This window comes from Bradyrhizobium sp. 22 (assembly GCF_000482425.1).
GTDB classification, from domain to species: domain Bacteria; phylum Pseudomonadota; class Alphaproteobacteria; order Rhizobiales; family Xanthobacteraceae; genus Bradyrhizobium; species Bradyrhizobium japonicum_B.
Genome location: NZ_KI519400.1, coordinates 1,396,543 through 1,510,319, shown reverse-complemented (window position 1 = coordinate 1,510,319; position 113,777 = coordinate 1,396,543). Strand labels below are relative to the sequence as shown.

102 protein-coding genes, 1 tRNA gene and 2 pseudogenes (2 of these 105 only partly in view) are annotated in these 113,777 nt (G+C 64.9%); 67 read left to right on the top strand and 38 right to left on the bottom strand.

Going from position 1 to position 113,777, the window contains the following annotated elements; all coding sequences use genetic code 11:
• The 3 genes from K410_RS0132435 to K410_RS0132425 all read left to right on the top strand — a co-directional run.
• A protein-coding gene (locus K410_RS0132435; protein ID WP_028138737.1) for a Maf-like protein crosses the window boundary here: on the top strand, positions 1 to 560 show its 3' portion. Its footprint begins 70 nt before the window's first position; 560 of the gene's 630 nt are visible here — the last part of the coding sequence; the start codon falls outside the window, past its left edge; the stop codon is at positions 558 to 560.
• Positions 561 to 703: 143 nt separating this feature from the next.
• Complete coding sequence (gene yacG, locus K410_RS0132430) at positions 704 to 886, top strand: DNA gyrase inhibitor YacG (RefSeq protein WP_028138736.1); 183 nt, start codon at positions 704 to 706, stop codon at positions 884 to 886.
• 174 nt (positions 887 to 1,060) lie between these two features.
• A tRNA-Phe gene (locus K410_RS0132425) sits at positions 1,061 to 1,136 on the top strand.
• A gap of 65 nt (positions 1,137 to 1,201) precedes the next feature.
• Here the strand turns inward: K410_RS0132425 and K410_RS0132420 are convergent.
• The 3 genes from K410_RS0132420 to K410_RS0132410 all read right to left on the bottom strand — a co-directional run bounded on the left by K410_RS0132420 (position 1,202) and on the right by K410_RS0132410 (position 4,529).
• Positions 1,202 to 2,419, bottom strand: a complete 1,218-nt coding sequence (locus K410_RS0132420; protein ID WP_028138735.1) for an SAM-dependent methyltransferase — start codon at positions 2,417 to 2,419, stop codon at positions 1,202 to 1,204.
• A 3-nt stretch (positions 2,420 to 2,422) separates the two neighbouring features.
• Positions 2,423 to 3,142, bottom strand: coding sequence for a DUF1365 domain-containing protein (locus K410_RS37570; RefSeq protein WP_433994219.1), 720 nt, complete (start codon positions 3,140 to 3,142; stop codon positions 2,423 to 2,425).
• Between the two features lie 73 nt (positions 3,143 to 3,215).
• Complete coding sequence (locus K410_RS0132410) at positions 3,216 to 4,529, bottom strand: NAD(P)/FAD-dependent oxidoreductase (protein WP_028138734.1); 1,314 nt, start codon at positions 4,527 to 4,529, stop codon at positions 3,216 to 3,218.
• Positions 4,530 to 4,695: 166 nt separating this feature from the next.
• On the opposite strand from K410_RS0132410, the gene K410_RS0132405 reads away from it, so the two are divergent.
• Together K410_RS0132405 and K410_RS0132400 are read left to right on the top strand one after the other, a co-directional pair.
• Positions 4,696 to 5,499: a DUF1295 domain-containing protein gene (locus K410_RS0132405; protein WP_028138733.1), complete on the top strand. Its 804-nt coding sequence runs from the start codon at positions 4,696 to 4,698 to the stop codon at positions 5,497 to 5,499.
• Between the two features lie 140 nt (positions 5,500 to 5,639).
• Entirely contained in the window at positions 5,640 to 6,041 is a 402-nt protein-coding gene (locus K410_RS0132400; RefSeq protein ID WP_028138732.1) for a DUF2177 family protein, read from the top strand.
• 61 nt (positions 6,042 to 6,102) lie between these two features.
• On the opposite strand, the gene K410_RS0132395 is transcribed toward K410_RS0132400, so the two are convergent.
• The 4 genes from K410_RS0132395 to K410_RS0132380 form a co-directional block, all read right to left on the bottom strand.
• Entirely contained in the window at positions 6,103 to 6,405 is a 303-nt protein-coding gene (locus K410_RS0132395; RefSeq protein ID WP_155253782.1) for a hypothetical protein, read from the bottom strand.
• 19 nt (positions 6,406 to 6,424) lie between these two features.
• Positions 6,425 to 7,009, bottom strand: coding sequence for an RNA polymerase sigma factor (locus K410_RS0132390; RefSeq protein ID WP_049820409.1), 585 nt, complete (start codon positions 7,007 to 7,009; stop codon positions 6,425 to 6,427).
• 73 nt (positions 7,010 to 7,082) lie between these two features.
• Entirely contained in the window at positions 7,083 to 7,724 is a 642-nt protein-coding gene (locus K410_RS0132385) for a ChrR family anti-sigma-E factor (protein WP_028138729.1), read from the bottom strand.
• Complete coding sequence (locus tag K410_RS0132380) at positions 7,721 to 8,266, bottom strand: sigma-70 family RNA polymerase sigma factor (RefSeq protein WP_028138728.1); 546 nt, start codon at positions 8,264 to 8,266, stop codon at positions 7,721 to 7,723. Before K410_RS0132380 ends, K410_RS0132385 begins: the two co-directional genes overlap by 4 nt.
• A 298-nt stretch (positions 8,267 to 8,564) precedes the next feature.
• On the opposite strand from K410_RS0132380, the gene K410_RS0132375 reads away from it, so the two are divergent.
• The 4 genes from K410_RS0132375 (at position 8,565) to K410_RS0132360 (ending at position 11,799) form a co-directional block, all read left to right on the top strand.
• On the top strand, positions 8,565 to 8,813 hold the full coding sequence (locus K410_RS0132375; protein WP_028138727.1) for a hypothetical protein: 249 nt from the start codon (positions 8,565 to 8,567) through the stop codon (positions 8,811 to 8,813).
• Between the two features lie 299 nt (positions 8,814 to 9,112).
• On the top strand, positions 9,113 to 9,787 hold the full coding sequence (locus tag K410_RS0132370) for an FABP family protein (protein ID WP_028138726.1): 675 nt from the start codon (positions 9,113 to 9,115) through the stop codon (positions 9,785 to 9,787).
• A gap of 21 nt (positions 9,788 to 9,808) precedes the next feature.
• Positions 9,809 to 10,519 (top strand): RibD family protein, encoded by a 711-nt coding sequence (locus K410_RS0132365; RefSeq protein ID WP_028138725.1) that lies wholly within the window; start codon positions 9,809 to 9,811, stop codon positions 10,517 to 10,519.
• An 8-nt stretch (positions 10,520 to 10,527) separates the two neighbouring features.
• The gene (locus K410_RS0132360) at positions 10,528 to 11,799 is read left to right on the top strand and encodes a flavin monoamine oxidase family protein (protein ID WP_028138724.1); all 1,272 of its coding nucleotides are present in this window, start codon (positions 10,528 to 10,530) and stop codon (positions 11,797 to 11,799) included.
• Between the two features lie 36 nt (positions 11,800 to 11,835).
• Here the strand turns inward: K410_RS0132360 and K410_RS0132355 are convergent, their stop codons facing one another.
• The gene (locus K410_RS0132355) at positions 11,836 to 12,144 is read right to left on the bottom strand and encodes a hypothetical protein (RefSeq protein WP_028138723.1); all 309 of its coding nucleotides are present in this window, start codon (positions 12,142 to 12,144) and stop codon (positions 11,836 to 11,838) included.
• Positions 12,145 to 12,497: 353 nt separating this feature from the next.
• Between K410_RS0132355 and K410_RS0132350 the strand changes: the two genes are divergently transcribed.
• Complete coding sequence (locus K410_RS0132350) at positions 12,498 to 14,324, top strand: AMP-dependent synthetase/ligase (protein ID WP_028138722.1); 1,827 nt, start codon at positions 12,498 to 12,500, stop codon at positions 14,322 to 14,324.
• 34 nt (positions 14,325 to 14,358) lie between these two features.
• Complete coding sequence (locus tag K410_RS0132345) at positions 14,359 to 15,978, top strand: oleate hydratase (protein WP_283805938.1); 1,620 nt, start codon at positions 14,359 to 14,361, stop codon at positions 15,976 to 15,978.
• A 4-nt stretch (positions 15,979 to 15,982) separates the two neighbouring features.
• On the opposite strand, the gene K410_RS0132340 is transcribed toward K410_RS0132345, so the two are convergent.
• The 4 genes from K410_RS0132340 to K410_RS0132325 form a co-directional block, all read right to left on the bottom strand.
• Positions 15,983 to 16,588, bottom strand: coding sequence for a hypothetical protein (locus K410_RS0132340; protein ID WP_028138720.1), 606 nt, complete (start codon positions 16,586 to 16,588; stop codon positions 15,983 to 15,985).
• A gap of 279 nt (positions 16,589 to 16,867) precedes the next feature.
• A complete protein-coding gene (locus K410_RS0132335) occupies positions 16,868 to 18,202 on the bottom strand; it encodes a tetratricopeptide repeat protein (RefSeq protein ID WP_028138719.1) in 1,335 nt (444 codons plus the stop codon).
• A 16-nt stretch (positions 18,203 to 18,218) separates the two neighbouring features.
• A complete protein-coding gene (locus tag K410_RS0132330; protein ID WP_028138718.1) occupies positions 18,219 to 19,229 on the bottom strand; it encodes an aldo/keto reductase in 1,011 nt (336 codons plus the stop codon).
• A gap of 264 nt (positions 19,230 to 19,493) precedes the next feature.
• Positions 19,494 to 19,919 (bottom strand): PaaI family thioesterase, encoded by a 426-nt coding sequence (locus K410_RS0132325; RefSeq protein WP_028138717.1) that lies wholly within the window; start codon positions 19,917 to 19,919, stop codon positions 19,494 to 19,496.
• A gap of 63 nt (positions 19,920 to 19,982) precedes the next feature.
• Between K410_RS0132325 and K410_RS0132320 the strand changes: the two genes are divergently transcribed.
• Together K410_RS0132320 and K410_RS0132315 are read left to right on the top strand one after the other, a co-directional pair.
• On the top strand, positions 19,983 to 20,609 hold the full coding sequence (locus K410_RS0132320) for an NUDIX hydrolase (protein ID WP_028138716.1): 627 nt from the start codon (positions 19,983 to 19,985) through the stop codon (positions 20,607 to 20,609).
• Between the two features lie 55 nt (positions 20,610 to 20,664).
• Positions 20,665 to 21,846 (top strand): hypothetical protein, encoded by a 1,182-nt coding sequence (locus tag K410_RS0132315; RefSeq protein ID WP_028138715.1) that lies wholly within the window; start codon positions 20,665 to 20,667, stop codon positions 21,844 to 21,846.
• A gap of 187 nt (positions 21,847 to 22,033) precedes the next feature.
• Here the strand turns inward: K410_RS0132315 and K410_RS0132310 are convergent, their stop codons facing one another.
• Positions 22,034 to 22,342 (bottom strand): hypothetical protein, encoded by a 309-nt coding sequence (locus K410_RS0132310; protein ID WP_028138714.1) that lies wholly within the window; start codon positions 22,340 to 22,342, stop codon positions 22,034 to 22,036.
• A 191-nt stretch (positions 22,343 to 22,533) separates the two neighbouring features.
• Here K410_RS0132310 and K410_RS0132305 point away from each other — a divergent pair, with 191 nt between their 5' ends.
• The 5 genes from K410_RS0132305 to K410_RS0132285 all read left to right on the top strand — a co-directional run bounded on the left by K410_RS0132305 (position 22,534) and on the right by K410_RS0132285 (position 27,768).
• Positions 22,534 to 23,013: a hypothetical protein gene (locus tag K410_RS0132305; protein ID WP_028138713.1), complete on the top strand. Its 480-nt coding sequence runs from the start codon at positions 22,534 to 22,536 to the stop codon at positions 23,011 to 23,013.
• Positions 23,014 to 23,233: 220 nt separating this feature from the next.
• Positions 23,234 to 24,181, top strand: a complete 948-nt coding sequence (locus tag K410_RS0132300) for a TAXI family TRAP transporter solute-binding subunit (protein WP_028138712.1) — start codon at positions 23,234 to 23,236, stop codon at positions 24,179 to 24,181.
• Between the two features lie 194 nt (positions 24,182 to 24,375).
• Positions 24,376 to 26,496, top strand: a complete 2,121-nt coding sequence (locus K410_RS0132295; RefSeq protein ID WP_028138711.1) for a TRAP transporter permease — start codon at positions 24,376 to 24,378, stop codon at positions 26,494 to 26,496.
• Positions 26,457 to 26,870 (top strand): DUF1850 domain-containing protein, encoded by a 414-nt coding sequence (locus K410_RS0132290; RefSeq protein WP_049820408.1) that lies wholly within the window; start codon positions 26,457 to 26,459, stop codon positions 26,868 to 26,870. The genes K410_RS0132295 and K410_RS0132290 overlap by 40 nt, the downstream gene beginning before the upstream one ends.
• Positions 26,871 to 26,961: 91 nt before the next feature.
• Positions 26,962 to 27,768 (top strand): SDR family NAD(P)-dependent oxidoreductase, encoded by an 807-nt coding sequence (locus tag K410_RS0132285; RefSeq protein WP_028138709.1) that lies wholly within the window; start codon positions 26,962 to 26,964, stop codon positions 27,766 to 27,768.
• Between the two features lie 69 nt (positions 27,769 to 27,837).
• On the opposite strand, the gene K410_RS0132280 is transcribed toward K410_RS0132285, so the two are convergent.
• Together K410_RS0132280 and K410_RS41440 are read right to left on the bottom strand one after the other, a co-directional pair.
• The gene (locus tag K410_RS0132280) at positions 27,838 to 28,608 is read right to left on the bottom strand and encodes a hypothetical protein (RefSeq protein ID WP_028138708.1); all 771 of its coding nucleotides are present in this window, start codon (positions 28,606 to 28,608) and stop codon (positions 27,838 to 27,840) included.
• A gap of 85 nt (positions 28,609 to 28,693) precedes the next feature.
• A pseudogene (locus K410_RS41440) lies at positions 28,694 to 28,919 on the bottom strand (sodium:proton antiporter); the annotation flags it as partial.
• Between the two features lie 117 nt (positions 28,920 to 29,036).
• Between K410_RS41440 and K410_RS0132275 the strand changes: the two are divergent.
• The 5 genes from K410_RS0132275 (at position 29,037) to K410_RS0132255 (ending at position 34,987) form a co-directional block, all read left to right on the top strand.
• A complete protein-coding gene (locus tag K410_RS0132275) occupies positions 29,037 to 29,801 on the top strand; it encodes a tetratricopeptide repeat protein (RefSeq protein WP_028138707.1) in 765 nt (254 codons plus the stop codon).
• A gap of 170 nt (positions 29,802 to 29,971) precedes the next feature.
• Entirely contained in the window at positions 29,972 to 31,363 is a 1,392-nt protein-coding gene (locus K410_RS0132270; protein ID WP_028138706.1) for a tetratricopeptide repeat protein, read from the top strand.
• 350 nt (positions 31,364 to 31,713) lie between these two features.
• The gene (locus K410_RS0132265) at positions 31,714 to 33,624 is read left to right on the top strand and encodes a propionyl-CoA synthetase (protein ID WP_028138705.1); all 1,911 of its coding nucleotides are present in this window, start codon (positions 31,714 to 31,716) and stop codon (positions 33,622 to 33,624) included.
• A gap of 154 nt (positions 33,625 to 33,778) precedes the next feature.
• Entirely contained in the window at positions 33,779 to 34,048 is a 270-nt protein-coding gene (locus K410_RS0132260; RefSeq protein WP_028138704.1) for a hypothetical protein, read from the top strand.
• 192 nt (positions 34,049 to 34,240) lie between these two features.
• Positions 34,241 to 34,987, top strand: a complete 747-nt coding sequence (locus tag K410_RS0132255) for an OmpW/AlkL family protein (protein ID WP_028138703.1) — start codon at positions 34,241 to 34,243, stop codon at positions 34,985 to 34,987.
• A 99-nt stretch (positions 34,988 to 35,086) separates the two neighbouring features.
• Here K410_RS0132255 and K410_RS0132250 read toward each other — a convergent pair whose 3' ends face one another.
• Entirely contained in the window at positions 35,087 to 35,782 is a 696-nt protein-coding gene (locus K410_RS0132250; RefSeq protein WP_028138702.1) for a DUF1013 domain-containing protein, read from the bottom strand.
• 265 nt (positions 35,783 to 36,047) lie between these two features.
• On the opposite strand from K410_RS0132250, the gene ispH reads away from it, so the two are divergent.
• The 3 genes from ispH to rnhA are packed head-to-tail and all read left to right on the top strand — an operon-like array spanning position 36,048 to position 38,479.
• The gene (gene ispH, locus K410_RS0132245; protein ID WP_028138701.1) at positions 36,048 to 37,016 is read left to right on the top strand and encodes a 4-hydroxy-3-methylbut-2-enyl diphosphate reductase; all 969 of its coding nucleotides are present in this window, start codon (positions 36,048 to 36,050) and stop codon (positions 37,014 to 37,016) included.
• Positions 37,017 to 37,022: 6 nt separating this feature from the next.
• Positions 37,023 to 38,018 (top strand): homoserine kinase, encoded by a 996-nt coding sequence (locus tag K410_RS0132240; protein ID WP_028138700.1) that lies wholly within the window; start codon positions 37,023 to 37,025, stop codon positions 38,016 to 38,018.
• The gene (gene rnhA, locus K410_RS0132235; protein WP_028138699.1) at positions 38,015 to 38,479 is read left to right on the top strand and encodes a ribonuclease HI; all 465 of its coding nucleotides are present in this window, start codon (positions 38,015 to 38,017) and stop codon (positions 38,477 to 38,479) included. The genes K410_RS0132240 and rnhA overlap by 4 nt, the downstream gene beginning before the upstream one ends.
• Before the next feature lie 113 nt (positions 38,480 to 38,592).
• Here the strand turns inward: rnhA and K410_RS0132230 are convergent, their stop codons facing one another.
• The 7 genes from K410_RS0132230 to K410_RS0132200 form a co-directional block, all read right to left on the bottom strand.
• The gene (locus K410_RS0132230; RefSeq protein WP_028134991.1) at positions 38,593 to 39,747 is read right to left on the bottom strand and encodes an IS4 family transposase; all 1,155 of its coding nucleotides are present in this window, start codon (positions 39,745 to 39,747) and stop codon (positions 38,593 to 38,595) included.
• A gap of 151 nt (positions 39,748 to 39,898) precedes the next feature.
• On the bottom strand, positions 39,899 to 40,384 hold the full coding sequence (locus K410_RS0132225; protein ID WP_028138698.1) for a peroxiredoxin: 486 nt from the start codon (positions 40,382 to 40,384) through the stop codon (positions 39,899 to 39,901).
• A 107-nt stretch (positions 40,385 to 40,491) separates the two neighbouring features.
• The gene (locus tag K410_RS0132220) at positions 40,492 to 41,064 is read right to left on the bottom strand and encodes a DUF924 family protein (RefSeq protein WP_028138697.1); all 573 of its coding nucleotides are present in this window, start codon (positions 41,062 to 41,064) and stop codon (positions 40,492 to 40,494) included.
• A 12-nt stretch (positions 41,065 to 41,076) separates the two neighbouring features.
• Positions 41,077 to 42,762: a long-chain fatty acid--CoA ligase gene (locus K410_RS0132215; protein WP_028138696.1), complete on the bottom strand. Its 1,686-nt coding sequence runs from the start codon at positions 42,760 to 42,762 to the stop codon at positions 41,077 to 41,079.
• Between the two features lie 188 nt (positions 42,763 to 42,950).
• Positions 42,951 to 44,480: a D-alanyl-D-alanine carboxypeptidase family protein gene (locus K410_RS0132210; RefSeq protein ID WP_028138695.1), complete on the bottom strand. Its 1,530-nt coding sequence runs from the start codon at positions 44,478 to 44,480 to the stop codon at positions 42,951 to 42,953.
• 187 nt (positions 44,481 to 44,667) lie between these two features.
• Positions 44,668 to 46,464: a glucan ABC transporter ATP-binding protein/ permease gene (locus K410_RS0132205; protein ID WP_028138694.1), complete on the bottom strand. Its 1,797-nt coding sequence runs from the start codon at positions 46,462 to 46,464 to the stop codon at positions 44,668 to 44,670.
• Between the two features lie 86 nt (positions 46,465 to 46,550).
• Positions 46,551 to 47,603 carry an ABC transporter substrate-binding protein gene (locus tag K410_RS0132200; RefSeq protein ID WP_028138693.1) on the bottom strand — a complete coding sequence of 351 codons (1,053 nt, stop codon included), beginning with the start codon at positions 47,601 to 47,603 and terminating at the stop codon, positions 46,551 to 46,553.
• A 228-nt stretch (positions 47,604 to 47,831) separates the two neighbouring features.
• On the opposite strand from K410_RS0132200, the gene K410_RS0132195 reads away from it, so the two are divergent.
• The 7 genes from K410_RS0132195 (at position 47,832) to K410_RS0132165 (ending at position 53,468) form a co-directional block, all read left to right on the top strand.
• Positions 47,832 to 48,194: a hypothetical protein gene (locus K410_RS0132195; protein WP_028138692.1), complete on the top strand. Its 363-nt coding sequence runs from the start codon at positions 47,832 to 47,834 to the stop codon at positions 48,192 to 48,194.
• Between the two features lie 118 nt (positions 48,195 to 48,312).
• Positions 48,313 to 48,717 (top strand): phosphoribosyl-ATP diphosphatase, encoded by a 405-nt coding sequence (hisE, locus tag K410_RS0132190; RefSeq protein WP_028138691.1) that lies wholly within the window; start codon positions 48,313 to 48,315, stop codon positions 48,715 to 48,717.
• A 45-nt stretch (positions 48,718 to 48,762) separates the two neighbouring features.
• Positions 48,763 to 49,365: a YqaA family protein gene (locus K410_RS0132185; RefSeq protein ID WP_080672289.1), complete on the top strand. Its 603-nt coding sequence runs from the start codon at positions 48,763 to 48,765 to the stop codon at positions 49,363 to 49,365.
• A 46-nt stretch (positions 49,366 to 49,411) separates the two neighbouring features.
• Complete coding sequence (locus K410_RS0132180) at positions 49,412 to 49,951, top strand: hypothetical protein (protein WP_028138689.1); 540 nt, start codon at positions 49,412 to 49,414, stop codon at positions 49,949 to 49,951.
• A 35-nt stretch (positions 49,952 to 49,986) separates the two neighbouring features.
• The gene (locus K410_RS0132175) at positions 49,987 to 51,387 is read left to right on the top strand and encodes an aspartate ammonia-lyase (RefSeq protein ID WP_028138688.1); all 1,401 of its coding nucleotides are present in this window, start codon (positions 49,987 to 49,989) and stop codon (positions 51,385 to 51,387) included.
• A 192-nt stretch (positions 51,388 to 51,579) separates the two neighbouring features.
• Positions 51,580 to 52,548 carry an NAD(P)H-dependent flavin oxidoreductase gene (locus K410_RS0132170; RefSeq protein ID WP_028138687.1) on the top strand — a complete coding sequence of 323 codons (969 nt, stop codon included), beginning with the start codon at positions 51,580 to 51,582 and terminating at the stop codon, positions 52,546 to 52,548.
• Between the two features lie 146 nt (positions 52,549 to 52,694).
• Positions 52,695 to 53,468 carry a thioesterase family protein gene (locus tag K410_RS0132165; RefSeq protein ID WP_028138686.1) on the top strand — a complete coding sequence of 258 codons (774 nt, stop codon included), beginning with the start codon at positions 52,695 to 52,697 and terminating at the stop codon, positions 53,466 to 53,468.
• Between the two features lie 488 nt (positions 53,469 to 53,956).
• Here the strand turns inward: K410_RS0132165 and K410_RS0132155 are convergent, their stop codons facing one another.
• Positions 53,957 to 55,519 (bottom strand): AMP-binding protein, encoded by a 1,563-nt coding sequence (locus K410_RS0132155; protein WP_028138685.1) that lies wholly within the window; start codon positions 55,517 to 55,519, stop codon positions 53,957 to 53,959.
• A gap of 125 nt (positions 55,520 to 55,644) precedes the next feature.
• Here K410_RS0132155 and K410_RS0132150 point away from each other — a divergent pair, with 125 nt between their 5' ends.
• From K410_RS0132150 to K410_RS0132135, 4 genes are all read left to right on the top strand, one after another.
• Entirely contained in the window at positions 55,645 to 56,619 is a 975-nt protein-coding gene (locus K410_RS0132150; RefSeq protein ID WP_028138684.1) for an NAD(P)H-dependent flavin oxidoreductase, read from the top strand.
• A 131-nt stretch (positions 56,620 to 56,750) separates the two neighbouring features.
• Positions 56,751 to 56,999 carry a hypothetical protein gene (locus K410_RS0132145; RefSeq protein ID WP_028138683.1) on the top strand — a complete coding sequence of 83 codons (249 nt, stop codon included), beginning with the start codon at positions 56,751 to 56,753 and terminating at the stop codon, positions 56,997 to 56,999.
• 136 nt (positions 57,000 to 57,135) lie between these two features.
• A complete protein-coding gene (locus K410_RS0132140; RefSeq protein ID WP_028138682.1) occupies positions 57,136 to 57,849 on the top strand; it encodes a hypothetical protein in 714 nt (237 codons plus the stop codon).
• A gap of 86 nt (positions 57,850 to 57,935) precedes the next feature.
• Positions 57,936 to 58,667, top strand: coding sequence for a hypothetical protein (locus K410_RS0132135; RefSeq protein WP_028138681.1), 732 nt, complete (start codon positions 57,936 to 57,938; stop codon positions 58,665 to 58,667).
• 21 nt (positions 58,668 to 58,688) lie between these two features.
• On the opposite strand, the gene K410_RS0132130 is transcribed toward K410_RS0132135, so the two are convergent.
• A complete protein-coding gene (locus K410_RS0132130) occupies positions 58,689 to 60,248 on the bottom strand; it encodes a winged helix-turn-helix domain-containing protein (RefSeq protein ID WP_028138680.1) in 1,560 nt (519 codons plus the stop codon).
• 435 nt (positions 60,249 to 60,683) lie between these two features.
• Here K410_RS0132130 and pcaB point away from each other — a divergent pair, with 435 nt between their 5' ends.
• From pcaB to K410_RS0132115, 3 genes are all read left to right on the top strand, one after another.
• On the top strand, positions 60,684 to 62,045 hold the full coding sequence (pcaB, locus tag K410_RS0132125; protein WP_028138679.1) for a 3-carboxy-cis,cis-muconate cycloisomerase: 1,362 nt from the start codon (positions 60,684 to 60,686) through the stop codon (positions 62,043 to 62,045).
• A 113-nt stretch (positions 62,046 to 62,158) separates the two neighbouring features.
• Positions 62,159 to 63,415: an aminopeptidase gene (locus tag K410_RS0132120; protein ID WP_028138678.1), complete on the top strand. Its 1,257-nt coding sequence runs from the start codon at positions 62,159 to 62,161 to the stop codon at positions 63,413 to 63,415.
• A gap of 283 nt (positions 63,416 to 63,698) precedes the next feature.
• Complete coding sequence (locus K410_RS0132115; protein WP_028138677.1) at positions 63,699 to 64,148, top strand: cupin domain-containing protein; 450 nt, start codon at positions 63,699 to 63,701, stop codon at positions 64,146 to 64,148.
• Between the two features lie 104 nt (positions 64,149 to 64,252).
• On the opposite strand, the gene K410_RS0132110 is transcribed toward K410_RS0132115, so the two are convergent.
• The 4 genes from K410_RS0132110 to K410_RS0132095 form a co-directional block, all read right to left on the bottom strand.
• The gene (locus K410_RS0132110; RefSeq protein WP_028138676.1) at positions 64,253 to 64,774 is read right to left on the bottom strand and encodes a hypothetical protein; all 522 of its coding nucleotides are present in this window, start codon (positions 64,772 to 64,774) and stop codon (positions 64,253 to 64,255) included.
• Positions 64,775 to 64,839: 65 nt separating this feature from the next.
• Complete coding sequence (locus K410_RS0132105) at positions 64,840 to 65,652, bottom strand: MBL fold metallo-hydrolase (RefSeq protein WP_028138675.1); 813 nt, start codon at positions 65,650 to 65,652, stop codon at positions 64,840 to 64,842.
• Between the two features lie 108 nt (positions 65,653 to 65,760).
• The gene (locus K410_RS0132100; protein ID WP_028138674.1) at positions 65,761 to 67,287 is read right to left on the bottom strand and encodes a hypothetical protein; all 1,527 of its coding nucleotides are present in this window, start codon (positions 67,285 to 67,287) and stop codon (positions 65,761 to 65,763) included.
• Entirely contained in the window at positions 67,284 to 68,033 is a 750-nt protein-coding gene (locus tag K410_RS0132095; RefSeq protein ID WP_028138673.1) for an ABC transporter ATP-binding protein, read from the bottom strand. Before K410_RS0132095 ends, K410_RS0132100 begins: the two co-directional genes overlap by 4 nt.
• Before the next feature lie 275 nt (positions 68,034 to 68,308).
• Between K410_RS0132095 and K410_RS0132090 the strand changes: the two genes are divergently transcribed.
• The 6 genes from K410_RS0132090 to K410_RS0132065 all read left to right on the top strand — a co-directional run bounded on the left by K410_RS0132090 (position 68,309) and on the right by K410_RS0132065 (position 75,159).
• A complete protein-coding gene (locus K410_RS0132090) occupies positions 68,309 to 69,184 on the top strand; it encodes a branched-chain amino acid ABC transporter permease (RefSeq protein ID WP_028138672.1) in 876 nt (291 codons plus the stop codon).
• Positions 69,185 to 69,189: 5 nt separating this feature from the next.
• Positions 69,190 to 70,341 carry a branched-chain amino acid ABC transporter permease gene (locus K410_RS0132085; protein WP_028138671.1) on the top strand — a complete coding sequence of 384 codons (1,152 nt, stop codon included), beginning with the start codon at positions 69,190 to 69,192 and terminating at the stop codon, positions 70,339 to 70,341.
• Complete coding sequence (locus K410_RS0132080) at positions 70,338 to 71,096, top strand: ABC transporter ATP-binding protein (RefSeq protein WP_028138670.1); 759 nt, start codon at positions 70,338 to 70,340, stop codon at positions 71,094 to 71,096. The genes K410_RS0132085 and K410_RS0132080 overlap by 4 nt, the downstream gene beginning before the upstream one ends.
• Before the next feature lie 3 nt (positions 71,097 to 71,099).
• Positions 71,100 to 71,888, top strand: a complete 789-nt coding sequence (locus tag K410_RS0132075) for an ABC transporter ATP-binding protein (RefSeq protein WP_028138669.1) — start codon at positions 71,100 to 71,102, stop codon at positions 71,886 to 71,888.
• A gap of 91 nt (positions 71,889 to 71,979) precedes the next feature.
• Complete coding sequence (locus K410_RS0132070) at positions 71,980 to 73,818, top strand: AMP-dependent synthetase/ligase (RefSeq protein WP_028138668.1); 1,839 nt, start codon at positions 71,980 to 71,982, stop codon at positions 73,816 to 73,818.
• 141 nt (positions 73,819 to 73,959) lie between these two features.
• A complete protein-coding gene (locus tag K410_RS0132065) occupies positions 73,960 to 75,159 on the top strand; it encodes an ABC transporter substrate-binding protein (protein ID WP_028138667.1) in 1,200 nt (399 codons plus the stop codon).
• A gap of 157 nt (positions 75,160 to 75,316) precedes the next feature.
• Here the strand turns inward: K410_RS0132065 and K410_RS0132060 are convergent, their stop codons facing one another.
• Positions 75,317 to 76,441, bottom strand: coding sequence for a lysozyme inhibitor LprI family protein (locus tag K410_RS0132060; RefSeq protein WP_028138666.1), 1,125 nt, complete (start codon positions 76,439 to 76,441; stop codon positions 75,317 to 75,319).
• 213 nt (positions 76,442 to 76,654) lie between these two features.
• Positions 76,655 to 77,386 carry a transglutaminase-like cysteine peptidase gene (locus tag K410_RS0132055; protein ID WP_028138665.1) on the bottom strand — a complete coding sequence of 244 codons (732 nt, stop codon included), beginning with the start codon at positions 77,384 to 77,386 and terminating at the stop codon, positions 76,655 to 76,657.
• A gap of 620 nt (positions 77,387 to 78,006) precedes the next feature.
• Here K410_RS0132055 and K410_RS0132050 point away from each other — a divergent pair.
• Positions 78,007 to 83,736, top strand: a complete 5,730-nt coding sequence (locus K410_RS0132050; RefSeq protein ID WP_028138664.1) for a VCBS domain-containing protein — start codon at positions 78,007 to 78,009, stop codon at positions 83,734 to 83,736.
• 79 nt (positions 83,737 to 83,815) lie between these two features.
• Complete coding sequence (locus K410_RS0132045) at positions 83,816 to 86,047, top strand: CHASE2 domain-containing protein (protein ID WP_028138663.1); 2,232 nt, start codon at positions 83,816 to 83,818, stop codon at positions 86,045 to 86,047.
• Positions 86,048 to 86,261: 214 nt separating this feature from the next.
• Here the strand turns inward: K410_RS0132045 and K410_RS0132040 are convergent, their stop codons facing one another.
• Complete coding sequence (locus K410_RS0132040; RefSeq protein ID WP_028138662.1) at positions 86,262 to 87,857, bottom strand: ABC transporter substrate-binding protein; 1,596 nt, start codon at positions 87,855 to 87,857, stop codon at positions 86,262 to 86,264.
• Between the two features lie 199 nt (positions 87,858 to 88,056).
• Between K410_RS0132040 and K410_RS0132035 the strand changes: the two genes are divergently transcribed.
• The 12 genes and pseudogenes from K410_RS0132035 to K410_RS0131980 all read left to right on the top strand — a co-directional run bounded on the left by K410_RS0132035 (position 88,057) and on the right by K410_RS0131980 (position 101,114).
• Positions 88,057 to 89,715 (top strand): ABC transporter substrate-binding protein, encoded by a 1,659-nt coding sequence (locus K410_RS0132035; protein WP_028138661.1) that lies wholly within the window; start codon positions 88,057 to 88,059, stop codon positions 89,713 to 89,715.
• Positions 89,716 to 89,942: 227 nt separating this feature from the next.
• Complete coding sequence (locus tag K410_RS0132030; RefSeq protein WP_024338965.1) at positions 89,943 to 90,896, top strand: ABC transporter permease; 954 nt, start codon at positions 89,943 to 89,945, stop codon at positions 90,894 to 90,896.
• Positions 90,897 to 90,898: 2 nt separating this feature from the next.
• Positions 90,899 to 91,801, top strand: a complete 903-nt coding sequence (locus tag K410_RS0132025) for an ABC transporter permease (protein ID WP_028138660.1) — start codon at positions 90,899 to 90,901, stop codon at positions 91,799 to 91,801.
• A 2-nt stretch (positions 91,802 to 91,803) separates the two neighbouring features.
• Positions 91,804 to 92,859, top strand: a complete 1,056-nt coding sequence (locus tag K410_RS0132020; protein ID WP_028138659.1) for an ABC transporter ATP-binding protein — start codon at positions 91,804 to 91,806, stop codon at positions 92,857 to 92,859.
• Positions 92,856 to 93,053 carry a hypothetical protein gene (locus tag K410_RS0132015; RefSeq protein ID WP_028138658.1) on the top strand — a complete coding sequence of 66 codons (198 nt, stop codon included), beginning with the start codon at positions 92,856 to 92,858 and terminating at the stop codon, positions 93,051 to 93,053. The genes K410_RS0132020 and K410_RS0132015 overlap by 4 nt, the downstream gene beginning before the upstream one ends.
• On the top strand, positions 93,050 to 94,465 hold the full coding sequence (locus K410_RS0132010) for an Asp-tRNA(Asn)/Glu-tRNA(Gln) amidotransferase GatCAB subunit A (RefSeq protein ID WP_028138657.1): 1,416 nt from the start codon (positions 93,050 to 93,052) through the stop codon (positions 94,463 to 94,465). The genes K410_RS0132015 and K410_RS0132010 overlap by 4 nt, the downstream gene beginning before the upstream one ends.
• On the top strand, positions 94,462 to 95,439 hold the full coding sequence (locus K410_RS0132005; RefSeq protein ID WP_028138656.1) for an ABC transporter ATP-binding protein: 978 nt from the start codon (positions 94,462 to 94,464) through the stop codon (positions 95,437 to 95,439). The genes K410_RS0132010 and K410_RS0132005 overlap by 4 nt, the downstream gene beginning before the upstream one ends.
• A gap of 110 nt (positions 95,440 to 95,549) precedes the next feature.
• Positions 95,550 to 95,819: a GlsB/YeaQ/YmgE family stress response membrane protein gene (locus K410_RS0132000; RefSeq protein ID WP_028138655.1), complete on the top strand. Its 270-nt coding sequence runs from the start codon at positions 95,550 to 95,552 to the stop codon at positions 95,817 to 95,819.
• Positions 95,820 to 96,076: 257 nt separating this feature from the next.
• Positions 96,077 to 97,825 (top strand): type I secretion system permease/ATPase, encoded by a 1,749-nt coding sequence (locus K410_RS0131995; protein ID WP_028138654.1) that lies wholly within the window; start codon positions 96,077 to 96,079, stop codon positions 97,823 to 97,825.
• Positions 97,826 to 97,835: 10 nt separating this feature from the next.
• Positions 97,836 to 99,170, top strand: coding sequence for an HlyD family type I secretion periplasmic adaptor subunit (locus K410_RS0131990; protein WP_028138653.1), 1,335 nt, complete (start codon positions 97,836 to 97,838; stop codon positions 99,168 to 99,170).
• Positions 99,171 to 99,288: 118 nt separating this feature from the next.
• Positions 99,289 to 100,757: pseudogene (locus tag K410_RS0131985) on the top strand (AMP nucleosidase).
• 81 nt (positions 100,758 to 100,838) lie between these two features.
• Entirely contained in the window at positions 100,839 to 101,114 is a 276-nt protein-coding gene (locus K410_RS0131980) for a DUF1488 family protein (RefSeq protein WP_028138652.1), read from the top strand.
• A gap of 166 nt (positions 101,115 to 101,280) precedes the next feature.
• Here the strand turns inward: K410_RS0131980 and K410_RS0131975 are convergent, their stop codons facing one another.
• A complete protein-coding gene (locus K410_RS0131975) occupies positions 101,281 to 101,763 on the bottom strand; it encodes a CinA family protein (protein ID WP_028138651.1) in 483 nt (160 codons plus the stop codon).
• Between the two features lie 144 nt (positions 101,764 to 101,907).
• On the opposite strand from K410_RS0131975, the gene K410_RS0131970 reads away from it, so the two are divergent.
• From K410_RS0131970 to K410_RS0131960, 3 genes are read left to right on the top strand one after another with little or no spacing between them, the layout of a single operon-like run.
• Positions 101,908 to 102,966, top strand: coding sequence for an amidohydrolase family protein (locus K410_RS0131970; RefSeq protein WP_028138650.1), 1,059 nt, complete (start codon positions 101,908 to 101,910; stop codon positions 102,964 to 102,966).
• A gap of 25 nt (positions 102,967 to 102,991) precedes the next feature.
• Positions 102,992 to 104,101, top strand: coding sequence for an amidohydrolase family protein (locus K410_RS0131965; RefSeq protein WP_028138649.1), 1,110 nt, complete (start codon positions 102,992 to 102,994; stop codon positions 104,099 to 104,101).
• On the top strand, positions 104,101 to 104,514 hold the full coding sequence (locus K410_RS0131960; RefSeq protein WP_028138648.1) for a Rieske (2Fe-2S) protein: 414 nt from the start codon (positions 104,101 to 104,103) through the stop codon (positions 104,512 to 104,514). The genes K410_RS0131965 and K410_RS0131960 overlap by 1 nt, the downstream gene beginning before the upstream one ends.
• 160 nt (positions 104,515 to 104,674) lie before the next feature.
• On the opposite strand, the gene K410_RS0131955 is transcribed toward K410_RS0131960, so the two are convergent.
• Positions 104,675 to 105,574 (bottom strand): transcriptional regulator GcvA, encoded by a 900-nt coding sequence (locus tag K410_RS0131955; protein ID WP_028138647.1) that lies wholly within the window; start codon positions 105,572 to 105,574, stop codon positions 104,675 to 104,677.
• A 110-nt stretch (positions 105,575 to 105,684) separates the two neighbouring features.
• On the opposite strand from K410_RS0131955, the gene K410_RS0131950 reads away from it, so the two are divergent.
• On the top strand, positions 105,685 to 105,888 hold the full coding sequence (locus K410_RS0131950) for a DUF1127 domain-containing protein (RefSeq protein ID WP_028138646.1): 204 nt from the start codon (positions 105,685 to 105,687) through the stop codon (positions 105,886 to 105,888).
• A 68-nt stretch (positions 105,889 to 105,956) separates the two neighbouring features.
• The gene (locus K410_RS0131945) at positions 105,957 to 106,580 is read left to right on the top strand and encodes a GNAT family N-acetyltransferase (protein WP_028138645.1); all 624 of its coding nucleotides are present in this window, start codon (positions 105,957 to 105,959) and stop codon (positions 106,578 to 106,580) included.
• Positions 106,581 to 106,794: 214 nt separating this feature from the next.
• Here the strand turns inward: K410_RS0131945 and K410_RS0131940 are convergent, their stop codons facing one another.
• Positions 106,795 to 107,625 carry an enoyl-CoA hydratase gene (locus tag K410_RS0131940; RefSeq protein WP_028138644.1) on the bottom strand — a complete coding sequence of 277 codons (831 nt, stop codon included), beginning with the start codon at positions 107,623 to 107,625 and terminating at the stop codon, positions 106,795 to 106,797.
• Between the two features lie 112 nt (positions 107,626 to 107,737).
• Positions 107,738 to 108,439, bottom strand: a complete 702-nt coding sequence (locus K410_RS0131935; RefSeq protein WP_028138643.1) for an SDR family NAD(P)-dependent oxidoreductase — start codon at positions 108,437 to 108,439, stop codon at positions 107,738 to 107,740.
• Between the two features lie 229 nt (positions 108,440 to 108,668).
• Here K410_RS0131935 and K410_RS0131930 point away from each other — a divergent pair, with 229 nt between their 5' ends.
• Both K410_RS0131930 and K410_RS0131925 read left to right on the top strand, forming a co-directional pair.
• Positions 108,669 to 110,453 (top strand): acyl-CoA dehydrogenase family protein, encoded by a 1,785-nt coding sequence (locus K410_RS0131930; protein ID WP_028138642.1) that lies wholly within the window; start codon positions 108,669 to 108,671, stop codon positions 110,451 to 110,453.
• A 73-nt stretch (positions 110,454 to 110,526) separates the two neighbouring features.
• Positions 110,527 to 111,615, top strand: coding sequence for a Zn-dependent alcohol dehydrogenase (locus K410_RS0131925; RefSeq protein ID WP_028138641.1), 1,089 nt, complete (start codon positions 110,527 to 110,529; stop codon positions 111,613 to 111,615).
• 21 nt (positions 111,616 to 111,636) lie between these two features.
• Here the strand turns inward: K410_RS0131925 and K410_RS0131920 are convergent, their stop codons facing one another.
• Both K410_RS0131920 and K410_RS0131915 read right to left on the bottom strand, forming a co-directional pair.
• Positions 111,637 to 112,956, bottom strand: a complete 1,320-nt coding sequence (locus K410_RS0131920; RefSeq protein ID WP_245269570.1) for a hypothetical protein — start codon at positions 112,954 to 112,956, stop codon at positions 111,637 to 111,639.
• A 435-nt stretch (positions 112,957 to 113,391) separates the two neighbouring features.
• Positions 113,392 to 113,777, bottom strand: partial view of an amidase gene (locus tag K410_RS0131915; protein WP_028138639.1) — the 3' portion only. 1,087 nt of this gene lie beyond the right edge of the window; 386 of the gene's 1,473 nt are visible here — the last part of the coding sequence; its start codon lies beyond the right edge, outside the window; the stop codon is at positions 113,392 to 113,394.

Sequence of the window (113,777 nt, the reverse complement as noted above, 5' to 3'; positions counted from 1 at the left end):
GCATCGAGCCGGATGCACTCCGGCCGGCCGACGTCGACGAGACGCCGAGGCGAGGCGAGCTGCCGCGCGCCTGCGCCAACCGGCTGGCGCGGTCCAAGGCCGACGCGGCGCTGAAATCGGTGCAGCTCGACGACGAGTTGCGCGGCGCCTTCATCCTCGCCGCCGACACGGTGGTCGCGGTCGGCCGCCGCATCCTGCCCAAGGCCAACCTCGTGGATGAAGCGGCGCAGTGCCTGCGCCTGCTGTCGGGCCGCAATCACCGCGTCTACACCGCGATCTGCCTGGTCACGCCGCGCGAAGCCTTCCGCCAGCGCCTGGTCGAGACCCGCGTCCGCTTCAAGCGCCTCTCGGAGGACGACATCCAGGCCTATATCGGCTCCGGCGAATGGCGCGGCAAAGCCGGCGGCTACGCCGTGCAGGGCATCGCCGGCTCCTTCGTGGTGAAGATGGTGGGGTCCTACACCAATGTCGTCGGCCTGCCGCTCTACGAGACCACCACGTTGCTCGGCGGCGAGGGTTTTCCGATCCGCTTCGGCTGGCTCAATTCCACCGCCGTGTGAGCCGGCCAGCCGCGGCCTGACAGAATCGCGAAAACAACCCCATGCACAGTAGAATGGCCCGACGGGACGCATGTGCCGTCGCGCCGGGAACCCGTTCGCCGACGGGCTCATGAAACCTCTAACCCGCGCAAGCTGCCGACATCATGGACGACCAGGTCAAAAAGCCCGCCAGCCCACTCAAGACCTGCCCGATCTGCGGCAAGCCGCAATCGGAAGCCACCCGCCCGTTCTGCTCCCCGCGCTGCCGCGACGTCGACCTGAACCGCTGGCTGAAAGGCAGTTACGTCATCCCCGGCCGCGATGACGACCTCGATGACGTGGAATAACACGAAATATCAATCAGTTAGTTGAGCGCCCGCCCCGCCGCGCGCCAGCCGCGGCAGCTTGTGCACAGCCGGGCCGCGCCCGGCGAAGCCTCTTGGCGAAGCCGGGTGGACAGGCCGCTTCCGGCCCACTATAACCCGCCCGCTCGATGGGCTTTGGCCCCTCTGTTGGAGCACGCCCAGGTAGCTCAGTTGGTAGAGCATGCGACTGAAAATCGCAGTGTCGGTGGTTCGATTCCGCCCCTGGGCACCATTCGCCTGAGCCCAAACACACGATAGCCATCGTCGGGCTCGCGACCAGCGGAGCCACCCGCTCCCTCACCCCCGCCGCGCAAACACCAGTTGCCCGACGTCGATCTTTCCGGCCCGAAAGCCCGCCTCGCAATAGCACAGATAATATTCCCACAGCCGGCGGAAGGGCTCGTCGAAGCCGAGCGAGGTCAGGTCGGTCCAGGCCCGGCTGAAATTGTCGCGCCAGAGTGAGAGCGTCCTTGCGTAGTCCTGTCCGAACAGGCGCTCGCGAATGACGGGCAGTTCGAAGCGTTCGCCGAGCGCGCGCAGGATGTTGGCCGACGGCAGCATGCCGCCCGGAAAGATGTATCTCTGGATGAAGTCCACGCGCTGCCGATAGCTGCCAAAGAGCTCGTCGCGCACCGTGATGGCCTGAATGCCGGCGAGTCCCCCGGGCTTGAGGCGCTGCTTCAGCTGGTTGAAATAGGCAGGCCAGAATTGCTCGCCGACGGCCTCGATCATCTCGATGGAAGCAATGCGGTCGAAGCGACCATCCTGGTCGCGATAATCCTGCAGCCGAACCTCGACCTTTTCGGCGAGCCCGGCTTCAAAGATTCGGCGACGGGCGAATTCATGCTGCTCCTTGCTGATGGTGAGGGCCAATACGCTGGCGCCGTAAGTCTTGGCGGCGAATTCGGCGAAACCGCCCCAGCCGCATCCGATCTCGAGCACGCTCTGGCCGGGCCGCAATTCGATGGCCTGCGCCAGCTGTTCGTATTTGTGCTGTTGAGCGGCGGGAAGGTCGGCGGTCTCGGCCGGGAACAGCGCCGATGAGTACGTCATGCTGGAATCGAGCCACGCGGCGAAGAACTCGTTTCCGAGATCGTAATGCTTGTGGATGTTGTGCCTCGATCCCTCTTTCGTGTTCCGGCGCAGGCGATGAAGCGTCCGCCGGCACAGGCGAACCAGCATGCTTCCGGCAAAGGCGTTGTCGACCAAATCTTCGTTGAGACAGAACACGTAGAGAAGCTGGGCAAGATCGGGCGTGGACCAGTCGCCTCGAACATAGGCCTCGGCCATGCCGATATCGCCGCCGATGACGAGGCTGCGGGCGAACCTGTAATTGTTGAGCTCGATCGTGGCCGACGGGCCCGGAAGCTGGCCACGCAACGTGACCATTCTCTGGTCGGGAAGGCGCACGTGAATGGTGCCGCACCGAAGTTGCGATGCAAGGCGCAGAGCCAGGCGGGCAAAGAACGGGACGCCATCAAAGTGAAGGTCTTGATGGGTGGCTGCCAGGTCCATGGTTCAGATCTCGCGTTGTTTCAAACGAGGCACGTAAGGAACACCCTTCAACCAGAGCCGCATCGCTTCCCAGTGGATGGCTGCGATCACCTTGATGGTCAGGAAAGGCAAGGCGAACAGCGCCGCCAGCAGGGAGTGGCCGGTCAGAGCACGACGGCGTCCGCAGAATGCCGCCGCAAACATCGCGCCTTGTTCGCTGCTCTGCACGATTCTGACCTTCACATCCTGTTGCGGAGGAGAAACGCTGAAGCGGTAATGTGTTTCCATCTCCATGAAAGGCGAAACGTAGAACGCCTTCGGCTGGCTTTGGCGGATGGCGCAGCCCGGCTCCGCCTCCTGCACCGGGAGGACGTAGGAATGCATCTCTCCGAACGTGTTGCGGACTTCGTAGATCAACAGCGCGAGATTGCCGGATGCACCATAGCAAAAATAGATCGAAAGCGGGTTGAACACGTAGCCCAGGACCCTGGGATAACAGAGCAGCAGAACGCGGCCTCCGGTGAGGTCGATGTCGCGTTCCGCCGCAACGCGTCGGACGTATTGGCTGAGGCCCGCGTTGTTGCCGTCACCGTGATCCTGCTCGTGAAAGCTGAAGGGCGCCGCGCGATTGATGCCGAACAGCCACGACTGGCGCTCCGCTTCCTTCAGCCGGTCGAGATCGATCAGCAGGTTCATCACGCGGTAGGTGAACCTGTGCTGCACGGGGCGCCACCGCGCGTGCATCACTTTGCCCCAATAGAGTGTGGCGGGCGCCCTCGTATCCTCCGCTCTGGTCGGTGTCGTTCGGGCCATCGTGTTACTCGGCAGCCTCGGCCAGCAACGGGGCCGGTTGACGCCATGGAGCTTCGCTGCCGAGTGCCTCGGCAACGGAAATGCCGGCCTGCAAGCCATCCTCGTGAAAGCCGTAGCCGGTCCATGCGCCGCAGAACCAGGTTCGCCGACGCCCTTGAATCGTGGGGAGTCGCCGCTGCGCCGCGAATGCAGCCAGGTCGTATTGCGGATGGGCGAAGCTGAATTTTCCAAACGTCAGATCGGCCGCCGGCTCGAAGGGAGGGTTGAGGCTGACGAACAACGGCTTGCGCTCGTCGATGCCCTGCAGCCGGTTCATCCAATAGGTCACCGCGACGTCGTTCTGGGCGGGTGTTTGCCGCGGCCACCGCAGGAAGTTCCAGGATGCCCATGCCTGACGCCGGCGGGGCATGAGACGGGGATCGCGGTGCAGATAGACGGTGTTGGGGGCGTATCTGATCGCCCCGAGAATCGAACGCTCCTGGGCGTCGGCATCCGACAGGGCCGCCAAGGCCTGATCGCTGTGACAGGCCATCACAACGGCATCGTAACTTTCCACACCGCCATGACTGTCGCGGACGGTCACGCCAGACCCAGCTCGGTTGATCGATGTCACCGCACAGCCTAGCCGAATGTTGTGCTTGAACAAAGCGGTCAGCTTGTCGACATAGCGCCGGCTGCCGCCCTCCACGGTCCGCCAGCGCGGTCGATCGAGGTGCAAGAGCCGGTGATTGTTGAAGAAGGCGACGAAGTTCTCCGCCGGGAAAGACAGAATGTCATCCGATGAGGACGACCAGATGGCCGCCCCCATCGGACCGAGATAGTCGGAGAACAGGCGCGAACCGAATGATTCCTTGCGCAGATACTCGTCGAGGGTCAGGTTGTGCAGCCGGCCGGCGTGCAGATCGGCGACGCTTTGCCGATTGAACCGCATGACCTCGGCCAGCATGCGAAAGTAGGACGGCGATGCGAGGTTGCGCGGTTGCGCAAACAGGCCGCAGGCCGTTTGCAACGCGGTCTCGCCGCCGCCACGCCATTCGAATCGGCCATGATCGACGGACATGGCGAAGCTCATGCAAGTCTCGATGGTCTTCACGCCCAGATGCGTGAACAGGGAGGTCAATTGCGGGTAGTTCGCCTCGTTGAACACGATGAAGCCGACGTCCACGTCGATCGGCTCACCGTCATAGTCGATGCGAACGGTATGACTATGTCCCCCCGGCTGTAGCTCACGCTCGTAAACAGTGACGGCGTAACGTTTCGACAGGAGCCACGCGGCGGCATTGCCGGCAATTCCCGTCCCGATCACGGCCAAACGCATTCTCTGTCGCCCCCACTGCGGTACCGTCAGCGACGGCCCTCGAAACAATCGTTAGGGAACGCTTGGCGAGATGGCGCGGATCACTTTGGGCCGTCCGGCGCCCCGCCGCCGACCGAAACCGGCGCCCCCAGCGGCCGTATCCAGAAAGGTCGATTCCGGTGAGGGTATGATTCTTCTGCACATTCAGGCGATCGGCGGCATTGCTTTGGCCCTCAGCCTTTTGATGGCGCTGGCCTGGCTCGTTCAGCAGCGCACCGGCAATTCCGGCTGGGTCGACGCGATCTGGTCCTACGCGACCGGCCTCGTCGGCGCGGGTGCAGCTTTATGGCCGCTCGACGGAGGTTCCCCGGCTCGCCGGCTGCTGGTCGGAGCGCTTGTGCTGCTTTGGTCGGTGAGGCTTGGAACGCACATTGCGCGCCGCTCCGCAGCGGGGATCGACGATCCACGCTACGCGAACTATGCGCGGCAATGGGGAGCCGCTGCGCCTCGCCGGATGTTCCTGTTCCTGCAGTCGCAGGCGCTGGTCTCGGTGCCGCTGCCGTTCGCCGTCTTCCTCGCGGCGCATGCGCCGGCGCCTGAACTGCGCCTGCAGGACTATGCCGGGATCGTCATCATCCTGATTGCCGTCGCCGGCGAGGCATTGGCGGACCGGCAGCTGCGGCGCTTCAAGCTCAGCCCATCCAACGCCGGGCTCGTCTGCGATGTCGGTCTATGGCGCTGGTCGCGTCATCCGAACTATTTCTTCGAATGGCTGGGGTGGCTGGCTTACCCGGTCATCGCGCTGTCGCCCGGATATGCATGGGGTTGGGCCAGTCTGGCGGCGCCAGCGATCATGTACTGGATCCTGGTCCATGTGACGGGAATACCGCCGCTTGAGGAGCAGATGCTGAAATCGCGCGGCGAGCGATATCGTCAGTATCAGGCGCGCACCAGCGCATTCTTCCCATGGCCGGTGCGACAGGTTGTGTGATCATGTTCTGGCGATTGCGGACTGCTGACTGGCCGCAAAGGCAAGTGACTTGCCGATGTGATCCGCCACGGCTTGCGGGTCGTTAACCTGACGATCGGCGCGATGAGCCGGTCAGATGCAGCCGGACTGGGAACGCGGGCATGAACCTTTTCTTGACCTATCTTGCGGTGGCCGTGACCTTCGTTGCGATCGACATGGTCTGGCTCACGATCATGGTCGAGAGGCTGTATCGGCCGGTGCTGGGAGATATGTTGCGGGCGAAGCCCAACCTGGCGGCCGCGGCCGCGTTCTACCTGTTGTATCCCGTCGGCCTGATCTGGTTTGCCGTGCTGCCCGCGCAGCAGGATGGCGGCGCGCTGCGCGCGTTCACATCCGGCCTGCTGCTCGGCTGTTTCACCTACGCGACCTACGATCTGACCAACCAGGCGACGCTGCGCAACTGGTCGACCGGACTGACCCTTGCGGACGTTTGCTGGGGATCGCTTCTCGCCGGCATCAGTGCCTGGATCGGATTCGTTGTCGCGCAGAAGCTGGCGCACTGATCCCGCGCAACCAAGGCTTGGCGGACGGAGCTGGGTTGAGCTCGCATCAGCGGGCCTCGCGTCAGGTCTGCTTCCGGTCTCCGAGCTGCCCGAACGCTTCCCGGGTTTCCGCGATCTTGTCGGACAGGGATTTGAACGCCCTCTGAGCTTGCAGCTTCGACTCCTGGTCGAGCAAAAGGCCTGCGAGATCGACCAGTCGACCGCCCATGCGCTCCATCATTGCGAGCAGCCGATCGGCGTCGGCTGCAGGCTCGTCGGATGCGATACCTTCGACGTCTCGCACGATCGCTTCGAGCCTTGCCGTCGCGGCGACAAGTCGGTTCTCGCGTCCACGCTCGGGAAATTCAATGATCTCGGCGTCCATGCACGGGCTCTTGCCGGCTTCAGGCTGCGGCCGATGCGGCAAGGCAATCCTTGCGCACCGTCAACATGGTCCGGTGCAGCCAGGTCTTGATGGTGCCGACCGGCACGCCGAAGCGCTGAGACAGGCTCGCGCGGCTCTCACCTTCGAGATAAGCCAGAGCGACCAGCCTGCGGCGATCTGCCGGCAGGCGAGCCAATGCTCCCAAGGCAATCGGTTCGGCGCCGGCGTAATCGAAATCCTCGGCCGGCGGCGGCCCGGCCGATGCCGGGATCGCGAGCGCCTGGTCCAGTTCGACACTTGGCTGCCGCCTGATGCGCAGGTGATCGATCGCGGTGTTCCGAACGATTGCGGACATCCAGGTCATGGCCGATGCCCGGCCGGAATCGAACCGAGCGGCGTTGCGCCAGATCTTCAAGAAGCTCTCCTGGAGGATGTCATCGACATCGTGCGGCGAGGCGCCAACGGCCAGCGCGATCCTGCGCAGTCTGCCGCGCGTCAACGCATGGAGCTCTGCGAAGGCGCGTGGCTCGCCTGCGGAGACGCGGGCAAGCACTTCCTGCAACCTCTCGCTCTGCACCTGACTTGCCGGACTCGAACAGGCCATGTCCTGTCTCCCTTGCGTTTCCTACGAAACGCTCGGGGCGCAGGGCCGGATCACCTGGCGGGAGAAGGGTAGGTTACAGGCGCACGAACGGCCCGATCAGTCGGCCGAGCAAGCCGTTCATGCGCAGGTCGCCGGTCATCGCGACCAGGCAGAGGCAAGGGCCTTCGGTGCCGACGATGGGACGATGATCGATCTCGTCGTCGCCGTAGTCGAAATCTCCGGGGCCAAAGCGTCCGCCCTCATGGCTGAAGCTGCCCTCGAGCACGAGCGTCAACTCGGTGCCGGTGTGGGTGTGTTCGAGCATGCGCGAGCCTGGCGCTGACCGAAGCAGGAAGGCACGGGCCGTGCCCGGGCCGGACAGCTCGATCGGTCGCAGGCTGAGACCCGGCGCGACACGCCGCCGCTTGCCGATGCGATACTTCCGCAGTGCCGGCGGAATATCATCATCCGTGTCGAACGTGAGGGGAGCCGGGGCCGTATGTGCCGGAGCGTCGTGAATTCGCGACATCACGCGATCGAACGCATCCGGTGCGGTGGGCACCGGCTCGACATCCTCCAGCGCGGCGCCCGCGAGCTGCTCGATGGCCTGCACGAAGCGGGCGCAGTGCGCGCAGCCTGCCACGTGTACCCCGACGACCAGATGATGGGCCTCTTCCAGCCTGCCGGCCGCGAAATCGGCCAGAATATCTTCCGGCGGATGATGGCTGATCGTCATGCTTCTTCGTCCAAAATGTCGCGTAAACGGTTCATCGCCAGCCTGATCCGTGACTTGACCGTCCCGAGCGGAATCCCGAGCGCGCTCGCGATTTCCGGATGCGGTCTTTCCTCGATGAACGATAGCTTCACCACCGTGGATTGCTCCGCCGAGAGTTGCTTGATGGCTGACGCGATCCGTGCGGCTTCCTGCCCGCGCGAAATCAGGATATCGGCCGGTTCGGCTTGATCCGCTGCATCAGGCAGCTCAGATCCGGCTTCCAGGCGGTCGAGCCGGGCCCGGCGGCGGAACAAATCGATCCGCAGATTGCGCGCGATCGTGAAAATCCAGGCCGGCGCGCCCGCGGTCGCCGGATCGAACTGGTGCGCCTTCCGCCACACGGCGATCATGGTGTTTTGGGCGATCTCTTCCGCCTCGTCGGGGCTGCAACCGGCCTTGAGCATCAGCCCCTTGATGCGGGGCGCGAAATGCTCGAACAGCCGCTTGAAAGCCTCCCGGTCGCCGTCAGAGGCGACGCGTCCGATCAAATCAGCCCAATCCACCTTTGTCTTCGGCCCTTTGCTCGCACCAATCGACAGCCGCGCCACAACCCTCCGGGGAAAACCAGCCTCAGCCCGGATTGGCACATTCAAAGCCCGGATAGCAGCGATCATAGCGCCTCGACAAGCGACCTCTTGGGCTGAGAACGACCAGGGCCGGCCGCCGGATCACTGCGGAACGCGGGTTTTTGCGAGTTCCGGAAGGTCCGCCGGCGTGGCCGTCGGCTCTGGCACTCCGCTTGCTCAGTCCTGACCAAAGCCGGGCCTCGGCGGAGAGGCCCGTTTCAGGTTGAGGCAAGCGATGCAAGAAGTGTCCCGTACTGGTACTGCCGGCGAGCTCCGGCTCGATGCGTTGATCGCCGATCTGTGGTGGCGCGTTCGGCTCTTGAATACGGATATTCTGGAAGTGGAGGCCAAAGCCGGGGTGTTCGACGCGCAGCAGCCGACCTATCCGCTCCTTGCGCTTAACCTTCGCGCGCGGCGGGACAATCTGGTCGCCACGATCGCCATGCTCGAGCAGCGCGCGAAATCGCTGTCGGAAGCGGCTTGAGAGCGGCCGCCGCCGACATCGGAAGCGGCTGCGATGTCGCGCGCCTGGCGAGACGACGCATCGACCGTCAGCGCGTGACCAGTTGAACGAACGGGTTCGGCACCGTTTCGCCTGATGCCGACCATCCGGCGTATTGTCCGAGAATGCTACCGCGACAGGCAAGGCACGGTCTTCCTCAAAAGCCCGATGATCGCCCCGCGCGCAACGCCGATGTCCATTCGCGATTGTGAGGCGTGAGCACACGCCAGCTTCGCGCCGCCATGCTATGGCTGTTCCCGCAATCTGCCGCGAGGACTTCCATGCTTCCTATTCCCGCCGACATCTTCACCGAGCCCGAGGACGTCTCGCCGGACGGCCTTGCCAATCTCGGTCCGCTGCGCCGCCTCGCCGGTCGTTGGCAGGCGGACAAGGGCATCGACATCAATCCGAAGGCGGACGGGCCGGAACGACGGACCTTCATCGAGCGCATCCGGATGGACCCGATCGATCCGCAGGCCAACGGCCCGCAGCTGCTCTACGGGCTGCGCTATCACATCCACATCAACACGCCCGAGGAAGACATCACCTTCCACGACCAGGTCGGCTATTGGCTGTGGGAGCCCGCGACCGGGCTGATCATGCAGACGCTGGCGATTCCGCGCGGGCAGGTGCTGCTGGCCTCGGGCAAGGCCGCATCCGGCGATAAGACCATCTCGGTCACCGCCAGGCGCGGCGACACCGCCTACGGGATTTGCTCGACCGACTTCCTGGAACAGGCGTTCCGCACCGATTCCTATCGCTGCGACATCACCTTCAACGACGACGGCAGCTGGACCTATCTGATCCAGACCGAGTTGTTCGTGCGCGGCGCGCCGTTCAATCATCGCGACACCAACACGCTGCAGCTGGTCGCACCGCCAGAGCCCAATCCGCTCGCAATGATCGTCAACGATCGCGCAGGGGGCGATGACAAGGGCGATCGGCCCACGGCGTGAAGCGCATTTCCGGAGAACTGCATGAAGCCCTACGTGATCTGTCTGATGCACTCCAGCCTCGACGGCCGCACGCATCCCAGCCGCTGGCGTCCGAAGGGAGCGGGCACCGATTGGTTCGAGACGATCCATGAGGAGCTCGGCGGCGATGCCTGGGTCATCGGCCGCGTCACCGGGTCGGAGTTCGCCAAGGGCAAGCCGTACCCGACCGAGACGCACGAGACATTCCCGCGCCAAAACTGGTTCGCGCGGCGTGACGCGAAAACCTATGGCGTCGTGCTCGATGCGCAGGGCAAGATCGGCTGGGGCCGCTCGGACATCGGCGGCGACCCGATCGTCGTCGTGCTGACCGAGAGCGTGCCGGATTCGCATCTTGCAGGGCTGCGCGGCGAGGGCGTGTCCTACATCTTCGCCGGCAGGTCGGAAATCGACCTAGCGCTGGTGCTGGACATCCTCAACCGCGAGCTAGGCGTGAAGCGTCTCCTGGTCGAGGGCGGAGGCGTCGCCAATGGCGCGTTCCTGCGTGCCGGCCTGATCGACGAACTCAACCTGATCCTCAGTCCCGCGATCGACGGCGCCATCGGCGCGCCCTTCGTATTCTCCTCGACGGAAGTTGACAGCGACAAGCGTGCGCCGATCGCGGCGATGACGCTGGAGAGCATACGCGAACTCGGCGGCGGCGTCCTGCTGCTGCGCTACCTGATCAGGAACGATCCGCCGGCCGCAGGCCGGTGATGCTGGCCATGTCCGATACGTCCAAGCACATCGTCATCGTCGGCGCCGGTGCGGCGGGCCTGATGGCGGCGCGCGAGCTGGCGCGTGCCGGCCGCAAGGTAACGGTGCTGGAGGCGCGCCCGCGCTGCGGCGGCCGCATCCATCCGCTGCCGGCCTCGGAGTTCGGCTATGCCGCCGAGGGCGGCGCCGAATTCGTCCATGGCGAGGCACCGCTTACGCGTCGATTGCTGCGCGAGGCCGGGCTGTCGCTTCAGGAGATCGAAGGCGAGCAGTGGAGCTTCGACGGGACGAGGCTCTCGCGCGAACGGCACGACGACGCCCACGAGGCCGAGCTGCAAGCCGTGTTGAGGGATTTGCAGGACGATCTCCCCGTTGCCGAATTCTTGCGCCGGCATTTTTCCGGCGACCACTATGCGCCGATGCGCCATTCGATCGAGCGGATGGTCGAGGGCTATGACGCGGCCGATCCCGAGCGCGCCTCGACGCTGGCGCTGCGCGAGGAGTGGATGGATGGCGGGCACGCTCCGCAGGCGCGCATCGACGGCGGCTATGGCGGGCTGGTCGACTTCCTGGCGGCGGACTGCCGCAGGCACGGCGTCGCCATCCATCTCGGCTGCGTGGTGACGGCGATCGAGGAGGACGGCCGCTTGGTTGTCGCTCGCCGCGCCGGCGGCGAGGGACTCGGCTGCGACCGGGTGATCCTCACGGCGCCGCTGCCTTTGCTGCGCGAAATCGCCCTGCCGGCGAGCGCGCGTGCGAAGCTTGCCGCCACTGATGACATCGGCTTCGGCAATGTCATCAAGATCCTGCTGCGCTTTGCGCGACCATGGTGGCGCGAGCGGGAACGGGATCTCGCGGGCATGACCTTCCTGCTGTCAGACGAGAGGATCCCGGTGTGGTGGACGCAATATCCGAGCCGGCATGCGATGCTCACCGGCTGGTTCGGCGGCCCGCGCACCGCGGAACTGGACAGCCTCGATTCGCAAGGACTGATCGAGGCCGGACTCGATTCGCTCGCCGCCATTTTCAGGCTGCCGCGCGAGGACGTCGCGGGCGAGCTCGTGGCGGCGGAGGCCACCAACTGGGCGCACGATCCCTTTGCCCGGGGCGCCTATTCCTGGGCGACACCGCGGACGCGCGCGGCGCAGGCGATTCTGTCGCGCGCCGATGGGAGGGTGCTGTTCTCCGGTGAAGCGCTCTATCGCGGGCCCGACATGGGCACGGTGGAAGCGGCGCTGGCGAGCGGCCTGGAGACGGCGGGAATGATCCTGCGGGAATAAAAAGAGAGGCCCGCATTGCTGCGGGCCTCTCCTGTCTCACCAGCGTCCGCCGCCGAAGCTGAACGTCACGCCCGGGCCGCCGCGATAATATCCGTACGGCCCGCCGCCGTAATAGCCGTGATGGCGCGGGTAATAGCCGTAGCTGCGGTAGTACGGCCGGTAGTGGCTGTGCCGCCAATGATGATGGTGGCCATGCCAGCGATGATGCCTGCGGTGCGCGCTGATGTCGGTGGTCTGACTTTCCTGCGCGCTCTGCTTGGCGCTCGAACTGCCGGCCGCGTTCGCCGCCGTTCCGCCGGCAAGCGCCGCAGCTCCGACCGCCATCGCGACAATGAGATACTTCATGTCATCACTCCAGTTGGATGTCGTGACACAACGGGCGTGCGCACGCCGCGTTCCGGCGTCGAAACGACGCAGATACTGGTTCCGATGAACGTACGTTAACGTTCGTGAACGAGACAACGTTGCGCGATCGATTGTCGCGCCCGCTCTGCCTTAGTATTGCCCTGGATCTCACGACGCGACGAATCGATGCGATCATCTCAGTCGTCGAAATTCGAGCGCTGCAGAAGCAGTCGGTCGCGCGTCATGACCGCTCCAACGCATGGCCGCCTTGCTGAGGATCAAAGCGGCAAGGATTGGCCGGGCTAGTATCGAAGCACAACATGTCGGGAATCGATGCGATGCAAGAGAGCGCCATGCCGGGGCCTACGGGTCAACCGGACGGCCTTGTCGAAATCAGGACGTTGCCGCAGCTGCTGCGCTGGCGCGTCAAGGCGACGCCGGCGACGGAGGCCTATCGCCATTTCGACGCGTCCGCCCAGCGCTGGGTCAGCCAGTCCTGGCGCGAGATCGATGCGGAATTCGAGCTGTGGCGGCGGGCGCTCGCCGCGGAGGCGCTCGCGCCGGGCGAGCGTATCGCCATCCTGATGCCGAATGGTGTCGCGCATATCGCCATGGACCAGGCGGCGCTGTCGCGTGGCCTGGTGCCGGTGCCGATGCACGCCGTCGACAATCCCGACAGCATCGCCTACGTCCTCGCCGATTCCGGCGCGCTGGTCCTGTTCATCGATACGCTGGAACGCTGGCAGGCGATCGTGGCGACCGGCCAGCCGCTCGACCATCTCAAGCGCGTCGTCTGCGCGGATGCAGGCGGGCTCATCACGCCGGATGCGCGCATTGTCGGGCTCGACCACTGGCTGGCGCAAGCACCTGGCGCGACCGCGCCGCTGCCCGATGTCGCGATTGAGCCGGACGATCTCGCGGCGATCGTCTACACCTCGGGGACCACGGGGCGGCCGAAGGGCGTGATGCTGTCGCATGGCAACGTGGTCGCCAACGTGAAGGCAATCGCGCGCCGCGTCAAAGCCGAGCCGCACGACGTCTTCCTGTCCTTCCTGCCGCTCTCGCACACGTTCGAACGCACCGGCGGCTATTACTACCCGATCGCGATCGGCGCCTGTGTCGCCTATGCACGCTCAGTGCCGCAGCTCTCGGAGGATCTGCAGCATGTGCGGCCGACGGTGCTGGTCTCGGTGCCGCGGATCTACGAACGGATCTACGCGCTGATTCTGCAGCATCGCGCATCGGCGGGCTGGATCGAACGCACGCTGCTCGACCTCACCATCGCCGTCGGCGGGCGGCGCTTCGACGCGCGGCAGCGGCATGCCGTACCGTCGCTGTTGGACCGGCTGGCCTGGCCGCTGCTCAAGCGCCTCGTCGCCGACAAGGTGCTGGCGCAGCTCGGCGGCCGCCTGCGCGTAGCGGTCTCCGGCGGCGCACCGATCGCGGAGCCCGTCATCGGCCTGTTTCTCGCGCTCGGGCTCGACGTGCTCCAGGGCTACGGCATGACGGAGACCTCGCCGGTGGTCTCCGTCAATACCCCCGACGACAACGATCCGCATTCGGTCGGCCACGTCCTCGACGGCGTCGAGGTCAAGCTGGGTGAGAACGACGAATTGCTGGTGCGCGGCCCCAGCGTGATGCTGGGCTACTGGCGCAAGCCGGAGGAAACGCGCCGCGCCAAGGACCCCGACGGCTGGCTGCACACCGGCGACCAGGCCCGCATCGAGCATGGGCGCATCACCATCACCGGCCGCATCAAGGACATCCTGGTCACCTCCACCGGCGAGAAGATCGCGCCGGTGGATCTGGAGACCGCGATCCTTGCCGATCCCTTGTTCGAGCAGGCGCTGGTGGTCGGCGAGCAGCGGCCGTTCCTCGCCGCTCTGGTCGTGCTGAATGCCAAAGCCTGGGTCGAGGAGAAGGAACGGCTGGCGGCGCGCGGCCAGCAAGGCGGCGCGGCGGAGCGGGCGGCGCTGCTGACCAGGATAGCCGCGGCCGTGAAGGCCTATCCGTCCTACGCGACGCCGCGCGCGGTGTGGTGGACACTGGATCCGTGGACCATTGCGGCGGGTCTGCTCACGCCGACGCTGAAGAACAAGCGGCCCGCGCTCGAGCGCCGCTTCGCGGACGAGATCGAGCACATCTACGCGAAGAAGCCGACCCCGATAACGACGACGTGATTGCGCTTCGCCTCCCCCTTGATCCAGCGCAACTTTGGCGACCGCCACACCATGCAATCTTGCCGCGACATTCGAACGGCAATCGAGGCAAGTCATGAAGGCGTATTTCATCGGCGGTGGCATTGGATCGCTCGCAGGCGCGGCGTTCCTCGTTCGCGATGCGCAGCTGCCGGGGCACGACATCGTGATCTACGAGGCGCAACCGCTGATCGGCGGCAGCCTCGACGGCGCGCAGCTTGCCAACGGCGCCTATTCGCTGCGCGGCGGGCGCATGCTCACCACCGACCATTACGAATGCACCTGGGACCTGCTCTCGAGCATTCCCTCGCTGGAGCATCCCGGCCTCAGCGTGCGCGACGAGACCATCGCCTTCAACGTGGAGAATCCGGCGCACTCCAGGGCACGTCTGGTCGACCGCAACCGCTTCAAGATCGACGTCTCGCATATGGGCTTCTCCGCGCGCGACCGGCTGGAGCTGCTGCGGCTCACCGAGGCCTCGGAAGAGGTGCTCGGCAACAGCCGCATCACCGACTGGCTGTCGCCTGGATTCTTCGAGTCCAATTTCTGGTACATGTGGCAGACCACCTTCGCCTTCCAGCCCTGGCACAGCGCGGTCGAGCTGAAGCGTTATCTGCATCGCTTCATGAGCGAATTTCCGCGCATCGAGACGCTCGCCGGCGTCAAGCGCACGGTCTACAATCAATACGACGCGATCGTGCGGCCGCTCGCCGACTGGCTCAAGCGCCAGGGCGTGCAGTTCGTGAGCGGCACGCGCGTCACCGACATGGGGTTCGAGGCCGAGGGCGCGCGTGTGCGCGTGCGCCAGCTCACGCTCGACCGCGACAGCCGCACGGCCAATGTCCGGCTCGAGGACGACGACATCGTCTTCTTCCAGAACGGCTCGATGACGGACGCCTCGAGCCTCGGCACGATGACCGAGCCGCCGCCGCACCTGACCAAGAAGGACAGCCAGGGCTGGGCGCTGTGGGAGACGATCGCGCAAGGACGTCCCGAGTTCGGCAACCCGTCGGTGTTCAACAGTTCGATCCCCGAATCCTATTGGCTGTCGTTCACCGTCACCTGCCGAGATCCGCGGTTCTTCGACCGGATGGAGGCGTTCTCCGGCAACCGGGCCGGCACCGGTGGTCTCGTCACGTTCAAGGACTCGAACTGGCTGATGTCGGTCGTGCTCTATCACCAGCCGCATTTCGCAGGCCAGCCGAACAACGTGCAGGTATTCTGGGGCTATGCGCTGCATCCCGACCGCGTCGGCAATTTCGTCGCCAAGCCGATGTCCGAGTGCGGGGGCGCCGAGATCCTGAAGGAACTCTGCGGCCACCTGAACTTCGACGCGAGCGTGCTGGAGGATGCGATCTGCATCCCCTGCCGCATGCCCTACATCACCAGCATGTTCATGCCGCGCAACCTGGCCGACCGGCCGCTGCCGGTGCCGAAGAATTCCGTCAATCTCGCGTTTGTCAGCCAGTTCGTCGAGATCCCCGACGACGTCGTGTTCACCGTCGAATATTCGGTGCGGGCGGCGCAGATGGCGGTCTATCAGCTCATGAAGGTCGATCGCCCGGTGCCGCCGGTGACGCGGCACGACAAGTCGCTGTCGGTGATCTTTGCGACGCTGGAGAAAGCGTTCGCGTGAAGAGCTACTTGAACGGGTCCTGGATCGACGGTGCCGACTGGCGGATACGGCGCACGCTGACCGGCGTGCCGTCGGAGACGAACAGCAGTTCGTAGCGTCGGCCCTCGCTGTCGGTGGCGGAGCAGGTGACGTCGTTCACCTTCCTGGCGGCGAAATTGCCGGTCTGGCGGCAAAGGCCGGTGGAGGTCTGCTCGGCCGGTACCGGCAGGCCGTCGACCTTGGGGCGGTGCTTGGAGTTGAGCAGCATGCGGTCGATCCGCAGCTCGTAGGAATTGTCGTCGGCACGCTTGCCGTTCTCGCCGGAGAACGACACGACATGGTTGTCGTCGGCGGGATCGTCGACCGCGACCGCGAAATTGACCCGGCCTTTGTCGCCATGGGCGTAGGCCACCGTCTTGCAGGCAAAGGTGCGGCCGGCGACCTTGAATGTCTTGCAATGGCCGGACATCAGCGCCAGCAGGTCGATGAAGGCATTCTGCTGCGCCGGCGGATTGTTGACCGGGATGGGGTTGGAAGTCTCGGCAAAACAAGGACTTGCCAAGCCCACGACCCAGCCCAGGACCAAGCCCATGGTCAAGGCGGCGGCGAGGACCGGTCGGCGAAGGCGCATCGTCGGGCTCGTGTGCCGGAGGGCCGTGGCGGCGGAAAAGTTCCGCAGCATAACCACCGGACCGCAAATTGGTTGCGATCCCGTTTGTTCTGCAAGACCCGCCTGGAATACCACCGCGCCACCCCGACGGCGATTCGCCGACATCGCCAACCCGTCCGCCCGGCACTTGCCGTCAGGCCGGTGTTTTTTTCGTGGCAGAGGCAGAGCATGATCCGGAAAAGCGCACAGCGGTTTTCCGAAAGGATCATGCGCAAACAACAAGCTAGAGCGCGATGCAATTCATCCTGATCTCGTCGCGCTTTGGCCCATCGCTGTCTGCCAGCGCCGATCCCGAAGGGATGGCCGGCGGTGCAGGCGGGCGTCCAGCAGGGCGCGGGCGCGGGGCAGTTCGCCGCTGCGCATCAACGCGACGATGTAGGTGTCCTCGATCAGCTCGCGCTGGGCGTGGCTGCCGCCGATCCGCACGACCTCGGTGAGAACAGGCGCGAGCGCCTGCACGCATGCGGCATAGTCCTCGCCTGCAAAGGCCGCCAGCGCGCGGACGATCGCCGGCACGACGGGGCCGGCCGGCAGCTTGCCCTCGGCGAGCCGCTGCTCGATCGTCGCAAGGCGCGCGGCGAGCGCCGCGTGGTTCTGCGTCGCCGCCGCGAACAGCGCCATGTGGACGTCGGCGAAGGACAGGCTTGACTTCGGAAACATCTCTTGCGCGGCGGCGTCGGCGTCCTGCCACAGCGTGTTCGGCACGGTGTGGCCGTACGCCGACAGGCGCCAGAGCAGCGAGGCGGCGTCGGTGATGACGTTGAGCGGCGGCGCCTGCGTGACCGAAGGCTGGAGCACGTCGGCATAGATCGCGAGCGCGCGTGCCGAATCGTCCTGCTCGAGCGCGCCAAGCGCCTGGTGCCAGCGTATATGGCCGTGCAAGAGGCCGGCGCGGTCGTAAGTCGGAATCCAGTCGTCGACGAGGCGATCGGCCGCCTCGATCGAGCCGTCCTCGAACATCGCGTGCAGCACCGCATGCGCGGCATGGGCGTTCGCCCGGCGCAAATTGAAGCCGTGCTCGGTGACGGCGCGGCCGCGGGCGACGTCGCCATTCTCGGTCATGGCCCAGCCGGCCATGGTCAGGAACCACCAGTCCTCGCCATAATGCTGCGCGACGCGCTCGCACAGCTCATGCCGCGCGCGGTCGTGATCGGCCATGCCGGAGAAGGCGAACAAGCCAAACGCCCCGAGCGGCAACGACAGCACCAAGGCATCGCGCGGCCAGCTCTCGATGTGCCTCAGCGTCGATGCGATCGCCTCTTGCAGCCGGCCCTCGATCGACAGCGCCAGCGTCTCGACATGCGAGCGCTCGCGCTCGGTGCCGCGCCTGGCCACCAGCTCGCGTGCGAGCGCCGCCTTGCCCCGCGCCTGATCGCCTTGCTGATAGAAGGCGTGCACGCGGGCACGGGCGACCAGAGGCAGCGCGAAGTCGGGATCGGCCGCGATGGCGCGCTCCAGCGTCTCCGCCATGCCGGTCCACCCCGACAGCATGAGGTCGACGCCGTCGCGATAGGCACCGGCAGCCACGTCGGATGCGGTGGAGAGCGGCAGGCCGTAGCGATCCTGATGCGCCATCGTCGTCTCCGAGAGGTCACGCCGTCCGGGCGCGACGGCCTTCGATCGGGTAGGCGGGATCGTTGTAGCCCGGCGTCGAGGGATGGCCCGGGGTGACCAGCCGATCGATCAGCGCCTCGTCCTCCGCGGTGAAGCGATAGTCGAGCGCGCTGATGTAGCCGTCCCATTGCTCCTCGGTGCGCGGGCCGGCAATGATCGAGGAGACGAAGGCGGAGTTGAGCACCCAGGCAACCGCGAACTGGCCGGCGGTGATGCCCTTGCTCTCGGCATGCGCCTTGATCTCCTGCGCGAGCTGAAGCGATTCCGGTCGCCATTCGGTCTGCATCATGCGGGTGTCGTTGCGCCCGGCGCGGGTCTCCTTGTCGGGGGTGGCGTCCGGCTTGTACTTGCCGGTGAGCACGCCGCGCGCCAAAGGACTATAGGGGACGATGCCGAGGCCGTAATAGGAGCAGGCCGGGAAGTGCTCGACCTCGGGCATGCGGTTCATGGCGTTGTAATAGGGCTGGCTCACCGCGGGCCGGTCGATGCCGAGCCGGTCGCAGATATTGCAGATCTCGGCGACGCGCCAGGCGCGGTAGTTGGAGACGCCGAAATAGCGCACCTTGCCTGATCGGATCAGGTCGCCCATCGCGCGCACCGTCTCCTCCAGCGGCGTCGAATGGTCTTCCTTGTGCAGATAATAGATGTCGATGTGGTCGGTGCCGAGCCGCTTCAGGCTCTCGTCCGCGGCCTGCAGCACCCAGCGCCGTGACAGGCCGACACGGTTGGGATCATCGCCCATCGGGTTGGCGAGCTTCGTCGCGAGCACCCAGGCGTGCCTGTTGTCGGCAATGGCGCGACCGACGACCTGTTCGGATGCGCCTTTCGAATAGGCGTCGGCCGTGTCGATGAAGTTGATGCCGGCCCCGCGTGCCTTGTCGATGATGCGCTTCGAGGCGGCTTCATCGGTTGGGCCGCCGAACATCATGGTGCCCAGGCAGATCGGCGACACTTTCAGGCCGGAGCGGCCGAGCTGGCGGTAGTGCATGGACGGTCCTCGGTGCGTTTCAGACACCAGCATAGTCGCGTCATCTCGTCATTGCGAGCGCAGCGAAGCAATCCAGAAATGTGTCCGTGGAGGGATTCTGGATGGCTTCGCTGCGCTCGCGATGACCCATAACCACAGGGAATTGTTTGGCGAAGACTCGGAGTGACCTGTCCCGCGCTATATCTACTCCCTGGGGTTGGGTCCCCGCATGCGCGGGGACGACAGCGGAGTGTTTGGCGACAACGGGGGCTGCCTAACTTATGCCTACGCCGGCCCCTTCAGAATCTTGAACACGCCGTTCGCCATCACGATGCAGCGGTCGTCGACCGTCACCTCCGTGCTCATGAAGATCAGGCTGCGGGTCGAGCGCACCACGCGCGGGCGCGAGATCAGGATGTCGCCGATCTGGCCGGCCTCGACGAAATGGGTGTCGAGCTGCACGGTTGCCATGAACTCCTTGCCGGAGACGTAGCGGGCGGTCATGCCGCAGGTGCGGTCGGCGAAGGTCATCATCACCCCGCCCTGGACCATGCCGCGCCGGTTGTGGTGCTTGTCCTCGGTCGCGAGCGCGAACTCGTAGTGACCGTCGACCTTGCGCTCCCACAACGGGCCGACCAGATGCATGAAGCCGGTGGTCTCGAGGATGCTCCAGCCCTCTGATTTCAGCCTTGCCGCGGCCTTGTTGGTCATCTCGTCCATTCCTATGCTTGCATCCTCGTTTCATCGAGGCGGGACGTGGTGTAGTCAAGCACCATGAGACCTTTCGGCGATGCCACCCGGCGGAATATCGCAGCGGCCTGCGCGTCCTTCGCGCGGCTGCCCGACGAGGCCGTGCCGTCGGCGCTGAAGCGCGCCGCGGTGGTGCTGGCGCTGACCGAATCCGGCGACGGTGGCGACACCGCCTTCCTGCTCACCAAGCGTGCCTCACACCTGCGCGCGCATCGCGGCCAATGGGCGTTGCCCGGCGGACGCTGCGATGCCGGCGAGACGCCGGTCGAGGCGGCGTTGCGCGAGCTCGACGAGGAGCTCGCGCTCAAGCTTCCGGCCGAGGCGGTGCTCGGCCTGCTCGACGATTATCCGACCCGCTCCGGTTATCTGATCACGCCGGTCGTGGTTTGGGCGGTCGACAGTGCCGCGATCATTCCGAATCCGGACGAGGTCGCCTCCGTCCATCGCATCGCACTCGACACGATCGAACGCGACGAGGCCTTCGATTTCACGGCGATTCCCGAAAGCACGCGCCGCGTGATCCGGTTCCATCACCAGATGAGCCTGATCCACGCGCCGACGGCGGCGCTGATCTATCAGTTCCGCGAGGTGCTGGCGGGACGGCACACCCGCGTCACCGATCTGGAACAGCCGGTGTTCGCCTGGAAGTGACATGGTAAACGGCGCGTTAACGTGACGGTTACCGGATGCCTGCTAAGAGGGCAGCATGCATCGATCGATTCGAAACACATTGGCGCTGGTTCCACTTGCGCTCGTCCTGATCGCACCGTCCGTCCGCGGCGCCAACGCCCAGCTGCTGTCGCAATTTTTTGCGCAAGGCGCCGGGGCTTCGCCGGCCGTGCTCGAATATCGCCGCAAGCTCGCCGAATATCAGGCCGCGCGCGCGGCCTTCGACGCCGAGGCAAGCGCCTATTGGAGCCAGATCTCGGAGAAGCGAAAAGGGCGCAATGCCAAGCGGCGCAGCGGGCAGCAGGTGACGCTCGACGATTACGTGCTGCAGCATCCGCCGCTCTACAATGGTCCGAAGAAGCCGGTGAATCCGGAGCCGGAGGAAACGCCGGAGCGGCCGCCCCGCAAGCCCATCCCCGTCGTCGCCGATTTCCTGCGCGCGGCGCAGGAGCTCTACCAGTTCACGCCGCAGCGCCCGTCCAGCGAGGTGGAGTTCAAGCGCGCCTATGCGCGCTACGCGCTCGCCTCCGGGCTGACGCGCGAGCAGGCCGTGCGGGTCTACGCCTTCGAGACCGGCGGCACAGGCAGCCACGACGTGCAGGCGGGAATCGAGCATGGCGGCAAGCGCGCGATCTCGACCGCGATGGGTTACAACCAGCTCCTGACCACCAACAGCGTCGAGCTGCTGGCGGAGCAGGGACACGAACTCATCCGCGCGCTGTCCGAGAAGGTGGCGCGGACGCCGGGGCCGGCGCGGCATACGCTCGAGCACAAGCTCGCTGTCCTGAAGAAAATGGTGGCGCATGCCAAGTCGGTGCCCGACACCTGGTCGGAGCACGAGAAGATGGGCAGCACTCCCCAAGGCTGGGCCATGCATGCGATGGTGCTCGACATCGATATCGGGCCGATGCTGCAGACCCACAAGCTGCTGACGTCGGTGCATTTCGCCCGGGCCAAGGGACACTCGCGCCCGCTCTCCGCGGCCGAGCTCGAGATGATGAACCTCACCGGCGACGGCACCGGGCTCGACATGGTGACGATGCCGCAGGCCATGCGTGAGCAGGTGCCGACCTCGAACTTCTTCCAGCGCGGCGGCTATGAGCGCAATCCGGTCGCGATCCGCCACAACACGGTGGCCAAGCTGCTGGCGGTCACGGACGATCGGATGGACGTGAACAGCGGCAAACCCGGCGCCAGGGAATTGGCGGCGGCGTTTTAACCCCGTCGCCCTGCCGCATCCTCCGCTGTCATGCCGGGCTCGACCGGAGCATCCAGCAAGCCGCGGCCTCTCGATTCAATCACAACGGCCTCTGGAATACTGGATCACCCGCCCCAGTGCGCAATTGCGCACAAGGCGGGTGATGGCACCGAGAGTGTGGCCGCGCGTCGTCCTGCTCGCCGCGGCCCTACTGGTCCGGCCCGAACTTGAACTTGCCGTCGCCTTCGAGGTAGGGGCCGCTGCGCATGTAGAGCTGGCCGTTCTGGCCGATGAAGAACAGCGTGCCCTTCGGCACTTTCTTGGCGCCCTTCAGCAGCTCGCCGGCATTGCTGGTGCCCATCTTGTAGGAATAGGTCTTGCCGTCCCTGTCATATGCATAGCCCATGTCGGGCTTGAGCTCCCAGGGCGTTGCCGTCGATTGCGCGCATGCGGGCGCGGCGAGCAGCGTCGCCGATGCGACCGAAACTAATGCAAGTGCCTTCGTTGAAAACGCCATGATCCCATCCTCCCCGTCGTGGGCATCGGCCGAACAAATCACGAACGATGTATCCGGGTCAATTTGCAAAAGCGCCGCAGCGCATCACGTCTTGTCCCGCAGTTTGTGATTTTCCCTCCGTCCCCTCGCGACTATGTTCCGCTTTCCGTCTAGAACGCAACTCGACAAGATTATCGATAGGGATGATTCGGATGCGCCATGTGATCAAACTTTGCTGGGCTGCTGCATTGTCGTTGACGGCGCTGGCACCCGCCGCCCGGGCCGATGATTACCAGCTCAGCCACAACCAGCGCATTTCCTGCAGCCGAGGCCTTGCCCCGGGCAAGCTGAACACGGCGACATGCAAATCCTACACCTATCTCTTCAACACCAAGACCTCGGAATATTTCCGCTGCCAGGTATCGCTGGCGCTGACCCGCGACAACAAGGAGGTCATCAACGTCCAGACCGACGGCGGCTGCATCAAGAAGCCGCGCATCTTCGAGACCGACGGGAAGTATGATTTCGATGCGACCGAGACCGAGCCGCCGAACACCAACTCGTTCTTCGGACCCGGCGGCTATTCGGTCTGGGCCGCCGACGTCGGCGCGCAGAAGGTGCGCGGCTGCATCACCATCTCCTCCGGCCTCGGCTCCGACATCTCGAAGTGCCTGGACATGACGTTCCAGTAGAGGGCCAGCGACGGTGCGCTCCCTCCTCGCTTGCGCGGGAGGGCTGGGAAAAGGGGTGTCTCCGCATTGGGACAATCCCTGGAGGAAAGATCCCCGCAACCGCCGGGTTCCCGAAAAATCAAGCCGGATCTTTACCGCACGCCTGTTTTGTCTTTTGGATGGGTTGACCCGCATGCCTCATCCAGCCAATTTCGCGACTGGTTTGGGGAGAACAACAACCATGAAACGGACCATTTTCGGCGTTGCCGCGGCTCTTGCTCTGGCGGCGTCGGCACCTTGCGCGCAGGCGCAATCCTTTATCAACGTGCTGACCGGGGGCACCTCCGGCGTGTATTATCCGCTCGGGGTCGCGATCGGAAAGATCTACGGCGACAAGATCCCGAACGTGAAGACGCAGGTGCAGGCCACCAAGGCGTCGGTCGAGAATCTGATCCTGCTGCAGCAGGGGCGCGGCGAGCTGGCGTTTACGCTGGGCGATTCGCTGAAAGCCGCCTGGAACGGCGAGGAGGAAGCCGGCTTCAAGACCAAGCTCGACAAGCTCCGCACCATCGGCGCGATCTATCCGAACTACATCCAGATCGTCGCGACCGCCGACAGCGGCATCAAGACGCTGGCCGACCTCAAGGGCAAGAGCCTCTCTGTCGGCGCGCCGAAGTCGGGCACCGAGCTGAATTCGCGCGCGATCCTGGCCGCGGCCGGCATGAGCTACAAGGATCTCGGCAAGGTCGAGTATCTGCCCTTCGCCGAATCCGTCGATCTGATGAAGAACCGGCAGCTCAACGCGACGCTGCAATCCGCCGGGCTTGGCGTCGCCTCGCTGAAGGACCTGTCGACCTCGAGCCCGATCACCGTGGTGTCGGTGCCGAAGGAGACGGTCGACAAGATCGGACCTCCTTTCGTCTCCGCGATCATTCCAGCCAACACCTATACCGGCCAGGACAAGGACGTGCCGACGGCGGCGGTGATCAACTATCTCGTCACCAGCTCCGCCGTGTCAGACGATCTCGCTTATCAGATGACCAAGCTGGTCTACGAATCGCTGCCGGAGCTCGTGAACGCGCACGCCGCCGGCAAGGAGATCAAGCTCGAGACCGCGGCCAGCGGCAGCCCGGTTCCGCTGCACCCCGGCGCGATCCGCTATTACAAGGAAAAAGGGCTGATCAAGTAGGTCTCTCTTTCGTCGTCATTCCGGGATGGTCCGAAGGACCAGACCCGGAATCTCGAGATTCCGGGTTCGATGCTGCGCATCGCCCCGGAATGACGGAGAGAGGAAAGTCGTGAATGCCCGGGGTAAGCCCGGGCATGACGTTTTGGGGCCATGTGCCACTGCTGTCCGGGGCGGACAGGCTAAGGACGAACGATATGCTCGAAAAGGCAGAGGGCACGGCGACGGCGCCCGACAAGGTCAAGGTCGAGTTCGACAATTTCGAGCACGGCTTTCCGGAAGGTTTCGGCCCGCGCGGCTGGGGCGCGCTCGCCTATTGGATCGGCATCGCCTTCGCCACCTTCCAGCTCTATGTCGCCGCCTTCAACTATCTGCCGAGCCAGGTGGTGCGCGGCGTCCATGTCGGCTTCCTCGTTCTGCTCACGTTCGGCCTGATCGCCAACTTCACGGCGAGGAGCAATGCCGGCCGCGCGCTCGGCTGGGCGATCGGCGGCGCCGGCTTTCTCTGCGGGCTGTACCAGTGGATATTCTACGCCGACCTGATCGCGCGCGACGGCGACCCGACGCGGCTCGATCTCGTGGTCGGCACGCTGCTGGCAGTGCTGATCTTCGAGGGCACGCGGCGCCTGATGGGCGCGGCGCTGCCGCTGATGTGCGGCGCGTGCCTGGTCTACTGGTTCTTCGGTCAATATCTGCCCTCGCCGCTCAACCATCGCGGCTACGGCTTCGACCAGATCGTCACGCACCTGTCGTTCGGCACCGAAGGCTTCTACGGCGTGCCGATCTACGTCTCCGCCACCTACATCTTCCTGTTCATCCTGTTCGGTTCGTTCCTGGAGCGGGCCGGCATGATCCAGCTGTTCACCGACGTCTCGCTCGGCCTGTTCGGCCGCACCCGCGGCGGCCCCGCCAAGGTCGCGGTGTTCGCCTCGGGCATGATGGGCACGATCTCCGGCTCGGGCGTCGCCAACGTCGTCACCGTCGGCCAATTCACCATTCCGCTGATGATCAGGTTCGGATACCGCCGCGCCTTCGCCGCCGGCGTCGAGGCCACGGCCTCGATGGGTGGGCAGATCATGCCGCCGGTGATGGGCGCAGTCGCCTTCATCATGGCCGAGACGCTCGGTGTGCAATATTCGGAGATCGTCAAGGCGGCCGCGATCCCGGCGATGCTCTATTTCGCGTCCGCGTTCTGGATGGTGCATCTGGAAGCCGGCAAGCACGGCCTCGTCGGCATGAAGCGCTCGGAAATCCCGAGCGCGTGGAAGGCGCTGGTGACGCGCTGGTACCTCGTGCTGCCGCTCGCCGCCCTGATCTACATGCTGTTTGAGGGCTTCACGCCGCTCTATGCCGGCAGCATGGGCCTCGCGCTGACCGTGGCGCTGATCCTGGGCACCAGCATCACGGCCGGCGTCTCGGCAACAATCATCCGCTACATCTTCTGGATCGGGCTCGCGCTCGTCGTCGCCGCGCTGTCGCGTGACGGCCTCCAGATCGCGCCGGTCGCGAGCGTCGTCGTCGGATTGATCGTGATCACCGCCTTCGTCCGCGGCGGCTTTGCCGCGCTGCGTTCCTGCCGCGACGCACTGGCCGAGAGCGCCAAATCCGCCATCACCGTCGGCATGGCCTGCGCCATCGTCGGCGTCATCATCGGCATGATGTCGCAGACCGGCGTCGGCACCATCTTCGGCGGCTGGGTGATCGGGCTCGGCGAGAAGAGCCTGTTCCTGGCGCTGGTCATGACCATGCTGCTGTCGATCCTGCTCGGCACCGGCATCCCGACCATCCCGACTTACATCATCACCGCCGCGCTCGCCGCGCCGGCCCTTGCAAAGCTGGGGGTGCCGCTGATCGCGAGCCACATGTTCGCGTTCTATTACGGCATCATGGCCGACCTCTCGCCGCCGGTGGCGCTGGCTGCGCTCGCGGCAGCGCCGATCGCGAAGGAGAACCCGGACAAGATCGGCTGGGAGGCGATGCGCATCGCGCTCGCCGGCTACGTCATCCCCTTCATCTTCGTCTATTCTCCCGCGTTGATGCTGCAAGGCGGCGATCCCATGGCAGCCCAGCTCGGCTTCTACGGGGCGGTGGCACTGGCGGCCTTGAAGGCACTGGTGGCGATCGGCCTGTTCGGCATGGCCGCGATCGGCTTCCTGTTCACGCGGCTGACGCTCATCGAGCGCCTGGTCGCGCTCGGCGCCGCGTTCTGCCTGCTCGGCGAATTCCCGTTCAGCGACACCGCCGGCTTCGTGCTCGCCGCGGCGCTCGCGCTGTGGCAATGGCGGCAGCGTCCGCCGGCGCCGGTCGAGGCGGTGTGAGCCTCTGCTTCGCCACGGCGTTGGGCGTGAAGGCGCTGGCGCTGTCCGCCTTTACGCTGGTCTGGACGCATTCGATCGCGAAGGTCGACTGGCAGGAGGATTGGCGCGTCACCGCCGCCGGCCTCGAGCTGGTGCAGGCCCGCGTCAAGGGCACCGGCCCCGGCATGGAGCCGCCGCCGGAGGCGCGGCTAGTCGACGGCTGGTTTCAGTGGCAGCCGAAGCGCCCCGCCATGCAGCAGGTCGTGCTCGGCAATTCCGGCGCGGCCGGCGAATGGCGGCTGTGCCATGACGGACAGTGCCGGACCTTGTCCGACATCGTCGGGCATCCCATCGGGGCTGACGTCACGACGATGAGGATTTGCAACGATCCGTAGCCCGGATGGAGCGAAGCGTAATCCGGGACCGCTGCCCCGGATTGCGCTGCGCTCCATCCGGGCTACAAGAACAACAAACGGGAGACATGCGATGGATCGGCTCAAGGGCAAGGTTGCGATGGTGGTGGGCGCCGGCTCGATCGGGCCCGGCTGGGGCAACGGCAAGGCCACCGCGGTGACCTTCGCGCGCGAGGGTGCTCAGGTGTTCTGCGTCGATCGCAATGGTGCCGCGGCCGAGGAGACCGCGAAGATCATCACCGAGGAAGGCGGCAAGGCGACGGCGTTCACGGCCGACGTGTCGCGCGCAAGTGAGATCGAGGCGATGGTCGCGGCGTGCCTGAAGGCCCATGGCCGCATCGATGTGCTCGACAACAATGTCGGCATCGCCGAGATGGGCAGCGTGGTCGAGGTCACCGAGGAAAGCTGGGACCGCGTCTTCAGCGTCAATCTCAAGAGCGCCTATTTCGCCATGAAGCACGTCATCCCCGTGATGGTGAAGCAGGGCGGCGGCTCGATCATCAACATCTCCTCGATCGCCTCGATCCGCCACATGGGCATCTCCTACGTCACCTACGGCTCTTCGAAGGCGGCGATGAACCAGATGACGCGCACCACCGCGATCGAGTTCGCGCGCCACCATGTGCGCGTCAATGCGATCCTGCCCGGCCTGATGAAGACGCCGATGGTCGAGCATTCCGCAGGCCTCGCCGCCAGCTACGCCAAGGGCGACGTCGAGGCGATGTGGCGCGCCCGCGACGCCCAGGTGCCGATGGGGCACATGGGCGATGCCTTCGACGTCGCCAACGCCGCGCTGTTCCTGGCCTCGGACGAGTCGAAATACGTGACGGGGATCGAGCTCGTGGTCGACGGCGGCATCACCTGCAAGGCGGGCGCGTAGCCTCGAACTCCGCTGTCGCCTCGGATCTGCGCTTCGCTTGTCCGGGACGACTGTGGATTGTGTGGCGACCTACTGCGCCAGCGCCAGAATCCCGCCGGCGAACGAATGCCAAGCCGCCGTCTCGCTGACCGGCCAGTTCAGCACCTTCACCGCCAGCAGCGCCAGCGTGCCGTAGATATAGACCGGATGCACGCGGCCTTCGGCGCGCCAGTCGCGCACCATGGCGACGACGAGCAGGAGCGAGGCGACGACGGCCGGCGGGATCGTGACCGGCACCGGCGGCGGGCCGGGCGGTCCGGGAGGCGCCAGGAAGGTCAGGAACCAGCGCGCGATCGCGGCGTCGAGGATCGAGACCGCAGCAAGCAGCATCAGCCGCTTGTGAATCTCGGGCCTGCGCGTGTTCACGATCGCGAGCACGAACACGATCGCGAAGAACGCGATCCCGCTCATCGGCACGATCGAGAAGCCGATGCCGGCCTCGCGCTGCCCGAGCGCGGCGGAATGCTGCATCACGTGCACGGAGGCGAGGAAGCCGAAGATCGTCATCGCGGTGGCGAGCGACACGCCGGCGATGCCGAGCGAACGGTGATTGACCACGCGGCCTGAGGCCGCGAGCCAGCTCTGCAGCACGAAATAGAGAGACCAGGTGAAGAACAAGAATCCGTGAAAATGAATCACGGGGCTTGCGGACAACGTCCGGTGCGCGAGCGGTACCCAATAGGTCGGCGCGAAACCGAGAAACGCGGTGGCCGCGCAGGCCAGGGACATATGCAGATAAAAGTATCGTGCAGGCGACGCATCACGCGCGCGTACACGACGGTCGTCGGTCAGGGTCGTCATCACGAGTGAGTCTGGGATGGTGGGGTTTGGTTCAACGTGGCGGTTCATCCTCCGCTGTCGTCCCGCACAAGCGTGAGCGCTCAATTCTGCGCGATCGCAGCGAGGTGTCGAATCCGGCGTCGGGCAGGACCGGTGCGGCAAAAGGGCCAGTGCGAGGTCGGGCTCCAGCGTCCAGGACGGACTGGACGGCACGAAGGCGATTAGCACGCCGCCGATGGCGAGAAACGCCGGGGCCCTTGATCCGCCGCGCCAGCGCCGATAAGGCCAATGGCGCCGGGCAGGAACGCGATGATCCGTTCGAATACCGACACGATGATCCCGAAACCGATGTGCGCGGTGCCACAAGCTGGTGCCAATCCGGCTCTAATGGATTGTGCGGTCCCGAGGCAAGGCGTAAGGCAAGACCGAAAGCAAGATTTGCAACGAGCATGCGTGTTCAAAAACTGATTCAATCGTCAGCTGCCGTGTTGCTCTGCGCGCTCTCGCTCGGTGCGGCCCAGGCTGCGACCGGCGGCGAGCCGGCTGCGGTGATCAAGATTGATGTCGAATCATGCCTCGCGGCGGCCGCGGCCGACGAGATGGACAGGGCCGCCACGGCCTGCGCCGCCGTGATCGACAACGAGAAGACCGCCAAGGAGGACCTGATCAAGGTGCTGGGCGCGCGCGCGGCGCTCTACGCGCGGCACGATCAGGTCGACCGCGCCATCGCCGACGACAGCCGCGTTCTCCTGCTCGATCCCACGCTTGCCGATATCTTCAATGCGCGTGGCGAGCTCTGGCTCAGGAAGGGCGACAGGCCGAAGGCGGTGCAGGATTTCGCTGCGGCCCTGAAGATCGATCCAAACCACGAGAAGGCCAAGGCCAATCACAAGGCGATGGCGCGCGAGCTCGAGCGCATCGGCGCGCAGATGGCCGTCGCCGGCAAGCCCAGCTTCAACTGCCGGAATGCGGTCCGGGCCGTGGAGAAGGCGATCTGTCGAAATCGCGAGCTGGCCGATCTCGACCGCGAGATTTTCGGGTCCAACGCGCGCGCGATCCGGGAGGCGCGCAATCCGGCGGATGCCAGGAAGCTCCAGCGCGAGCAGGACGAGTTCATCGCCCGCCGCAACGCGGCGTACGGCCGGCCGGGCTACGATCTGAAGAAGGCAATGCAGGAGCGGCTGCAACAGATCAACGGGGTAGACGGGTATTGAGGTCATGCCTGGCTTGTCCCGCCTGCGCGGCCGAAGCCGCTTCGGCGTGGCGAAGGCCCGGGGCATCCACGTTCTTCGTGCCGAGAGTAAGGGGTGGACAGACGCGAATTGAACCCATCCCGTGCCCGCCGCGACAATGGTGAAAACCTGACGTCACGGAGCAAACTGCCATGTGCGGCACGCATCATTCCGCGCAAGCGCTTTGGCTTGCCAAGAGTTCGTTTCGCGCCTTTCTTCTCGGTGCTGCCATGAGCCTCGTCCTCGCTGCGCCGGCCTCGGCCGGGACCGACTGCGTGATGGGCAGCAAGGCTGCTCCAGCGGAGCTGATAGCCGCCTGCGCGACCATCATCGACCAGGCCGCCAATCCCGCCTCCGATCGCGCCGCGGCCCTGCTGGTTCGCGCCGATGCCCATGCCCGGACTTCGGGCGGCCTCACCCAGGCTCTGCGGGACATCGACCGCGCCATTGCGCTGGACGGCAGGAATGCAAGGGCCTGGCGCCTGCGCGGCGACCTCCTGCGCGAGGCCGGCGGCGACCTCAACCGCGCGGCGGCCGACCTCAGCAAGGCGATCGAGCTCGACCCCGCAGACGCTGAGGCCTACGAGCTGCGCGGCGTCGTCTACACCAATCAGCGCCGGCTCGACCGCGCGCTCGCCGACTACGACCAGGCGATCAAGCTGAAGCCGGACTTTGCGCAGGCCTGGTCCGACCGCGGCGTGGCCTATTATCTCGGCGGCGACAACGAGAAGGCGATCAAGAACTTCGACGAGGCCCTGCGGCTCGACCCCGACCGGCCCCGCACCTATACCAATCGTGGGGCGGCCTATAAGAAGCTCGGCCAGCTCGACAAGGCGGTCGCCGATGACGGCGAGGCGATCAGGCGCGATCCCAAGGTGCCGGAGTATTACGACAACCGTGGCCTGACCTATGCTGCGATGGGCGAGTACGACAAGGCCATTGCCGACTACGACCTCGCGATCCGGCGGGAGCCGCGCGCCAACTTCCTGACCAACCGCGGCGATTCCTATCAATTCAAGGGCGAGCTCGGGGCCGCGCTGAGCGACTACGAGGCCGCGCTGAAGCTCGATCCGAATTTCGCAAAGACCTACAACAACCGTGCCGTGCTCTACAAGAAGATGGGCGAGCGTAAGAAGGCGCTGGCGGATTACGAGATGGCGCTGAAGCTCGACCCCGGCAACGAGAACGCAGCGAATGGCCGCCGGGCCATGATTGCCGAGATCGCGAAATTCGGCGCGGCGTCCCCGGGTCCCATGCACGCGCGCTCGCCCGACGACCGCGGTCCGTCATTCGATTGCGCCACCGCCAAGCGCGAGGTCGAGCAAGTGATCTGCGCCGATCCGCAGCTCGGCGTGCTCGACCGCCAGATCGCCGAGACCTACGAGCGCGTGCTGAAATCGGCGAGCAAGCGCTCCGCCGGCGAGCTGCGCAAGTCCCAGCGCGATTTCCTTAGTACCCGCAACGCGAGCTTCGGCCGGCCGGGCTATGACCTGAAGAAGATCATGCAGGAGCGGTTGCAGAAGCTGAACGCGATCGAGAGCTAGGCGGGTTCTTCGCCTCTCCCCGCAAGCGGCAGGGCAATCGCATTTGAACATCTAGCAGAGGTCGTCATGCCCGGGCCTGTCCCGCCTGCGCGGCCGAAGCCGCTTTGGCGCGGCGAGGCCCGGCCATGACGATGTGGGTACTGTCGTGCCCCAGCCCATCCCCCATATGCCGATAGCCCTGCCGCCAGCGGGGAGAGGGAGAAGCGACTCGTCCTTTTCAGCTTGAACCGCGGCCCGATCCCGGGAAAATAGCTCCCAAACAAGGCCGGCGATTGATCCTGGTCATGGCGGGACGCTCGTCCTGCCACAAGGGTCAGGGCCCAGGCGGATAAAGGGACGGGAGCGCGGGAATGAACGTCGACGGTAAAAGTCGTTATCATGAGGTCCATGCGCGCTCTCTCGCCGACCCCGAAGGCTTCTGGGCCGAGGCGGCGAAGGAGATCGACTGGATCCAGCCGGCCAAGACAATCTTCGATCCCAGCCAAGGAACCTACGGCCGCTGGTTCAGCGACGGCATCGTCAACACCTGCTACAACGCGCTCGACCGTCATGTCGAACGCGGCCGCGCCGACCAGGTCGCGCTGATCCACGATTCGCCGCTGACCGGCAGCGTCACCAAGCTGACCTACGCTGAGCTGCTGAGCGAGGTGCAGGCGCTTGGCGCCATCATGCAGGATTTCGGCGTCGCCAAGGGCGACCGTGTCATCCTCTACATGCCGATGGTGCCGGAGGCCGTGGTCGCGATGCTCGCCTGCGCGCGGATCGGGGCGGTGCATTCGGTGGTGTTCGGCGGCTTCGCCGCGAAGGAGCTCGCCACCCGCATCGACGACGCGCAGCCGAAACTGATTCTCTCCGCAAGCTGCGGCATCGAGCCCGGCCGCATCGTGCAGTACAAGCCGCTGCTCGACGAGGCGATCAAGCTTGCCCGCAGCAAGCCGAAAGCCTGCATCGTGCTGCAACGTCCGCAGCTCACCTGCGATCTGACGCCGGGCCGGGACTACGATTGGGCGAGCCTGCGCCGCAAGGCGCTGAACGAGGGCAAGAAGGCAGCTTGCGTGCCCGTTGCGGCGACCGATCCGCTCTACATCCTCTACACCTCGGGCACCACGGGCATCCCGAAGGGCGTCGTGCGCGACAATGGCGGCCATCTCGTCGCGGTGAAATGGTCGATGTTCAACCTCTATGGCGTCAAGCCGGGCGAGGTGTGGTGGTGCGGCTCCGACATCGGCTGGGTGGTCGGTCACAGCTACATCGTCTATGGCCCGCTCTTGCACGGCGCGACCACGATCATGTATGAGGGCAAGCCGGTCGGCACGCCCGACGCCGGCGCGTTCTGGCGCGTGATCTCGGAGCACAAGGCGGTTGCGTTCTTCACCGCGCCGACCGCGTTCCGCGCGATCCGGAAGGAGGACCCGGAAGGAAAGTTCATCCGGCAATATGATCTGTCCAAGTTCCGCACGCTGTTCCTGGCCGGGGAGCGCGCCGATCCGCCGACAGTGGAATGGGCAGAGCAGCAGCTCAAGGTGCCGGTGATCGACCATTGGTGGCAGACCGAGACTGGCTGGTGCATCGCCGGCAATCCGGTCGGGCTCGGCATGCTGCCGGTGAAGCATGGCTCGCCGACGGTACCGATGCCGGGCTATCAGGTCGACGTGGTCGACGAGGCGGCCAAGCCCGTGGGACCCAACACGATGGGCTCGATCGTCATCAAGCTGCCGATGCCGCCGGGCTGCCTGCCGACGCTGTGGAATCAGGATGCGCGCTTCAAGGAAGCGTATTTGAGCGAATTCCCCGGCTATTACAAAACCTCGGATGCCGGCTACAAGGACGAGGACGGCTACGTCTTCGTCATGGGCCGCACCGACGACATCATCAACGTCGCCGGCCATCGGCTCTCCACCGGCGGCATGGAGGAGATCCTGGCCTCGCATCCCGATGTCGCCGAATGCGCCGTGCTCGGCGTCAAGGACGCGATCAAGGGCGAGGTGCCCTGCGGCTTCCTGGTGCTCAAGGCCGGCGTGAAACGCCCGCCGGCCGAGATCGAGAAGGAGATCATTGCGCTGGTGCGCGACAAGCTCGGCCCGGTCGCCGCCTTCAAGCTCGCCATTACCGTCGGCCGCCTGCCCAAGACGCGCTCCGGCAAGATTCTGCGCGGCACCATCAAGAAGATCGCCGACGGCGACTCCTGGACCATGCCGGCGACGATCGAGGATCCCAAGGCGCTCGACGAGATCGGGGAGGCGCTGAAGGGGCGGGTGTGACGCGAAGCGTCATCCCGGGGGCGGGTTCGCAGAACCGAACCCGGGATCTCGAGATTCCGGATTCGATGCTTCGCACCGCCCCGGAATGACGGTGTTGCCGACTTACATTCTCCTCATTCCCCGCTAAACAGGGTCGGTCAACAAGGGACCCTCGATGCCAATTGCCGCCGCGCCGCGCCTGCTGATCGCCTTGGCTCTCGCCGTCGCTCTCTCCGCCTGCTCCGCGCGCTACCAGAATCCGGTGGCGGTGGGCGGCGACGATGACGACGCGGTGTGCCAGGGCCGCGGCTATGCGCAGGGTTCGCCGGAATACGTGGCCTGCCGCAAGGACCGCGACGTCCAGCGCAATGCCGCCACCGCCCGCGCCGACCGCCGCCAGCGCGACCTCGGCGAGTACATGCTGAACAATCCCGTGCGGCCGTGATGTGAGTCGCGGCATTATGGTGCCGCTCCACGCGCCGTGCGTTGGTGCTTTTCGTGACACATCTGCAACGCCGTGCCCAAATCGTGGCGGCGTCCGCCTGAATTGATCGGGATCAAATCCTCCAGCGGCCCCTTTCTGCTCTGACGCTCATGTCGCGCAACGATGCGCGGGAAATGGCTGAAGGGGATTGAAATGCAGAGAACGACAAGAAACCTGGCGCGGCTTGCGACTCTTGGCGCGATGCTCGCGGGCACGCTTGCATCGGTGCAGGCCGCCGATTTGCCGGTTTACAAGAAGGCGCCGCCGCCGGTGGAGGCTTTCAATCCGTGGATGATTCGCCTGCGCGTGCTCGGCGTGTTGCCGGACGGCGGCGGCTCGACCGTCAATGTGGCGGGCGTGCCCTCGCTGTCCTCGCCGAACTCCGGGCTCTCGATCAGCGACCAGGTCGTCCCCGAACTCGACATCAGCTATTTCTTCACCAAGAACATCGCGGCCGAATTGATCCTGGGTGTGACCCGGCACTCGATCACTGGCACCGGCTCGCTCGCGAGCCTTCCGATCGGCAAGACCACGCTCCTGCCGCCGACGCTGACGCTGCAATATCACTTCGACCAGTTCGGCGCGTTTAAGCCGTATGTCGGCGCCGGCGTGAACTACACCGTGTTCTTCAACAATTCGGCGGCCAATTCGCCCGCCGCCATCGCCGGTCCGCCCGCGATCGTTGCCACCACCACCAACCTGCACGTCAGCAACGCCTGGGGCGGCGCCGTCCAGTTCGGCTTTGACTACATGATCGACCGGCACTGGGGTCTCAACGTCGACGTCAAGAAGCTCTGGCTGCGCCCGGATTTCAGCGCGACCGTCTCCGGCCTGCCGGTCACCGGCACCGCCCATATCGATCCGTGGCTGGTCGGCGCCGGCGTGACGTACAAGTTCTGAGGCGCTTGCGGCGTTCGTCTCGACGCCCGCGATCTCACACGAAAAACGCGGCAGGTTTCCCTGCCGCGTTTTTTGTGCGGTCGATCGTCGAAGGAGGAGTTACTCCTCCTCGTCGTCCTGCTTCTTGCCGCCGAGCGTCTTCAGCTTGGCGAACACGGCATCGACGTTGAGGTCGTCGCTGGACTTCTCCGCGGATTCGTATTCGTCCTTGCGGGTGGTCTCGGAGGCCGGCAGCAGCGTGGCGCCGCCATAGGCCGCATCGATCGGCTTCTCCTTCGCGGCGCGCTGTACCTCGAAATCGAGCTCGATCTGCGAGCAGAGGCCGAGAGTGACGGGATCGATCGGGGTGAGCTGGGACGTGTTCCAGTGGGTGCGGTCACGCACGCTGGCAATGGTGCTCTTGGTGGTGCCGACCAGACGCATGATCTGGGCATCCTTGAGCTCAGGATGGCTGCGCAGCAGCCAGAGGATGGCGCTCGGACGCTCGTGGCGGCGCGACACCGGGGTGTAGCGCGGGCCCTTGCGCTTGGGCTGCGGCGGCAGCACCACCTTGCTCTCCTGGAGGCGGAGCCGGTAATCCGGGTTCTTCTCGCCCTTCTCGATCTCCTCGCGGGTGAGCTGGCCGTTGGAGAGGGGATCCATGCCCTTGATGCCCTGGGCCGCATCGCCGTCGGCGATCGCGCGCACCTCGAGGGGATGCATTTTGGTGAAATCGGCGACCTGGTCGAAGGTCAGCGCGGTGTTGTCGAGCAGCCAGACGGCGGTCGCCTTGGGCATCAGAGGTGCGTTGCTCATGGCAAATCTCCTTTGTGCTTCGCCCACCCCTCTGGAGGCGAAACCGGTGGTCATCAGCGATGACAGGGAATTCGCGTTATATAAGCCGGGAGGGGCTGGCCACGCAATGGTTCTGCTATAGATAGTGCCTTGACAGCGCCCGAAAGGGGGCCCAATTCCCTTGGAAATCGCGGTATAGTTCAACCCGACCGTTTTAAGCCCTATTCCATCAATCGACCGCCCCCGCCAGAAGGCGAAACGGGTGATTCGGTCCCGAGATCGCTCAATGTCAGCCAAACCAGACCTCAAGATCGTGCTTTGTTCTCCCCGCGGCTTCTGTGCCGGGGTGGTCCGGGCGATCGACACCGTGGAACGGGCGCTCGATAAATATGGCGCCCCCGTCTATGTTCGCCACGAGATTGTGCACAACAAATACGTCGTGGACGGGTTGAAGAAGAAGGGCGCCATCTTCGTCGAGGAGCTCGCCGAAATCCCGGAGAACACTACCGCGCCGGTGGTGTTCTCGGCGCATGGCGTGCCGAAATCGGTTCCGGCCGACGCCCAGTCCCGCAATCTGTTCTCGCTGGATGCGACCTGCCCGCTGGTGACCAAGGTCCATCGCGAGGCCGCGATCCATTTCAAGCGGGGCCGCGAGATCTTCCTGATCGGCCATTCCCATCACCCCGAGGTGGTCGGCACGCTCGGCCAGCTTCCGGCCGGCGCCGTGACCCTGATCGAGACCGCCGAGGACGCCAAGACCATCGCGCCGAAGGATCCCAACAACCTCGCCTTCGTGACCCAGACCACGCTGTCGATCGACGACACCGCGGAGATCGTGGCGCTCTTGAAGGAGCGCTTCCCCAACATCAACGGCCCGCACAAGGAAGACATCTGCTACGCCACCACCAACCGCCAGCTCGCGGTGAAGAAGGTGGCGCCGGTGGTGGACGCGCTCATCGTCGTCGGTGCCCCCAATTCGTCGAACTCGCAGCGCCTGCGCGAGGTCGCCGAGCGCGAGGGCTGCAAGATCGCGGTGCTGGCGCAACGTGCCGCGGACATCGACTGGGACAAGTTCGGCAACCTCACGAGCCTCGGCATCACCGCGGGCGCCTCCGCGCCTGAGGTGATCGTCGAGGAGATCATGGACGCCTTCGCCGAGCGCTACACGCTGCATGTGGAGACGGTCTCGGCCGCGGAAGAGAACGAGTTCTTCCCGCTGCCGCGTCAGGTGCGTCCCGAAGCTGCCGCCGAGTAGACCTTGATGGCGGTCTATACCGACGTCGCCGCCGACGAGCTTGCGGATTTCCTGAAGCAATATGAGCTCGGCGAATTGCTCTCCTACAAGGGCATCGCCGAGGGCGTCGAGAACACCAACTTCCTGCTGCATACCAGCCAGGGGGGCAAGCAGGCGTCGTTCATCCTCACGCTCTACGAGAAGCGCGTGGCGAAGAACGATCTGCCGTTCTTCCTCGCGCTGATGACGCATCTGGCCGAGCACGGCGTCAATTGCCCGCTTCCGGTGAAGGGACGCGACGGCGAGGCGCTGCGCGAGCTGTCGGGACGGCCTGCGGCGATCATCACCTTTCTCGAAGGCATGTGGCCGCGCAAGCCGAACGTGGCGCATTGTGCCGGAGTGGGCGAGGGGCTGGCGAAGATGCATCTGGCCGGCGCGAACTTCGGGATCAGGCGCGCCAACGCGCTGTCGGTCTCCGGCTGGCGGCCGCTGTTCGATGCGGCCTCACACCGCGCCGACGAGGTGCAGCCGGGCCTGCGGGCATTCCTCGCGGCCGAGCTCGATCATCTCTCGAGCGGAATCTGGCCGACCGATCTGCCGGAAGGCGTGATCCACGCCGACCTCTTCAACGACAACGTCTTCTTCCTCGGCGACAAGCTCTCCGGGATCATCGACTTCACCTTCGCCTGCAACGACATGCTGGCCTACGACGTCGCGATCTGCCTCAACGCGTGGTGCTTCGAGCCTGATCATTCCTTCAACGTCACCAAGGCGAGGGCCTTCCTCAACGCCTATGGCCGGGTGCGAAAGCTCTCCGAGGCGGAAGAGGCCGCGCTGCCGCTGCTGGCCCGCGGAGCGGCGATCCGCTTCCTGCTGACGCGGCTGGTCGATTGGCTCAACGTGCCGCCCGGCGCGCTGGTGAAGCCGAAGGATCCGCTGGAATATGTCCGCAAGCTGCGCTTTCACCAGGGCGTCAGCAGCGTGCGCGACTACGGGCTGATGCCCTCGGGGCTGGTGGCGTGAGCGAGCGTCCGAATGTCACCATCTATACCGACGGCGCCTGCTCGGGAAATCCCGGCCCGGGCGGCTGGGGCGCGATCCTGAGGTTCGGCGACAAGGAAAAAGAGCTGAACGGCGGCCAGCCGCACACCACCAACAACCAGATGGAGCTGATGGCGGCGATCTCGGCGCTCGAAGCGCTGAAGAGGCCGTGCATCGTCGATCTCTACACCGACAGCCAGTACGTCCGGCAGGGCATCACCGGCTGGATCTTCGGCTGGAAGCGCAACGGCTGGCGCACCGCCGACAAGAAGCCGGTGAAGAATGTCGAGCTATGGCAGCGCCTCGACGCCGCGCTGAAGCAGCACGAGATCCGCTGGCACTGGGTCAAGGGCCACGCCGGCCACCCCGAGAACGAGCGCGCCGATCAGCTCGCCCGAGACGGCATCGTAAAGGCGAGGACGCAGACCCGGATCAGCGAGTAGCGAGGGGCGCTGGCTCTCTCCATTCGTCATGGCCGGGCTTGACCCGGCCATCCACGCCTTGCCACGCGGAGCCAAGAACGTGGATGGCCGGGACAAGCCCACGGCTGTCCGGTTTAATTTTGGCATAGTCTTAAGCTCATCTGGCGGTCGTTTCTGATCATTGGGGGCGGTGGGTCGAGAAGGTGATCGATCTGCCGCCGCTGCATGAGATTTTGAGCGACCAGACGGGTGAAGATCAGCAGGTTCTCAACGCTTTGTTGTGCTTTGTGGGCTGAGCGCAGGAGCAGGAAGGCGATCAGCGCGATGGTGATCTGGATTCGCACGGCATTCTCGGACGTGCCGAAGAAGTGACGGATTTTGAGAGTGTGCTTGATCCAGCGGAAAAACAGCTCGATCTGCCAGCGCCTCTTGTAGAGTTCAGCAATCTCGTCGGCCGGGGCATCGAGATCATTGGTCACGATGCGCAGGATCTTGCCGGTCTCGGTGCGAACCGTGATCTCGCGCACTGGATCCTTGAAGGGGTTTTTGCGGGACTTTGCTTGCCGCGCGGGCAACAGACCTATGCGGTCGGAGAGTGCGCAGGAGCCTTCAGGCAGCTTGTTCTCGACCGTGTCGCTCAGGGGCGTGTTGACCTTGAGCCGGGTCACCAGGCGGCATCCCGCAGCGTCGAGCTCAGCCCACCAGCCATAGTCGTAGTAGCCGAGGTCGAAGATATAAGTGGCCCCGGGGCGGATCGGCATAGCCTTGGCGACGGTGATGTCGTTGACGTTGGCGGGCGTCAGTTCGGCGAAGCTCGGACGCTCACTGTCCGGATTGTAGACGATATGCAGCTTGACCCCATGCACGCCGGAGCAAAACCGCGCCCAATCGGAACTCAGAGAGTTCAGCCGAAAGCCGGTCGAATCAACCAGATACACCGCTTCGGCCAGTTTATCGGCAAGATCACGTTCGCAGCGGCCCATCAGCACCGCCAACAGTTCGGCAAACACCGCGCTGGACCGCTTGGCGTTGGCGTCAGCCAAGGTCGAGCGCGACAGCTCTTTGGTTCCGAGATGGTAGAGCCGTGCGGCATGGCTCTCGAAGGAGGCCTCGATCGACCGCAGGCTCTGGGCGTCCGAAAGCTGCGCGTACAGCATCGCAACAAACTGATCCTGTGTGCTGAGCCGCCGCACCCGCTTGTTGGCCTGGTACCTGTCCACAAGCCGATCCAGAACACCCCACGGCACCAAGTTCAGAATGCCGTGAAATACTGTATTGTGGTGGCGCATGGCGGGACTCTCCTGGCGTGTCTCGAACATTTGGCGATGCTCAAGACCGCAGAAGAATCCACGCCATGCGCCCTGTCTACGAAAATTAAACCGGACAGCCGTGGGACAAGCCCGGGCATGACGTCGTCCTTGGATAGAAAACGGCTAAAGCTTACAGCTGCCCCAGCAGCGTATCGCCGCCGGAGACCTCGACCTTGCCGGGCATCGCCTCGAGGTTCAGCTTCTTGACCACGCCGTCCTCGACCAGCATCGAATAGCGCTTGGAGCGGATGCCGAGGCCGTTGGCGGAGGCGTCGAGCTCCATGCCGATCGCCTTGGTGAAGTCGGCGTTGCCGTCGGCGAGGAAGGTGGCCTCGTCGCGCTGGTCGGTGTCGCGCTTCCAGGCGTTCATGACGAAGGCGTCGTTGACGGAGACGATCGCGATGCTGTCGACGCCCTTGTCCTTCATGGCGTAGGCGTTGAGGAAGATGCTCGGCAGATGCATCTTGTGGCACGTGCCGGTGTAGGCGCCGGGCACCGCGAACAGCGCCACCTTCTTGCCCTTGAAGATATCGTCGGTGGTCTTCACCTGCGGGCCTTCCGCGGTCATCACGCGGAACTTCGCCTCGGGCAGCTTGTCGCCAATCTGGATCGCCATGGTCAGTCTCCTGAAAATCGGTCCCGCTTTTTAGACCGTGCGGCGGGCCTGCACAATATTGCCGGCAATGAAAGCGGCGCAGGCTGCGGCCCTTCACCTCGATGTCATCAGCCGGAAAAACCGCCACTGTCGAGGAAGGCCTGCTCTTCCGCCGTGGACGAACGCCCGAGGACGCGGTTGCGGTGAGGGAAGCGGCCGAAGCGGCGGATGATGTCGGCATGCTCCCGGGCGTATTTCAGGTTCTCGGCATTGTCGGCCTTGTCAGCATTGCCGGCCCCTTGGAACAGCGCGACGCAATGCAGCTGGTCGGGCAGGTGCTCCGAATGCATGAAGGGCAGATAGAGGAATTCGCGCAGGATCGGATCGACCCTGGCATCGACACCCCGATCGATGGCGCGGCGAGCGACCTCGCGCGCCAGCGCGTCGCTGGCAAAGGCCTCGGGCGTGCCGCGAAACATGTTGCGGGGAAATTGGTCGAGCACGATGACGAGCGCGAGTGCGCCTGCGTCACTGTCTTCCCATGATGCCAGTTCGCCGCCGGCCGCCTTCTGCCACAGCGCAAGAAAGCGACGCGTGATCTCTGCGTCGAAAGCGTCGTCGCGCCCGTACCAGCGCTCGCGGCCGGCTTCGCGCCAGAAGGCAAGAATGCCTGATGGCGCGATGTCATCGACGTCCGTCATCAGCGGTGCAGCTTACGCCGCCTCTGCCTTCTTCTCGTCGCGCAGCTGTCGCCGCAGGATCTTGCCGACATTGGTCTTGGGCAGGTCGGTGCGGAATTCGATCTGCTTGGGTACCTTGTAGCCGGTGAGCTGCTCCTGACAGAATTTGATCACCGCCTCGGCGGTGAGGTTGGGATCCTTCTTCACCACGAAAGCCTTCACCGCTTCGCCCGACTTGGAATCGGGGATGCCGATCACGGCGCATTCGAGCACGCCCGGATGGCCCGCGATCACTTCCTCGACCTCGTTCGGATAGACGTTGAAGCCGGAGACCAGGATCATGTCCTTCTTGCGGTCGACGATCTTGGTGTAGCCCTTCTCGTCCATGATGCCGATGTCGCCGGTGCGGAAATAGCCGTCCGCGGTCATCACCTTGGCGGTCTCCTCCGGTCTGTTCCAGTAGCCCGACATCACCTGCGGACCCTTGGCGCAGATCTCGCCGGCCTGGCCGAGCGGGACCTCCTTGCCGTCATCGTCGCGGATGGAGATGTAAGTCGACGGCACCGGGATGCCGATCGATCCCGTGAATTCGGTTGCCGTTGCCGGATTGCAGGTCAGCGTCGGGGACGTCTCCGACAGGCCGTATCCCTCGGCAATGAAGCAGCCGGTGACCGCCTTCCATTGATCGGCCACGGGACGCTGCACCGCCATGCCGCCGCCGTTGGAGATCTTCAGCTTGGAGAAGTCGAGCTTCTTGAAGTCGGGATGGTGCATCAGGCCGTTGTAGAGCGTGTTGACGGCCGGGAAGCTGTTGACCTGGTATTTCGCCAGCTCCTTGATGAAGCCGGGGATGTCGCGCGGGTTCGGGATCAGGAGATTGCAGCCGCCGGCGCGGACCGCGAGCAGGTAGCAGGCCGTCAGCGCGAAGATGTGATAGAGCGGCAGCGCGCAGACGATCATGAGCTGATCGACATGCGGCGGCGCGGCGAGCGCCGGCTGCAGCCAGGCATCGTTCTGCAGCACGTTCGCGACGATGTTGCGATGGAGCAGGGTGGCGCCCTTGGAGAGGCCGGTGGTGCCGCCGGTATATTGCAGGAAGGCGACGTCGCCCGGCGAGAGTTTGGGCTTGCTGAAGGTCATGCCGCGGCCGGCGGACAGTGCGTCGTTGAAGGAGACCGAGCCCGGCAGCGACCACGCCGGCACCATCTTCTTGACGCGGCGAACGACCAGGTTGACGATCACGCCCTTGAAGCCGAGCAGGTCGCCCATGCTGGCGACGATGACATGCTTCACCGCCGTCCTGGCGATCACCTGCTCGACGGTGTGGGCGAAATTCTCCAGCACGATGATGGCTTCGGCGCCGGAATCCTTGAGCTGGTGCTCGAGCTCACGCGGGGTGTAGAGCGGGTTGACGTTGACGACAGCGAAGCCGGCCCGCAGCACCGCAGCGGTCGCGACCGGATATTGCAGCACGTTCGGCATCATGAGGGCGACGCGGGCGCCGCGCTGCAGTCCGCGGCCCTGAAGATAGGCTGCGAGGGCGACCGACATCTGGTCGAGGTCGCGGTAGCTGATCGACTTGTCCATGCAGATGAACGCCTTGCGGTCGGCGAACTTGGTGAAGCTCTCCTCCAGCAGGTCGACCAGCGATGCGTATTGGGTCGGCTCGATATCGGCGGGCACGCCGGGCGGATATTGTTTGAGCCAGATGCGCTCCATGGAAAACTCCCCTCATTGACCAGAGCCCGTTGTGTCTCGGGCTTGCCGCATTGCCGCCAGTATCGAGCCTGCCGGAACCGGTGGCAAGCCGTCGACGCTTAGGGCAAAGGTCGGGAAGTGGCTACTGGAATCGTCGCGAATGGCTGTCGCAGGTGCGAAGCCGGGCCGGATCGGCCCGGGGTGCGCCGTTAACTGTTGTTGGCCGGCTTGGCCGCGGGCTTGGTCGCGGCCTTGGGCTTGGCGGGCTTCGGATCGCCGCCGGCCGCGGGCTTCTCGGCAGGTTTAGCCGCCGCATCAGCCTTGGTGGCATCAGGCTTGGCGGCAGCATGCTTAGGCGCTGCCGGCTTCGCCGCAATCTTGGGGTCGCTCTTTGCGTCGTTCTTGCCGTTGTTCCCACCGTTGCTCTTGACTCCAGCCGGCTTGGCATCCGGCTTCGCCGCCGCGGTTTTGGTGTCCTTGCTGGCATCCTTGGCCGCGTCTTTCGGCTTGTCGGCCGCATCCGGCTTCTTGGCCACGCGCGACTTCTTGCCACGCGGCTTGGAGGACGCCGCCTGCTGGTCGGCATCGGCCGCGACCGCCGCGATCAGGGCGGGGCCGGTGCGGGTCGGGCCGGTGTAGACCAGCACGGGCTCGGTCGGCGCCGGCGCCGAGGCCATCAGCTCGGAGGCCTTCATCAGGGGCGGCTGCAGGCCGGCGGTGAAGAAGGTCACCTGGGCTTCGCCGCCGGTCGCGGACGCCGACCCGGTGGCGCCGCCATTGGCGGCAATCAGCGCATCGTCGTCGTCGCTGGCCGGCCGCTTGCGGTGGGGCCCGCACATCTCGTCGCGCAGGTTCGGCGGCGAGGCGTCGACCGGCACAAGGTTGTCGACCGTGCCGAGCGAGGGGCGAAGCCATGTCAGAGTGTCCTGGCTGAAGCCGCGCTCCAGCAGCTGCGCGGCCTTCACCGCGCGCGCGGTGCCGGAGCTCGCGCCCAGCACCACCGCGATCAGCCGGCGACCGTTGCGCGTGGCCGAGGCGACGAGATTGTAGCCGGAGGCGCAGATGAAGCCGGTCTTGAAACCGTCGGCGCCGGGATAGCGGCCGATCAGCTTGTTGAAATTGCCGGTGACGCGCTTGCCGAAGCGGATCGCCGGGATGTGCACGAAATATTCGTATTCCGGCAGGTCGCGCAGGAATGCGCGCGCGAGAATGCCGAGGTCGCGCGCCGACGTGATCTGGCCTTCGGCGGGCAGGCCGTTCGGATTGACGTAGCTGGTCTGCGTCATGCCGAGCTTCCTCGCGGTGTCGTTCATGATCGCGGAGAAGCCGTCGACCGAACCGCCGACACCTTCGGCGAGCACCACGGCCATGTCGTTTGCCGACTTGACCATCACCATCTTCAGCGCGTTGTCGACGGTGAGCTGCGTTCCCGGACGGAACCCCATCTTCGAGGGCGATTGCGAGGCAGCGACCGGCGAAACCGTGAGCAGCGTGTCGAGCGTCAGTCTGCCCTCCTTGACCGCCTTCAACGTCACATAGGCGGTCATGATCTTGGTGACGGAGGCCGGATACCAGGGAATGGTCGCGTTTTCCGCCTGCAGCACCTTGCCGCTGTCGGCCTCGATCAGCAGCAGCGCCTCGGCGCTCGCTCCGCGCGGCGCCAGCAGCGCGGCACATGCGAGAGTCGCAGCGAACAGGTTGAACAAGGATTTGCGAAGCAGCGGGCGTAGGGCGTGCACTATCCGATTCCGGTCCTTGGGGCCCGCCGGTTCCCGGCGGCTCTCGTGATCTGATTGTCGGTCTGAAATCCGGCGCCGCCGCTTGCGGCGCAGCGAACCTATACCGGCTGATGCGTCGAGAATAGGGGGCCGGGTGCGGTATTCCGCAATGAAATAGGCCGAATTTCGACGGCGCAGTGGGGACTTGCTAGGGGGATTTGGCGGCCGTCGCAGCAGCCTCAGCGGTCGTCACGCTGGCCCGTGCGCTTTCCTGCACCATGAACTGAGCCCTGGCGAGCTCGGCAAAATGGCCGCCTTTGGCCACGAGTTCATCGAAAGTTCCGCTTTCGGTCACGCGGCCGTTCTCGAACACCAGGATCCGCGTGGCGTTGCGGATGGTGGAGAGGCGATGGGCGATCACGAAGGTGGTCCGGCCCTTCATCACTTCGTCGAGAGCGGCATTCACCTTGGCCTCGGTGACGGCGTCGAGCGCCGAGGTGGCTTCGTCCAGGATCAGGATCGGCGGGTCCTTCAGCAGCGCGCGGGCGATCGACAGGCGTTGCCGCTCGCCGCCGGACAGCATGCGCCCGCGCTCGCCGGCATTGGTCTCGAAGCCGCCGCTGCGCTCGATGAACTCGAGCGCCTGCGCGCGCGCGGCCGCTTGGCGCATCTCGGCCTCGGTCGCATCCGGCTTGCCGACGCGCAAATTCTCCGCGATCGACCGGTTGAACAGCAGCGCTTCCTGGAATACGACGCCGATGTTCCGCCGCAGCGAGGTCAGCGTCACGCCGCGCACGTCCATGCCGTCGATCTTGATGACGCCGGATTGCGGGTCGAAGGCGCGGTGCAAGAGCGCGATCGCGGTCGATTTGCCGGCGCCGGTCGGGCCGACCAGCGCGATGGTCTGGCCGGGCAGCGCGGTGAAGGTGAGATCCTCGATCGCCGGCCGCTTGCCGTCATAGGAGAAGGTGACGTCGTTGAACTCGACGAGGCCGGACAGCCTGCCGGCGTCGATCGCGTCGGAGCGGTCGCGCACGGCGGGCACGGCGTCGAGCACATTGAAGAACTCGCGCAGGCGCGGGGCTTCCATGAACACGTTGTTGATGAAGCTCACGACCTGTTCGAGCTTCTGGATCAGCATCGTCGCGAAGCTCACGAACATCACGATCTCGCCGACCGAGGTCAGTCCCTGGTCGTGCAGCGCGATGCCGAACGTGAAGATCGCCAGCACCGTGATGGTGGTGGAGGCGCGCGTGATGACGGTGACCAGCGCCCACCACGACAGCACCGGCATCTGGGCTTCGAGCAATTGATCGGCGACGGAGCGCAGCCCCTTCACCTCGGCCTCGACGCGGACGAAGCTTTGCACCAGCGCGACGTTGCCGAGTGCGTCGGAAGCGCGCGCCGAGAGCTCGCTATATTGCTCCTCGACTTCCATCTGCATGCCGAAGGTCTTGCGCACCACGAAGGTCGTCAGTGCGGTGAAGACGATGCAGAGCACGAACAGCAGGATGGCGAGCCGCCAGTTCAGGTAGAGCGACAGCGGCAGCAGCACCACGACAGAGAGGATCGCGGCAAAATGCTCGCGGAAGAAGCCGAGCCACAGCCGCCACAAGGCGTCGGTGCCGTTGAGCATTACCTTCATCAGCCGGCCCGAATGAGTGCCGGAGTGGAAGGTCAGCGGCAGTTGCAGAATGTGCTCGAAATAGTCGGTCAGCACCGCCTGGCGCTGGCGGTGCGAGAGCCGGTCGGCCTGCAAGGCCACGATCGCGCTGCACAGGATGGTGAAGAGCCCGAACGCGACCCAGGCGGCCAGGAACGGCCAGGCCGAGTTCGAGCCGGCCACGGTCTTGCCGGAGAGCACGTCGACGATCCGGCCGAACAGCACGGGTTCGGCGAATTGCGAGCCCGCCAGCAGGAGATTGGCGACCGCGAGCAGCCAGCCCAGCCGCGCCTCGCTGCCGAGTAATTCGAGAACGCGGGTATAGAGACGGAGGATGGACATGCGGGTGACGAAGCTCGAGCGGACGACGGAGCCCGTATTCTAAGCCGGGATCGCGCGCGAGATATAGCGGAAGCCGCCGATTTTTCTCAATTGATCAGCCGTTCGGCGACCGGCGGCAGGAATTGGTCGTCGAAGACGTCGCCCGGGGTCGGCCGCTTGCGGAATTTGAAGTCCTGCGCGATCTGGTCGATCGAGCGCTCCAGGCGCCGTGGCTCGATGCCGCCGAGTCCGTTGCGCTTGACCTCGTCGGTCAGGACGTTGTCGGCAAGGACGGTGCGCAGGCGTTGCAGCTCCAGGTCGCGGTCGCCGCCGCCGATGCGGCTCGCGGCGTCGTCCGCCGCACGCGCCGGCTCCTTGACGGTCGCGGCGATGCCGCCGATCAAGGCGCGGACGAAGCCTTTCACGGCGTCCGGCTTTGCTGCGGCGAAGGCGGCATTGACCGCCACGGCGAAGCCATAGGCCTCGCAGCCGTAATCGGCATAGCGCAGCACCACGAGATCGGCGCCGGGCACGCCGCGGTCGCGCAGGTTCACCGCCGAGAGGTGGCTGAAACCCGCGACGGCATCGACCTGTCCCGCGGAGAGGATCGGCTCGCGCACCGCCGCGCTGATCTTGTGGAATTTGACGCGCGATGCCTTGATGCCATTCTGCTGCGCCAGCGCCGGCCACAGCCGCATCGACAGGTCGGCCTCGGCAACGCCGACGGTCTTGCCGTCGAGATCGGGCAACAGATGGATGCCGCGGCTCTTGCGCGCCATGATCGCGTAGGGCGCGCGGTTGAACAGCACGAACACCGCCTTGACCGGCGCCGCGTCCTCCTTGTCGCGAAACCGGATCAGCTCGTTGATGTCGACGAGCGCAAGCTCGCTGGCGCCCTTGGCGACGCGGGCGAGTGCCTCCGGCGATCCGGCCGCGCTGCTGAAGGACACGTTCAGACGCTCGGCGCCGAACCTGCCGTCCTTTGCCGCAAGGAAGAACGGCGCCATGCTTGCGTCGGGCGGGCGGTCGAAGCTGAAGTGAATGGCAATTGAGGACGGCGCAGGCGTCTCGGCCGCGCTGACACCGCGTGGAATCAGTGTCGCGAGCGAGATCGTGAGGGCCAGCAGGCAACGAAGCGCGATCGTCTTGAATTCCGACATCAGTTGCGCCGGTCCCGCATTGTTGTGGTTTCGTGACGCTCGCAGCGCCGGCCGGCGACACCGTGCGCGCGCCAACATGAACGGCGGATGAGCGGCGGTTGCGTCACGATTACGCAACCCCGTTCAGCTTGTGTTGGGGTTGGGGAACCCAACTTAGGTCATGCGGGTTTGAATGCATGAGCCTGTCCGCAGGCGTCCATTCCCAGGTCCCAAAGGAGGGCCCAAGACATGTTCGACCGATTCTCCAAGATTGCGGGCCGCAAGGCCATTCTTGCTACCGCCGCCGTGGTGGCTCTGACCGCCGCTGCACCCACCGCCTCTTACGCGGGCGGTCGTCATTGGCATGGCGGTGGTGGCGGCGCCGCCGCTGCCGCAGCGATGTTCGGCCTGGCCGCGACCGGCCTGGCGATCGCAGCCAGCCGGGATGCGTACGCCTATGACCCGGGTCCGGGTTATTACTACGGGGGCGGCCCAGTCTATTACAGCGGCCCCGGCTATGGTTCGTACTACTACGATTCGAGCCGCCGCTACACCTATGGCGGCTACAAAAACCCGTGCGCCCACGGCTATTCCGGCTACAGCTGCTATTAACCGATCGGCCCTGCGTCATCGGCGAACAGGCCGTCGCGCTTGCCGCGCCGGCCTGTTTTCTGCTTCTATTGTCGTGCGTTAACACGCCCGCCATTTGTTTAGAGTAGTTTTGAGTACCATGAGTGATTCGCTTGAGCGGCTATATCTGGCTGTGCTCGCGGCCAGGGATCTTGATCCGGCAACATCGCGGACCGCCCGGCTGTTTCAGCGCGGGCCCTCGAAAATGGCAAAGAAGCTCGCCGAAGAGGCCATCGAGGTTGTGATCGATGCCGTCAATGGCGACTCCGAGGCCGTGATCCGGGAAAGCGCCGACCTCTTGTACAATCTCACCGTGCTCTGGGCCTCTGCCGGCGTGCGCCCCGAGGACGTCTGGCGCGAGATGACGCGGCGGGAAGACATGCTCGGCATCGCCGAGAAGCTGCCGAAATCCTCGATGAAGCTGCCCAAGGTCGCTTCACCGCGCGTGGCCACCAGGCGGCCAATTGTCGCGCTCGAGGGTCGCGCCGCGCGCAAGCGCCACTAGAAACCTCACAATTCGCCCCAATCTCGGCATGGACAAATCCGTCCCATGGTGCTTCATCGCGGCGCCATGCTGAAACGTATTTACGACTGGTGCATCGACGCCGCCCACAAGCCATACGCGCTCTGGATCATGGGTGCCGTATCCTTCGCCGAGAGCTCCTTCTTTCCGGTCCCGCCGGACGTGATGCTGATTCCGATGTCGCTGGCGCGCCCGCAGCGCGCCTGGCTCTACGCCGCGATCTGCACCGTGACCTCGGTGCTCGGCGGCGTGGTCGGGTATGCCATCGGTGCCCTGCTGTTCGACTCGGTCGGCCAATGGCTGATCCAGGTCTACGGCCTTGCCGACAAGGTCGACGCCTTCCGGGCCTCCTATGCGGAATGGGGTGCCGTCATCATCCTGCTCAAGGGGCTGACGCCGATTCCCTACAAGCTCGTCACCATCACCTCGGGCTTTGCCGGCTACAACATCATCCTGTTCATCCTGTGCTCGATCGTTGCGCGCGGCGGACGCTTCTTTGTCGTCGCGATCCTGCTCAACCGTTACGGCGACTGGATCCGGGTCAGGATCGAGCGGCATCTCGGACTCTGGGTCGCCCTCGGCGCCATCGTCCTGGTGCTCGGCTTCGTGGTCGCGATCAAGCTGATCTAAACCTCCGCGCTTTGCCGTCACCTCTGGTTCGGCTACGGTTGTGGTCATGACGGATCGATCCGGCAAACAGGTCATGCGACCGGGCACGCTGATTCTCGCGATGCTTTCGCTCCTGCTCGGCGGCGGCGGGACCGCGTTGACGCAATCTGCGCCGCCATCGCTCGGCTTGCAGGCGCCGGGCGCGCAGGCCGCGCCGCCACCGTCGACCCCCGCTCCATCGGCGCCGCCGGCGCAAGAGGAAAATCCCGGGCTGATCAATGAAATGGGCAAGCTGTTCGACAAGCTGCCTTCGATCCTGCCGCCGATCAAAAGCCCCAGTGAAACCATGAATGACCTGTCACGGCTGGCCAAGCCCTCGACCATGGTGTCGGGGCGCGTGGCCTGCCCGGTCTCGTCGAACGGCGCGCCAGACTGCAAGCAAGCCGCCGACCAGCTCTGCCAGGGCAAGGGCTACAAGGAAGGCAAGAGCCTGAATGCCGATTCCGCGGAAAAATGCTCGGCCAAGGTCTTGATCCCCGGCCGGCAACGCAAGCCGGACGACTGCCGCACCGATACTTTCGTGACCAGCGCGCTGTGCCAGAACTGACGTGATGGTCCGCGCGCAAGCAACAAGGATCGCCCATGAGCCGGACGGAGCAGGACTTCCTCGGACAGCGTGAGATCGCCGACGACATCTATTACGGCGTCCAGACCATCCGGGGTAAGGAGAACTTCCACATCACCGGCATTCCGATGAACCAGGAGCCTTACTTCGTGAAGGCGCTCGGTTACGTCAAGAAGGCCGCCGCCATGGCCAATCGCGATCTCGGCGTGCTCGACGCCAGGGTCGCGGATGCGATCATCCTCGGCTGCGACCGCGTCATCGCCGGCGAGATGATGGATCAGTTCGTCACCGACTTCATTCAGGGGGGGGCCGGCACCTCCACCAACATGAACGCCAACGAGGTGATCGCGAATCTCGCGCTGGAATCGCTCGGCTTCGCCAAAGGCGACTACCAGCATGTCAGCCCCAACGATCACGTCAATTACGGCCAGTCGACCAACGACACCTATCCGACCGCCTTTCGCCTCGCGCTGATCCTGCGGCTCGAGAGCTACATGACCGCGCTGCGCCAGCTCCAGGAAGCCTTCTTTGCCAAGGGGCGCGAGTTCGACCGTGTTCTGAAGATGGGCCGCACGCATCTGCAGGATGCCGTGCCGATGTCGCTCGGGGCGGAATTTCGGGGCTGGGGCACCACGATCGGCGAGGAGGTCGAGCGCATCTCGGAAGCCCGTGCGCTGCTGCGCGAGATCAATCTCGGCGCCACCGCGATCGGCACCTCCGTCACGGCCGCGGTCGGTTATCCCAAGCTCGCGGTCCGGCATCTGAGCGCGCTGACCGGCGTCGACTTCATCCTCGCCGGCGATCTCGTCGAGGCGACCTCCGACACCGGCGCCTATGTACAGCTCTCGGGCGTCCTGAAGCGCACGGCGAGCAAGCTGACCAAGATCTGCAACGACATCCGCCTGCTCGCCTCGGGCCCGCGCGCCGGCTTCAACGAGATCAACCTGCCGCAGCTGCAGCCGGGCTCGTCGATCATGCCCGGCAAGGTCAATCCCGTGATCCCCGAAGTGGTCAACCAGACCAGCTTCCTCGTCATCGGGCTCGATACGACGGTGACGCTGGCGGCCTCGGCGGGCCAGCTCCAGCTCAACGTGATGGAGCCGGTGATCTCGTTTGCGCTGTTCTTCTCGATCCGAACCATGGAGCGCGCGGTCAACAGCCTGCGCGAAAATTGCGTCGTCGGCATCACAGCCAACGAGGAGCACACCCGCAACATGGTGCTGAACTCGCTCGGCATCGTCACGGTGCTGAAGCCGCTCCTCGGCTACAAGCAATGCGCCGAGATCGCGCGCGAGGGCTACAAGAGCGGCAAGTCGCTGCACCAGATCGTGGTGGTCGAACGCCAGCTGCTGACGCAGGAGAAGTGGGACGAGATGTTCTCGTTCGAGCGGCTGATCAATCCGGATTTGATTGGGTAGGCGGTCTCTCCTCCCGTCATTCCGGGGCGCGCGAAGCGCGAGCCCTGAATGCGGAAGAAGAATTCCGTTGCTTGGAATTGCGGCAACGAGCATCCGTGCCGGCGTCAAAACGCAATACTTGACAGTGGAAAGATTGCCTTGTTGGTATGGCGCCCAACCTTCCATGACCGGCCAACAGAGGATCGTCTCGCAATGTCCATGCCTGCCTTGTTCAAGGGGCGTCTGTCGATCCCCGTGATCGGCTCGCCGCTCTTCATCATCTCGGTGCCCGATCTCGTGATCGCGCAGTGCAAGGCGGGGGTGGTCGGTTCGTTTCCGGCGCTGAACGCGCGGCCGCCGGAGCTGCTCGACGAATGGCTGGCACGGATCACCGAGGAGCTCGCGGCCTATGACCGCGCCCATCCGGAACGGCCGTCGGCGCCGTTTGCCGTCAACCAGATCGTGCACAAGTCGAACAACCGGCTCGACCACGACATGCAGCTCTGCGCCAAGTACAAGGTGCCGATGATCATCTCCTCGCTCGGCGCCCGCGAGGAGCTGAACCAGGCGGTGCACGGCTGGGGCGGCATCGTCTTCCACGACGTGATCAACCAGAAGTTCGCGCACAAGGCGATCGAGAAGGGTGCCGACGGCCTGATCCTGGTCGCGGCCGGGGCCGGCGGCCACGCCGGCACCATCTCGCCGCTGGCTTTCGTCGCCGAGACCCGAAAATGGTTCGACGGCCCGATCGCGCTGTCGGGTGCGATCGGCAACGGCAAGGCGATCCGCGCCGCGCGCATCCTCGGCGCCGACTTCGCCTATATCGGCTCGGCGTTCATCGCGACCAAGGAAGCCAACGCGGTCGAGCGCTACAAGGAGATGATCGCGGGCTCGAGCGCCGACGACATCGTCTATTCCAACCTCTTCACCGGCGTGCACGGCAATTATCTGAAGCCCTCGATCCTTGCCGCCGGCATGGATCCGGACAACCTGCCGACCTCCGATCCCTCCAAGATGAATTTCGGCACCGACGCCTCCGGCGAACGCGCCAAGCCGAAAGCCTGGAAGGAGATCTGGGGGAGCGGCCAGGGCATCGGCAGCATCGACAAGGTGGTGCCCGCAGCCGAGCTGATCGCGCGCTTCAAGAAGGAATACGACGAAGCGATCGATCCGCCGTTGTAGTTTCCCCTGTCCCGGCCGCGCTGCAGCGTGCAACACTGCTGCGCAGAGCCTGGACCCACCGCAGCAACGTATGGCCCCTGGGTCGGCAGCGCACCGCTACGCGCTGCGCAGCGTCCGGGGAACGTCAACTGAGACGGGTTGAACGGATGACCGCGATTTACCGCGTCGACGGCGACAGCGTCGTCACCAGCCCGGATGCCGCCGGTCCCTGGGATCGGCGCATGCAGCACGGCTCGGCGCCGGCCTCGCTGGTGACGTGGGCGGCCGAGCGCATCCCGACGCCTGCTCCGATGGACATCGCGCGCGTCACCATCGACCTGATGCGCCCCGTCCCGGTGGCGCCGCTGACGATCGCGACCGAGGTCCTGCGTGAGGGCCGCAAGATCCAGCTCTGCAACATCAAGCTGCTTGCCGACGGCGTGCAGGTGGTCGGCGCCACCGTGCTCAAGATCCGGCGCCAGGCGCTGGCGCTGCCCGACGACGTCGAGGAGCTGCCGGTCACGCTGCCCTCGCCGGAGGATTCGCTGGCCGAGGACGGTCACGCCGCCACCAGCCCGTTCGTGCGTTCGGTCTCGATGCGTGCCGCGCGCGGCCGCTTCGGCCAGGCCGGCGCCGGCGCGATCTGGTTTCGCGTCGACCATCCGCTGATCGAGGGGGAAGCGATCTCGCAGGCCATGCGCGCCGTGGTGGCCGCCGATTTCTCCAACGGCACCGCCTCGACGCTCGACTTCCGCGCCTGGACCTACATCAATGCCGACCTCAGCGTGAGCTTCGCGCGTCAGCCGGTCGGCGAGTGGATCCTGCTCGACGGGGAGTCCTGGATCGGCGCCGACGGCAGCGGGCTTGCCATGTCGCGCCTCGCCGACCGCCAGGGCTATTTCGGCCGCGCGGTGCAGAGCCTGGTGATCGAGAAGCGCTGAGGCGACGGCATGACGAGCGAGCGATGCTCGCGCGTCAACCTCACTGTCATGCCCCGGCTTGACCGGGGCATCCAGTACGCCGCGGCCTCTCGATTCAACAACGACTGTCTCTGGAATACTGGATCGTCCGGTCAAGCCGGACGATGACACCGATCGTGAGAAAGCTATGTCGCGCATTGCGCAACTGAACGGCAGGCTTTCGCCGCCGCGGAAGCGATGCGAGGTCGGGTTCGACCCGGGCATCCTGCCAGTTCACATTGCGTAGAAGATCTTGATCTCCCACAGCATCACGATGATAGCCGTGATCAACGTGACCGCGGCGACCGCACTTTCCAGGGAAGCGACTCTCATCTCACTCTCCGCTTCCCAGCCCCAAAAGCGGTCTAGGTGATTCCCCGATTCGCAGGCAATTGCATGGGCGCGCCGTCAACCACTCCGTTCCGCATTGTGGTGTCGGGGACACAGCGCCCCCGTAGAATCCCGGGTATTTATCCCACCATCCGGTCCCTGCCGCTCCAGAAGCCTGCGCGCAGCACCTTCTTGTCGACCTTGCCGACGCCGGTCATCGGCAATTGCTTGACGAACCGGATCTGCTTGGGCGCATGCGCCGAGCCTTTTCGTGTCTTGACCAGGTTGATCAGCTCGTCCGGATCCGGCGTTGCGCCCTCGCGCGGCACGACGATGGCGGTGACGGCCTCGCCCCACTTTTCGTCGGGAATGCCGACGACCGCGACCATGGCGACATCGGCATGTTGCGACAGCACGTCCTCGACCTCGCGCGGGAAGATGTTGAAGCCGCCGGACACGATCATGTCCTTCTTGCGGTCGAGAATGAACATATAGCCGCGCTCGTCCTGGCGCGCGATGTCGCCGGTGTGGACCCAGCCGTTCCTGAGCGTCTCGGCGGTGATGTCGGGCCGCCTCCAGTACTCCGACATCGCATGCGGGGCGCGCACGCAGATCTCGCCGGCCTCGCCTGTCTTCACCTCCTCGTCGTTGTCGTCGAGAATCCTGACCTCGCAGGCCGCAATCGGGAAGCCGCAGGACAGGAACAGCTCCGGCGTCTTGGGATCGTGATCCGCCTTGCGCAGCACCGAGACCGGATAGCACTCGGTCTGGCCGTAGAGCTGCGAGAACACCGGTCCGATCCGCTCGATGCCCTCGATCAGCCGGCTCGGCGACATCGCCGACGCGCCATAGAGCACCAGCTCGAGCGAGGTGAGATCGGTCTTTCCAAGCGCGGGATGATCAAGCAGCACGTAGATCATGGTCGGCACGAACAGCGTGAAATTGATGCGCTCGCGTGCGATCGTCGTCAGCACCGCCTCGGGATCGAATCCCCTCAGCATGTGCACGGTGCCGCCGCGCATCAGGGTCGGCAGCACTTTGGTGCCGGCGACATGGCTGATCGGCGCGACGGTGAGGTAGCGTGCCGCGTCGGGGATCTCGAAGTCGGCGAGGATCGCGGCCGCGGCTCCGGCATTCTCGCGGTGATAGCGCAGCGCGCCCTTGGACTTGCCGGTGGTGCCGCCGGTGTAGTTCAGCGTGGAGAGATCGTCGAGGCCGGCGATGCTCCGCGCGCTGGCGTGTCCGGCGCTCTCGATGGCGGCCAACAGGTCGGCACCGTAGCCGGCCGGCCCCATGGTGAAGACCGCCTTCAGCCGGGGCGCTCTTGCCGCAAGCTCGCCGCCGCGGTCGCGGAAGGCGGCGGCATCGACCACCAGCATCTCGGCCTCGGAATCCTCGAGCTGGAACAGCTGGTCCTCCAGCGATCCCAGCGGATGCAACCAGGTGATGCAGAGCCGCGACAATTGCGCGGCGACGCCGGCGCACCAGGTGTCGGCGCGGTTCGCGGTGAGGAAGGCGACGCGCGCGCCTGCCGGCAGGCCGAGACGCATGAACACGCCCTGGATGCGTCCGATGAGATCGGTGGCACCCCGATAGCTCAACGATCCGCCCGGCCAAGCGAAGGCGGTGCGGCCGGGATAGCGCGACAGCGCCCGTAGCGTCTGCGCACAAGTCGGTGACGATGCGTGGAGCGGATCGGTCATATGTTTCCTCGTTGCTTTGTCACCGGCTTCCGACGTGCCAATGTTGCCGGCGACGCTAGCACAGAGACTGCGGGAGGAAACGACAAAGCCCGCGCGAGGGAGGCATGCGTGACAAGGAGATTTGCGTGACGTCAGATCGGCTGCAACGCTTCGGTGATCGTCTCGCTCTGCCGCTGATCGCAGCGCCGATGTTCCTGGTCTCGGGGGTCGAGCTCATGGTCGCGGCCTGCGGCAATGGGGTGATCGGCAGCTTCCCCACCGCGAATTGCCGCAGCACGGACCAGCTCGATGAATGGCTGACTACGATCGAGACACGGCTGCGCCAGCGCGAAGACCAGACTGGCCGCAAGGCAGCGCCGCTCTGCCCGAACCTGATCGTGCACCGCTCCAATGCGCGGCTGGAGCGGGATCTCGCCGTGCTGCTGCGGCACAGGCCGGAGATCGTCATCACCTCGGTCGGCTCGCCCGCAGCAATGGTGAAGCCGCTGCACGATGCCGGTGCGCTGGTGCTGGCGGACGTTGCTTCCATCCGCCATGCCGAACGTGCGGCGGAAGCAGGTGCCGATGGGCTGGTGCTGCTCACCGCGGGCGCCGGCGGGCAGACCGGCTGGCTCAACCCGTTCGCCTTCGTCCGCGCGGTGCGCGCGTTCTATGACGGCATCATCGTGCTCGCGGGCGGCATCAGCGACGGCCGCGCGCTGTATGCGGCCGAAGTGCTCGGCTGCGATCTCGCTTACATGGGCACCAAGTTCATTGCGACGCGCGAGAGCATGGCGGACGATCGCCACAAGCGTATGCTGGTCGAGAGCAGCGCCGACGACATCCTGCTGACGACCGCGTTCACGGGCCTGCAGACCAGCATGCTGAGGCCGTCGATCGTGGCAGCCGGGCTTGATCCCGACGATCTGCCGGCGCACGGGGCGATCGACATCGCTGCGGATATCGACGTTGCCGCGCGCGAGAGCCGTCCGAAGCGCTGGCGCGACATCTGGAGCGGCGGGCATTCCAGCTCGGGCGTCACCGACGTGCTCGCGGTCGACGATCTCGTTGCGCGGACGGTGGCCGAATATCGTGAGGCGAGGGCGCGCCGATCTCCGTAGAATTGCGGCTCCGCTCGTCCTCGATCACGGTTAATCCCGCGCTCTTCCGTCTCGCTCACTTAACGGCAGATTAACCATCGCCCGCCAAGAATCCTCTCACGGCCGCCAATCAGGACCGAGAGGGACAGGCGATGGACTTCGATTATCTCAACACCAAGACGGCGGCTTCGCTGGACGAAATCCGCGTTCGCGTCGCTCATGCCCTGGCCCGCCACCCGCTGTGCCGCAACGTCCGCTTCGACATCGTCAGCGTCCCCCGCACCCGCCGGGGCGGCAATTGGACTGTGGCGTTGCAATCGGTCGAGCCGCGCGCGGTCTGGGAGGCCTCGGAGATCGTCGCGGACATCCAGGACGCCTACGAGCTGGCTGCAGCTGCCTGATTTCCCTTGCCTTTTACGCAGAATGTCGCTGCAGACATGCTGATTGTCGCAACGAAGGCACACTCAAGCCATAATTCGTGCCCTTTTCCCGGGCATCGTTAACAAACTCGTGAAGCGTCCGTTCCCGGAGAGACGTTTGTCCAAAGCCATCACCATCGTTGTGCTGACCTGCTTCCTCGTCCTCGGCGCCGCCACCACCGCCATTCTCGGCCGCGACAGCGTCCCCAGCGTCAGCGAAGACATGATCGCCCAGACGCCTCCGCCCAAGCCGCTCGCGACCAACCGAGCCGCCAAGGCCGACCGTCTGGTCCCGACCCTCGCCCTGGCATCGGCTGCATTCGAGCCGGTCCAGGTGCCCGCCGACAGGCTCTCGCAAGCGCCCTTGCTGACCGAGCCGCTGCGCCAGGCCTTCGCCGCTGCAACGCCGTCCGATTTCCCGATGCCCAAGCCGGCGGTGTCCGAGGCGCCCGCCGCGGCGGAAGTTCCCGCCGTCGAAGTCCCCGCCAAGCCGAAGGTGGTGGCCAAGCCGCAGCCGCAGAAGAATTATACGCTGCTGTCCGACGCACAGATTGCGGGGATCAGGGACCGCCTGAAACTGTCCTCGTCGCAGGAATATTACTGGCCCTCGGTCGAGAGCGCGCTGCGCAACGTTGTCCGCAAAATCTCGGCCAACAAGCTCTCAAATCCGAACGCGCCACCCAGCGCTCAGATCGACCCGAATTGCGATGAAGTCCAGCAGTTGAAGTCGGCGGCCATGCCGTTGCTGTTCCAGTTGCGTGACGACCAGAAAGAGGAAGTGCGCAAGCTCGCTCGCCTCATCGGGCTCGAGAAGGTCGCGCAGCAGATCTGACGCTCAAGTTCCTTTGGGAACTGCCTTCACACCAGGAACATCCGGCAATCGACGCGCGTTGCTCGCTCCAAAGAGGGAGTGGATCAATGCGCGCCTCGACAGCCTATTTCGTCGGTGCCGGAACCATTGTCGCAGCGATCGCCATTGGTTTGGGCGGCGGGATCGTTGCCGGCAACATCATGAACCCGGTCACGTCCAAACAGGGCCCGGACACCAGCAAGATGGCGCAGCGCGCCGAATCCGCCGCGGCGCCGGCGGCAACAAACGCACCCCCCGAACGCGTCAATTATCTCACCGGCTCGCAAGCCTTCGGCGCCATGATCGCCGCACCTGCGCAGGCCGAAGCCAAGTCTGAAGCCGCAAAGTCCGAAACCGCAAAGTCCGAAACCGCCAAGCCTGATGCGCAGCCCGCTCAGGCCAATGCCGAACCGCCGGCCGCCCCGCCTTCGCAGGCGGCTGCAGTTGAGCCGCCCAAGGAACAGTCAAAGCCAGCGGTCGCATCGTCACCGAAAGCCGCAAAGCCCGGCGAGCAGCAAGCGTCGATCGATCCGGCCTCTTCGCCTGACAACGCCTATGCCAAGGCGAAGGATTCCGACGTGAGGCGCGCCGCGTCCGAGCGGCGTCGGATCGAGCGGCGCGACCGCTGGGCCGAGCGCCGCCAATACTATGAGGGCCGCGAGCAGCGCGGCATGCGCGACCGCACGGATTGGGACGACGTCGCGCGCAACATCCGCGAAGATTCCGATGCGCGCGATTATGCGGGCCGGCCGCGCGGCGGCTTCCCGCAGATCAGGCTGTTCGGGCCTGACGACGATTAGCGCATCATTGTCGAGCCGCTGTCATGTCAGTCCCGCGCGCCGCAATCCTTCCAGGTAATGCGCCCGATCCTCGTCCCGCAGCATCGGCAGCTCGCGTGTGATCCAGGCGAGCGAGACCCCCGGTTGAGCGCGGCGTAGACCGTCCAGGGCGGACGCTGCGAGTGCCGGATCTCGCGACATCCCGGCGGCAGCCGTCAGCACGCGGTGCGCGCCGACGAAATCGCCGCGTTGCCGCAGCGATTCCCGCGCCATCTGCACGGCACCCTCGTAGTCGCGGCCGACGAACCGGGCATAGGCCGCAACCCCGCAATAGATCGCCGCGAGTGGATCGCGCGGACTGAGCCGCAGCGCGCGGCGCGCGGCGGCGTCGCCGTCCTGCCATCGGCCAGCATAGCACAGCGTCACGCCGTGAAAGGCATGCGCCATCGCGAAATTCGGGTTGAGCTGCAGCGCCAGCTCGAACTCGGCCAGCGCGTCGTCGAAGCGGCGCCGGAACAGATAGGTGTAGGCGAGGCCGTGGTGGGCCCAGGCATCCTCGCGATCGGCTTCCACCGCCGCGAGCGCCGAACGCTCGGCGATGGGAAGCGTAACTTCCATGTCGGCCCAGCCCATATGCGCGCCGAAGATGTGACTGGTCGCGAGCAGGCCCAGCGCCTTGCCATAGGCGGGATCGATCGCGACGGCCTGTTCGAGCAGCGCTTGCGCAGCGGCGTTGTCCTCGCGGGTAATACGCCAATGGTGCGACAATGCCCGCATCACCAGATCCCAGGCGTCGAGACTTCCGGGCGGCTTCTGCTCGGCGCGAAAACTCTCGGCGGCATAGAGCTGCGGCTCGATCGCGGCGACGATCGCCTCGGTGATCTCGTCCTGCACGGCGAAGATGTCGGCGAGCTCGCGATCGTAGCGCTCGGCCCAGAGATGGCTGCCGGTCGAGACGTCGTTGAGCTGGGCCGAGATGCGCACCCGCTCGCCGCTCCGCCGGACGCTGCCTTCCACCACGTAGCGCACCCCGAGCTCGCGCGCGACCTCGCGGATATTCACGGCGCGGCCCTTGTAGACGAAGGATGAGTTGCGCGCGATGACGAAGAACCAGCGCAGCTTCGACAGCGCGGTGATGATGTCCTCGCTGATGCCGTCGGAGAAATAATCCTGTCCGGCCTCGCCGCTCATGTTGGTGAAGGGCAGCACGGCGATCGCGGGCCGCTCGGGAAGCGCCAGCGCAGCGCGCGGCGCCCCGGCGGCGCGGCCATGCTCCGGCGCGGTCGCGCTGACCTTGGCTTCGACATCGCCGACAAAGCGAAAACCCTTGCGGGCGATGGTGCGGATCAGCGCCTGGCTCGCGCCACTGTCGCCGATCGCCTTGCGTGCGGCGTTGATCCGGCTGGTCAGGGTGGATTCGGAGACGCTGCGCCCGTGCCAGATCTTGTCGATCAACTCGTCCTTGCTGACCACCCGGTCGCGGTTCTGCATGAGGTGGACGACGAGATCGAAGACCTGCGGCTCCACGGCAATTGGAACCTGCTCGCGGCTCAGTTCGCGCCGGTCGGTATCGAGAAGGTGGTCCTGGAACAGAAACTGCACGTCGAAAACTCAGGCCTCATTGCGATATCGGATGGGCTAAATGAAAAGAAATTTGGGTCGAAAGCCATGTGTCTGCCGAAAGGCCCGTCTGGTTCATCGAGATCGCGTGATGGCAGTCATGCGGTTTTCGGAGGGAATACAACCGCGACGAGATTGTTACGCTTGCCACCAACACCGTCATCCTGAGGCGCCGGAGCATAGCGGAGGCCTCGAAAGATGGGCGGCCCGGCTGCATCGCGGCCGCTCATCCTTCGAGGCTCCCCATGGGACGCGTTGCGGCCCATGTCTCGCATCTCCGGGTGAGGGGGTGAAAGCGTGACGTGCCGTCATAACGCCGCCCTGCGGCGGATGTGCCGAACGGTGAATGTTCTTTGCCGAGCTGCGCCGACTGCGTAAGCTATCTCCCACCAAAACACCAACCACGAAGAAACGCCCATGCCCGCCTTCAGCGCTTCCACCACCGTGCTCGATTCCATGCTGTTCCGCGATGCCTTCGGCACACCCGAGATGCGCGAGGTGTTCTCCGACGTCGCGCTGGTCGCGCGCTATGCCGAGGTCGAGGTGGCGCTGGCGAAGGCGCAGGCCAGATGTGGCGTGATCCCGCAACAGGCGGCCGAGGCGATCGCGGCGCGGACCGACGTCACCGCGCTGGATTTCGATCTGCTCAGGCAGGAGACCGACATCGTCGGCTATCCGATCCTCCCCTTGGTGCATCAGATGGTGAAGCAATGCGGCGACGCCGGCCGCTACGTGCATTGGGGCGCGACGACGCAGGACATCATGGATACCGCCGTGGTGCTGCAGCTCCGCGCTGCGCTCGACATCGTGGCGCGGGACATCGACGAGCTCCGCGGCATCCTGGCGAACCTCTCGAGACGCCACCGCGACACGCCGATGGCCGGCCGCACCCACCTCCAGCAGGCGCTGCCGGTGACCTTCGGCTACAAGGCCGCGATCTGGCTCGCCATGTTCGATCGCCACGCCGAGCGGCTGGCGCAGTTGAAGCCGCGCGTGCTGGTCGGCCAGTTCGCCGGCGCCGCCGGTACGCTCGCCTCGCTCGGCGACAAGGGATTCGAGGTGCAGGAGGCACTCTGCGCAGAGCTGAAGCTTGGCGTTCCCGTCTCGACCTGGCACGTCGCGCGCGACGGCTTTGCCGAGGCCGTGAACTTCCTTGCGCTCGTCACCGGCTCGCTCGGCAAGATCGCACTCGACATCATGATCATGGCCTCGACCGAGTTCGGCGAAGTCTACGAGCCCTTCGTCAAGGGGCGGGGCGCCTCCTCGACCATGCCGCAGAAGCGCAATCCGATCTCGTCGGAATTGATGCTGGCGGCGTCCAAGGCGGTGCGCCAGCACGCCGGCCTCATGCTCGACGCCATGGTGCAGGATTTCGAGCGCGCCACGGGTCCCTGGCACGCCGAATGGATGGCCATCCCCGAAAGCTTCGTGCTGACGGCCGGCGCCCTGCATCAGGCGAAGTTCGCACTTGCGGGCCTCATCGTGGACGAGGGGAAGATGAACGACAACCTCGCGATCAGCCGCGGCCTGATCGTGGCCGAAGCGGTCATGATGGGGCTCGCGCCGCAGCTCGGCCGGCAGGAGGCCCATGACGTAGTCTATGACGCTTGCCGGCTCGCCAACGACAAAGGCTTGAGCCTGGCGGATGCGCTGTCCTCCGACTCCCGCGTCTCGAGCCGCATCGACCGTGTCACAATCGAGGCGCTCACCTCACCGAAAAATTACCTCGGACTCGCGCCTGCCATGGTTGACCGGGTGCTGAAATCGGCAACGCGTTGAAAACCAATATGCGTGAAACTGCGTATCTTCTCCGTGTCGCAAGGTGCTCGCGCACTTGCGCCTTGCGGTGCTAGGCTTAGATTGAACCAGAGACTTTCGGCAGAGGGCCCGGCATGACTGATCACCGCAATTCCAACGCTCCCATCGATCCCGCGAAGCTCGACCGGCTGGCCGAGGTGGCGGTGAAGGTGGGGCTGGGCTTGCGGCCGGGACAGGATCTGCTGCTCACGGCGCCCGCGATCGCGCTGCCGCTGGTCAGGCGGATCGCCGTGCACGCCTACAAGGCCGGCGCCGGTATCGTGACGCCGATCCTGTCGGACGAGGAGATGACGCTGGCGCGCTACCGCCACGGCCATGACAGCAGTTTCGATCGTGCCGCCGGCTGGCTCTATGAGGGCATGGCCAAGGCGTTCTCGGAGAACACCGCCCGGCTCGCCATCGTCGGCGACAACCCGATGCTGCTGTCGGGCGAGGATCCGTCCAAGGTGGCGCGCGCGAGCAAGGCGAATTCGATGGCGTATCAGCCGGCGCTGGAGAAGATCGTCAATTTCGACACCAACTGGAACATCATCGCCTATCCAAGCCCGTCCTGGGCCAAGCAGGTCTTCCCCAACGATCCCGAGGAGGTCGCGGTCGGCAAGCTCGCGGATGCCATTTTCGCGGCGTCCCGCGTCGATCGCGAGGATGCGATGGCCAATTGGGCCAGCCACAATGCGGTGCTGCGCGAGCGGACCAACTGGCTCAACGGCCAGCGCTTTCGCGCCCTGCAATATTCGGGACCGGGCACCGACCTCACCATCGGCCTGGCCGACGGCCACGAATGGGAGGGCGGTGCCTCGCTCTCCAAGAACGGCATCAGCTGCAACGCCAACATCCCGACCGAAGAGGTCTTCACCACGCCGCATTGCCGCCGCGTCTACGGCCATGTCGTGAGCTCGAAGCCGCTGTCCTATCAGGGCACGCTGATCGACAACATCGCGGTGCGCTTCGAGGACGGCAAGATCGTCGACGCAAAGGCCTCGCGCGGCGCGGAGGTGCTGAACAAGGTGCTCGACACCGACGAGGGCGCGCGGCGCCTCGGCGAAGTGGCGCTGGTGCCGCATTCCTCGCCGATCTCGCAGAGCGGGCTGTTGTTCTACAACACGCTGTTCGACGAGAACGCGGCATCTCACATCGCGCTCGGCCAATGCTATTCGAAATGCTTCGTCAATGGCGCGCAACTCACCCCGCAGCAGATCGCGGCGCAAGGCGGCAATCAGAGCCTGATCCATATCGACTGGATGATCGGCTCCGCCGAGACCGATATCGACGGCATCCTGCCCGACGGCAGCAAGGTGCCGGTATTCCGCAAGGGCGAGTGGGCGAAGTAGTCTGGATCACCCTGTTTGATCGCTGACGAGCGGCGGAGCGCGGCCGCAATGGCATTGTTGGGCTCCGTTCCGGTGCCTGCGCACTTTGTCGCACCCGGGATGGACCTGGTCATGTCCGCGGATTTGCAGGGGAATTGCGACGTTAACCGTCTGCACGTGTTGCTTCCGGCTGATTCTCGGAATCGATGTAAGAAAGAATTAGAAGCGGACGACTAGCGTCCGTGCGTCTTTCGAACACTCCCGGCCGGAGCCGGCCGCAAAATATCATTTTCCGAGGAAGCAAATGGCATTGATTGAAGTCGGCAGTTTCAATGTGGACCTCGAGCCGAGCCCGATCGAGCCGTCCTGGATCATCGAGGGCAATCCGGTCGCGCGCTCGCGCGTCCTGTCCACCAGCGAAGACCGCACCGCCCAGACCATCGTCTGGCACTGCACTGAAGGACGGTTCAACTGGTACTACGACATCGACGAGACGATCATGATCATGGAAGGATCGATCGTGCTCGAGAGCGACGGCATGCCGCCGAAGCGCTACGGCCCCGGCGACGTCATCTTCTTCCGCGACGGCGCGCATGCCAAATGGCATGTCGAAGGCCACGTCAAGAAGATCGCCTTCTGCCGCAAGACCAATCCCGTGATGATCGGCTTCCTGATCCGCGTCGTCAACAAGCTGAAGAAGATGTTCGTCTCCACCGGCGCGCCCCGTCCGGCCTCGCTGATGGGTGCCGGCTAAGGACAAAAAGCTTTCAAGGACGCTTCCCAGCGGCCACGACGAAGAGGGGCCCGGATCGACATCCCGGCCCCTCTTCTCGTTTCGATATCACGGCCGGCCGATGCCTAGGGCCAGCGCCGTCGTGCTTTGACTGCCACGGTCAGCCGCCAATCCTGCGCCGCTGCGGGCTTGGTTTCGCCGAGCCAATGGAAGAAGTCCTGGCTGATCTCCGTGAAGCTCCACCGCGTCAGTTCGCCGGCTTCGGTCGTGCCTTCCTGCACGATGTCCTCTCCGCGCGGACGGCCGATCTGGTGGCGGAAGACGCTGCGGGCGGGATCGAACCAGGAAATCCGCCACGCATCGATGGTTGGATCGTAAACGCGCAGCGTCGTGCCGTACCAATTGCCGGCGATCGGGAAGGCCGGCGCGCCCGTCGGCCGGGGGATCATCCAGACGTCCTGGACGGCACGGCCCTCCAGCACCCAGCCGAAATGAATCTCGCCGGGGGCGGTGTGTTCCGTGCCATCGGGTCCATGAGCGGTGATCTCGGCATCCCAGTCGCCGACGAAGCGGCCATAGAGCTGAAGCGCCGCCGCATGCTCGGGGTTCGGTCCGTCCGCGTGCAAGAGTCTGGCAAAGTCGGTCATGTCGCTCTCCTGTTGCAGGCAGATCAACACGACCGGCCGGCGGCCGGCTTGGAGAAAATTGCGTCTCAGACACCGTCGAGGATGATCACCGTCGGCTTCGACGGCAGCGCATCCCGCGACATCCGGAAGGACCGCCCGGAGTGCCGGTCGATCTCGAAATGCTGGCCGATCCGGCGCATGAAGTCGTCGAGCGGGGTCGCGAAGCGGTGCATCGGCAGCACCACCGAGGCCCGCAACCGCTTGGTGATCTCGGAGATGCCGTCCAGCGACATGGTGTAGGTGCCGTCGATCGGCACCATCACGATATCGAGCCGCCCGATCTGGGCGAAATGGCTGTCGTCGAGCTTGTGATGGAGGTGGCCGAGATGGCCGATGCAGAGGCCCGCGACCTCGAAGATGAAGATCGAATTGCCGTCGCGGATCATGTCGGAGCCGGCATCGTCGCCGAAATAACGGCGGATGTCGGTCGTGACATTTCGGATGAAGGCATCGCCGATGCGTTCCGACACGATCGCCGGCTTGCCGTCCTCGCTCCAGCCATGCAGCACGTGGGGAATGCGCCTGTCGGGGAAAAGAGTGTAGTGGGTGCTATGGGCGCGGTTCATGGTGGCGACGTCGGGCAGCCGTCCCACCTGATAGGCGCCGCTGTAATCGGTCGCGATGCGCAAGCCGCCGGGCGTGTCGATGTAATAGGTGGAATGGCCGGCATAGCTGATCTCGACCTCGGCCGCGGCCGCCGCCTGCCGAAACGCGACCGGCATCGCACGGGGCGCGGCGTTGGCCATCGCCAGGCACTCGCTGCGCTGGGGCTGCTGGGCGAGGGCAGGTGAGAGAGCTGCGCCGAACAGCGCCAAAGCCGCCGAAACAAGTCGCCACATGAATCCGTCCCCGATGACGCCCAGGACAAAGTGTAGCGTGCAATGCCGAGCCGCGCCAACAGCTGGCGATCAACAGCGCGTCAGTGTCGCACCGGTCGCCCCCTCATCCTAGTCCCGCCTTGGGCTGAACTTCCAGGTGACTGCAACGAGGCCCGCGGTGATCAGGCCGCTGATGAGGCCCGCGACAGGGAGCGCGAGCAGCAGCGCTGCCGTGGCGGCCCAGCCGATCGAGGAGAAGGCTTCGGCAATGGTCGCCAGCCGCGACGAGGTCTGGCGGCGCCGGAATTGGCTGCGCCGGGCCTGCACCCGGAACCAGAGCTGGATCGCCGTCGCGGAGGCCGCGCTGACGATGACCGCGCCGGCGCTGATCGCGGCCTGATAGGGCGAGGCGAAAGCGAGTGCCGCGACCAGCGGGCAGAAGATGACGGCGATCGCGATCAGCACCACCTCGATCTTGGCGCGGATGAGGCTGGATGGCGTCAACGGCGCCGTCGCGACCAGGTCGGGCGCATCCTCGCCCGAGATGGTCAGCCAGGCAAGTCCGCCGGCGAGCTGCCCGGCTGCCATCACGATGACGGGCGTGATCAGCGTCAGCGCCGCCGAGCTATCGCCAAAATTGCGCCAGAGCAGCAAGGCCGGCGGCACCAGATAGAGGAGCTGCATCAGGGTCTGCGAGATCAGCCAGGGATCGCGCCAGAGCAGCGAGAATTCCTTGCGCCGCAGCGCCTGTTGCCGCGAGCCGCTGCGGAACGGCCGCTCACTCGCGCGCCTGCCGCCGGACGCGGCATAGGCCGCGGCGTCGATCGCCGTGTCGGCGAAGCGGTGCGAGAAGATCGCCATGACGCTTCCGAGCAGCACCAGAGCGAGCGCCAGGAGCAGCAGCAGGGCCTCGTTGTCACCCATCACGGCCCGCGCCGGCCACCACCAGATGCTGTCGACGTCGGGGGCGTAGGCGGCCAAGGTGCCGGAGGTCAAAATGGTGAAGCGCGACAGCGTGCCGTAGGACATGATCGCGGCGACCTGGAGCGCGATCACGAAGCCGGCGCCGATGATCGCGGCGAGAATCTGGGCAATCAGGCGCGTCCGCGCCGGGCCGATCAGGCGAAACAACAGGATGGTGACGGCGATCGCGATCGCCGCGGCCGACAGGCCCATGGCGACGACGCCCCCGAACGCCGCCAGCCAGCGCGCGCCGCCACCGATCACGAGCACGTCGATGAAGGGCGTCGAGAACAGCAGCGCCATTGCGGTGACGGTTAGCGCGATCGCGGCGATGCGGACCGAGAACAGATTGGCGAGCCGCGCCGGCGAGGACATGATCAGGTCGAGATCGGCACGGGCGTAAAACACCCGCGTCACCGATTCGATCGCCTGCGACAGCATCAAGGTCCAGGCGAGAAAGATCGTCGCCGAGATCACGATCAGCGAGGATTTGTCGAGCGGCAGCTGCAGATCGGCGAAACGGCCGATCACCGCCCAGGCCGGCAGGTGCAGCAGCGCGGCGAAGCAGACCAAGCCGATGATAGCGGCGCGCGTCCGCTTGCGCCGTCCGCCGGTCATCATGGCGAACCATTCGCGCCAGGCGAGCCGGAGCTCGTGGCGGGCGAACCAGGAGAGCGCGGTCGCCGAGCTCATGCGGCTTCCGGCAGCGTCACCAGCGCGATGAAGAGATCCTCCAAACTGGTGTCGGCATCGCCGTTCTGCTGGCGCAATTCGGTCAGCGTGCCTTCGGCGACGAGGCGGCCCGAAGCGATCACACCGATGCGGTCGGCCATGCGCTCGGCCACCTCGAGAATATGCGTGGTCATGATGACGGTGCAACCGGCCCGCACACGCTCGCTGAGCAGGCCTTTCACATGCCGGGCCGAGACCGCATCGAGCCCCGTCAGCGGCTCGTCGAGGATGATGAGGCGGGGATCGTGCACCAGCGCGCCGGCCAGCGCCACCTTCTGACGCATGCCCTTCGAGAACCCCTCGCAGCGCTCGTGCCGGTGCGGCGCGAGGCCGAGCGAGGAGAGCAGGTCCTGCGCGACCGGTTCGGAGACCGGCGGCGCGATGCCCCAGAGGCCGGCGACGAATTCGAGATATTCGAGCGGGGTCAGCTTGTCGTAGATCATCGGCTCGTCGGATACCCACGCCATCACCTGCTTGGCGGCCACGGGGTCCTGGAGCGCATCGATGCCGAAGATCGAGACGCTGCCGGCATCGGGGCGCAGAAGGCCTGCAACCATGCGCAAAGTCGTGGTCTTGCCGGCGCCGTTGGGGCCGACCAGCGCATAGAATTCGCCAGCGTGGACGGTCAGATCGAGGCTGTCGACCGCCAGACGGTCAAAACGCTTCGTTAACCCCATGACTTCGAGCGCCGAGCTGTCCGGCTTCATGACGGCCACACCATCCAGTTTTGCATCGCTTCCGAGCATGATCCGAAGATGTTTCGGCACGGTGAATCGCGCTGCAGCAAATTCCGTCATCCGGATTGGACTAAAGGCAAGTCACTCCTACAAGTCACCGTTTGTTGACAGCGCTGGACGGTTCAGGCTGAATTGGTTCCGGACAAATGGCGCTAACGCAGCGAAACGACTGCGTAGCGACTGGACACAAGATGCGGCACGGCGGTCGGGAAGAGCTGCCGGTTGCATCGGGAGGAAGCGCGTCAATGCTGGATTTCGTTCAGCAGCTGGTCAGCGGTGTTGCGCTCGGCTGCGTCTACGGGCTGATCGCGCTCGGCTTCGTGCTCGTCTACAAGGCCACCGAGGTCGTCAATTTCGCCCAGGGCGATCTGATGATGCTCGGCGGCTTCTTCGCCTTCACCTTCATCGGCATGATGGGTCTGAACTACTGGATCGGCTTTGCCGGTGCGGTGGCCGCGATGGCGCTGTTCGGCATGCTGGCGGAGCGCGTGGTGGTGCGGCCGATCCTCGGCTATCCACAGTTCTCCATCATCATGGCGACCATCGGCCTCGGCTTTTTCCTGCGCTCGATCGCCGGCATGATCTGGGGCACCGACGATCTGAAGATCGAGACCCCGTTCAGCCAGGGCGTGCTGCGAATCGGCTCGCTGGTGCTCGCCTACGACAAGCTGTCGGTGATCGCGGCGACGATGATCCTGTGCACGCTGTTGTGGCTGTTCTTCAACAAGACCACGCTCGGCACCGCCATGCGGGCCAGCTCCGAGAACATGCTCGCCGCATATTATATGGGCATTCCGGTCAAGCGGGTGGTGTCGATCGTCTGGGCGATCAGCGCGGCGGTGGCGACCTGCGCCGGCGTGCTGCTGGCGCCGATCACGTTCATCCATTCCAATGTCGGCCTCGTGCTCGGCCTCAAGGCGTTCCCGGCCGCGGTGCTCGGCGGCTTCGGCTCGATCCCGGGTGCGGTGGTCGGCGGCGTCCTGATCGGCGTGATCGAGAGCATGGCCGGCTTCTACCTGCCCGAAGGCTGGAAGGATGTCGCGCCCTATCTCGTGCTGCTCGCCGTGCTGCTCCTGAAGCCCGAAGGCCTGTTCGGCCACCACGTCCGCAAGAAGGTCTGAACGCCATGCGCTTCCTGTTCAAGACCGACTACGAGGACGACATCAAGCTTTTCCCGCATTCGGGCTATTGGGTCTCGTACAGCATCCTGCTCGCGCTGCTGTTGATCGCGCCCTATGTGCTCTCCAGCTATCTGATGAGCCAGCTGGTCTTCGTCTGCATCTATGCGATCGTCGGCGTCGCGCTTCTGATCCTGACCGGCTTCACCGGCCAGGCCTCGCTCGGCCACGCTGCGTTCCTCGCCATCGGGGCCTACACCGCCGCATATTTGCAGAAATACAACGTGCCGTTCCCGGTCTACTTCCTGGTCGCCGGCGGCCTGACCGGCATCATCGGCGCGATGGTCGGCTTTCCCGCCCTGCGCCTCACCGGCATCTACCTCGTCATCGCCACCATCTCCTTTGCCCTTATCGTCGAGGAGATCCTGGCGCGCTGGGAGAGCGTCACCCACGGCAACGAGGGCATGCGGGTCAAGACGCTGTCGCTGCTCGGCATCGCGGTGCCGCGCGACAGCCCGACCTTCTATTATCTCTGTCTTGCCGTCCTGGTGCTGACCATCGTCGGCGCGCTCAACCTGCTGCGCTCGCCGACCGGACGCGCCTTCGTCGCGATCCGCGACAGCGAGACCGCGGCGCGCAGCATGGGCGTTAATGTCGCACTCTACAAGGTGAAGTCCTTTGCGATCTCGGCGGCGATCACGGGCTTTGCCGGCGTGCTGTTCGCCCACAAGCTCTCCTTCATCTCGCCGGAAATGTTCACGCTGCAGCTCTCGATCGAGTTCATCATCGTGATCCTGATCGGGGGCGCCTTCAGCCTGCACGGCGCGGTGCTGGGCGCGATCTTCATCGTGATGATCGATCCGTTCCTGACTTACCTCAAGGACGATATGCCCGGCGTGATCGCCGGGATCGCGGCGGCCTTTGGCGCCGGCCCGGCCACCGCGGGAGATATTCAGTCGAAGGTCGCGGCGTTCGCCTCGCTCAACGGCCTGAAGGGCGCGATCTACGGCATCATCATCGTGCTGTTCGTGCTGTTCGAGCCGCTCGGCCTTTACGGCCGCTGGCTGAAGATCAAGCTCTTCTTCCAGCTATTCCCGCTCTACAAGCGCGCCACCTTCAAGCGGCAGAAGATCTACGTGAAGTCGGAGCGCAACCGATGAGCTATTTCCGCGCCGAGAACCTGTCGCTGCATTTCGGGGGCCTCAAGGCCGTCGATGCGGTGTCCTTCGCGCTCGAGAAGGGCGAGATCCTGTCGATCATCGGGCCGAATGGGGCGGGCAAGAGCTCGATCTTCAACCTGATCTCGCGGATCTACCGGCCGACGTCGGGCCGGATCTTCTTCGAGGACCAGGACATCACGGAAGAGGCGCCCTACGACATCGCCAAGCTCGGCATCGCCCGGACCTTCCAGAACATCGAGCTGTTCGAGAATGCGACCGTGCTCTCCAACCTTCTGGTCGGCCGCCATCGGCACTCGACCACGCAGCTCTGGCAGGAGCTGCTGTTCCTGCCGAGCGTGCGGGCCAACGAGAAGGTGCACCGCCGCAGGGTCGAACAGGTCATCGAATTCCTCGATCTCGAACCCTATCGCGACAAGATGATCTCCGGCCTGCCTTACGGCGTGCGCAAGGTGATCGAGCTGGCGCGCGCCCTGTGCTCGGAACCGAAGCTGATCCTGCTCGACGAGCCGTCCTCCGGCCTCAACGTCGAGGAGACCGACGACATGTCGTTCTGGATCCGCGACATGAAGAGCGAACTCGGCATCACCGTGCTGATGGTCGAGCACGACATGTCGCTGGTCAATCGCGTCTCCGACCGGGTCATCGCGCTGAACTACGGCAGGGTGCTGGCGATGGGCTCGCCCGCCGAAGTGCAGCAGCACCCCGACGTCGTCGCCGCGTATCTGGGAGCCTGACGCATGGATGCTGCGGCGACACCCGATATCATCCTCAAGCTCTCCAACATCGAGAGCTATTACGGACCGATCATGGCGATCCGCGGCATCTCGCTGGAGGTACCGCGCGGCCGCATCGTCACGCTGTTGGGGGCGAACGGCGCCGGCAAGACCACCGTGTTGAAGACGATCTCCGGCATTCTCGACCCGCAGAAGGGCTCGATCGAATTCCTGGGCAAGCCGATCCAGCGCATGGAGGCGGACCGGATCGTCCGGCTTGGCCTCAGCCATGTGCCGGAGGGGAGGGAGGTGTTCCCGTTCCTGTCGGTGCGCGAGAACCTGATGATGGGCGCCTATCCGCGCAAGGACCGTGACGGCGTGGCGGAGGACCTGGAGCGCGTCTACGGCTATTTCCCGCGCCTGAAGGAGCGCATCAACCAGCCGGCCGGCCAGCTCTCCGGCGGCGAGCAGCAGATGCTCGCGATCGGGCGCGCCCTGATGAACCGGCCGACGCTGCTCTTGCTCGACGAGCCCTCGCTCGGCCTGTCGCCGCTGCTGGTGAAGGAGATCTTCACCATCATCCGCCGGGTCAACGAGGAGCAGGGCATGTCGATCCTGCTGGTCGAGCAGAATGCCAAGGTGGCGCTGGAGACGGCGCATTACGGCTACGTGCTGGAGATCGGCCGCATCGTCATGAACGACAGCTGCGACCGCTTGATGCATTCCCAGGACATCCAGGAGTTCTACCTTGGCGCCAAGGAAGCCGGCGCGCGAGGCGAGCGGCGCTGGAAGAAGAAGAAGACGTGGCGGTGAGGAAGCGCCGGCAGTAAGATGGGATTGCCCGCAAGCAAAGACCGCCGGCAAGGCAGGCAGCGGAGGGCAGAGCGACAAGGAGGAGACGCGCATGGCCGGACCGGCGGTGCTGACGGTCGCTGATACGATCGCAAAGAGCTTTTTGCGCGCTGCGGAGACGCGGGGCGATCGGCCGGCTATCCGCGAGAAGAAGTTCGGCATCTGGCAGCCGACGAGCTGGCGCCAATGGCTGGAAATCTCGAAGGAGATCGCCTACGCGCTTCATGCGACCGGCTTCAGGCCCGGCGAGGTCGCCTCCATCATCGCCAACGCCGTCCCGGAATGGGTCCATGCCGACATGGGCATCCTGTGCGCCGGCGGCGTCTCCTCGGGCATCTACCCGACCGACTCCTCGTCCCAGGTCGAATACCTCGTCAACGATTCCGGGACGAAAGTCATCTTCGCCGAGGACGAGGAGCAGCTCGACAAGATTCTCGCCTGCCGGGCGCGCTGCCCGTCCTTGCAGAAGATCATCGTGTTCGACATGGAGGGTCTCAGCGGCTTCTCCGACGACATGGTGATGTCCCTCGACGAATTTTGCGCGCTCGGCCGCAATCACATGGTCGGGCGCGAGGCGCTGTGGCAGGAGATGATCGACAGCCGCGGCCCCGGCGATCTCGCCATCCTCGTCTACACGTCCGGCACAACCGGCCCGCCCAAGGGCGCGATGCACGCCAACCGCAGCGTCACCCACCAGATGCGGCATGCCAACGACTTCATCCCGGCGCGAGAGGACGAGGACAGGCTGATCTTCCTGCCGCTCTGCCACGTCGCCGAGCGCATCGGCGGCTATTACATCTCGGTCGCGCTCGGCTCGGTGATGAATTTCGCCGAGAGCCCGGAGACAGTACCGGACAATCTGCGCGAGGTGCAGCCGACCGTCTTCCTCGCGGTGCCGCGCATCTGGGAGAAATTCTACTCAGCGATCACCATCGCGCTGAAGGATGCGACGCCGCTGCAGCAATGGGTCTATCGCCGCGCCATCGGCATCGGCTACCGCATGGTCGAGTACAGGCTCGAGGGCAAGCCGCCGCCGCTGTCGCTGCGCATCGCCAATGGTCTTGCCTATCGCATCGCCTTCCGCAACATCCGCCGCATGATCGGGCTCGATCGCTGCCGCATCGCCTTCACAGGCGCAGCGCCGATCGCGCCGGAGCTGATCCGCTGGTATCTCGCGCTCGGCATCGACGTGCACGAGGTCTACGGCCAGACCGAGAATTGCGGCGTCGCCACCATGATGCCGGCGGAGCGGATCAAGCTTGGCTCGGTCGGCACCGCGGTGCCCTGGGGCGAGGTCGCGCTGTCGCCCGAGGGCGAGATCCTGATCAAAGGCGACTTCCTGTTCATGGGTTATTTGAACCAGCCGGAGAAGACCGCCGAGACCATCGATTCACGCGGCTGGCTGCACACCGGCGACGTCGGCACCATCGACAATGAAGGCTTCGTCCGCATCACCGACCGGATGAAGGACATCATCATCACTTCCGGCGGCAAGAACATCACGCCGTCCGAGATCGAGAATCAGCTCAAGTTCTCGCCCTACATCTCCGATGCCGTCGTGATCGGCGACAAGCGGCCGTATCTGACCTGCCTCGTGATGATCGACCAGGAGAATGTCGAGAAATTCGCCCAGGACCACGACATTCCCTTCACCAATTATGCCAGCCTGTGCCGGGCAGTGGAGATTCAGGACTTGATCTGGCGCGAGATCGAGCAGGTCAACGGCAATTTTGCCCGCGTCGAAACCATCAAGAAGTTCTACCTGATCGAGCGCCAGCTCACGCCGGAAGACGAGGAGCTGACGCCGACCATGAAGCTGAAGCGCGGTTTCGTGAACAAGCGCTATGCCGCCGAGATCGAAGCGATGTATCGCCAGCGCGCCGTGGCATGACGCATGCGCATGCCTCGGAAAAGTGGAAACCGGTTTTCCGAGAAGGGGCATGCGCAAAAAAGAAAAGTCGCATCTGAGAAAGCGAAGGAGCGACGGCCCCCGCCCTTCGCGTAACACGGGCCTTTAGGAGAGGAGACGTCAATGTCGAAATCGTTCAGCGCGTTCGGCCTTGCTGTGAGTGCAATGGTGCTCACCTGTCTGCCGGCCGCGGCGCAGACCAAGGTCACCAACGAGGGCATCTCGGCAACAGAGATCGTCGTCGGCACCCATCAGGACTTGTCGGGTCCGATCAAGGGATGGGGCGTTCCGGTCTCCAACGGCATGAAGATGGCAACCGAGGAGATCAACGCGGCGGGCGGCGTCAACGGCCGCAAGATCCGCCTGGTCGTCGAGGACAGCGGCTATGATCCGAAGAAGGCGGTGCTGGCTTCGCAGAAGCTGATCGAGCGCGACAAGATCTTCGCGATGGTGGGACCGATGGGATCGCCGACCGTGCTCGCCGCGCAGGACATCCTGTTCGACGCCGGCGTGCTGCAGCTGTTCCCGCTGACTGCGGCCGAGTTCACCTTCAAGTTCGACCCGGCCAAGCCGCAGGAGCGGCTGAAGTTCAACAATCTGCTGCCCTACGTCGAGAGCACCCGGGCCGCGCTGAAATACATGATGGAATGGAAGGGCTTCAAGAAGCCCTGCATCATGCATCAGGACGACGAGTACGGGAAGAACGTGCTCGACGGCTTCAATCAGCAGCTCACCGCCATGAAGGCGCAGCCGGCTTCGATCACGAGCTACAAGCGCGGCGCCTCCGATTTCAGCGCGCAGGTGGCCAAGATGAAGTCCGATGGCTGCGACCTCGTCGTGCTCGGCACCGTGCTCCGCGAGACCATCGGGGCGATGTCCGAAGCCAAGAAGCTTGGCTGGGACGTGACCTTCCTCGGTGCCACTCCCACCAACGTGATGGAGGTTCCTGCATTGGGCAAGGAAGCCGTCGAAGGTCTCTACGCCGCCAGCGGCTTCGAGATTCCCTATGAGGACACCGCCAAGGGCAAGGTGAAGGACTGGCTCGTCAACTACAAGAAGATGTTCGGCGCCGACGCCAACACGCAGGCCATCATCGGCTACAATGCGATGATGACCTTCGCCTTCTATGCGCAGAAGGCGGGCAAGGATCTCACGGGCCAGAAGATGCTCGATGCGCTGGAATCGGGCGAGAAATTCCTCGACATCTTCAACTCGCCGCCGACCAAGTTCTCCAAGACCGACCACCTCGCCAACACCATCACCCAGGTGCAGCAGGTCAAGGGCGGCCGCTGGGTGCTGGTGAAGGACAATCTGATGTTCTGATGCTCTGGCCTCTCCCCACGTGCGGGGAGAGGCCGCGTCGCATCGAAGATGCGATGCGGGTGAGGGGGACTCTCCGCGAGTCCAACTCTCACCGTGATCGCAGAGACAGCCCCTCACCCCAACCCTCTCCCCGCGAAGAACGGGGAGAGGAGACAAGCTACGATCCCCCGCCCGTCGTCCCCGCATTCACCGGGGCCAGCTCGTCCTCCCGGCAGCGCCAGCCGTCGGCGGCCTTCACGAACGCAAAGGTCCGCTGGATGCGCAGGCGGCGCGTCACGTTGAAGGATTCCGCCGAGCGCCCGTTGTTGGCGGCGCCTGCCTGCGGGCGGCCCGTCCGTGCGTCCCAGCAGGTGCCGGTGCAGGTGGTCGCGACCTTGCTGCACATGGTGAAGGGCGCCAGTACGGCCATCTCGATTTCGCCCGTGATCTGCGCCTCCTGCTCGGTCACCTGGCTGTCGAGCGCGTAGACGCGGTTGATGCGCAGGAAATTGCCGCAGGAATTGGCCGCATGGATCCGCGCCGCGCAGAAGTCGATCGCGTCGGTGTCGGGGAGGCGGGCCGCGATTTGCCGGCCGAATGCCTTCCTTGGGTCTCCCTTGGCCGCGCGGATTTCCTCGGTCTTGCGCCTCAGATGATCGGCGAGACAGTCCTCCGCGGATTCGAGCTCCTGCAGCGGCACGTTCTCCTTGCCGACCAGATTGCATTTGCGATCGCGCTCGCGGGTCCACCTGCCATATTCGGCGAAGGCAAAGCGCGCCGCGGTCGGGTCCAGCTTGCCGATCAGGCCGAGCACCTGGCCATTGAGCTCCGTCTCCGCCAGCGCTAGTGACGGGTCCGCGCAGATCAGCGCGCCCGCCGCGGTGTTGGCCGCCAGGCAGTCGAAGTCGGGATCGCGCACGATCGCAGCCCGCTCCTCGGTCACCTTGAGCAGGCACGCCTTCACCCGATCGAAATCGTCGGCGCGGACGGGACTCTGCCCGACGATGCCGCAGCTGAGATTGCGCTGTCGGATCCAGATCGCATTCTCCTCGATCGCAGGCAGGCGATCGGGCAGGCGGGCGAGGCGCGCCTCGATCGCCGTGCTCAGCTTCTCGGCGGCGGCCGCGAGCGTGGCATCACCGCAGAACAATTGGTTGCCGGGGTCGCGAATCTGCTGGCAGTTGTTCTTGGTGAATAGCGGAAGCCGATCGGCGATGGAGCGGTCGGACGGCGAGGATTGCGCCAAGGCCGGGGCGGCCGGCAATGCCAGCAGCGCAAGCACAGACAGCACGGTGATGCGCATTCTCTTCGTCCCCCGGCACGGCCTCGGCCATGCTAAAGCATGATCCGGAAAAGTGCGCAGCGGTTTTCCGAAAAGATCATGCTCAAACAACAACCTAAAGCGCGATGACGATCATCCTAATCGCATCGCGCTTTAGCGTCACGCATGGCGCGGTGGAATGGACTTGTGGGGGAAGTCTGAGGTGACGTCCGGGCTATGAGTCCGCCGGACCGGTCAACGGACCTCGGCAGCGACCATGGAGAATCGCACGGGTTCGTCGACATATTTCAGCACGCCCGACCGGTCGAGCGCGAACAGCGGCTGGTAGCTCCGCGCAGCCTCGTCCTCGAGCATCGCCATGCGGCGGTTGTCGAGCATCAGCCAGTGGCCGTCGAGCCTTGCCGCGGCGACCGCATGATCTTCACCGGCCCTGAGGTCGCGCACCACGACGATGCGAAGGTCTTCGGCGGCAATTCCGGCCAGCCGTAGCGCGGCCAGCTTGGCGATAGCGTAGTCCTCGCAATCGCCGGTGCCGTTCGCGAAGGTCGCAAGCGGCGAGCTCCAGACGTCGTCGATGCCGTCATTGGCGGCCCGGATGGCCAGGTTGATGGCGCGGTTGGTCTCGCCGAGGCGTGCGCGGCCGTCGCGAGCGCGGGCCTGGTCGACGATGGCGAGTAGCTTGAGGGCCGCGGGCGATGCGCAATTGTCCCGGTCGCCGTCGCACAGCGCCAGCTGCACCATGTCGTCGTCGAGCCTGTCCTTCAGCGCAAGCCATTTCTGCCGCAGGCCGCCGGACGAAATGGCGAAGGCGAACACGCCGAACGGCTCGGCGGACTTGCGCACGAGAACGCCGGCTCCCGGCGACAGCAGCGAGCCGGCGCGAAGCTCGGCGGCCGATCCGAAAAGGATCAATCCGCACAGCACAAGGATTGCGCGCCAGGCGCGCGAGCGAGCAGCGGTCTCCATCTGACATCCCCTTCCCTGGCTTCGCCGGGTCCCCCTCGACCTCGACGTGCCGGGCTTTGTTGCTTTCGGGGAGATAGTGGGAGGCGGGCCGTTTTGTTCTGCTTAACGCGCCCGGCTGGGGCGACAAAACCGGGAAACAGGCTGAAATGGGCCTGCCCGGATTGCGTAAAATTTTACGATTCGCCGGCTAGGAGGCGTCCGGCCGCCGCCAAACGGAGGCAAATGCAGACAGAGGTTGTAGGAGGGCCGAATCTGCGCGCGATGGCTAACACCCCCAATTTCATGGGGTTCTGTTAGTTAGGTCACAGATTTAACTCCGTATTTGCCGCAGGATGTGACGGGACCCCGCGAAGCAAAGAAGATGTAAGTATCTGCTCCCGCAACTATACAGCAGGTTACTTTGGATGACTGGAAATGCGCGCAAAACGGCCGGATTTGACTTCAACATATTTGACGGATTACTTACTCTCCTCTTACGGGAGTCGAAGCCGTGGGGCTTCTGACGCCAAGTGATGCGAAATCACACAAGCAATAGGTGGTATCGCTAAGGACTTGCTAATGCTATGCAAGCATAGGCAGTTGATACTTACTTAAATTTTAACCCTTTTCACGGTGCCCGGTTGAATTACGCTGGCCAGTTTGACGGCGCGATTTCCTTGGACGGCAAGGGTTCCCGCTCGCCCGGCAACGCCCATGTCGATTCCTTTACGGCGAAAGCGCATGGTCACGTGCCCGAGGGCGCGTTCGTCGTTCCCGACCCCAACCTGATCTTCAACGGCGAGTTCAAGCGCACGGGCCTCGATCTCGTGTTGTCCCACGAGGGGCACGAGTTCGTCGTTCACGATTATTTCCGGGGCGACAAGCGCGCCGCGCTCGCCTCGCCCGATGGCGCCCACCTCACCGGCGAAATCGTCAGCGCGCTCACCGGCCATGTCCAGGTTGCGCAAGCCGCGCCCGGCGCAGCCGCGGCCCAGGTCATCGGCCACGTCACCAAGCTCGTCGGCAGCGCGACCGCGATCCGCAACGGCGTCTCGGTCATCCTGAACAACGGCGACAACGTCGAGAAGGGCGACGTGGTTTCGACCGGCTCCGATTCGACCCTCGGCATCACCTTCATCGACGGCACCGTGTTCGGCCTGTCCTCGAATGCGCGGATGGTGCTGAACGAAATGGTCTACGACCCCAACGGGTCGAGCAATTCCTCGTTGCTGAGCCTCGTCGCCGGCACCATCACCTTCGTCGCCGGCGAGACCGCCAAGCACGGCGACATGAAGATCGACACCCCGGTCGCCACCATGGGCATCCGCGGCACCGCGGTGCTCACCCAGATCAATTTCGTCGTTCCCGCCGGCGGCGGCGATCCGCAGCCGCAAGCGAGCTTCCAGGTGCTGGTCGAGCCGAACGGCACGACCGGCTCCTACATCCTGTTCGACAAGGTCACGCTGCTGCCGATCGCGACGGTCAACCAGGCCGGCCAGATGATCCAGATCAGCGGCGGCAACGTCTCGATCACAAATGCGCTGATGTCGCCGGACGTGCAGAAGCTGATCACCGACGTGTTCACGCTGAAGTTCTCCGACAACAACACCAACACCAAGCTGACCACGAACTTCACCGACACGCTCACGCCGATGAGCCTGGACGTGGTGTTCAAGTCGAGCTCCGGCCCGATCGCGATCGCGACCTTCGTCAACCTCAATCCGCAGGGGCAGGAGGGGCCCAGCACGTCCACACCGCCCATCGTGCGTATCCCCGGCCAACCGATTGCGCAGAGCTTCGACGCCAGCGGCAATGTGAAGACGGCGTTCGCGTTGACCGAGCGTGCCGGCGCCACCGGCGCGACGGATGCCGACACGATCTCCGGCCTGATCCGATTCGTCGACCAAAACCTCGGCGACCGGCCGACGGTGAGCATCAGCCTCGCCGAAGCGCCGAACTATGTCTACAAGGACGCCGGCCAGCACGACGTCACCGGCTCGCTGACCGATCTGCAGAAGCACGGCATCGCAGCGACGCAGATCCAGATCAGCGTCGTCCCCGACGCCGGCAACGACAACAACGGCTCGGCGGTCTGGACCTACACGATCCCGGACCACGTCTTCGACTTCCTCGCCGCCGGCGAAACCGTGACGCTGACCTACATGGTCCGCGTCGACACCAATTTCGCAGTGAGCCCCGAATCGGCGTTCATCCCGATCACCATCACGATCACGGGGACCAACGACAAGCCCACCGTGACGACGTCAGACGGCACGATCTTCGAGCAGGTCGGGACCGGCAACGAGGCTCTCGACACCATCACCGGCACCGTCACCTTCACCGACGCCGATCTGACGGATCGGCCGATCGTGAGCGCGGAACTGTCGTCCACTCAGCCGTTCAAATATCTCGACTCGGAAGGCAACGACATCACCGCGACGTTGACGCCCGCGCAACTCGCGGCGATCTCTGCCGTCAAGGTGCCCTTGACCGTGGTGCAGGGCGCCGGAAACGGCAACAACGGCACGGCCACCTGGACCTACAGCGTTCCCGATCATCTGTTCGACTTCCTCGGCGAGGACGAGAAGCTGATTCTCAATTACGTGGTGCAGGTCGACGACGGCCACGGCGGTGTCGTCAGCACGCCGCTCACGGTGTCCATCGATGGCGCCGACGTCAATGTCGAGGGCACCAACGATGTGCCGACGATCGTCGAGGCCGAGACGTATACGACCGGCGCCGTGACTGAAGATGCGGCGGCACCGCTGGTAGCCAACGGCACCATCACGTTCAACGATCCAGATCTCACGGACACTCACACCGCAAGCTTCGTTGTGAAGTCGACGACGTCGAGCGCGCATCTCCCCGGCTTCAGCAACGGAATCTCACATGTCGGCACGTTCGCGCTGACGGCAGTGAGCGAAAGTCCCGGCGCCAGTTCGCAAGGATCGGTCGGCTGGAGCTTTACGCTCGACAATAACGATCCGGTGCTGCAGTCGCTGGCCGAAGGCCAGACCATCACCCAAGTCTACACCGTCACGGTGATCGACATCCACGATGCGGCGGTGACTCAGGACGTCACCGTCACGATCACAGGGACCAACGATGCCCCGACCATCACCAGCGATGAAGATGCGGCGAAGGGCTGCGTCACCGAGGACGCCGGCTTGCCGCTCTCGATCGGCGGCACGCTGGCGATCCGGGACCTGGATCTGATCGACACCCACACGGCACAAGCGGTGTTCACCTCGTCGTCCGTCAGCTTCCCTCTGCCCGGGTTCGGCGTCAACGCGAACATCGGCACCTTCACGATCGATCCGTCGGTCCTGGAATCCAACGTGGACACGAACAACGGTGCTACGCTGGACTGGCACTTCACGCTCGACAACAACAATGCGGTGCTGCAGTCGCTGGCGCAGGGCCAGAGCATCACCCAGGTCTACACCGTCACCTTCAAGGACAATCACAACGCGACGGTCACGCAGCAGGTCACGGTCACGATCAACGGCGCCAACGACGCGCCGACGATCATCAGCAGCGCCGCGGATGCCGCCGGAGCCGTGACCGAGGACAGCGCGACGCTGTCGATCGACGGCACACTTGAAATCCAGGACCTCGACCTGATCGATACGCACACCGCGCAGGCGGTGTTCAAGTCGTCATTCGTCAGCTCGGCCCTGCCGGGGTTCGGCGCCAACGCGAACATCGGCACTTTCACGATCGATCCGTCGGTGTTCGAATCCAGTACTGATACCAGCAACAGCGCGACGCTGGGCTGGCACTTCAGCCTCGACAACAGCAATGCGGTGCTGCAGTCGCTGGCGCAGGACCAGACCATCACCCAGGTCTACACCGTCATCTTCACCGACTATCACGGTGCCCAGATATCCCAGGACGTCACCGTCACGATCACGGGCGTCAACGATGCGCCGACAATCACGAGCGGGGCCGGCGCGGCAGAAGGCGACGTCACCGAGGATGACGGCGCAACGCTGGCGACGAGCGGCACGCTGGCGATCCAGGATGTCGACCTGATCGACACCCACTCGGTTCAGTGGTCGTTCAAGTCGTCGTCCGTCAGCACGGAACTGCCGGGCTTCGGGACTGGTTCGCATATCGGCAACTTCACGATCGGCATGCTGTCCGAATCCAACATCGACACCAGCAATGCGGCGACGCTGAACTGGCAGTTCACGCTGGATAATGACAATCCCGTGCTGCAGTCGCTCGCCGAAGGGCAGACCATCACCCAGGTCTACACCGTCATTTTCACCGACAATCACGGTGCCCAGGTTTCGCAGGACGTCACCGTCACGATCACCGGCACCAACGACGAGCCCGCCGTCTCGTATGTGACGTCGGACTACATGACTTTCGATGGCCAGACCATTGCGGTCGGCGAGGTGCCGACGGTCGCCACCGACGACGTGACATTGGCCGGCTGGGTGAACTGGAACGGAGCCGCTTCGCCCGAAGGCCAGGTCTTGTTCTACAACGGCAATACCTCGACCGCCGGTTTCGGCCTTATCGGCACGGTCATCAACGGCAAGCTGGAGATCGATATCCTGGAGGGAGGCGTCGAGATCCAGGATACCGGCTTTGCGCTGACCGTAGGTGAATGGCACAACCTCGCCTTGACGCGCGACGATGGCATCTTCACGCTCTACGTCGACGGCAACGCCGTCTACTCCGGCAGCGGGAATGTTAACGCGATCGGGAACGGTCAGGATCCGTCCTACATGATGATCGGGGCGGCGAGCGACAGGTACGTCCCAGGCTTCGGGGCGCAAGGCTTCACCGGCTCGATCGCCGATGTCAGCGTCTGGACCACCGCGCTCACGCAGGCGCAGATCCAGTCGATCGATTTCACGGCGCTCACCGGCAGCGAGGCGAATCTGGCTGCGTATTATCAGCTGGGCGACGGCAGCGGGACCACGGCCTCGAATTCGGTCAATCCCGACAAGAGCCTCACAATCGATGGCGATGCGGACTGGGCCGGCAGCACCGTTGGACCGGGCGGCGCTGTTGCGGATCTCATTGAGACGAATGCCGGCCAGCGCTCGCGCGGCGTGCTGTCCGTCTCCGACGTGGACGCGATCGATCACGTCACGGTGGCGGTCGGAGAGATGCAGGTCTCTCTCGACGGCGTGACGCAAACCGGCGACGTCGGCGGGCTGTCGCATGCGACTCTCCTGAACTATCTGACCGTCCCGTCCGGCAATATTCTCGACGGCACGGTCACACACGCTCAGTTCACCTGGCAGTTCAACTCGGGCAACCAGGCTTTCGACTTCCTCGCCGCCGGCCAGACGCTGTCACTGCAATACACGGTCGTGCCGTCGGATGGTCTCGGCGGGGGCGCGGGTGCCGTCGTTACCATCAACATCGACGGCACAAACGACGCGCCGACGCTCGCCGACCTTTCCATCGGTTCGCTGGCGGATACGGCTGCTGCCGACACCTTCTCCAATTTGATCGGGACGCTGGCAGGGACGGATGTCGATAGCGGCGAGACGGCGGCGCTGACTTATTCAGTTCTGAACGCGGATCACGAGGCCAAGGCGACGGTTGCAGGCCTGTACGGTTCGCTGACCGTCAATTCCGACGGCAGCTACAGCTACGTTCCCAACGCAGCGGCCATCAACGCCCTTTCGGATGGGGCCTATACCGATATATTCACCGTCCAGACCAAAGATGCGCATGGTGCGACCGGCACGGCAACGCTCACGGTGGACGTGACCGGCGCGGACGAGGAGAATGTCGCGCCGGTGATCGACGTCAACCAGATCAGCGTATCGCAGGAAGGCGTTCAAGTCTTCGTTCACGGCATTGTGGTCACAGACGCCGACGCTGCTCCTGATGAAACCTTCACACTCACCGCGGTGGCGGATTCGGGCACTTATGTCGAGCCTGCACCGACGTCCGATACCTTGGACAGCGTCAATTCAGCACTCCAGGGGCTGGCATACACTGAGCCCGGCCAAAGCACGGCTGCCACGGACAAAGTGGCTATTACCGTCACCGACGGTCATGGCGCGACCGATACGGTCAACCTGATCTTCAATTTGAGCGAACAAGGTCCGGTGACGCTCGCCAGCACGACCGGCAAGGACGTGCTGTTCGGGTCCGGTTATGAGGATCAGTTCAAGTTCGCGGCAAACTCGAACCACGACATAGTCCTCGAGTTTGAGCACGGTCAGGACCACATCGACCTGACGGCCTTGGGGGCGATCAGCGACATCGAGGCGTGGATGACCGAACATGTAGCCGCGTCGGGGACGGCAGACACCCTGATCACGATCGATGCCGCGAACACGGTTCTTCTGAAGGGCGTCAGCAGTCTTCAGTCGAGCGACATACTCCATGCCTGATCGCTGCGCGATGGGCCACGATCGTCCATCCACACGATCCGCGCTGCCGCTGGCCGTCAAAGCGTGATATCCAATCGCCATGAAACGTCTGAAAATCCTGCGGCGGTGGTTTGCGCGGAAGTTGGGCTTTGCCCGTCTGATGTGCCTTGCGCTGCTGGTGCTGTTCGCCGGCGCGCGGCTGTGGGATCCGCCGCCGATCCAGGAATTGCGGCTGCGCACCTTCGACATGTTTCAATTGATCGATCCGCGCCACAAGGCGGCACGGCCGGTCGTCATCGTCGACATCGACGACAAGAGCCTCGCCAAGCTCGGCCAGTGGCCGTGGCCGCGCACGCGAATTGCCGACCTGATCCAGAATCTCACCAGCAGCGGTGCGGTGGCGATCGGCTTCGACGTGGTGTTTTCGGAGCCCGACCGGCTCAACCCGGATCTGGTTGCGGGCCAGATGCGCCATCTCGATGATGCCACGCGGGCCAAGCTGCGTGAGCTGCCAACCAACGACCAGATTCTCGCCGACGCGATCAAGCGCTCGCGTGTGGTGCTGGGCGAGACCGGGCTTCCGGCCGTCCTGTCCGAGCTCGACAAATCGCTTCCGTTCACGGGGGTGGCGACGGTCGGGGAGGAGGGCGCCGAACGCTTCCTGTTCGAATTTCCGGGTTTGCTGCGCAACGTGCCGGTCATCGAGAAGGTTGCAGCCGGCCGCGGGCTGTTCTCGATCAGGAAAGAGCGGGACGGATTCATCCGCCGCGTGCCGATGATCATGCGCGCACAGGGCAACATCATGCCCTCGCTCAGCCTCGAGATCCTGCGCGTCGTCACGGGTACGCCGACGCTGCTGGTCCGGACCGACAAGACCGGCGTGCGGGCTGTGCGCCTCAAGGGCGTCGAGATTCCCACCGACAAGAACGGCCAATTCTGGGTGCACTACGCACGCCGGGATCCCTCGATCTACGTCTCCGCCGCCGACGTGCTCGACAACAGCGAGTCGCGGAGCAGGTTCGCCGGCAAGCTGGTGCTGGTCGGAACCTCCGCGGCCGGGCTCAACGACATCAAAACCACGCCGGTGTCCGCGACCATGCCGGGGGTCGAGATCCATGCCCAGGTGCTGGAGAGCGTGCTGAGCGGGGCGGTAATCTCGCAGCCGAACTATGCGCTCGGAGTCGAATTGCTCGCCGCGCTGATCATCGGCGTGCTCGTCATCATCTTCACGCCCAATCTTGGTCCGGTGCGCCTCGTGCTCGCGGGTGCGACCTTCGCCGCCATCCTGGTCGGCGTGTCCTGGTTCTTCTACGCGCAGTACCGCTACCTCATCGATTTCACCTATCCGCTGCTCTCGACCACGGCGGTTTATCTGACGCTGATCTTCGCCAGCTTCGTGCGCGAGCAGCGCCAGCGCGTGCAGATCCGCGGGCAGTTCGCGCAATACATGTCGCCGGTCCTGGTCGAGCAGCTGGCGCAGTCGCCGGAAAAGCTCGTGCTCGGCGGCGAGGAGCGCGAGATGACGATCATGTTCTCGGACGTGCGCGGCTTCACCACGATCTCGGAGAGCTACAAGCACGATCCGCAAGGCCTGATCGCGCTGATGAACCGCTTCCTGACGCCGCTGACCGACGTCATCATCGAGCGCAAGGGCTACATCGACAAATACATGGGCGACGCCATCATGGCGTTCTGGAACGCGCCGCTCGACGATGCCGAGCACGAGGTCAACGCCTGCGAGGCGGCGATCCAGATGCTGGAGCAGATCGACGCGGTCAACAAGGAGCGCGAAGCGGAAGCCGCCGAGGGCGGCCACGTCTACATTCCGCTCAATGTCGGCATCGGCCTCAACACCGGCATCGGCGTGGTCGGCAACATGGGCTCCGACCTGAAGAAGAACTATTCGGTGCTCGGCGACAGCGTGAACCTCGCCTCGCGTCTGGAGGGCCAGTCGAAGGAATACGGCTTTCCCATCATCGTCGGCTCCCGCACGGCGCTCGCCGCCAAGGACAAGTTCGCGATCCTCGAGCTCGACTTCATCATGGTCAAGGGCAAGACCGAGCCGGAGGTGATCTACGCCATCGCCGGCCGTGAGGACGTGATGCATTCCGCCGCGTTCCAGCGCCTGCGCAACATCACCATCGAGATGCTCAGCTGCTATCGCAGCCGCGACTGGCAGGGCGCACTCGATGCGATCGAACGCGGCCGCAAGAGCGAGGATGCCGACACGCTGGAAAAGCTGTTCAGGCTCTACGAGGCCCGCATCAAGGATTTCCAGCTCAATCCGCCGCCGGAGAACTGGACCGGAGCATATGCGCTGCTGACGAAGTAGTGGTGGGAGTTGTTGGCATCGCCGGCGCCACATACTCCCTGTCGTCCCTTGCGTACGCGAGGACCCATAACCACAGGCAGCGGTTATGGCGCGAGCCGGTAACTCCGAGTCGTCGCCAAACCACTTCCTGTGGTTATGGGTCCCGGGTCTGCGCTGACGCTTGCCCGGGACGACAGCTTCGTTTGACGCGGCGGTGCAGCTGCGTTTGCCGCCCTCACTCCATCCCGATCGTCGTCAGGTCCTGAAACCAGTGCTGGGCCTGCACGAACTGCTTCACCTTCGGCGACAGCGCGTGCGGGTTGGTGTCGTGGACGACCCAGACCAGCGTGGCATCGTCGACGATCAGGGCGTGCGCCTGCGCCAGCAGCTCGTCCTGCTTTGCGGAATCGAACGTCTGCTTGGCCTCGTCGATCAGCGCGTCGACCTTGGGGTTCTTGTAGCCGCCCCAGTTGACGCCCACGGGCGCGATCTGCCCCGAATGGAAGAAGCGGACGATGGCGTAGAGCGGATCGGAGGTGACGTAGGCGATGTTGTTGGCGGTGATGCCGGCATTCATCTCGTCGGCCGCGCCCTTGCGCCAATGCGTGTAGAGCGTCTCGAGCTCGACCACCTTGAAATCGATCTCGATGCCGATCTCCTTGAAGCTCTGCTGCAGAAACTCGTTTATCGGCAGCGACAGCATCTGGCCGGTGCCGCCTTGCGCGATGATGAAGGTGGCCTTCAGCGGCTTGGCCTTGGAGTAGCCGGCTTCCTCGACCAGCTTCTTCGCTGCGGCGAGATCGTATTTCAGCTCGAAGGCAGGCTTACCGAACCACGAGCTGGACGGATCGACCTGGCCCTTGGCCGGTTTTGCGAGGCCGTTCATCAGCCCGACCACCCCATCGCGATCGATCGCGAGGTTCAGCGCCTTGCGCAGGCGGATGTCGGTCCAGGGCGAGCCCGGCAGCACCGACAGGTGATAGTTCCAGACATGCGGCGTGACGTTGTCGACGAGCTTCATGCCGGGGGCCTTGAGCTGCGGCACCGCGTCCGGTGCCGGCGTCTCGATCAGATCGACCTGGCCCGCCAGCAGCGCATTGGTGCGCGTCAGTGCCTCCGGCATCGGCACCAGCACGATCTTGTCGGCCTTCGGGACGCGCTTCTTGTTCCAATAGTCGGGGTTCTTGCTGAGTTCTGCGAGCTCGCGCGGCACCAGCTTCGTCAATTTGAACGGGCCGGTGCCGGAGGGCTGGCTGGCGAACTTGTCCCAGTCCTTGCCGAGCTTTTCATATTGCGCCGGGCTCGACACCAGGAACCACAGCATCTGGTAGGGAAAGAACGAGTCGACCGTCTTCGTGGTGATCTCGACGGTTGAATCGTCGATCCTGGCGTAGCTCGCGACCGAGGGCAGGCGGGTCTTCACCTGCGCGCTCTGCCGCTTGTCGAATTGCGGCGCCTTGTCGTTGAGCACCTTGTCCAGATTCCAGATCACGGCATCGGCGTTGAATTCGCTGCCGTCGTGAAACTTGACGCCCTTGCGCAGCGTGAAGCGCCATTTGGTCTTGTCGGCGTCATCCACCTTCCACTCGGTTGCGAGCCCTGGCACCAGCTTGCCGGGACGATCGGCGACGTCCATCTCCCAGGCCACCAGCGGATCGTAGATCGTGTAGGCCGTGAACTGGTAGGCGCCGGCGCCGCGATCGGGTTGACCCGTGGTCAGCGGGATGTCCGCCATCGAGATGCCGTAGCGCAGCACGGTTTCGGCGCGCGCCGAGATTGCGGGTGACGCCAGCGCAAGCACGGCGAGACAAATCGACAGACGAAGACGCATGGTCCAGAGCTCCCAGGGGATTTCGGGACCAAACTTGCAATCTTGATGCCAGAATAGGCAGGGGGACGCGTGCACCTGCATAATGCCTACAAGGACTTGTCGTCGCAGGGCCAAATTGCAGAATAAGTTTCTCTTTGGCATAGCCATTGCATACGATTGCATCAAAAATAGTCATCGAAGTCGGAAAAGGATTGAGGCGATGCTTACTCAGAAGAACACACGCGCGGCATTGATCGCGGTGCTCGCTCTAACGACGGCGGCGGCCTTGCCGCGCGTGGCCAGCGCGGAGACCGTGCTGCGCATCGGCATGACCGCTGCCGATATTCCGCGCACGCTGGGCCAGCCTGATCAGGGTTTTGAGGGCAATCGCTTCACCGGCCTCACCATGTACGACGCGCTCACAGGTTGGGATCTGTCGTCTGCCGACAAGGCGAGCGTGGTGATCCCCGGCCTTGCCACCGAGTGGAAGGTCGACGATGCCGACAAGACCAAGTGGATCTTCAAGCTGCGCCCTGGCGTGACCTTCCACGATGGCTCGCCGTTCAATGCGGACGCGGTGGTATGGAACGTCGAGAAGGTGCTGAAGCAGGATGCGCCGCAGTTCGATGCCAGCCAGGTCGGCGTCACGGCCTCGCGCATGCCGACGCTGGCTTCGGCGAAGAAGATCGACGACATGACCGTCGAGCTCACCACCAAGGAGCCCGACAGCTTCCTGCCGATCAACCTCACCAATCTCTTCATGGCGAGCCCGGCGAAGTGGCAGCACTTCTACGACAAGGCCGAAGGCGCCGACGCCAAGGCGAAGTCGCAAGCCGCCTGGACCGCGTTCGCCAGGGACGCCGCCGGCACCGGTCCGTGGAAGATGGCGAGCTTCACGCCGCGCGAGCGGCTCGAGCTGGTCAAGAACGCGAGCTATTGGGACAAGGCACGCGTGCCCAAGGTCGACAAGATGGTGCTGCTGCCGATGCCGGAAGCGAACGCGCGCACCGCGGCGCTGCTCTCCGGGCAGGTCGACTGGGTCGAGGCACCGGCGCCGGACGCGATTCCCGAATTGAAGCAGCGGGGCTTCAAGCTCTACGCCAACGAGCAGCCGCATGTCTGGCCCTGGCAGTTCTCGCGCGTCGATGGCTCGCCCTGGAACGACATCCGCGTGCGCAAGGCCGCGAACCTGTGCATCGACCGCGAAGGCCTCAAGGACGGCCTGCTCGCCGGTCTGATGGTGCCGGCGACCGGTACCTTCGAGCCCGGCCATCCCTGGCGCGGCAAGCCGAGCTTCGAGATCAAATATGACAAGGCCGCCGCCCAGAAGCTGATGCAGGAAGCGGGCTTTGGCCCCAACAAGAAGCTGACGGTGAAGACGCAGACCTCGGCCTCCGGCTCCGGCCAGATGCAGCCGCTGGCGATGAACGAATATCTGCAGCAAGCGCTCGCCGAATGCTATTTCGACGTCAAGCTCGACGTCATCGAGTGGAATACGCTGTTCACCAACTGGCGCCGCGGCGCCAAGGATCCCAGCGCCAACGGCTCGAACGCGACCAACGTCACCTATGCCGCGATGGATCCGTTCTTCGCGCTGGTGCGCTTCCTGCAATCGGGCATGGCGCCGCCGGTCTCGAACAATTGGGGCTTCATCAACAACCCCAAGTTCGACGAGCTGGTGAAGAAGGCGCGTCAGACCTTCGACCCCGCCGCGCGCGACGCCGCGCTCGCCGAGCTGCACGCGGCCTCCGTCGACGACGCCGCCTTCCTCTACGTCGCCCACGACGTCGGCCCGCGCGCCATGAGCCCGAAGGTGACAGGCGTCGTGCAGCCGAAGAGCTGGTTCATCGACTTCTCGCCGGTGTCGATCAAGCAGTGAGGCGGCCGTCACTCTATCCTCACGTCATGCCCGGGCTTGACCCGGGCATCCACGTCTCTCCTCTGGGTCCGTCATTCCGGGGCGCCCGTAGGGCGAGCCCGGAATCTCGAGATTCCGGTTCGATGCTTCGCATCGCCCCGGAATGACGGAGCAAGACGAACGTGGATGGCCGGGTCAAGCCCGGCCATGACGGCTGAGATATTCTCGCTCAAGATTGAGTAATCCAAGTGCTCGCCTATATCGCCAGACGCATCGTCTATGTCGTCCCGATCGTCATCAGCGTCGCGCTGGTGTGCTTCCTGCTCGTGCACATCACGCCGGGCGATCCGCTCGTTGCGGTGCTGCCGGCCGATGCCTCGCAGGAGCTCGCCGCGCAGCTGCGCACCGCCTATGGCTTTGACCGGCCGTTGCCGGTGCAGTTCGGGCTTTGGCTGCTTCGTGCCCTGCACGGCGATCTCGGCAATTCCATCGCGACGGGGCGTCCCGTGCTCGCCGAGGTCATGCGCGCGGTCGGCAACACCGTCACGCTGGCGATCGCGGCCGCCATCATCGGCTTCACCATGGGCATCCTGCTCGGCCTGATCGCCGGTTATTTCCGCGAGACCTGGATCGACAAGGTCGCGACCTCCTTCGCCATCGCCGGCGTGTCGGTGCCGCATTACTGGCTCGGCATGCTGCTCGTCATCATCTTCTCGGTGCAGTTGAACTGGCTGCCCGCAGTCGGTGCCGGCCCGAGCGGCTCCAATTCCTGGGCCTGGGACTGGGCGCATCTGAAATATCTGGTGCTGCCGGCAATCACCACGTCGGTGATTCCCATGGGCATCGTCACCCGCACCGTGCGCGCGCTCACCGGCGACATCCTGAGTCAGGATTTCGTCGAGGCCCTGCGTGCAAAGGGCTTGCGCGAAACCGGCGTGTTCCGCCACGTCATCAAGAACGCCGCGCCGACCGCGCTCGCGGTCATGGGGCTTCAGCTCGGCTACATGCTCGGCGGCTCGATCCTGATCGAGACCGTGTTCTCCTGGCCGGGCTCGGGCTTCCTGCTGAATTCCGCGATCTTCCAGCGCGACCTGCCGCTGCTGCAGGGCACGATCCTGATCCTGGCGCTGTTCTTCGTCTTCCTCAATCTCCTGGTCGACATCGCCCAAGCCGCGATCGACCCGCGCATCAAGCGGGGCTGACGATGAGCGAGCTCCCGCTTCACGCCACCGCCGACGCCGCGTTGCAGGCCGCGCCGGCGACCAAGGCGCGGGGTTACTGGGCGACCGTCGGCCGCCGCATCCGGCGCGACAAGGTCAGCATGGCCTGCGCGCTGGTGCTGCTGCTGATCTTCCTGTCCGCGATCCTCGCGCCCTGGCTTGGCCTCGAAGATCCCTACAAGGGCTCGATGATCCGCCGCCTCCGTCACATCGGCACGCCTGGTTATCCGCTCGGCACCGACGAGCTCGGCCGCGACATGCTGGCGCGGCTGGTCTATGGCGGCCGACTGTCGCTGGTGATCGGCATCCTGCCGGTGATCCTCGCCTTCGGCATTGGCACCTCGCTCGGCCTCATTGCCGGTTATGTCGGCGGCAAGCTCAACACCGCGATCATGCGCACGGTCGACGTATTCTATGCATTCCCCTCCGTGCTGCTGGCGATCGCGATCTCCGGCGCACTGGGCGCCGGCATCCTCAATTCCATCGTATCGCTCACCGTCGTGTTCGTGCCGCAGATCACCCGCGTCGCCGAGAGCGTCACCACGGGCGTGCGCAACATGGATTTCGTCGAGGCGGCGCGCGCCTCCGGCGCGGGGCCCTTCACCATCATGCGCGTGCACATCCTCGGCAACGTCCTGGGCGCGATCTTCGTCTATGCCACCAGTCTCATCTCGGTCTCGATGATCCTGGCCGCCGGGCTCTCCTTTCTCGGCCTCGGCACCAAGCCGCCGGAGCCGGAATGGGGCCTGATGCTCAATACCCTGCGCACCGCGATCTACGTCAATCCCTGGGTCGCAGCCCTGCCCGGCGCGATGATCTTCGCGGTCTCGATCTGCTTCAATCTGCTCTCGGACGGCCTGCGCAGCGCCATGGACATCAGGAACTAGCCATGAGCGAGACCAACATTGCCATGCTGGAGCCGGTCGAGGACGTCGGGGGCGTCGCGCAGCCGCTGCTGCAGGTCAACGGCCTGACCAAGCACTTCCCGGTGCGGGGCGGGCTGTTCGCTGCCAAGCGCACCGTGCGTGCCGTCGACAACGTCTCCTTTGCCGTCGCCAAGGGCGAGACCGTCGGCATTGTCGGCGAATCCGGCTGCGGCAAGTCCACCACCGCGCGCCTCTTGATGCATCTGATGCCGCGCGATACCGGCGACATCGTCTATGACGGCATGACCGTGGGACAATCGCTGAGCCTGCGCGAGCTGCGCCGCGGCATGCAGATGGTGTTCCAGGATTCCTACGCCTCGCTCAACCCGCGACTCACGATCGAGGAGTCGATCGCCTTTGGCCCCAAGGTGCACGGCATGGCCGATGGCGCGGCGCGCACCCTCGCGCGCGAGCTGCTCGGCAAGGTCGGACTGCGCCCCGAGAACTTCGCCAATCGCTACCCGCACGAGATCTCCGGCGGCCAACGCCAGCGAGTCAACATCGCACGTGCCCTGGCGCTGTCGCCGCGGCTGGTGATCCTGGATGAAGCCGTCTCCGCGCTCGACAAATCCGTCGAGGCGCAGGTGCTCAATCTGCTTGTCGACCTCAAGCGCGAATTCGGCCTGACCTATCTCTTCATCAGCCACGACCTCAACGTCGTCCGTTACATCTCGGACCGGGTCCTGGTGATGTATCTCGGCGAGGTCGTCGAGCTCGGCCCGGTCGACCAGGTCTGGGATCGTCCCGCACATCCCTACACCCGCGCATTGCTGGCCGCGATGCCGTCCTCAGACCCCGACAGGCGCACCGAGACGCCGCCGATCACGGGCGATCCGCCGAACCCGATCGACCCGCCCCCGGGCTGCCGCTTCCACACCCGTTGTCCGTTTGCGGAGCCGCTCTGCGCAAATGCGACACCAAAGCTGACAGCGCTGGATAAGATGGGCCACGAGGCCGCGTGTTACATGGCAATTCCGGGTTCTGGCCATAGCCGCGCGCCCAGGGAGAAGACCGCATGACGAGACCGACACCGAAAGAGATCAGGCCCATCGCGCAAATTGCCGGCGTGCCCGTGGATGACGAGATCGCGACCCGCATCTCCAACTCCATCGGACCTGCCTTCGAAGGCTTTGCGACCATCGCCGGTACGCTGCCGTTCGATCTCGAGCCCGCGCTCTACCCGATCGTGCAGACGCAGAAGGTGCAGAAATGAGCACCGAGCCCGCACTGATGACGCTCACCGCGGTCGCGCGTGCGATCGCGATGAAGCAGCTGTCCTCGCATGAGGTGACGCGCGCGCTGCTCAACCGCATCGCGCAATGGCAGCCGCATCTCAACGCCTTCATGTCGATTGAGGCAGAATCCGCGCTGAAGGCGGCCGATGCCGCCGATGCCGAGCTCGCTGCGGGCAAGGTCCGCGGTCCGCTGCACGGCGTGCCGCTTGCGCACAAGGACATGTACTATGACGCCGGCCATGTCGCGACCTGCGGCTCGCTGATCCGCCGAGACTTCGTGCCATCAGTGACCTCCACCGCCTTGCAGCGGCTCAAGGACGCCGGCCAGGTCCGCCTCGGCACGCTGCACCTGGCCGAATTCGCCTATGGCCCGACCGGCCACAACGCCCATTACGGCCCGGTGCGCAATCCCTGGAACGTTGCCCACATCACCGGCGGCTCGTCGTCCGGCTCCGGCTCGGCGGTCGCGGCGCGTCTGACCTATGCCGCGCTCGGTTCCGACACCGGCGGCTCGATTCGGATGCCCGCGCATTTCTGCGGCGTGACGGGGCTGAAGACCACGGTCGGCCGGGTCAGCCGCGCCGGCGCGATGCCGCTGTCGCAATCGCTCGACACGGTCGGTCCGCTGGCCCGCACCGCCGAAGATTGTGCGCTGTTGCTGGCACTGATGGCCGGCCCCGATCCCGCCGACTCGACATGCAGCCAAGAGCCGTTGTCGGACTACGTCGCCGCCACCAAGGGCTCGCTAAAAGGCCTCAAGATCGGCCTGCCCGCCTCGTTCTACGTCGACGATCTCGACGCCGAGGTCGCGCGCGTGCTGGACGAGACCATCGCGGTGCTCAAGCGCGAGGGGGCCGAGATCGTCAAGGTCGAGCTGCCGGATCAGCGGCAATTGTCCTCGGCGAGCCAGCTCGTGCTCGCCGCGGAAGCTGCCGCCTTCCACAAGCGCTGGATGATCGAGCGCCCGCAGGATTATGGCCCGCAGGTGCTGATGCGGCTTCAGAACGGCCTCGCCGTTCCCGCCATCACCTACCTGGAGGCGATGCGCTGGCGTGGGCCGGCACTGGCTGCGCATAACGCGGCGACCGCCGGGGTCGACGCGGTGATCGCGCCGGCTTCGCCGGTGCCGGCGCCGACGATCGAGGAGAGCGATGTCGGCGGCGGCCCGAACGCGCCGGCGCTGCTGCAACGGCTGACGCTGTTCACCCGCCCGGTGAATTTCCTCGGCCTGCCGTCGCTCACCATTCCATCCGGCTTCACCAGAAGCGGCCTGCCTGTGGGCATGCAGCTGATCGGCCGCTCCTTCGACGAGGCGACCCTGCTCACCATTGGCGCCGCCTTCCAGCGCGTCACCGATTATCACGATCGATTGCCGAAACTGCCGTCATGACCAAGCTCGTCGAGATCTCCGGCCTCAACATCCGCTTCACCGGTGAGCGCACGGTCTATGCCGTGAACGACCTCAGCCTGTCGCTGGGTGATGGCGAGGTGCTCGGCCTGCTCGGCGAGTCCGGCTCGGGCAAGAGCGTGACGCTGCGCGCGCTGATGCGGCTGTTGCCGAAGAAGCGCACGCAGATTTCCGGCAAGGTCAACGTCATGGGGCAAGACGTGCTCGCCATGAACGACGAGCAATTGTCGTCGTTCCGCGGCCAGACCGTCTCGATGATCTTCCAGGAGCCTGCGCTCGCGCTCGATCCGGTCTACACCATCGGCGCGCAGATCGCCGAGAGCGTCGTGCGCCACGAGGGCAAGACCTATGCGGAGGGCAGGGCTCGTGCACTCGAGATGCTCGAGGTCGTGCGTATCCCTTCGGCGAAGCGAAGGCTGGATGCCTATCCACACGAGATGTCGGGCGGCATGCGCCAGCGCGCGATGATCGCGCTGGCGCTGGCCTGTCGGCCAAAAATCCTGCTGGCGGACGAGCCGACCACGGCGCTCGATGCCACCGTGCAGATCCAGATCCTGCTCTTGCTGCGCGAGCTGCAGCGCGAGTTCGGCATGTCCGTGATCTTCGTCACCCACGACATCGGCGTCGCCATCGAGATCTGCGACCGTGTCGCGGTGATGTATGCCGGCCAGATCGTCGAGCAGGGCAGCTTGCGCGACATCGTCCGCACGCCCATGCATCCCTACGCCAAGGGCCTGCTTGCCTCCACCATCCACGGCGCCAGGCGCGGCCAGCGGTTGGAGACCATCCCCGGCACGCCGCCCTCGCTGGCCGAAATGCCCCATAATTGCTCCTTCGCCCCCCGCTGCAAGCTCGCCGAGCCGCGTTGCCTGGAGCAGCTGCCAGCGAATGTGGAGGTCGGGCCCGGCCGGGCGGCGAGGTGTGTGCTGGCGGAGCCCTTCACCGCGGTGTCATAGTCTTGGACGAGATCAACCAGGCTCGTGGCAACGCGAGCTTCATGCCATTCAGACTCCATTCATCCCGGTTCCCGTTCCATGCCGGGCGTTGATGGAGAGGGACCGCACCGATGCACATTTCCAACGAAGGCCTGCTCGTCATCCTGTTCGTCGGCCTGGTTGCCGGCTGGCTGGCCGGCAAGATCGTGCGGGGCGCCGGCTTCGGCCTGATCGGCGACATCGTGATCGGCATCTGCGGTGCGCTGGTGGCGAGCCTTCTGTTTCCCAGGCTCGGCATCCGCCTCGGCACGGGCCTGGTCTCCGAGATCGTCTATTCCGCCATCGGTGCGGTCATCCTGCTGCTGGTGGTGCGGCTGGTGCGGGGCGGCGGCCGGCTCTAGTAGGCGCCCGGGTCGATCGATCGGAACTGCCGCCTCTTCCAGACTTGGGGAAGGGCGGCCACGTCTGCACCAAAAAGCCGCAAAGACTGTGAAATACCGGGCTTGCGTGCCCGGCCGTCGGGAGTAGATGTGGCCTATCGGGGTTCTGAATGAACCGGCCCGCGTTGGACGCAGCGCCAACATGATGTTAATTCGGGACGCGTAGCCTGAATTGCCCGTGAAATCAGGGGCTTTGGCCCCACCAGAAAGAGACCAGACTGATGGCAGCCTCCGGCGTCCGCCGTTCAGAGCTCGGTGACGCCTTGCGCGCCTGTCGCACGGCGTTCGTCGGCGTCGGCCTGATGAGCTGCATGATCAACCTGCTCTATCTGACCGGGTCGATCTTCATGCTGGAGGTCTACGACCGGGTGCTGCCGAGCCGCAGCATTCCGACCCTGGTCGGCCTGATCATCCTCGCCGGCTTCCTCTATATGGCGCAGGGCGTGCTCGACATGATCCGTAACCGGATCCTTGGGCGGATCGGCACCGCGCTGGACGAGGCGCTCAACAAGCGCGTGTTCGACACCATCGTGCGCCTGCCGCTGCTGGTCGGCAGCCGCAACGAAGGTCTGCAGCCGCTGCGTGATCTCGACAATGTCCGCTCCTTCCTCGGCGGCATGGGCCCGAGCGCATTCTTCGATCTGCCCTGGCTGCCGCTCTACCTCGCCATCTGCTTCGCCTTCCACGTCATGATCGGCGTCACCGCGTTGATCGGCGCCATTATCCTGGTCGGCCTGACGCTGGTCACCGAATTCATGTCCCGCCAACCGGCGAAGGAGGCGATGGGCCTTGCCGCCCAGCGCAACGATCTCGCCCAGGCCAGCCGCCGCAACGCCGAAGTCATGGTGTCGATGGGCATGGCCGGCCGGATGAACCAGCGCTGGAGCGAGGCCAACGAAAAATATCTCGCCGGCAATCAGCGCGCCAGCGACGTCGCCGGCGGGCTCGGCGCGGTCGCCAAGGTGCTGCGCATGATGCTGCAATCGGCCGTGCTCGCGGTCGGTGCCTATCTCGTCATCCACCAGGAGGCGACCGCCGGCATCATCATCGCAGGTTCGATCCTCTCCGCCCGCGCGCTGGCACCCGTCGACCTCGCCATTGCGCACTGGAAATCCTTTGTCGCCGCGCGCCAGAGCTGGCATCGCCTTACCCGCCTGCTGGAGCAGATGCCGGCGCAGGCGATGCCGACCCAGTTGCAGGCGCCCACCAGCCGGCTTTCGGTCGAGGGCGTCGCCATGGTGCCGCCCGGCGACCAGCGCCTCATCGTGCAGGACATCACCTTTGCGCTCACTGCGGGCAACGGCCTCGGCGTGATTGGCCCGAGCGGCTCCGGCAAGTCGTCGCTGATCCGCGCCCTGGTCGGGGTCTGGCAACCGGCGCGCGGCAAGGTGCGGCTCGACGGCGCCGCGCTCGATCAATGGTCGAGCGACATGCTCGGCCGGCACATCGGCTATCTGCCGCAGGACGTCGAATTGTTCGGCGGCACCATCGCCCAGAACATCAGCCGGTTCGACCCCGAGGCGACGTCCGACGCCATCATCGCGGCGGCAAAAGAAGCCGGCGTGCACGAGATGATCATCAAGATGCGCGAGGGCTACAACACGCAAGTCGGCGAGCAGGGCACCGCGCTCTCGGCAGGCCAGGCGCAGCGCGTGGCATTGGCGCGCGCACTCTACGGCAATCCGTTCCTGATCGTGCTGGACGAGCCCAACTCCAATCTCGACACCGAAGGCGATGAGGCGCTGACCCGCGCGGTCCGCGCCGCCCGCGAGCGCGGCGCCATCGTCGTCGTGGTGGCGCACCGCCCGATCGGCGTCGAGGCGGTCGACCAGATCCTGGTGCTGCGCGACGGCCGCATGCAGGCGTTCGGCCCGAAGGAACAGGTGCTCGCCCAGGTGCTGCAGCCGCGGGCGACGCCGCCGGCGCCGATCAAGATCGTCAGCGAAGGCGGAGTGGCCAAACCATGAGCACAAAGCCATGAGCACGATGGCCATCGGCGGCCCGAAGCCTGCCGCGAAGAACACCGTCCGGGACTCGATCAGGTTTCATCTGCTGCTCGGACTTGGCATGGTGCTGGTGCTGGTCATCGGTCTCGGCGGCTGGGCGTCGACCGTGCTGATCTCGGGCGCGCTGATCGCGCCGGGCCAGATCGTGGTCGAATCCAACGTCAAGAAGGTGCAGCATCCGACCGGCGGCGTGGTCGGTGAGGTGCGCGCCCGCGACGGCGACCTGGTCAAGGCCGGCGACATCGTGGTGCGTCTCGATGACACCGTCACCAGGGCGAACCTTGCCATCGTCACCAAGAATCTCGACGCCGCGCAGGCGCGCGCGGCGCGATTGCAGGCCGAGCAGCGCGGTGTCGACAGGATCGAATTTCCGCAAACCCTGCTCGAACGTGCCAACGATCCCGACGTCAAGCTGCTGCTCTCCGCCGAAACCAAGCTGTTCGACGTCCGGGTCAACGGTCGCGCCGGACAGAAGGCGCAGCTGCGCGAGCGCATCACCCAGCTCAACGAGGAGATCGCCGGTCTCAGCGCCCAGGAGAAGGCCAAGGATCAGGAGATCGCGCTGGTGCAGAACGAGCTCACCGGCGTGCGTGATCTCTACGACAAGCGTCTGGTGCAGCTTTCGCGCCTGACCCAGCTCGAACGCGACTCGGCGCGTCTCAACGGCGAGCGCGCGCAGTACATCGCTGCCCGCGCGCAGGCCAAGGGCAAGATCACCGAGACCGAGCTGCAGATCATCCAGGTCGACAAGGACGTGGTGAGCGAAGTCTCCAAGGATCTACGCGAGACCAACGACAAGATCGGCGAGTTGATCGAGCGCAAGGTTGCCGCCGAAGACCAGCTTCGCCGCATCGACATCCGCGCGCCGCAGGACGGCATGGTGCTGCAATCCAACGTGCACACGGTCGGCGGCGTCGTCACCGCCGGCGATGCTCTCATGCTGATCGTGCCGCAGACCGACGACCTCCAGGTCGAGGCCAAGGTCAATCCGGTCGACATCGACAAGCTCCAGATCGGCCAGAAGACGCTGCTGCGCCTCTCCGCGTTCAACCAGCGCACCACGCCAGAGCTCAACGGCCTCGTCAGCCGCGTCTCGCCCGACGTCACCACCGACCAGCGCACCGGCCAGAGCTACTACACCATCCGCGTCTCGATGCCGGCGGAAGAGATCGCCCGCCTCGGGGACGTCAAGATGATTCCCGGCATGCCCGTGGAAGCCTTCGTCCAGACCGGCGACCGCACCATGCTGTCCTACCTGATGAAGCCGCTGCACGACCAGCTGATGCGCGCGTTCAGGGAGAGATGACGCGCGAAAGCGCGTCATGATTTCGTAGGGTGGGTTAGGCAGAGCCGTAACCCACCCTACAGCACTGCCTTCTTTGCTATAGTTCGACTCAGGTCAAGAATCATCCGGCGGCCGAACCATGCAATCTCCTCCCTCCATCGCCACTGAATCCTTCTCCGACGCCGGCCTTGCGGTCGCCCGTCTCGAAGAGATCTACGAGCGCAACACAAAATTCCTGCGCGACCGGTTCGAGGCCTATGTCGGCGGCGAGGCGATCGCGACGCGGGTGCGGGCCTACTATCCCTTCGTGCGCATCACCACCGCAACGCATGCCAGGCTGGATTCGCGTCTCGCCTACGGCTTCGTCGCCGGGCCCGGCGTGCATGAAACCAGCGTGACGCGGCCGGATCTGTTCCGCAGCTATCTCACCGAGCAGATCGGATTGCTGATCCAGAATCACGGCGTGCCCGTCGAGATCGGCGAATCGGCCGAGCCGATCCCGATCCATTTCGCTTATCGCCGCGACATCAATATCGAGGCCGCCATCACCACCAGCGAGAATTCGACCGCGACGCGATCGCTGCGCGATGCGTTCGACGTGCCGGATCTCGCCGCCATCGACGATTCCATCGCCGACGGCACCTTCGAGCTCCGGCCCGGTGCGGCCGAGCCGCTGTCGCTGTTCCGCGCCGCCCGCGTCGACTATTCGCTGCGTCGGCTCTATCACTACACCGGCACCGATCCCGAATATTTCCAGAACTTCGTGATCTTCACTAATTACCAGTTCTACGTCGACGCTTTCGCGCAGCTCTGTCAGCAGCGGCTTCAGTCGGGCGAGGCCGGCCTCGATGCCTTTGTCGCGCCGGGCAACGTCATCACGCAGAGCGGCGGCGCGGTCAGCGGCATCGCGCCCGCGCGCATGCCGCAGATGCCGGCCTTCCATCTGGTCGTATCGGGCTATCGCGGCATCACTCTGATCAATATCGGCACCGGTCCGTCGAACGCGCGCAACGTCACCGACCACGTCGCCGTGCTGCGCCCGCACGCCTGGCTGATGCTCGGTCATTGCGCGGGCCTGCGCAACACGCAGCGGCTCGGCGACTACGTGCTCGCGCATGGCTATGTGCGCGAGGATCACGTCCTCGACCGCGAGCTGCCGCCGTGGGTGCCGATTCCCGCGCTGGCCGAGATGCAGGTCGCGCTCGAAGAGGCGGTCGAGGACGTCACCGGCCTCGAAGGTTTCGAGCTCAAGCGTCTGATGCGCACGGGGACGGTGGCGAGCGTCGACAACCGCAATTGGGAGATCTCCGGGCCCGAGGTGATCCGCCGCCTGTCGCAATCGCGCGCCGTTGCGCTCGACATGGAATCGGCCGCGATCGCCGCCAACGGCTACCGCTCCGCGTGCCCTACGGCACGTTGCTGTGCGTCTCCGACAAGCCGCTGCACGGCGAGATCAAGCTCGCCGGCATGGCCAGCGAATTCTACCGCCGCCGTGTCGGCCAACATCTCGAGATCGGCCTGAAGGCGCTGGAGCGGCTCAAGCAGCAGGAATCGGAGCGGCTGCATTCGCGCAAGCTCCGCAGCTTTGCCGAAGTGGCATTCCAGTAGGGCGAAGGTGCTCTTTGCTGCTGACAACCGGAGCGATTTTCAGCATTGTCCGTCGCGGGGGGGCTCGACCGGGACGACTTGATGCCACTGACGCGCGACAGGATCATCGGCCACGACCATGAACGGCTGGCCTTTCGCTTCACCATGCTGAACGACGGCGAGGTCGTGCATTGCCAGATCAGCGACGCCGCGATGGACGAGCTCGCGGGCATGCAAGGCACCGAAAGCAGCGCGCGTCAGGCGCAATTCCTGTCGCTGCGCGAGACCATCGAGCGGATCGCGTCGGATGTCTATGACGAAGCCCCGCGGGTGCAGGGATATGTGGTGCGGATCTTCATGCGGCATTTGGGACGGTGACATCGTCCCACTCTCTGCTGTCATGCCCCGCGAAGGCGGGGCATCCACTACGCCGCGGCCTATCGATTCAACCACAACGGCCTCGGAGTACTGGATCGCCCGGTCAAGCCGGGCGATGACAGCAGTATTGGCGGCGAGACTGTCCCGGCTCACCGCATCGATGCCGTCACCCCTCCAGCTTCCTCAATAGCAACTTCAGTGCCGTTGCTGCAAATACCTGCATGTTCGCAAACCGCTCGCTGCTGCCGGTCTCCAGCGTCATCACCTCCATCGCAGGTCCGGCCACCGCCATGCAGCTATGGCCGGCGGCGTCACCATAGCGGTTGCCGGTGGGGCCGGCTGCGCCGGTCTCGGACAGGCCCCAGTCGCTGTTGAAGCGCGTTCGCATCTGTCCGGCCAGCAGCTGTGCGTAGGGTTCAGACGAGGAGCGGAAGCCTCTCATTCCTTCGTCCGAAATATCCATCAGCACGCGCCTGGCGTCTCGGGTGTAGACCACTGCGCCGCCGAGGAAATAGGCGGACGCGCCGGGTACCGCGAGCAGGCTCGCGGCGATCAGGCCGCCGGTGGAGGATTCGGCGACGGCAATGGTCTGTTTACGGGCGATCAGTTTGGCGGCGATCTGTTCCGCAATGCCGACGAGTTCTTTCATTCCCTGAACCTCTCGTTTCCCGCAACCGAGCTGCGCCTTCCTAGCATATGCCAGAAGCCTTGGCCGAGTTGCGGGCGACCGGCAGGCCTGATTGAATGGCGAGGACAGAAAAGACAAGCGAGGAAACGTGAGAAGGGAGACGTCATGGCGTCCCTGATCGCCGGCGGGGTGGATTGCGATGTGCATCCGGCCGTGCCGCATCTGACCAGCCTACTGCCCTACCTGAACGATTACTGGCGCGATCAGGTGACGACGCGCGGCATGGTCGACCTCATCTCGCAATCCTATCCCGAGAGGTCGCCGATCACGGCGCGACCCGACTGGCGTCCCGAGACAGGCAAGCCCGGCGAGAGCCTTAAGGACATGCAGCGTCACGTGCTCGATCCCTTCCAGCTCAAGCATGCCATCTGCAATCCGCTCTACGGCGTGCAGATGGTGTTCTCGGAGGACATGCAGGCGGCCTTCTGCCGTGCGCTGAACGACTGGCTCGTGACGGAGTGGCTCGACCGCGATCCGCGGCTGCGCGGCTCGATCGTGATCCCCACGCAAAGCGTCGAGAAGGCCGTGGCCGAGATCGAGCGCTGTGCCCGGGACCAGCGTTTCGTGCAGGTGCTGATGCTGGTCATGGGCGATGTGCCGCTCGGCAAGCGCGCGCTGTGGCCGATCTACGAGGCCGCGGAACGGCTGGAACTGCCGGTCGGCATCCACGCCGGTTCCGCCTATCACAATCCGCCGACCGCGGTGGGATGGGGGTCCTACCACATCGAGGATTATGTCGGTCAGGCCCAGGCGTTCCAGACCCAGCTCACCAGCCTGATCGTCGAGGGGGTCTTCGCCAAATATCCGCGCCTGAAAATGGTAATGCTGGAGTCGGGCGTCTCCTGGATCTCGCCCTATCTCTGGCGGCTGCACAAGTTCTGGCGCGGGGTGCGGATGGAGACGCCGTGGGTCGATCGCGCGCCGCTGGACATTGTGCGCAGCAACATCCGCTTCTCGTTACAGCCATTTGATGCCCCGCCGGATGAGGCGACATTAAATCGCCTGTTTGAGCATATGCAGTCCGACGAATTGGTCCTATTCTCCACGGACTATCCGCACTGGCAATTCGACGGCCAGGACGCGCTGCCCGAAGGTCTGTCCCCCGATCTCGTGCGCAAGATCATGATCGACAATCCGCATGCGACCTATCCCCGCCTGAAATGAGCCCGCTGCCAAAGGAGGCAAGGCGATGAATATCCAGTTTCGCGAGAACCAAGAAGCCGCGTCCCCCCTGACCGCCAAAACCGCGATCGCGGACTGCGACATCCATCCGGCCCGCGCCACCCGCACCGAGCTCTATCCCTATCTCGCCAAACGCTGGCAGCATCATCTCGAAGTCTACGGCGTCCATGCCTATCAGGGCATGATGGAAGGCCCGCCTTACCCAAAGGCGCAGCCCAACGCCTCGCGCCGCGACGCCTATCCGCCCGAGGGCGGGCCGCAGGGATCCTCGCTGTCCTTCATGCAGAAGCAGCTGCTCGATCCCAACAACGTCCAGCTGGGCGTGCTCAATCCGCTCAACACCGGGCAGGGCATTCGCAATCACGAGCTGTCGGCCGCTTTGTGCTCGGCGATCAACGACTGGCAGATCGACAAATGGACCAGCAAGGACAAGCGGCTGAAGGCCTCGATCGTCGTCGGCAATGAGGATGGGCTGTCGGCCGCCGCCGAGATCCGCGAGCGCGCCGGCGACAAGAACTTCGTGCAGGTGCTGCTGCTCAGCCGCAATGTCGAGCCGCTCGGCCAGCGCCGCTATTGGCCGATCTATCAGGCTGCGGAGGAGGCCGGCCTTCCCGTCGGCGTTCACGCCTTCGGCTTCGGCGGCAACCCGATCACGCCGTCGGGCTGGCCGAGCTACTACATCGAGGAGATGGTCGGGCATTCGCAGTGCCAGCAATCGGCGCTGGCGAGCCTCGTGCTGGAAGGGGTGTTCGAGCGCTTCCCGAAGCTGAAGATGGTGATGATCGAGGCCGGCTTCGGCTGGGCGCCGTCGCTGGCCTGGCGGCTCGACAAGGCCTGGCAACGCCTGCGCAGCGAGGTGCCGCATGTGAAGCGGCCGCCCTCGGAATATATCCGCGAGCAGGTGTGGTGGACGACGCAGCCGATGGAAGACCCTGAAAGGCGCGAGGATCTGTTCGACGTCATCGACTGGATCGGCTGGGACCGGCTCCTGTTCGCGACCGACTATCCGCATTGGGACTATGATGAGCCCTCGCGCGTCCTGCCGGCCGGCGTCAGCGAGGCTAATCGCGAGGCGTTCTATCTCGGCAATGCCAAGAAGCTGTACGGAATAGCTTGATGGCGCGTCATGTGATTGCTGCGGTCGACGAGCTTCCGCCGGGCACGCGAAAATTCCTCGAGATCGACGGGCGGCCGATCGCCGTCTTCAACATCAAGGGCGAATATTTCGGCCTGATGAACCGCTGCCCGCATCAGGGCGCGGCGCTGTGCGAGGGTCCGCTGATCGGCCTTGCGCAGTCCAGCAATCCCGGTGAGATCGAATACACCAAGCTTGGGGAGATCATCCGCTGCCCCTGGCACGGCTGGGAGTTCGACATCCGCACCGGCCAGTCCTATTGTGACCCCCGCCGCTTTCGCGTGAAGGCCTATCCGGCCCATGTCGAGCCGGGTGCGAACGTGGTGAAGGGGCCGTATGTCGCCGAGACGATCCCGGTGAGCGTCGAGAGCGATTACGTGGTGGTGGAGCTGTAACTCTCGCCGTCATTCCCGGGCGCGCATAGCGCGAGCCCGAATCCATCGTGCGGCAGCAATGCTCGGAGAAATGGATTCTCTGATGCGCAATTGCGCATCATAGCTCGCCTCTTCGAGGCGCCCCGGAATGACATCCCAGGGGGTAGAAGCCACCGATTTTTCAGGCCTTGTGCTGCGTGGCAGCAATCAGCCACTGCCTGAACGCGGTCAGCTTCGGCGCCTCGCGGCGGCCCTCCGGGGCGACCAGGTAGAAACCGGCATCGGCCGGCAGCGCGATCTTGAAGGGCACCACCAGCCGGCCCTTGGCGATGTCGTCTTGCACATAGGAGGTCCGCCCCATCGCCACGCCGATGCCGTCGATCGCGGCCTGGATGGTCATGAAGATCATGTCGAAGGTGATGCCGGGATGCCTGGCGATGTCGGCCGGCAGGCCCGCCGCGGTCAGCCAGAGCCGCCAGTCGTCGCTGTTGGCGTTCGAGGTGTGCAGCAGCGCATGGTTGCGCAGATCCTCCGGCCGGCGCAGCGGCTTGTCGCCGCGCAGCAACGACGGGCTGCACACCGGAAACAGCTCGTCCGCCATCAGCCAGTCGGCACGCAGGCCCGGCCACTGGCCGCGGCCGTAGCGGATCGCCGCATCGACATTGTCGCGCTGGAAGTCGACGAGGCTGGTCGAGGTGGTGATGCGCACATCAAGGCCGGGATGCTGCTCCTGGAAATCGCTCAGCCGCGGCAGCAGCCACTTCGCGGCGAGCGACGCCAGCGTCGACACCGTCAGCACCTTGTCGTCGTCCTTGCGCAGCAACCGGTCGGTCGCAAGCCGCAGGTCGTTGAAGGCGGCACGGACGCCCGGCAGATAGTCGCGCGCTTCCGGCGTCAGGGCCAGCGCGCGGTTCTGCCGGATGAACAGGCGAATGCCGAGCTCCTCCTCGAGCCTGCGGATCTGATGGCTGATCGCGGTCTGCGTCACGTTCAGCTCGCTGGCTGCCAGCGTGAAGCTGAGATGGCGCGCGGCGGCTTCGAACGCCCGCAATCCGTTCAGGGACGGCAATCTGGCAGTCATTTGGCAGCAGGATACATGACGTTATTTCATGCGAAAAGGTACAAATTGTCGTTTGTCGCGGCGCAGCAGAAGGCAGATATTAGCATTCAACTTAGCTCCAGGAGCTGAAAATGTCTACATTGACCGACAATTCGATGACAAATCATCATGCGCAGGGCCTCCTCTACCAGATCGGGGAGGTGCTTCATGTCTGGCACGAGCGCTACCGGACCCGGCGCGAGCTGACCCACTGGACCGCCCGCGACCTCCACGACGTCGGGCTGTCCTGGTCGGACATTGCCTACGAGGCCGAAAAGCCCTTCTGGCGGGCCTGACAGGCCGCCAGGCCGGCGCCGCCTGAGCACAGGGGCGCCGGCGGTCCTCTTTCCGCATGGCATGTGTGATGAGCAGCCTCCGCCTCGAAGACCTGAAGCAATATTCGGACACGCTGCGCACCCGGCATGGCGAGGCGCTCAACGTCCGCTTCGTCGAGCCGCGCGACACCGAGGAGCTCCAGCACTATTTCCGCTCGCTCTCGACCCGCTCGCGCTACAACCGCTTCTTCGGCGCCGTCAGCGAATTGCCGGAAGGGTTGTTGCGCGACTTCCTCCAGATCGGCGATCGGGAGCGCTTCACGATCGTCGCCACCATGCTGGTCGACGGCTTCGAGACCATTATCGCCGAGGCGCGCTACGCGTTGCATGCCGAAGACGCGACGCTTGAGTTCGGCCTGTCGGTCCACGACCGCTGGCAGGGCCACGGCATCGCCACCGCGCTGATGAAGAACCTGGAATGCCGCGCCGCAGCGCTTGGCGCCGAGCACATGTTCGGCGAGACGCTGCGCTCCAACGAGACCATGGTGTCGCTCGCGCGCAAATCCGGCTTCGGATTCGTCAATCATCCCGACGATTGGAAGCTGGTGCGCTTCGGCAAGGAGATCTCGGTCGCGCCGAAAGACATCCCCTGCGCGAGCTGGCGCCTCGCCGCCCTTTCCCGTCAGGCCGAACGCCCCTCAGCCTCGGCCTGACATGACTGAGAAGCCCGGCCTGGCCAAGCCAGAGCCGGGTGTTTTTTTGCTTTGCGATTTCTCTCTCCAGCGTCATTCCGGGGCGCGCGTAGCGCGAACTGTGATGCGCAATTGCGCATCAGAGAATCCATTTCACGGCTCGCTTTGGGCCCAATGGATTCCGGGTGCGATGCTGCGCATCGCCCCGGAATGATGCCGTGGATGTTAGGCGCGCCTACTTCCCCGTGAACACCGCCTTGCGCTTCTCGATGAACGCCTGCACCGCCTCCTTGTGATCGGCGGTCGTGGTCAGGCGCACCAGCCGCTCGGCTTCGTGGTCGCGCGCGGTTTCGAAGTCGAACAGCACGGCCTCGTCGAGATTGTCCTTCATGTAGCGCAGCGCGAGGCGCGGGCCTGCGGCGAGCGATTTGGCCAGCGCAAACGCCTCCGTCTGCAATTTGTCGTCGGGCACGACGCGGTTGACGAGCCCGATCGCTTCGGCCCGTGCGGCATCGACGCGGTCGCCGGTGAACATCAATTCGCGCGCCCGCGCGGTGCCGACCAGCCGCGTTAGCAGCCAGGCGATGCCGTAATCGCCCGACAGCGCGATGCGGGCATAGCCGGTGGCGACGAAGGCCGATTGCGCGGCGATGCGGATGTCGCAGGCCATGGCGATGGCAAGGCCGGCGCCGACCGCGGGGCCGGGCAGCGCAGCGATCGTCGGCTTGCGCACCGACACCAGCGCGCCGGTCAGCAGCCGTTGCCGCTCCTGCAGATCGGCGATCCGCTCCTCCAGCGACATTTCCAGCTTCTTGGGGTCGCGATGCGCACCCATGCCCTTGACGTTGCCGCCAGCGCAGAAGGCCTCGCCCGCGCCGGTGAGCAGCAGCGCGCCGACCTCGCGATCTTCGCCACAGGTCCGGATCATCGTGCGCAGCGCCGGCGTCAGCGCGTCCGAAAGCGAATTGCGCGCCTCCGGCCGGTTCAACGTGATGATGGCGACGCGGTCGCGGATGACGCAGAGGAGCTCGTTGGTGCCGGTGTCGATGGTGGTTTCCGTGGTCATGTCGCCTCCCCCTTCTATTTGTTGTCATTCCGGGATGGTCCGAAGGACCAGACCCGGAAACTCGAGATTCCAGGTCCGGTCCTGCGGACCGCCCCGGAATGACGAACTGAACTCAAAACCTCTCTACCCAGGGCCGCAGCTCGAGCTCCCAGCTCCAGGCGCTGCGCGGCTGCTGCAACACGTTCCAATAGCTCTGCGCGATCGCATCGGGATCGAGCATCGAATCCGGTTTGTCCGCGGCCTCCGTCCGCGCCGCACTGCGAATGCCGCCGTCGATCACAAAATGCGCGACATGAATGCCCTGCGGCGACAGCTCGCGCGCCATGCTCTGGGCAAGGCCCCGCAGCGCGAACTTGCCCATCGCGAAGGGAGCCGACTGCGCATAGCCCTTGACGCTGGCCGAAGCGCCGGTGAACAGGATCGCGCCGTGCTTGTTCGGCAGCATGCGTTTTGCCGCCTGTTGCGCCACCAGGAAACCGCCATAGGCGCTGACCGCGATCGCGTTGGCGACGTCGGCCGGAATGAGGTCGACGAACGGCCCGCGCGTGCGGCCGCTGGCATTGTAGACCACGAGGTCGGGCGTGCCGATCTCGCGCTCGACCAGGCCGAACAGCCGCTCGACCTCCTCCGGATCCGCCGCGTTACAGGCATAGGCCTTCGCGCCGGTCTCGCTGCAGAGCGCGCCAAGCTTCTCGATCTTGCGCGCGGCCAGCGCCACGCGAATATTCTGCGCGGAGAGCAGCCGCGCCAGCGACGCGCTCAGGCCTTCGCCGGCGCCGACGATGAGGGCGATCTTGTATTTCGGATGTTCCATGGCGTGATCTCTTGGGATGGGAGCCGTAGATCTATGCATGCCGACGCGAACAACCAGCCGGCGCGATCACAATTCCGCAGAGCGAATTGCTCCTTCACGGCGATCATGCCTCCCTGACAATTTGCGGCTTTATCGCTCTCCGCGGCTGGAGCATGATCGACATCATCCCAAGCGGCAAGCGCCAAATCAGCGCAAAATGTCCGCACGGCGGAAACGATAGAGGACGATCATGCACAAGCCGGCCCCAGCACAGCCGAACAGCGTCGCGGCCGAGCCATCCGGCCTGCTGGCGCCAGATACCACAGGCATGAATTTCTACCGCGCCGATCCCGCGCTGACGGATCTCTTGCGTATCCATCTGCCGGAGCCGCTGTTTCGCCACATCGAGCCGCATCTCGACCGGCTCGGCGAGCTCGCCGGCGGCAGGCTCGACGAGTGCGCGCGGCTTGCCGACCGGCACACGCCCATTCTGCACCAGCGCGACAAATTCGGCCGCGACGTGCAGTCGATCGAATATCACCCGGCCTATCGCGAGCTGGAGAACGCCGCCTTCGGCGAGTTCGGCATTCACGCGCTCTCGATCCGCAAGGGCATCATGGGCTGGCCGGATAAATACCCAGTCGTGGCCAAGCATGCCTTCACCTTCCTGTTCAACCAGACCGAATTCGGCATGGGCTGCCCGATCAACGTCACCGACGGCTGCGCCAAGCTATTGGCGAACTTCGGCAGCGAGGCGCTGAAGGCGAAATATCTCGACGGCCTGACCTCGACCGACATGAGCCAGCTGACGCAAGGCGGCCAGTTCATGACCGAGAAGGAGGGCGGCTCCGACGTCGGTACGCTGACCACGCGTGCGGTGCAGGAGGGCGACCATTGGCGCCTCTATGGTGAAAAATGGTTCTGCTCGAATGCGGACGCCAAGGTCGTGATGCTGCTGGCGCGTCCCGAAGGCGCCGGCCCCGGCACGCGCGGCGTCGGCCTGTTCCTGATGCCGCGCTTTCTCGACGACGGCTCGCAGAACCACTACCGGATCGTGCGTCTCAAGGACAAGCTGGGCACGCGTTCGATGGCCTCGGGCGAGATCAAGCTGGAAGGCGCGATCGCCTACGCGGTCGGCAAGCTCGACCGCGGCTTCGTGCAGATGGCCGAGATGGTGAACTCGTCGCGGCTCTCCAACGGCGTCAAGTCCACAGCGCTGATGCGCCGTGCCTATCACGATGCCATGACGGTCGCGACGAACCGCGTGGTGTTCGGCAGCCGCATCATCGACCTGCCGCTCGGCCGCCGCCAGATGCTGAAGATCATGCTGCCGGTCGAGCAGGCGCTGTCGATGAGCTTCCTCACCGCGGACGCGCTCGACCGCGCCGAAGCCGGCAGTCAGGACGCGGCGGCGCTGCTGCGCATCCTCACGCCGACGCTGAAATTCCGCGCCACGCGCGATGCGCGCAAGGTCTGCGGCGATGCGCTCGAGATGCGCGGCGGCATCGGCTATATCGAGGAGTTCGCCACCGCGCGGCTGCTGCGCGATGCGCATCTCGGCTCGGTCTGGGAAGGCACCGGCAACATCGTGGCGATCGATGCGCTCCGGCGTGCGGTCGGCCGTCACGGCGCGGAGTCCGCGCTCGCGGCCGATCTGCAGGCCCGGCTCGATGACAGTGCGTCGGTGCCGCAGGCCTGGCGTGACCGTCTGCGCGGCCTCACCGATCGCGCCGTCAGCTTCGCGCGCGAGGTCGCGAGCAAGTCCGAGAACGAGGCGGATGCCCGCCGCGCCACCAGCCTGCTCTATCATGTCGCCAGCGCGGTCGCGCTCGCCTGGGAGGCGCATCGCATCCACGACATGCGCGGCGACGCGCGCCGGCTGCTGCTGTCGCGGCTCGTCGTCGACCACAGGGTGTTGCCGAGCGATCCGTTCCGGCTGACGGAAAATACCGCGCAGGCGAGGATGGCTGAGCTGCTGCTTGGGGATCGCGACGCCGGCATGAGCGAGGTTGGCGAACTGGTTCTGGCGGCGTAGGCTGCTTTCACCTCTCCCAGGGGACAGGTGAAAGCCTGCACGCAACGATAATCACAACAACGGGGAAACACCGATGAAGGCCGCCGTCCTCCATGAAGTCAACCAGCCGCTCGTCATCGAGGATATCAGCCTGCCGAAGCCGGGTCCGCGCGAGGTCCTGATCCGGACGGCGGTCGCCGGTCTCTGCCATTCCGACCTGCACTTCATGGAAGGACTCTATCCGCATCCGCTGCCCGCAGTGCTCGGGCACGAATCCGCCGGTGTCGTCGAGCAGGTCGGCTCCGATGTGACCTACGTCAAGCCAGGCGACCACGTCGTCACCTGTCTGTCGGTGTTCTGCGGCACTTGCGACAATTGCACCACCGGCCGCACCGTGCTCTGCACCGACACCACGGTGAAGATGCTGCCGGGCGTCTCGAACCGGATGCAATGGTCGAAGCCCGAGAAGCTGCATCAATTCCTCAACCTGTCGTCGTTTGCCGAGCAGATGCTGGTGCACGAGAACGCCATCGTCAAAATCAGGAGAGAAATGCCGCTCGATCTCGCCGCGCTGATCGGCTGCGGCGTCATCACCGGCTACGGCGCGGTGGTGAACACGGCGAAGGTGACGGCGGGCGAGACGGTCGCCGTGATCGGCTGCGGCGGCGTCGGCATGGCCGCGATCAACGGCGCGCAGATCGCAGGCGCCGGCCGCATCATCGCCATCGACACCAATCCGGCAAAGCTCCAGCTCGCCACCAAGCTGGGCGCGACCGATATCATCAACCCTGCCGACGGCGACGTGGTGAAGCAGGTCCGCGACCTCACCAATGGCGGCGTGCATCATTCCTTCGAGGTGCTCGGCCGCAAGGAGACCGCCGAGCAGGCGTTCGGCATGCTCGCTTCCGGCGGCACCGCCACCATCGTCGGCATGATCCCGTTTGGCCAGAAGATCGAGCTGCACGGCTTCGACTTCCTGCGCGAGCGCAGGATCCAGGGCTCATCGATGGGCTCGAACCATTTTCGCGTCGACATGCCCCGCCTGGTGGATTTCTACCTGCGCGGTCGCCTGCACCTGGAGGACTGGATCTCGGCGAAACTCAAGCTGAACGAGATCAACGAAGGCTTTGCCAACATGAAAGCCGGCAAGACGCTGCGCAGCGTGATCATGTTCGACAGCTAGCACGGCTGATGCCGCGCTCGATCAGGCGCGCGATTCCTTTATGAGCAGCAGCGTCATGAGCGCGGCAAGGCCGGCGGCGAGAATATAGGCAAGGGATATGTTCAGGCCGGCACCTGCGAACAGCAAATAGGAGAACAATCCTGCCATTGACGCAATGAAGCCGAGCCAGGCCAGTCCCGGAAGGCGAAATCCACGTTCGCCCTGGCGGAGATCGAGCACGAGGTAGAACACCAAAAAGCTGTTGCAGAGCGCCGCCGGCAACAGGCCCATGACGATCTCGCTCTCGAATGCAAGATAGGACAGAACGCCGTCGACCTGGGCAATCACCGCGAACGGCAGATAGCGCAGGTTGAGGCAGGCCAGGGCGATGCTCGCAAGCTCGAACGCGTAGAAGTAGCGCTCGTGCATCTTCGGAAGCAGGTACGGCATCAGAATGAGCGATGCGCATGCGACGAGCAGAATGAACTCCGGCCCGGTCCGCTTGGACTGTGCGATGAAGATCGATAGGGCAAGCCCGCTCGCTGCCGCGAGCACCAGACCAATGGCGACTCCGACTGTGTAGGGCGTTCCTCCTGCGAACACCCAGAAGTTCGCTGCATTCATGGTCAGGTGATGAAATGTGCTGGCTTGGCCGAGATAGACGCCGAGCACGGAGACCAGAGATCGGCCCGCAACGAGAACCGGGATGGCGAGGATCGCATAGGCTCCCGGAATGGCTGCAAGCCACGCCAGGTGAATCTTGCGGCGTAAGATCATGCCGAGCACGAACGGTCCCAGGAATACGCCCTGCGCTTTCACCGAGCAGCCTATTGCGAAAGGCAGAACGCCATTTCGGTTGCGCATGAACATCGCCACGGACAGCAGCGCGAAGAAGGTCCAGATCGAATCGGCCTGTCCCCACATCGCTCCATTGAAGAGCACCGTCGGTGCAAGCCAGACCGAGCAGAAGGCCAGGGACACGCGCAACGGCACTCTTGTCGCTCGCCAAACCATCTGGGCGGCGACGATCGCGCAACCGAGCTCGAATATCGCCGAGATGGCCTTCACGAGCGAAAGCGGCTGGCCGAGCCAATCAAAGGAGGCAGCGATCAGCAGGAGGTAGCTGTAGAATGGGGTGTAGTTGGTGAAGGGCTCGGCCAGCGCGCCAACACCGTGATCCCGAGCAAAGGTGTACCACGGGATCAGGAACTGAACGGCGTCGCTGTTGGTGTGCTCCCGGGCGAGGTAACGGAGTGCAAGGCCCGCAAATCCACACGCCAGCATGAGGACGATCGGAATGCGCCATCTCTCGGGCAGCGATCGGTCTGCATTGACGCGATAGGGATTGCGGAGCGCGCCCATCTCGATTGTGTCGTTTTTCACGCAATCATTCCAGGATTGGAGCGGTACCCTTCGCCAGGTTCACGAGCACTTCGAGCTTCGCAGCGCATTGTCGTGACGCCTTCGAGGTCGAAGACTCTGGCGATCCTTTCGTGACTTGCAGTCTTGGCGGGCGAACAATTGCCAGTTGTATAAATCTTCAGATGCGCAGGTTGTCCGATGCTTGGGAAAAGATTGTTTGGTTAGCGATTGCTTTACAGACGGCCATCGAATCCCGCCCTGTCATTCCGGGGCGCGCGGGGCGCGAACCCGGAATCTCGATATTGTCTTCTCCGTCGTCGCGAGCGACGTCTCCGCCGGAGCTCGAAGAGCAAAGGGCGGAACCGAAGCCATCCATTCGAGCAGGGCGGCTGGATTTCCTGATTGCCTTGCAAGAGCTTCTCGCCAAGGCGGCGGCTAATCATCGAACATCTTCGGCGGAACGAACCCGCCGAACTCGCGCTCGATCAGTTCGGCGAGCTTGAGCGGCGTGCGGTCTTCCAACCACGGGCCGACGATCTGCACGCCGACAGGCAGGCCGCCCTTCGACAGGCCCAACGGAACGGCCGTCGAAGGCAGGCCGGGCAAGGTCGCAATCCCCGGCCAAGCCAGCTGATCGGAATAGGGGTAGTCCTTGCCGTCGATGCTAATGCGCCGCAGGTTCTGGTCCGGCGAATGGTCATGCGGAAAGGCCGGCGTCGGCATGATCGGGCAGATCACCGCGTCGAAGCTCTTGAACAGCGCGCGCCATTGCGCACGCAGGCCGGCGCGGGCGCCTGCGTCGAGCACCCAGGCGCGGTGGC

Bases quoted from the DNA above. Each gene is read 5' to 3' on its own strand.
- yacG (WP_028138736.1), top strand. From the start codon at position 704: ATGGACGACCAGGTCAAAAAGCCCGCCAGCCCACTCAAGACCTGCCCG.
- K410_RS0132420 (WP_028138735.1), bottom strand. From the start codon at position 2,419: ATGGACCTGGCAGCCACCCATCAAGACCTTCACTTTGATGGCGTCCCG.
- K410_RS37570 (WP_433994219.1), bottom strand. From the start codon at position 3,142: ATGCACGCGCGGTGGCGCCCCGTGCAGCACAGGTTCACCTACCGCGTG.
- K410_RS0132410 (WP_028138734.1), bottom strand. From the start codon at position 4,529: ATGCGTTTGGCCGTGATCGGGACGGGAATTGCCGGCAATGCCGCCGCG.
- K410_RS0132405 (WP_028138733.1), top strand. From the start codon at position 4,696: ATGATTCTTCTGCACATTCAGGCGATCGGCGGCATTGCTTTGGCCCTC.
- K410_RS0132400 (WP_028138732.1), top strand. From the start codon at position 5,640: ATGAACCTTTTCTTGACCTATCTTGCGGTGGCCGTGACCTTCGTTGCG.
- K410_RS0132395 (WP_155253782.1), bottom strand. From the start codon at position 6,405: ATGGACGCCGAGATCATTGAATTTCCCGAGCGTGGACGCGAGAACCGA.
- K410_RS0132390 (WP_049820409.1), bottom strand. From the start codon at position 7,009: ATGGCCTGTTCGAGTCCGGCAAGTCAGGTGCAGAGCGAGAGGTTGCAG.
- K410_RS0132385 (WP_028138729.1), bottom strand. From the start codon at position 7,724: ATGACGATCAGCCATCATCCGCCGGAAGATATTCTGGCCGATTTCGCG.
- K410_RS0132375 (WP_028138727.1), top strand. From the start codon at position 8,565: ATGCAAGAAGTGTCCCGTACTGGTACTGCCGGCGAGCTCCGGCTCGAT.
- K410_RS0132370 (WP_028138726.1), top strand. From the start codon at position 9,113: ATGCTTCCTATTCCCGCCGACATCTTCACCGAGCCCGAGGACGTCTCG.
- K410_RS0132365 (WP_028138725.1), top strand. From the start codon at position 9,809: ATGAAGCCCTACGTGATCTGTCTGATGCACTCCAGCCTCGACGGCCGC.
- K410_RS0132360 (WP_028138724.1), top strand. From the start codon at position 10,528: ATGTCCGATACGTCCAAGCACATCGTCATCGTCGGCGCCGGTGCGGCG.
- K410_RS0132355 (WP_028138723.1), bottom strand. From the start codon at position 12,144: ATGAAGTATCTCATTGTCGCGATGGCGGTCGGAGCTGCGGCGCTTGCC.
- K410_RS0132350 (WP_028138722.1), top strand. From the start codon at position 12,498: ATGCCGGGGCCTACGGGTCAACCGGACGGCCTTGTCGAAATCAGGACG.
- K410_RS0132340 (WP_028138720.1), bottom strand. From the start codon at position 16,588: ATGCGCCTTCGCCGACCGGTCCTCGCCGCCGCCTTGACCATGGGCTTG.
- K410_RS0132335 (WP_028138719.1), bottom strand. From the start codon at position 18,202: ATGGCGCATCAGGATCGCTACGGCCTGCCGCTCTCCACCGCATCCGAC.
- K410_RS0132330 (WP_028138718.1), bottom strand. From the start codon at position 19,229: ATGCACTACCGCCAGCTCGGCCGCTCCGGCCTGAAAGTGTCGCCGATC.
- K410_RS0132325 (WP_028138717.1), bottom strand. From the start codon at position 19,919: ATGACCAACAAGGCCGCGGCAAGGCTGAAATCAGAGGGCTGGAGCATC.
- K410_RS0132320 (WP_028138716.1), top strand. From the start codon at position 19,983: ATGAGACCTTTCGGCGATGCCACCCGGCGGAATATCGCAGCGGCCTGC.
- K410_RS0132315 (WP_028138715.1), top strand. From the start codon at position 20,665: ATGCATCGATCGATTCGAAACACATTGGCGCTGGTTCCACTTGCGCTC.
- K410_RS0132310 (WP_028138714.1), bottom strand. From the start codon at position 22,342: ATGGCGTTTTCAACGAAGGCACTTGCATTAGTTTCGGTCGCATCGGCG.
- K410_RS0132305 (WP_028138713.1), top strand. From the start codon at position 22,534: ATGCGCCATGTGATCAAACTTTGCTGGGCTGCTGCATTGTCGTTGACG.
- K410_RS0132300 (WP_028138712.1), top strand. From the start codon at position 23,234: ATGAAACGGACCATTTTCGGCGTTGCCGCGGCTCTTGCTCTGGCGGCG.
- K410_RS0132295 (WP_028138711.1), top strand. From the start codon at position 24,376: ATGCTCGAAAAGGCAGAGGGCACGGCGACGGCGCCCGACAAGGTCAAG.
- K410_RS0132290 (WP_049820408.1), top strand. From the start codon at position 26,457: ATGGCGGCAGCGTCCGCCGGCGCCGGTCGAGGCGGTGTGAGCCTCTGC.
- K410_RS0132285 (WP_028138709.1), top strand. From the start codon at position 26,962: ATGGATCGGCTCAAGGGCAAGGTTGCGATGGTGGTGGGCGCCGGCTCG.
- K410_RS0132280 (WP_028138708.1), bottom strand. From the start codon at position 28,608: ATGACGACCCTGACCGACGACCGTCGTGTACGCGCGCGTGATGCGTCG.
- K410_RS0132275 (WP_028138707.1), top strand. From the start codon at position 29,037: ATGCGTGTTCAAAAACTGATTCAATCGTCAGCTGCCGTGTTGCTCTGC.
- K410_RS0132270 (WP_028138706.1), top strand. From the start codon at position 29,972: ATGTGCGGCACGCATCATTCCGCGCAAGCGCTTTGGCTTGCCAAGAGT.
- K410_RS0132265 (WP_028138705.1), top strand. From the start codon at position 31,714: ATGAACGTCGACGGTAAAAGTCGTTATCATGAGGTCCATGCGCGCTCT.
- K410_RS0132260 (WP_028138704.1), top strand. From the start codon at position 33,779: ATGCCAATTGCCGCCGCGCCGCGCCTGCTGATCGCCTTGGCTCTCGCC.
- K410_RS0132255 (WP_028138703.1), top strand. From the start codon at position 34,241: ATGCAGAGAACGACAAGAAACCTGGCGCGGCTTGCGACTCTTGGCGCG.
- K410_RS0132250 (WP_028138702.1), bottom strand. From the start codon at position 35,782: ATGAGCAACGCACCTCTGATGCCCAAGGCGACCGCCGTCTGGCTGCTC.
- ispH (WP_028138701.1), top strand. From the start codon at position 36,048: ATGTCAGCCAAACCAGACCTCAAGATCGTGCTTTGTTCTCCCCGCGGC.
- K410_RS0132240 (WP_028138700.1), top strand. From the start codon at position 37,023: ATGGCGGTCTATACCGACGTCGCCGCCGACGAGCTTGCGGATTTCCTG.
- K410_RS0132230 (WP_028134991.1), bottom strand. From the start codon at position 39,747: ATGCGCCACCACAATACAGTATTTCACGGCATTCTGAACTTGGTGCCG.
- K410_RS0132225 (WP_028138698.1), bottom strand. From the start codon at position 40,384: ATGGCGATCCAGATTGGCGACAAGCTGCCCGAGGCGAAGTTCCGCGTG.
- K410_RS0132220 (WP_028138697.1), bottom strand. From the start codon at position 41,064: ATGACGGACGTCGATGACATCGCGCCATCAGGCATTCTTGCCTTCTGG.
- K410_RS0132215 (WP_028138696.1), bottom strand. From the start codon at position 42,762: ATGGAGCGCATCTGGCTCAAACAATATCCGCCCGGCGTGCCCGCCGAT.
- K410_RS0132205 (WP_028138694.1), bottom strand. From the start codon at position 46,464: ATGTCCATCCTCCGTCTCTATACCCGCGTTCTCGAATTACTCGGCAGC.
- K410_RS0132200 (WP_028138693.1), bottom strand. From the start codon at position 47,603: ATGTCGGAATTCAAGACGATCGCGCTTCGTTGCCTGCTGGCCCTCACG.
- K410_RS0132195 (WP_028138692.1), top strand. From the start codon at position 47,832: ATGTTCGACCGATTCTCCAAGATTGCGGGCCGCAAGGCCATTCTTGCT.
- hisE (WP_028138691.1), top strand. From the start codon at position 48,313: ATGAGTGATTCGCTTGAGCGGCTATATCTGGCTGTGCTCGCGGCCAGG.
- K410_RS0132185 (WP_080672289.1), top strand. From the start codon at position 48,763: ATGGTGCTTCATCGCGGCGCCATGCTGAAACGTATTTACGACTGGTGC.
- K410_RS0132180 (WP_028138689.1), top strand. From the start codon at position 49,412: ATGACGGATCGATCCGGCAAACAGGTCATGCGACCGGGCACGCTGATT.
- K410_RS0132175 (WP_028138688.1), top strand. From the start codon at position 49,987: ATGAGCCGGACGGAGCAGGACTTCCTCGGACAGCGTGAGATCGCCGAC.
- K410_RS0132170 (WP_028138687.1), top strand. From the start codon at position 51,580: ATGTCCATGCCTGCCTTGTTCAAGGGGCGTCTGTCGATCCCCGTGATC.
- K410_RS0132165 (WP_028138686.1), top strand. From the start codon at position 52,695: ATGACCGCGATTTACCGCGTCGACGGCGACAGCGTCGTCACCAGCCCG.
- K410_RS0132155 (WP_028138685.1), bottom strand. From the start codon at position 55,519: ATGACCGATCCGCTCCACGCATCGTCACCGACTTGTGCGCAGACGCTA.
- K410_RS0132145 (WP_028138683.1), top strand. From the start codon at position 56,751: ATGGACTTCGATTATCTCAACACCAAGACGGCGGCTTCGCTGGACGAA.
- K410_RS0132135 (WP_028138681.1), top strand. From the start codon at position 57,936: ATGCGCGCCTCGACAGCCTATTTCGTCGGTGCCGGAACCATTGTCGCA.
- pcaB (WP_028138679.1), top strand. From the start codon at position 60,684: ATGCCCGCCTTCAGCGCTTCCACCACCGTGCTCGATTCCATGCTGTTC.
- K410_RS0132120 (WP_028138678.1), top strand. From the start codon at position 62,159: ATGACTGATCACCGCAATTCCAACGCTCCCATCGATCCCGCGAAGCTC.
- K410_RS0132115 (WP_028138677.1), top strand. From the start codon at position 63,699: ATGGCATTGATTGAAGTCGGCAGTTTCAATGTGGACCTCGAGCCGAGC.
- K410_RS0132110 (WP_028138676.1), bottom strand. From the start codon at position 64,774: ATGACCGACTTTGCCAGACTCTTGCACGCGGACGGACCGAACCCCGAG.
- K410_RS0132105 (WP_028138675.1), bottom strand. From the start codon at position 65,652: ATGTGGCGACTTGTTTCGGCGGCTTTGGCGCTGTTCGGCGCAGCTCTC.
- K410_RS0132100 (WP_028138674.1), bottom strand. From the start codon at position 67,287: ATGAGCTCGGCGACCGCGCTCTCCTGGTTCGCCCGCCACGAGCTCCGG.
- K410_RS0132095 (WP_028138673.1), bottom strand. From the start codon at position 68,033: ATGAAGCCGGACAGCTCGGCGCTCGAAGTCATGGGGTTAACGAAGCGT.
- K410_RS0132090 (WP_028138672.1), top strand. From the start codon at position 68,309: ATGCTGGATTTCGTTCAGCAGCTGGTCAGCGGTGTTGCGCTCGGCTGC.
- K410_RS0132085 (WP_028138671.1), top strand. From the start codon at position 69,190: ATGCGCTTCCTGTTCAAGACCGACTACGAGGACGACATCAAGCTTTTC.
- K410_RS0132080 (WP_028138670.1), top strand. From the start codon at position 70,338: ATGAGCTATTTCCGCGCCGAGAACCTGTCGCTGCATTTCGGGGGCCTC.
- K410_RS0132075 (WP_028138669.1), top strand. From the start codon at position 71,100: ATGGATGCTGCGGCGACACCCGATATCATCCTCAAGCTCTCCAACATC.
- K410_RS0132070 (WP_028138668.1), top strand. From the start codon at position 71,980: ATGGCCGGACCGGCGGTGCTGACGGTCGCTGATACGATCGCAAAGAGC.
- K410_RS0132065 (WP_028138667.1), top strand. From the start codon at position 73,960: ATGTCGAAATCGTTCAGCGCGTTCGGCCTTGCTGTGAGTGCAATGGTG.
- K410_RS0132060 (WP_028138666.1), bottom strand. From the start codon at position 76,441: ATGCGCATCACCGTGCTGTCTGTGCTTGCGCTGCTGGCATTGCCGGCC.
- K410_RS0132055 (WP_028138665.1), bottom strand. From the start codon at position 77,386: ATGGAGACCGCTGCTCGCTCGCGCGCCTGGCGCGCAATCCTTGTGCTG.
- K410_RS0132045 (WP_028138663.1), top strand. From the start codon at position 83,816: ATGAAACGTCTGAAAATCCTGCGGCGGTGGTTTGCGCGGAAGTTGGGC.
- K410_RS0132040 (WP_028138662.1), bottom strand. From the start codon at position 87,857: ATGCGTCTTCGTCTGTCGATTTGTCTCGCCGTGCTTGCGCTGGCGTCA.
- K410_RS0132035 (WP_028138661.1), top strand. From the start codon at position 88,057: ATGCTTACTCAGAAGAACACACGCGCGGCATTGATCGCGGTGCTCGCT.
- K410_RS0132025 (WP_028138660.1), top strand. From the start codon at position 90,899: ATGAGCGAGCTCCCGCTTCACGCCACCGCCGACGCCGCGTTGCAGGCC.
- K410_RS0132020 (WP_028138659.1), top strand. From the start codon at position 91,804: ATGAGCGAGACCAACATTGCCATGCTGGAGCCGGTCGAGGACGTCGGG.
- K410_RS0132015 (WP_028138658.1), top strand. From the start codon at position 92,856: ATGACGAGACCGACACCGAAAGAGATCAGGCCCATCGCGCAAATTGCC.
- K410_RS0132010 (WP_028138657.1), top strand. From the start codon at position 93,050: ATGAGCACCGAGCCCGCACTGATGACGCTCACCGCGGTCGCGCGTGCG.
- K410_RS0132005 (WP_028138656.1), top strand. From the start codon at position 94,462: ATGACCAAGCTCGTCGAGATCTCCGGCCTCAACATCCGCTTCACCGGT.
- K410_RS0132000 (WP_028138655.1), top strand. From the start codon at position 95,550: ATGCACATTTCCAACGAAGGCCTGCTCGTCATCCTGTTCGTCGGCCTG.
- K410_RS0131990 (WP_028138653.1), top strand. From the start codon at position 97,836: ATGAGCACGATGGCCATCGGCGGCCCGAAGCCTGCCGCGAAGAACACC.
- K410_RS0131980 (WP_028138652.1), top strand. From the start codon at position 100,839: ATGCCACTGACGCGCGACAGGATCATCGGCCACGACCATGAACGGCTG.
- K410_RS0131975 (WP_028138651.1), bottom strand. From the start codon at position 101,763: ATGAAAGAACTCGTCGGCATTGCGGAACAGATCGCCGCCAAACTGATC.
- K410_RS0131970 (WP_028138650.1), top strand. From the start codon at position 101,908: ATGGCGTCCCTGATCGCCGGCGGGGTGGATTGCGATGTGCATCCGGCC.
- K410_RS0131965 (WP_028138649.1), top strand. From the start codon at position 102,992: ATGAATATCCAGTTTCGCGAGAACCAAGAAGCCGCGTCCCCCCTGACC.
- K410_RS0131960 (WP_028138648.1), top strand. From the start codon at position 104,101: ATGGCGCGTCATGTGATTGCTGCGGTCGACGAGCTTCCGCCGGGCACG.
- K410_RS0131955 (WP_028138647.1), bottom strand. From the start codon at position 105,574: ATGACTGCCAGATTGCCGTCCCTGAACGGATTGCGGGCGTTCGAAGCC.
- K410_RS0131950 (WP_028138646.1), top strand. From the start codon at position 105,685: ATGTCTACATTGACCGACAATTCGATGACAAATCATCATGCGCAGGGC.
- K410_RS0131945 (WP_028138645.1), top strand. From the start codon at position 105,957: ATGAGCAGCCTCCGCCTCGAAGACCTGAAGCAATATTCGGACACGCTG.
- K410_RS0131940 (WP_028138644.1), bottom strand. From the start codon at position 107,625: ATGACCACGGAAACCACCATCGACACCGGCACCAACGAGCTCCTCTGC.
- K410_RS0131935 (WP_028138643.1), bottom strand. From the start codon at position 108,439: ATGGAACATCCGAAATACAAGATCGCCCTCATCGTCGGCGCCGGCGAA.
- K410_RS0131930 (WP_028138642.1), top strand. From the start codon at position 108,669: ATGCACAAGCCGGCCCCAGCACAGCCGAACAGCGTCGCGGCCGAGCCA.
- K410_RS0131925 (WP_028138641.1), top strand. From the start codon at position 110,527: ATGAAGGCCGCCGTCCTCCATGAAGTCAACCAGCCGCTCGTCATCGAG.
- K410_RS0131920 (WP_245269570.1), bottom strand. From the start codon at position 112,956: ATGGGCGCGCTCCGCAATCCCTATCGCGTCAATGCAGACCGATCGCTG.